The 115343-nt window shown below is 69.1% G+C and carries 110 protein-coding genes and 2 riboswitches (2 of these 112 running past the window's edge); of the genes, 55 read left to right on the top strand and 55 right to left on the bottom strand.

The features are described from left to right. The 5 genes from NM203_RS23760 to lysA all read right to left on the bottom strand — a co-directional run. A protein-coding gene (locus NM203_RS23760) for a PDR/VanB family oxidoreductase (protein WP_408633402.1) crosses the window boundary here: on the bottom strand, window positions 1-670 show its 5' portion. 434 nt of this gene lie to the left of the window's left edge; only the first 670 of its 1104 coding nucleotides appear in the window; the start codon lies at window positions 668-670; the stop codon falls past the left edge of the window. Further along, window positions 670-1569, bottom strand: a complete 900-nt coding sequence (locus NM203_RS23755) for a metal-dependent hydrolase (RefSeq protein WP_255062956.1) — start codon at window positions 1567-1569, stop codon at window positions 670-672. The genes NM203_RS23760 and NM203_RS23755 overlap by 1 nt, the downstream gene beginning before the upstream one ends. A 69-nt stretch (window positions 1570-1638) precedes the next feature. Further along, window positions 1639-2058 carry a hypothetical protein gene (locus NM203_RS23750; protein ID WP_255062955.1) on the bottom strand — a complete coding sequence of 140 codons (420 nt, stop codon included), beginning with the start codon at window positions 2056-2058 and terminating at the stop codon, window positions 1639-1641. A 65-nt stretch (window positions 2059-2123) separates the two neighbouring features. Then, a complete protein-coding gene (gene malQ / locus NM203_RS23745; RefSeq protein ID WP_255062953.1) occupies window positions 2124-4265 on the bottom strand; it encodes a 4-alpha-glucanotransferase in 2142 nt (713 codons plus the stop codon). A gap of 17 nt (window positions 4266-4282) precedes the next feature. Further along, entirely contained in the window at window positions 4283-5551 is a 1269-nt protein-coding gene (gene lysA / locus NM203_RS23740) for a diaminopimelate decarboxylase (protein ID WP_255062952.1), read from the bottom strand. A 22-nt stretch (window positions 5552-5573) separates the two neighbouring features. Between lysA and NM203_RS23735 the strand changes: the two genes are divergently transcribed. Next, the gene (locus tag NM203_RS23735; protein ID WP_255062951.1) at window positions 5574-6770 is read left to right on the top strand and encodes an MFS transporter; all 1197 of its coding nucleotides are present in this window, start codon (window positions 5574-5576) and stop codon (window positions 6768-6770) included. On the opposite strand, the gene NM203_RS23730 is transcribed toward NM203_RS23735, so the two are convergent. The 3 genes from NM203_RS23730 to NM203_RS23720 form a co-directional block, all read right to left on the bottom strand. Beyond that, on the bottom strand, window positions 6739-7068 hold the full coding sequence (locus tag NM203_RS23730) for a DMT family transporter (RefSeq protein ID WP_255062950.1): 330 nt from the start codon (window positions 7066-7068) through the stop codon (window positions 6739-6741). The two genes, NM203_RS23735 and NM203_RS23730, sit on opposite strands and share 32 nt — an antisense overlap. Next, window positions 7065-7385 carry a DMT family transporter gene (locus NM203_RS23725; RefSeq protein WP_255062949.1) on the bottom strand — a complete coding sequence of 107 codons (321 nt, stop codon included), beginning with the start codon at window positions 7383-7385 and terminating at the stop codon, window positions 7065-7067. The genes NM203_RS23730 and NM203_RS23725 overlap by 4 nt, the downstream gene beginning before the upstream one ends. A 294-nt stretch (window positions 7386-7679) precedes the next feature. Further along, window positions 7680-8924: an acyl-CoA dehydrogenase family protein gene (locus NM203_RS23720; protein ID WP_255062948.1), complete on the bottom strand. Its 1245-nt coding sequence runs from the start codon at window positions 8922-8924 to the stop codon at window positions 7680-7682. A 169-nt stretch (window positions 8925-9093) separates the two neighbouring features. Here NM203_RS23720 and NM203_RS23715 point away from each other — a divergent pair, with 169 nt between their 5' ends. The 7 genes from NM203_RS23715 (at window position 9094) to NM203_RS23685 (ending at window position 16691) form a co-directional block, all read left to right on the top strand. Next, window positions 9094-9741 carry a vWA domain-containing protein gene (locus NM203_RS23715; protein ID WP_255062947.1) on the top strand — a complete coding sequence of 216 codons (648 nt, stop codon included), beginning with the start codon at window positions 9094-9096 and terminating at the stop codon, window positions 9739-9741. Beyond that, window positions 9741-11267, top strand: a complete 1527-nt coding sequence (locus tag NM203_RS23710) for a carboxylesterase/lipase family protein (RefSeq protein ID WP_255063053.1) — start codon at window positions 9741-9743, stop codon at window positions 11265-11267. Before NM203_RS23715 ends, NM203_RS23710 begins: the two co-directional genes overlap by 1 nt. A gap of 84 nt (window positions 11268-11351) precedes the next feature. Then, window positions 11352-12251 carry a sterol desaturase family protein gene (locus NM203_RS23705; protein WP_255063052.1) on the top strand — a complete coding sequence of 300 codons (900 nt, stop codon included), beginning with the start codon at window positions 11352-11354 and terminating at the stop codon, window positions 12249-12251. 10 nt (window positions 12252-12261) lie between these two features. Beyond that, window positions 12262-13674, top strand: coding sequence for an NAD(P)/FAD-dependent oxidoreductase (locus NM203_RS23700; RefSeq protein WP_255062946.1), 1413 nt, complete (start codon window positions 12262-12264; stop codon window positions 13672-13674). A 147-nt stretch (window positions 13675-13821) separates the two neighbouring features. Next, window positions 13822-14451: a LysM peptidoglycan-binding domain-containing protein gene (locus tag NM203_RS23695; protein ID WP_255062945.1), complete on the top strand. Its 630-nt coding sequence runs from the start codon at window positions 13822-13824 to the stop codon at window positions 14449-14451. Window positions 14452-14545: 94 nt separating this feature from the next. After that, a complete protein-coding gene (locus NM203_RS23690) occupies window positions 14546-15241 on the top strand; it encodes an Rv1815 family serine proteinase (protein WP_408633401.1) in 696 nt (231 codons plus the stop codon). Window position 15242: 1 nt separating this feature from the next. Beyond that, window positions 15243-16691, top strand: a complete 1449-nt coding sequence (locus NM203_RS23685) for a serine/threonine-protein kinase (protein WP_255062944.1) — start codon at window positions 15243-15245, stop codon at window positions 16689-16691. A 1-nt stretch (window position 16692) separates the two neighbouring features. Here the strand turns inward: NM203_RS23685 and NM203_RS23680 are convergent, their stop codons facing one another. Continuing rightward, on the bottom strand, window positions 16693-17133 hold the full coding sequence (locus NM203_RS23680; protein WP_255062943.1) for a nitroreductase/quinone reductase family protein: 441 nt from the start codon (window positions 17131-17133) through the stop codon (window positions 16693-16695). 108 nt (window positions 17134-17241) lie between these two features. On the opposite strand from NM203_RS23680, the gene NM203_RS23675 reads away from it, so the two are divergent. Genes NM203_RS23675 through NM203_RS23665 form a run of 3 tightly spaced genes read left to right on the top strand, consistent with a single transcriptional unit; the run spans window position 17242 to window position 19943 of the window. Then, a complete protein-coding gene (locus NM203_RS23675) occupies window positions 17242-17925 on the top strand; it encodes a TetR/AcrR family transcriptional regulator (RefSeq protein ID WP_255062942.1) in 684 nt (227 codons plus the stop codon). A gap of 45 nt (window positions 17926-17970) precedes the next feature. After that, entirely contained in the window at window positions 17971-18465 is a 495-nt protein-coding gene (locus NM203_RS23670; protein WP_255062941.1) for a VOC family protein, read from the top strand. Beyond that, a complete protein-coding gene (locus NM203_RS23665) occupies window positions 18462-19943 on the top strand; it encodes an FAD-binding protein (protein ID WP_255062940.1) in 1482 nt (493 codons plus the stop codon). The genes NM203_RS23670 and NM203_RS23665 overlap by 4 nt, the downstream gene beginning before the upstream one ends. Here NM203_RS23665 and NM203_RS23660 read toward each other — a convergent pair. Genes NM203_RS23660 through NM203_RS23650 form a run of 3 tightly spaced genes read right to left on the bottom strand, consistent with a single transcriptional unit; the run spans window position 19940 to window position 25744 of the window. Further along, window positions 19940-21844: an ABC transporter ATP-binding protein/permease gene (locus tag NM203_RS23660; RefSeq protein ID WP_255062939.1), complete on the bottom strand. Its 1905-nt coding sequence runs from the start codon at window positions 21842-21844 to the stop codon at window positions 19940-19942. The two genes, NM203_RS23665 and NM203_RS23660, sit on opposite strands and share 4 nt — an antisense overlap. A 16-nt stretch (window positions 21845-21860) precedes the next feature. Further along, window positions 21861-23792, bottom strand: a complete 1932-nt coding sequence (locus NM203_RS23655) for an ABC transporter ATP-binding protein/permease (RefSeq protein ID WP_255062938.1) — start codon at window positions 23790-23792, stop codon at window positions 21861-21863. A 44-nt stretch (window positions 23793-23836) separates the two neighbouring features. Continuing rightward, complete coding sequence (locus NM203_RS23650) at window positions 23837-25744, bottom strand: ABC transporter ATP-binding protein/permease (protein WP_255062937.1); 1908 nt, start codon at window positions 25742-25744, stop codon at window positions 23837-23839. Window positions 25745-25862: 118 nt separating this feature from the next. On the opposite strand from NM203_RS23650, the gene secA2 reads away from it, so the two are divergent. The 8 genes from secA2 to ftsR all read left to right on the top strand — a co-directional run bounded on the left by secA2 (window position 25863) and on the right by ftsR (window position 32666). Continuing rightward, entirely contained in the window at window positions 25863-28229 is a 2367-nt protein-coding gene (gene secA2, locus NM203_RS23645) for an accessory Sec system translocase SecA2 (RefSeq protein ID WP_255062936.1), read from the top strand. Window positions 28230-28238: 9 nt separating this feature from the next. Beyond that, the gene (locus tag NM203_RS23640) at window positions 28239-28907 is read left to right on the top strand and encodes a CDP-alcohol phosphatidyltransferase family protein (RefSeq protein WP_255062935.1); all 669 of its coding nucleotides are present in this window, start codon (window positions 28239-28241) and stop codon (window positions 28905-28907) included. Beyond that, complete coding sequence (locus tag NM203_RS23635) at window positions 28900-29799, top strand: DUF881 domain-containing protein (RefSeq protein WP_255062934.1); 900 nt, start codon at window positions 28900-28902, stop codon at window positions 29797-29799. The genes NM203_RS23640 and NM203_RS23635 overlap by 8 nt, the downstream gene beginning before the upstream one ends. Next, window positions 29796-30128, top strand: coding sequence for a small basic family protein (locus NM203_RS23630; RefSeq protein ID WP_255062933.1), 333 nt, complete (start codon window positions 29796-29798; stop codon window positions 30126-30128). The genes NM203_RS23635 and NM203_RS23630 overlap by 4 nt, the downstream gene beginning before the upstream one ends. A 2-nt stretch (window positions 30129-30130) precedes the next feature. Next, the gene (locus tag NM203_RS23625) at window positions 30131-30904 is read left to right on the top strand and encodes a DUF881 domain-containing protein (protein WP_255062932.1); all 774 of its coding nucleotides are present in this window, start codon (window positions 30131-30133) and stop codon (window positions 30902-30904) included. Between the two features lie 25 nt (window positions 30905-30929). Beyond that, window positions 30930-31325 carry a glycine cleavage system protein GcvH gene (gene gcvH, locus NM203_RS23620; RefSeq protein ID WP_255062931.1) on the top strand — a complete coding sequence of 132 codons (396 nt, stop codon included), beginning with the start codon at window positions 30930-30932 and terminating at the stop codon, window positions 31323-31325. Window positions 31326-31454: 129 nt separating this feature from the next. Next, a complete protein-coding gene (gene garA / locus NM203_RS23615) occupies window positions 31455-31919 on the top strand; it encodes a glycogen accumulation regulator GarA (protein WP_255062930.1) in 465 nt (154 codons plus the stop codon). Between the two features lie 3 nt (window positions 31920-31922). After that, a complete protein-coding gene (ftsR, locus tag NM203_RS23610) occupies window positions 31923-32666 on the top strand; it encodes a transcriptional regulator FtsR (protein WP_255062929.1) in 744 nt (247 codons plus the stop codon). A gap of 67 nt (window positions 32667-32733) precedes the next feature. Here the strand turns inward: ftsR and NM203_RS23605 are convergent, their stop codons facing one another. Continuing rightward, window positions 32734-34164, bottom strand: a complete 1431-nt coding sequence (locus NM203_RS23605) for an RNA-guided endonuclease InsQ/TnpB family protein (RefSeq protein ID WP_255062928.1) — start codon at window positions 34162-34164, stop codon at window positions 32734-32736. A gap of 126 nt (window positions 34165-34290) precedes the next feature. Between NM203_RS23605 and NM203_RS23600 the strand changes: the two genes are divergently transcribed. The 3 genes from NM203_RS23600 (at window position 34291) to gcvP (ending at window position 38789) form a co-directional block, all read left to right on the top strand. Next, window positions 34291-34785 carry a bifunctional nuclease family protein gene (locus tag NM203_RS23600; protein WP_255062927.1) on the top strand — a complete coding sequence of 165 codons (495 nt, stop codon included), beginning with the start codon at window positions 34291-34293 and terminating at the stop codon, window positions 34783-34785. Between the two features lie 201 nt (window positions 34786-34986). Further along, window positions 34987-35619: a MerR family transcriptional regulator gene (locus tag NM203_RS23595; RefSeq protein ID WP_255062926.1), complete on the top strand. Its 633-nt coding sequence runs from the start codon at window positions 34987-34989 to the stop codon at window positions 35617-35619. Window positions 35620-35677: 58 nt separating this feature from the next. Then, window positions 35678-35775, top strand: a riboswitch (glycine riboswitch). After that, a riboswitch (glycine riboswitch) is annotated at window positions 35776-35897 on the top strand. A gap of 33 nt (window positions 35898-35930) precedes the next feature. After that, the gene (gcvP, locus tag NM203_RS23590; RefSeq protein ID WP_255062925.1) at window positions 35931-38789 is read left to right on the top strand and encodes an aminomethyl-transferring glycine dehydrogenase; all 2859 of its coding nucleotides are present in this window, start codon (window positions 35931-35933) and stop codon (window positions 38787-38789) included. 258 nt (window positions 38790-39047) lie between these two features. Here the strand turns inward: gcvP and NM203_RS23585 are convergent, their stop codons facing one another. Then, window positions 39048-39932: an HNH endonuclease signature motif containing protein gene (locus NM203_RS23585; protein WP_255062924.1), complete on the bottom strand. Its 885-nt coding sequence runs from the start codon at window positions 39930-39932 to the stop codon at window positions 39048-39050. After that, entirely contained in the window at window positions 39929-40105 is a 177-nt protein-coding gene (locus tag NM203_RS23580) for a hypothetical protein (protein ID WP_255062923.1), read from the bottom strand. Before NM203_RS23580 ends, NM203_RS23585 begins: the two co-directional genes overlap by 4 nt. A 14-nt stretch (window positions 40106-40119) precedes the next feature. Here NM203_RS23580 and NM203_RS23575 point away from each other — a divergent pair, with 14 nt between their 5' ends. Continuing rightward, the gene (locus NM203_RS23575; protein WP_255062922.1) at window positions 40120-40263 is read left to right on the top strand and encodes a hypothetical protein; all 144 of its coding nucleotides are present in this window, start codon (window positions 40120-40122) and stop codon (window positions 40261-40263) included. Window positions 40264-40351: 88 nt separating this feature from the next. Here NM203_RS23575 and NM203_RS23570 read toward each other — a convergent pair whose 3' ends face one another. The 9 genes from NM203_RS23570 to NM203_RS23530 form a co-directional block, all read right to left on the bottom strand. Continuing rightward, window positions 40352-42460 (bottom strand): substrate-binding domain-containing protein, encoded by a 2109-nt coding sequence (locus tag NM203_RS23570; protein WP_255062921.1) that lies wholly within the window; start codon window positions 42458-42460, stop codon window positions 40352-40354. Between the two features lie 50 nt (window positions 42461-42510). Then, on the bottom strand, window positions 42511-44703 hold the full coding sequence (locus tag NM203_RS23565; RefSeq protein WP_255062920.1) for a malate synthase G: 2193 nt from the start codon (window positions 44701-44703) through the stop codon (window positions 42511-42513). Between the two features lie 48 nt (window positions 44704-44751). Further along, the gene (locus NM203_RS23560) at window positions 44752-45654 is read right to left on the bottom strand and encodes a 3-methyladenine DNA glycosylase (RefSeq protein WP_408633400.1); all 903 of its coding nucleotides are present in this window, start codon (window positions 45652-45654) and stop codon (window positions 44752-44754) included. Beyond that, window positions 45635-46690 (bottom strand): hemolysin family protein, encoded by a 1056-nt coding sequence (locus NM203_RS23555; protein ID WP_255062917.1) that lies wholly within the window; start codon window positions 46688-46690, stop codon window positions 45635-45637. Before NM203_RS23555 ends, NM203_RS23560 begins: the two co-directional genes overlap by 20 nt. Continuing rightward, a complete protein-coding gene (locus NM203_RS23550; RefSeq protein ID WP_255062914.1) occupies window positions 46690-48060 on the bottom strand; it encodes a hemolysin family protein in 1371 nt (456 codons plus the stop codon). The genes NM203_RS23555 and NM203_RS23550 overlap by 1 nt, the downstream gene beginning before the upstream one ends. Window positions 48061-48263: 203 nt before the next feature. Continuing rightward, window positions 48264-49700: a GuaB1 family IMP dehydrogenase-related protein gene (locus tag NM203_RS23545; protein ID WP_255062911.1), complete on the bottom strand. Its 1437-nt coding sequence runs from the start codon at window positions 49698-49700 to the stop codon at window positions 48264-48266. 34 nt (window positions 49701-49734) lie between these two features. After that, window positions 49735-51186, bottom strand: coding sequence for an NADP-dependent phosphogluconate dehydrogenase (gene gndA / locus NM203_RS23540; protein ID WP_255062910.1), 1452 nt, complete (start codon window positions 51184-51186; stop codon window positions 49735-49737). An 85-nt stretch (window positions 51187-51271) separates the two neighbouring features. Further along, window positions 51272-52207, bottom strand: coding sequence for a M56 family metallopeptidase (locus tag NM203_RS23535; RefSeq protein WP_255062909.1), 936 nt, complete (start codon window positions 52205-52207; stop codon window positions 51272-51274). A 14-nt stretch (window positions 52208-52221) separates the two neighbouring features. Further along, window positions 52222-52638 (bottom strand): BlaI/MecI/CopY family transcriptional regulator, encoded by a 417-nt coding sequence (locus NM203_RS23530; RefSeq protein ID WP_255062908.1) that lies wholly within the window; start codon window positions 52636-52638, stop codon window positions 52222-52224. A gap of 212 nt (window positions 52639-52850) precedes the next feature. Here NM203_RS23530 and NM203_RS23525 point away from each other — a divergent pair, with 212 nt between their 5' ends. From NM203_RS23525 to NM203_RS23490, 8 genes are all read left to right on the top strand, one after another. Next, on the top strand, window positions 52851-53624 hold the full coding sequence (locus tag NM203_RS23525; protein WP_255062907.1) for an iron reductase: 774 nt from the start codon (window positions 52851-52853) through the stop codon (window positions 53622-53624). A 164-nt stretch (window positions 53625-53788) separates the two neighbouring features. Beyond that, complete coding sequence (locus NM203_RS23520; protein ID WP_255062906.1) at window positions 53789-54208, top strand: PaaI family thioesterase; 420 nt, start codon at window positions 53789-53791, stop codon at window positions 54206-54208. Window positions 54209-54253: 45 nt separating this feature from the next. Further along, window positions 54254-54556, top strand: a complete 303-nt coding sequence (locus NM203_RS23515) for an urease subunit gamma (RefSeq protein WP_255062905.1) — start codon at window positions 54254-54256, stop codon at window positions 54554-54556. A 10-nt stretch (window positions 54557-54566) separates the two neighbouring features. Then, entirely contained in the window at window positions 54567-54878 is a 312-nt protein-coding gene (locus tag NM203_RS23510) for an urease subunit beta (RefSeq protein WP_255062904.1), read from the top strand. Continuing rightward, window positions 54875-56596: an urease subunit alpha gene (locus NM203_RS23505; protein ID WP_255062903.1), complete on the top strand. Its 1722-nt coding sequence runs from the start codon at window positions 54875-54877 to the stop codon at window positions 56594-56596. The genes NM203_RS23510 and NM203_RS23505 overlap by 4 nt, the downstream gene beginning before the upstream one ends. A gap of 16 nt (window positions 56597-56612) precedes the next feature. Beyond that, the gene (locus NM203_RS23500; protein WP_255062902.1) at window positions 56613-57248 is read left to right on the top strand and encodes an urease accessory protein UreF; all 636 of its coding nucleotides are present in this window, start codon (window positions 56613-56615) and stop codon (window positions 57246-57248) included. 10 nt (window positions 57249-57258) lie between these two features. Then, window positions 57259-57942, top strand: a complete 684-nt coding sequence (ureG, locus tag NM203_RS23495) for an urease accessory protein UreG (RefSeq protein WP_255062901.1) — start codon at window positions 57259-57261, stop codon at window positions 57940-57942. Beyond that, a complete protein-coding gene (locus NM203_RS23490) occupies window positions 57939-58565 on the top strand; it encodes an urease accessory protein UreD (RefSeq protein WP_255062899.1) in 627 nt (208 codons plus the stop codon). Before ureG ends, NM203_RS23490 begins: the two co-directional genes overlap by 4 nt. On the opposite strand, the gene NM203_RS23485 is transcribed toward NM203_RS23490, so the two are convergent. The 4 genes from NM203_RS23485 to NM203_RS23470 form a co-directional block, all read right to left on the bottom strand. Then, on the bottom strand, window positions 58562-59959 hold the full coding sequence (locus tag NM203_RS23485) for a type II NADH:quinone oxidoreductase Ndh (protein WP_255062898.1): 1398 nt from the start codon (window positions 59957-59959) through the stop codon (window positions 58562-58564). The two genes, NM203_RS23490 and NM203_RS23485, sit on opposite strands and share 4 nt — an antisense overlap. A gap of 101 nt (window positions 59960-60060) precedes the next feature. Continuing rightward, a complete protein-coding gene (locus tag NM203_RS23480; RefSeq protein WP_255062897.1) occupies window positions 60061-60987 on the bottom strand; it encodes an LLM class F420-dependent oxidoreductase in 927 nt (308 codons plus the stop codon). Between the two features lie 4 nt (window positions 60988-60991). Beyond that, on the bottom strand, window positions 60992-61921 hold the full coding sequence (locus NM203_RS23475; RefSeq protein ID WP_255062896.1) for an LLM class F420-dependent oxidoreductase: 930 nt from the start codon (window positions 61919-61921) through the stop codon (window positions 60992-60994). A gap of 74 nt (window positions 61922-61995) precedes the next feature. Beyond that, on the bottom strand, window positions 61996-62667 hold the full coding sequence (locus tag NM203_RS23470; protein ID WP_255062895.1) for an SDR family oxidoreductase: 672 nt from the start codon (window positions 62665-62667) through the stop codon (window positions 61996-61998). A 126-nt stretch (window positions 62668-62793) separates the two neighbouring features. On the opposite strand from NM203_RS23470, the gene NM203_RS23465 reads away from it, so the two are divergent. From NM203_RS23465 to NM203_RS23450, 4 genes are all read left to right on the top strand, one after another. Then, a complete protein-coding gene (locus NM203_RS23465; protein ID WP_408633399.1) occupies window positions 62794-63591 on the top strand; it encodes an ABC transporter permease in 798 nt (265 codons plus the stop codon). A 4-nt stretch (window positions 63592-63595) separates the two neighbouring features. Beyond that, the gene (locus tag NM203_RS23460; RefSeq protein WP_255062893.1) at window positions 63596-64678 is read left to right on the top strand and encodes a sulfate/molybdate ABC transporter ATP-binding protein; all 1083 of its coding nucleotides are present in this window, start codon (window positions 63596-63598) and stop codon (window positions 64676-64678) included. Between the two features lie 187 nt (window positions 64679-64865). Beyond that, a complete protein-coding gene (locus NM203_RS23455) occupies window positions 64866-65828 on the top strand; it encodes an APA family fibronectin-binding glycoprotein (RefSeq protein WP_255062892.1) in 963 nt (320 codons plus the stop codon). Between the two features lie 115 nt (window positions 65829-65943). Beyond that, window positions 65944-66246: a GlsB/YeaQ/YmgE family stress response membrane protein gene (locus NM203_RS23450; RefSeq protein WP_255062891.1), complete on the top strand. Its 303-nt coding sequence runs from the start codon at window positions 65944-65946 to the stop codon at window positions 66244-66246. 4 nt (window positions 66247-66250) lie between these two features. Here the strand turns inward: NM203_RS23450 and NM203_RS23445 are convergent, their stop codons facing one another. Continuing rightward, the gene (locus tag NM203_RS23445) at window positions 66251-66733 is read right to left on the bottom strand and encodes a hypothetical protein (protein WP_255062890.1); all 483 of its coding nucleotides are present in this window, start codon (window positions 66731-66733) and stop codon (window positions 66251-66253) included. 101 nt (window positions 66734-66834) lie between these two features. Between NM203_RS23445 and NM203_RS23440 the strand changes: the two genes are divergently transcribed. Next, on the top strand, window positions 66835-67419 hold the full coding sequence (locus NM203_RS23440; RefSeq protein ID WP_255062888.1) for a CGNR zinc finger domain-containing protein: 585 nt from the start codon (window positions 66835-66837) through the stop codon (window positions 67417-67419). A gap of 3 nt (window positions 67420-67422) precedes the next feature. On the opposite strand, the gene NM203_RS23435 is transcribed toward NM203_RS23440, so the two are convergent. Together NM203_RS23435 and NM203_RS23430 are read right to left on the bottom strand one after the other, a co-directional pair. Beyond that, on the bottom strand, window positions 67423-68703 hold the full coding sequence (locus tag NM203_RS23435) for a 13E12 repeat family protein (RefSeq protein ID WP_255062887.1): 1281 nt from the start codon (window positions 68701-68703) through the stop codon (window positions 67423-67425). A 31-nt stretch (window positions 68704-68734) separates the two neighbouring features. Beyond that, complete coding sequence (locus NM203_RS23430; RefSeq protein WP_255062886.1) at window positions 68735-69499, bottom strand: CPBP family intramembrane glutamic endopeptidase; 765 nt, start codon at window positions 69497-69499, stop codon at window positions 68735-68737. Window positions 69500-69598: 99 nt separating this feature from the next. On the opposite strand from NM203_RS23430, the gene NM203_RS23425 reads away from it, so the two are divergent. The 3 genes from NM203_RS23425 to dctA all read left to right on the top strand — a co-directional run bounded on the left by NM203_RS23425 (window position 69599) and on the right by dctA (window position 74875). Then, a complete protein-coding gene (locus NM203_RS23425; RefSeq protein WP_255062884.1) occupies window positions 69599-71929 on the top strand; it encodes a CaiB/BaiF CoA transferase family protein in 2331 nt (776 codons plus the stop codon). A gap of 26 nt (window positions 71930-71955) precedes the next feature. After that, the gene (locus NM203_RS23420; RefSeq protein WP_255062882.1) at window positions 71956-73431 is read left to right on the top strand and encodes an acetyl-CoA acetyltransferase; all 1476 of its coding nucleotides are present in this window, start codon (window positions 71956-71958) and stop codon (window positions 73429-73431) included. Between the two features lie 73 nt (window positions 73432-73504). Continuing rightward, complete coding sequence (gene dctA, locus NM203_RS23415; protein ID WP_255062880.1) at window positions 73505-74875, top strand: C4-dicarboxylate transporter DctA; 1371 nt, start codon at window positions 73505-73507, stop codon at window positions 74873-74875. On the opposite strand, the gene NM203_RS23410 is transcribed toward dctA, so the two are convergent. The 7 genes from NM203_RS23410 to lon all read right to left on the bottom strand — a co-directional run bounded on the left by NM203_RS23410 (window position 74872) and on the right by lon (window position 84095). After that, window positions 74872-78006: an ATP-binding protein gene (locus NM203_RS23410; RefSeq protein WP_408633405.1), complete on the bottom strand. Its 3135-nt coding sequence runs from the start codon at window positions 78004-78006 to the stop codon at window positions 74872-74874. The two genes, dctA and NM203_RS23410, sit on opposite strands and share 4 nt — an antisense overlap. After that, window positions 78006-78638, bottom strand: coding sequence for a hypothetical protein (locus NM203_RS23405; protein ID WP_255062877.1), 633 nt, complete (start codon window positions 78636-78638; stop codon window positions 78006-78008). Before NM203_RS23405 ends, NM203_RS23410 begins: the two co-directional genes overlap by 1 nt. Continuing rightward, window positions 78635-79675 carry an endonuclease domain-containing protein gene (locus NM203_RS23400; RefSeq protein ID WP_255062876.1) on the bottom strand — a complete coding sequence of 347 codons (1041 nt, stop codon included), beginning with the start codon at window positions 79673-79675 and terminating at the stop codon, window positions 78635-78637. Before NM203_RS23400 ends, NM203_RS23405 begins: the two co-directional genes overlap by 4 nt. Before the next feature lie 85 nt (window positions 79676-79760). Continuing rightward, window positions 79761-80258, bottom strand: coding sequence for an endonuclease (locus tag NM203_RS23395; RefSeq protein ID WP_255062875.1), 498 nt, complete (start codon window positions 80256-80258; stop codon window positions 79761-79763). A 49-nt stretch (window positions 80259-80307) separates the two neighbouring features. Further along, a complete protein-coding gene (locus NM203_RS23390; protein ID WP_255062874.1) occupies window positions 80308-80637 on the bottom strand; it encodes a TfoX/Sxy family protein in 330 nt (109 codons plus the stop codon). Between the two features lie 29 nt (window positions 80638-80666). Further along, the gene (locus NM203_RS23385) at window positions 80667-81695 is read right to left on the bottom strand and encodes an LLM class flavin-dependent oxidoreductase (RefSeq protein ID WP_255062873.1); all 1029 of its coding nucleotides are present in this window, start codon (window positions 81693-81695) and stop codon (window positions 80667-80669) included. 78 nt (window positions 81696-81773) lie between these two features. Continuing rightward, a complete protein-coding gene (gene lon, locus NM203_RS23380; RefSeq protein ID WP_255062872.1) occupies window positions 81774-84095 on the bottom strand; it encodes an endopeptidase La in 2322 nt (773 codons plus the stop codon). 117 nt (window positions 84096-84212) lie between these two features. Here lon and NM203_RS23375 point away from each other — a divergent pair, with 117 nt between their 5' ends. Beyond that, entirely contained in the window at window positions 84213-84950 is a 738-nt protein-coding gene (locus NM203_RS23375) for an SDR family oxidoreductase (RefSeq protein WP_255062871.1), read from the top strand. Window positions 84951-85015: 65 nt separating this feature from the next. Here the strand turns inward: NM203_RS23375 and NM203_RS23370 are convergent, their stop codons facing one another. From NM203_RS23370 to NM203_RS23360, 3 genes are all read right to left on the bottom strand, one after another. Further along, window positions 85016-86011, bottom strand: a complete 996-nt coding sequence (locus NM203_RS23370; RefSeq protein ID WP_255062869.1) for an esterase family protein — start codon at window positions 86009-86011, stop codon at window positions 85016-85018. Window positions 86012-86262: 251 nt separating this feature from the next. Further along, on the bottom strand, window positions 86263-87660 hold the full coding sequence (locus NM203_RS23365; RefSeq protein WP_255062868.1) for a mechanosensitive ion channel domain-containing protein: 1398 nt from the start codon (window positions 87658-87660) through the stop codon (window positions 86263-86265). Continuing rightward, the gene (locus NM203_RS23360; RefSeq protein ID WP_408633398.1) at window positions 87657-89834 is read right to left on the bottom strand and encodes an adenylate/guanylate cyclase domain-containing protein; all 2178 of its coding nucleotides are present in this window, start codon (window positions 89832-89834) and stop codon (window positions 87657-87659) included. Before NM203_RS23360 ends, NM203_RS23365 begins: the two co-directional genes overlap by 4 nt. 99 nt (window positions 89835-89933) lie before the next feature. Between NM203_RS23360 and NM203_RS23355 the strand changes: the two genes are divergently transcribed. Next, window positions 89934-90368 (top strand): DUF1810 domain-containing protein, encoded by a 435-nt coding sequence (locus NM203_RS23355; RefSeq protein WP_255062867.1) that lies wholly within the window; start codon window positions 89934-89936, stop codon window positions 90366-90368. On the opposite strand, the gene NM203_RS23350 is transcribed toward NM203_RS23355, so the two are convergent. Further along, entirely contained in the window at window positions 90365-91651 is a 1287-nt protein-coding gene (locus NM203_RS23350) for an alpha-amylase family protein (RefSeq protein ID WP_255062866.1), read from the bottom strand. The genes NM203_RS23355 and NM203_RS23350 overlap by 4 nt on opposite strands. Continuing rightward, window positions 91648-92127, bottom strand: a complete 480-nt coding sequence (locus NM203_RS23345; protein WP_255062865.1) for a nucleoside deaminase — start codon at window positions 92125-92127, stop codon at window positions 91648-91650. The genes NM203_RS23350 and NM203_RS23345 overlap by 4 nt, the downstream gene beginning before the upstream one ends. 59 nt (window positions 92128-92186) lie before the next feature. Here NM203_RS23345 and NM203_RS23340 point away from each other — a divergent pair, with 59 nt between their 5' ends. Further along, on the top strand, window positions 92187-92582 hold the full coding sequence (locus NM203_RS23340; protein WP_255062864.1) for a nuclear transport factor 2 family protein: 396 nt from the start codon (window positions 92187-92189) through the stop codon (window positions 92580-92582). Here NM203_RS23340 and NM203_RS23335 read toward each other — a convergent pair. From NM203_RS23335 to NM203_RS23325, 3 genes are read right to left on the bottom strand one after another with little or no spacing between them, the layout of a single operon-like run. Beyond that, the gene (locus tag NM203_RS23335) at window positions 92530-94221 is read right to left on the bottom strand and encodes a tetratricopeptide repeat protein (protein WP_255062863.1); all 1692 of its coding nucleotides are present in this window, start codon (window positions 94219-94221) and stop codon (window positions 92530-92532) included. The genes NM203_RS23340 and NM203_RS23335 overlap by 53 nt on opposite strands. Beyond that, entirely contained in the window at window positions 94151-95242 is a 1092-nt protein-coding gene (locus tag NM203_RS23330) for a hypothetical protein (protein WP_255062861.1), read from the bottom strand. Before NM203_RS23330 ends, NM203_RS23335 begins: the two co-directional genes overlap by 71 nt. Window positions 95243-95257: 15 nt before the next feature. Beyond that, window positions 95258-95827, bottom strand: a complete 570-nt coding sequence (locus tag NM203_RS23325) for a TetR/AcrR family transcriptional regulator (protein ID WP_255062860.1) — start codon at window positions 95825-95827, stop codon at window positions 95258-95260. 108 nt (window positions 95828-95935) lie between these two features. Between NM203_RS23325 and NM203_RS23320 the strand changes: the two genes are divergently transcribed. Continuing rightward, window positions 95936-96328, top strand: a complete 393-nt coding sequence (locus NM203_RS23320; RefSeq protein WP_255062859.1) for a cupin domain-containing protein — start codon at window positions 95936-95938, stop codon at window positions 96326-96328. Here NM203_RS23320 and NM203_RS23315 read toward each other — a convergent pair. From NM203_RS23315 to NM203_RS23300, 4 genes are read right to left on the bottom strand one after another with little or no spacing between them, the layout of a single operon-like run. Continuing rightward, window positions 96325-97920 carry a SulP family inorganic anion transporter gene (locus tag NM203_RS23315; RefSeq protein ID WP_255062858.1) on the bottom strand — a complete coding sequence of 532 codons (1596 nt, stop codon included), beginning with the start codon at window positions 97918-97920 and terminating at the stop codon, window positions 96325-96327. The two genes, NM203_RS23320 and NM203_RS23315, sit on opposite strands and share 4 nt — an antisense overlap. 12 nt (window positions 97921-97932) lie before the next feature. After that, a complete protein-coding gene (locus tag NM203_RS23310) occupies window positions 97933-98625 on the bottom strand; it encodes a cysteine hydrolase family protein (RefSeq protein ID WP_255062857.1) in 693 nt (230 codons plus the stop codon). Next, window positions 98622-100040 (bottom strand): allophanate hydrolase, encoded by a 1419-nt coding sequence (locus tag NM203_RS23305; protein WP_255062856.1) that lies wholly within the window; start codon window positions 100038-100040, stop codon window positions 98622-98624. The genes NM203_RS23310 and NM203_RS23305 overlap by 4 nt, the downstream gene beginning before the upstream one ends. A gap of 57 nt (window positions 100041-100097) precedes the next feature. Further along, on the bottom strand, window positions 100098-100781 hold the full coding sequence (locus tag NM203_RS23300; protein ID WP_255062855.1) for a GntR family transcriptional regulator: 684 nt from the start codon (window positions 100779-100781) through the stop codon (window positions 100098-100100). 84 nt (window positions 100782-100865) lie between these two features. Here NM203_RS23300 and NM203_RS23295 point away from each other — a divergent pair, with 84 nt between their 5' ends. Further along, complete coding sequence (locus NM203_RS23295) at window positions 100866-101522, top strand: DUF5701 family protein (RefSeq protein ID WP_255062854.1); 657 nt, start codon at window positions 100866-100868, stop codon at window positions 101520-101522. On the opposite strand, the gene NM203_RS23290 is transcribed toward NM203_RS23295, so the two are convergent. Beyond that, window positions 101484-102305 carry an alpha/beta fold hydrolase gene (locus NM203_RS23290; protein ID WP_255062853.1) on the bottom strand — a complete coding sequence of 274 codons (822 nt, stop codon included), beginning with the start codon at window positions 102303-102305 and terminating at the stop codon, window positions 101484-101486. The genes NM203_RS23295 and NM203_RS23290 overlap by 39 nt on opposite strands. 84 nt (window positions 102306-102389) lie before the next feature. Between NM203_RS23290 and NM203_RS23285 the strand changes: the two genes are divergently transcribed. The 3 genes from NM203_RS23285 to NM203_RS23275 all read left to right on the top strand — a co-directional run bounded on the left by NM203_RS23285 (window position 102390) and on the right by NM203_RS23275 (window position 104256). Continuing rightward, window positions 102390-102953, top strand: coding sequence for a TetR/AcrR family transcriptional regulator (locus NM203_RS23285; RefSeq protein WP_255062852.1), 564 nt, complete (start codon window positions 102390-102392; stop codon window positions 102951-102953). 64 nt (window positions 102954-103017) lie between these two features. Next, window positions 103018-103587: a TetR/AcrR family transcriptional regulator gene (locus NM203_RS23280; protein WP_255062851.1), complete on the top strand. Its 570-nt coding sequence runs from the start codon at window positions 103018-103020 to the stop codon at window positions 103585-103587. Window positions 103588-103638: 51 nt separating this feature from the next. Then, window positions 103639-104256, top strand: coding sequence for a PaaI family thioesterase (locus NM203_RS23275; protein WP_255062850.1), 618 nt, complete (start codon window positions 103639-103641; stop codon window positions 104254-104256). A 9-nt stretch (window positions 104257-104265) separates the two neighbouring features. Here the strand turns inward: NM203_RS23275 and NM203_RS23270 are convergent, their stop codons facing one another. Next, window positions 104266-106266: an FUSC family protein gene (locus tag NM203_RS23270; protein ID WP_255063048.1), complete on the bottom strand. Its 2001-nt coding sequence runs from the start codon at window positions 106264-106266 to the stop codon at window positions 104266-104268. A 67-nt stretch (window positions 106267-106333) separates the two neighbouring features. On the opposite strand from NM203_RS23270, the gene NM203_RS23265 reads away from it, so the two are divergent. From NM203_RS23265 to NM203_RS23255, 3 genes are read left to right on the top strand one after another with little or no spacing between them, the layout of a single operon-like run. Further along, the gene (locus NM203_RS23265) at window positions 106334-107041 is read left to right on the top strand and encodes an EthD domain-containing protein (RefSeq protein WP_255062849.1); all 708 of its coding nucleotides are present in this window, start codon (window positions 106334-106336) and stop codon (window positions 107039-107041) included. Beyond that, entirely contained in the window at window positions 107038-107481 is a 444-nt protein-coding gene (locus tag NM203_RS23260) for a TIGR03618 family F420-dependent PPOX class oxidoreductase (RefSeq protein WP_255062848.1), read from the top strand. The genes NM203_RS23265 and NM203_RS23260 overlap by 4 nt, the downstream gene beginning before the upstream one ends. A gap of 42 nt (window positions 107482-107523) precedes the next feature. After that, the gene (locus NM203_RS23255; protein ID WP_255062847.1) at window positions 107524-108279 is read left to right on the top strand and encodes an enoyl-CoA hydratase/isomerase family protein; all 756 of its coding nucleotides are present in this window, start codon (window positions 107524-107526) and stop codon (window positions 108277-108279) included. 8 nt (window positions 108280-108287) lie between these two features. Here the strand turns inward: NM203_RS23255 and NM203_RS23250 are convergent, their stop codons facing one another. Then, a complete protein-coding gene (locus tag NM203_RS23250) occupies window positions 108288-108479 on the bottom strand; it encodes a (2Fe-2S)-binding protein (RefSeq protein WP_255062846.1) in 192 nt (63 codons plus the stop codon). Beyond that, window positions 108479-109117, bottom strand: a complete 639-nt coding sequence (locus NM203_RS23245; protein ID WP_255062845.1) for a fatty-acid--CoA ligase — start codon at window positions 109115-109117, stop codon at window positions 108479-108481. The genes NM203_RS23250 and NM203_RS23245 overlap by 1 nt, the downstream gene beginning before the upstream one ends. A gap of 275 nt (window positions 109118-109392) precedes the next feature. Here NM203_RS23245 and bfr point away from each other — a divergent pair, with 275 nt between their 5' ends. The 5 genes from bfr to NM203_RS23220 all read left to right on the top strand — a co-directional run bounded on the left by bfr (window position 109393) and on the right by NM203_RS23220 (window position 115221). After that, window positions 109393-109872, top strand: coding sequence for a bacterioferritin (gene bfr, locus NM203_RS23240; RefSeq protein ID WP_255062844.1), 480 nt, complete (start codon window positions 109393-109395; stop codon window positions 109870-109872). Between the two features lie 91 nt (window positions 109873-109963). After that, window positions 109964-112057: an MDR family MFS transporter gene (locus tag NM203_RS23235; RefSeq protein WP_255062843.1), complete on the top strand. Its 2094-nt coding sequence runs from the start codon at window positions 109964-109966 to the stop codon at window positions 112055-112057. A 207-nt stretch (window positions 112058-112264) separates the two neighbouring features. Beyond that, on the top strand, window positions 112265-112747 hold the full coding sequence (locus NM203_RS23230; RefSeq protein ID WP_255062842.1) for a carboxymuconolactone decarboxylase family protein: 483 nt from the start codon (window positions 112265-112267) through the stop codon (window positions 112745-112747). Between the two features lie 21 nt (window positions 112748-112768). Then, entirely contained in the window at window positions 112769-114115 is a 1347-nt protein-coding gene (locus NM203_RS23225) for a type I glutamate--ammonia ligase (protein WP_255063047.1), read from the top strand. Then, the gene (locus tag NM203_RS23220) at window positions 114115-115221 is read left to right on the top strand and encodes an amidohydrolase family protein (RefSeq protein WP_255062841.1); all 1107 of its coding nucleotides are present in this window, start codon (window positions 114115-114117) and stop codon (window positions 115219-115221) included. The genes NM203_RS23225 and NM203_RS23220 overlap by 1 nt, the downstream gene beginning before the upstream one ends. On the opposite strand, the gene NM203_RS23215 is transcribed toward NM203_RS23220, so the two are convergent. Further along, on the bottom strand, window positions 115117-115343 hold the 3' end of the coding sequence (locus NM203_RS23215; RefSeq protein WP_255062840.1) for a cytochrome P450. Its footprint extends 1207 nt past the window's final position; 227 of the gene's 1434 nt are visible here — the last part of the coding sequence; its start codon lies beyond the right edge, outside the window; its stop codon occupies window positions 115117-115119. The genes NM203_RS23220 and NM203_RS23215 overlap by 105 nt on opposite strands.

Here is a 115343-nt window from a genome sequence, read left to right as displayed (position 1 = left end):
GCACGTCGTCGGTGCGCACCTCGATACGGTCGCCGAACCGCGCCAGTTCGTCGACGAACGGCAGCGCGTCGACGCTGCGGCCGGCGTACACCATCGACCAGTCGACCCCGTGCCGCTCGGCGGTCGCGAGCATCGGCAGGATGGGCGTGATGCCGATGCCGCCCGCGATGAAGCGGAACCGCTGGGTCGGCGAGCCGAACCCCGGCATCGCGAGCGGGAAGGCGTTTCGCGGCCCGCTGGTGAACAGGGAGGTGCCCGTGGCGATCTCGTCGTGCACCTCGATCGATCCGCCTCCGCCCGCGGGGATGCGGCGCACCGCAATCCGGTAGGCGCGGGTGTCCGCGGGATCGCCGCATAGCGAGTACTGCCGGACGCGGCCGCTGGGTAGGTGGACGTCGATGTGGGCGCCGGGATACCAGCGGGGCAGTGCGGAGTCGTCGGGCGCGGTCAGCCGCAGCGCGATGACGTCCTGGTCGTGGGCGACCACCTCCCGGTCTGCGACGACGAGGGCGATGCGGCGGTCCACCTCGGCGGGCGCGACGGGTTTGCGGATCGCGCCCGACAGCGCGAACAGCCCCGTGACCACGGCGTCGCCGAACCACAGCATCCACGCCCGGCCGTGACCGCCGGGAACGGTCGGAAGCTCGTGGCGGCGGGTGACGAATCCCATTACAGGTGGGCCGCGCGGGCCGCGGGCGAGGTCGCCAGATAGGCGACCGCCTGCGCCGTCGACCCCATCTGGTCGGGTGTGAAGCCCGGCCGGAAGTACATGAAGGTGTTGGACCCGAAGAGCTTCGAGAACCGGGGCAGCAGACCGAGTTTCGAGTCGCGCATGCGCAGCCGCTGCATCCGCCACCACCCCGTGCGGACTGTCGGGTCGCTCTTGACGAGGTACCACGTGCCGCGCTGGAAGAACGTGTAGATCAGCACCACGGCGAGGCTCATCGCCCTGATGCGGTCGACGTAGCTGTTGTGGAAGTACTCCGCCACGTCGTGCGCCACCATGCGGTGCTCGACCTCTTCACTGCCGTGCCAGCGGAACAGGTCCACGAGGGTCGGGTGGGCGCCGTGGTCGTCCCATCGGCAGTTCAGCGCGAAGTCGCCGAGCAGTGCGGTGTAGTGCTCCACGGCCGCGATGAGCCAGAGCCGGTCGCACAGGTCGTTCATCCGACGCTTGGGATCGGTGGATTCGGTTGGTGCGAGCATCTTCTCGAAGACGTACTCGACCTGAGCCAGGATGGGCGCCACGTCGACGCCGTGAGTCACCAGGTAGTCCTCGATGACCGCGTCGTGAGCCTCCGCGTGGGTCGCCTCCTGCCCGATGAAGCCGCGGATGTCCTCGGCGAGCTTCGGATCCTTGACCAGCGGCAGCGCCTCGTTGTAGGTCGCGACGAACCAGCGCTCGGCGGCGGGTAGCACGAGGTTGAACAGGTTCACCATGTGCGATGCGACGGGATGATCCGGGATCCAGTGCAGCGGGATGTCGGCGACATCGAAGTGCACCTGGCGAGCCTGGATCTGAACGGGACCGGGATCGATTTCGGTCTCGAAACGACGTGGCCGCAGCATTGCGTAACCCCTCTCGGTTGATCGGGAGGGAGTTTACGCGATTTAGGTGGGAACGCGGGTAATGGGTTCTTACCCCGGCGGCGACATACCCGGCTGCGGACCCACCGGCGTGGCCTGCACGGTCGTGACGCCGTTGGAGCCGACGTTCGGGCCCTGCGGCGACCCGCCGGGCATCTGGCCCGCGGCGTCAGCGGCTGCCGCCCTGGTGCAGTTCAGCATCAGCACGATCTTTCCGGGCGGGACGACCTTCTGGGAGTCGACGATGCACTGCGCCTGCGGCAGTTCGCTGCCGACCGAACCGCCGAACGAACCCTTCACACCCTGGCTCTTCAGGATGGCCATGGCACGGCCGTAGGGCTCGCCGATGACGTTCAGACCTGCGACGCTCGCGGGTTCCGACATCGCCGCCGGGGTGGTGAACAGGGCGGTCGCGCCCACTGCCGCCGGAATGGCGAGCGCGGCTGCGCCCAGCGCTACGAGCTTCTTCACGTGACCTCCGGGTATCGCGGTGCGGTGCGAACATATCGCAGTTGAGTCCCTCGCGTGAACTTCGTTCACTCGCGTACGGGTGTTACCGCCCGTCGCATCACCTCGGCGAGCGCCGCCGCGCGGGGGTCGGCGAAGACGTCCGCCACCGTCATCCGGCGGCCGTCGGGACCGGCCAGCGGGACCCGCCAGTTCGGGTACTCGTCGACCGTTCCCGGTTGATTCTGCGTGCGCACGTCACCGACCGCGTCGGGCAGTGCCAACGCGAGCAGCCGTGACGGCGTGCGGCCCAGGTAGGCGTACAGCGCCTGCACCACGTCGTCGACGGAGGCGTCGCCCACGGCCAGCAGCCCGACCCGGCGGAGTTCGGCCAGCCAGGCCTCCTGCTCGGCGCGGTCGGCGGCCAGTTCCTCGTCAGCGGGTCGGGCCAACAGCGAGAGCTCCTGCCTGATGCGGACGTGTTCACCGGCGAGATAGCCGCCGGTGGGCGGCAGGTCGTGTGTCGTGACGGAGGACAGGCAGAACTCGCGCCAGCGCGTGGCGGGTAGCGGCCCGCCGCCGCCGTCGCGGTCGAGTTCGAACCACAGGATCGACGTGCCGAACAGGCCGCGCTCGCGCAGGTAGTCACGGGCCCACGGCTCGACGGTGCCGAGATCCTCGCCGACGACCACCGCACCGGCGCGCTGCGCCTCGAGCGCCACGATGCCGATCATCGCCTCGTGGTCGTATCGGACGTAAGTGCCCTCGGTCGGCCGGTGGCCGTCGGGAATCCACCACAGCCGGAACAACCCGATGATGTGATCGATGCGCACACCGCCCGCGTGCCGCAGCACGGTGCGCACCAGCGCCCGGAAGGGTTCGTAGCCGCACTCCAGCAACCGGTCCGGCCGCCACGGCGGCTGTGACCAGTCCTGACCCAGCTGGTTGAACTCGTCCGGCGGCGCTCCCGCCGCGACACCCAGAGCCAGGACGTCCTGCAGCGCCCAGGCGTCCGCTCCGCCGGGATCGACACCTACCGCCAGGTCGTGCATCACCCCGAGTGACATGCCCGACTGCAGCGCCGACGCCTGCGTCGTCATCAGCTGATCGTCGAGCTGCCACTGCAGCCACCGGTGGAAGTCGACCTGTTCGGCGTGCGCTGCTGCGAACTCCGCGACCGCGGGAGCGTCGGGGTGCCGGTACTCATCGGGCCAGCTGCGCCAGTTCCCGCCGTACTCCTCGGCCAACGCGCACCACGTCGCGAAATCGTCGAGGCTGCGCCCCTCCCTGGTGCGGTACGCCTCGTAGGCGAGTTCGCGGCCGGGCGATCGCTCGACTCGGTAGACGGTCTTGAGTGCGGCGCGCTTGACCTTCCAGGCGGAGTCGCGATCGACGAGGTCCCTCTTGTCGGCGCGGGCGTTGGCGACGTGTCGGGCCTTGCGCAGCTGCCCGCGCCCCCGCACGAACGCGAACTCGGGCACCGCCTCGACGCGCAGGTACACGGGGTTGACGAAGCGCCGTGACGTCGGCAGGTAGGGCGACGGCTCCATCGGCGCGACCGGGGCCGCCGCGTGCAACGGGTTCACCAGGATGAATCCCGCCCCGTGGCGAGCGGCCGACCACACGGCGAGATCGGTCAAGTCTGTTAAATCGCCTATGCCCCAGGACCTTTCGGACCGCACGCTGTACAGCTGGGTGGCCAGACCCCAGGCCCTGCTGGTGCCTAGTCGCGCCGGCGGCGTGAGCGCCGCGGGGGTGACGATCAGGGTCGACCGGATATCGGAGGCGCCCGACTGTGCGTGCAGTTCGTGATAGCCGACCGGCAGGTCCGCCGGGATCTCGAAGCTGGCCTCGCCGATCAACCGGCCGTCCAGGGAGTACGGCGCCCGGTTGTTCTCGAGCTGACGAAGTCCGGCCCGCACCGAGCCGTCCTCCAGCCGGATCCACACGCCGACGGGGTCGCCGTGAGTGACGTGCACCCAGACGGTCCCGGCCCGGCCGGAGCGGGTGACGATCGCCGGCGGCAGACTGCGCCGCCAGTACTCCCGGTCGTGCGCCGACAACGCCTCGACCCGCTCCGCCTCCGTGGCGGCGGGCACGCCGAGCGCCCCCAGAGCGGCGACCAGCGTCGCCTCGGAGACCGCGAGGAATCGCCCCGTCCAGTCGTGGAAGCCGGTCGCGACGCCGTAGCGGTCGGCGATCTCGACGAGCGAACCCGGCAGCTCTGTCATGGCCGCAATCTTGCCCGTCAGTCGTCGACGTCGCGCGACAGGAGGTCGGTCCACGTGTCGCGGCGCACGACCAACCGGGCGTCGCCGTCGTTCGCGAAGACGACCGGCACCCGGCGCGCACCGTTGTACTGGTTCGACATGGTGAAGGTGTAGGCGCCGGTCACCGGTACGGCGAGCAGATCACCGACCGCCGGCGACGGCAGCGCGACGCCGTCGACGAGCTGGTCCCCGGACTCGCAGTGCCTTCCGACGACGGTCACCGGGTCGCCTACGGGGCCGAACCTGTCGACGACGGCCGCCTCGAAGCGCTGCCCGGTCAGGGACACCTCGAGGTTGTCGCCCATGCCGCCGTCGACCGCGACGTGCGTCACGGCGCCGTGTTTGACCGTCGTGACGCGGTACAGGGTGCACGCCGACGCGGCGACCATGCTGCGGCCGGGTTCCACGATGATCCGGCTGTCGGCGGGCAGTAGCGCGCGCGCCTGACCGACCATCGCGTCGGCGTAGTCGTCGAGTTCCGGCGCGTGCTCGGTGTAGGTGTAGCGCACGCCGAGGCCGCCGCCGAGGTCGTAGGTGTCGAACGTGCCCAGGGCCGCGATGGGCGCCACGGCCTCGGCGAGCTGGTCGACGTGCAGCAGTTGCGAGCCCACGTGGGTGTGTACGCCGTCGAGTCGGAGCACCCGGCTGCGTTCGATGCGGTCGATCGCGCGGCGCGCGTCGTCGGGGGACAGGCCGAACTTCGATCCGGCGTGCCCGGTCGCCTGGGACGCGTGGGTGTCGGCGACGACACCGGGGATGACGCGCACCAGACAGGGCTGGCGACGGCCCGCGGGCACGATGCGCTCGAGCCTGTCGATGTCGTCGGTGTTGTCGACGACGATCAGGCCCACACCGTGTTCGACGGCGATGCCGAGTTCCTCGTCGGTCTTGGCGTTGCCGTGCAGGATGAGCGTGCCGGGGTCGGCGCCCGCCTTCACCGCACTGAGGATCTCGCCGCCGCCCGCGACGTCGAGGTGCAGGCCCTCCTGCGCCATCACGCGCTGAACGGCGGTGCACGGGAACGACTTCGACGCGAACGCCACGTCCACCCTGGGCCACCGGCTCCGGAACGCGGCCAGGTAGGCGCGGGCCCGCTGGCGCAGCGCGGGCTCCGACACCACGATCGCCGGGGTGCCGAACTCGGCGGCGACGTCGTCGAGGCGACAGCCGCCGATCATCAGGGTGCCGTCGGCATCCAGCGCCGAGCCGGGGGGAAACAGGGCGAGCAGATCGGCTGCACTGGGCACCCCATCAGTATCGTCTCCGGACATGGCGACCGGCGGCATCGACCCCGTCGTGCGCGCCAAGCGCGCCAGGGTCGCCGTCGCGGCGATGTTCCTCACGAACGGCGCGATCTTCGCCAACCTGGTGCCGCGCTTTCCGGAGCTCAAGACCGATCTGGCAATGACCAACACCGAGTACGGCATCGCCGTCGCGGCGTTTCCCACCGGCGCACTGGTGGCCGGTCTGGCCGCCGGCGCCGTGGTGCGCAGGCTGACGTCCGCGCGCGCGACGCTGGTGTGCACGGTCGGGATCGCGGTGATGGTGTTCGCGGCGAGCGTCTCGACGACGCCGGTGCTGCTGGCCGCCGCGCTCTTCGTCGGCGGCGTCTTCGACTCGGTCACCGACGTCGCGCAGAACGCCCACGGCCTACGGGTACAGCGCGCGTACGGCCGATCGATCATCAACTCGCTGCACGCCATCTGGTCGGTGGGCGCGGTGCTCGGCGGCGCGATGGGCGCTGCCGCGATCGCGCTGCACCTTTCGCTTCCACTGCACCTCGGGATCAGCGCGGTGGTGTTCGCGGCGGTCGCCTGCGTCGCGTACCCGTTTCTGCTCACAGGACCCGACAGCGACGACGGTCTCGCCGCCGAACCCGCCGCCGTCGGGCGACCGGGCTGGCGGGTCTACGCCGCACTCGGTGCGCTGGTGGTGCTCGCGACGGCGGGCGCGGTCGTCGAGGACGCGGGCAGCTCGTGGGCCACCCTGTATCTGCGCGACGGCCTGGGCACCCCCGGCGCGCTGGCCGTGTCCGGCTACGTCGCGCTGCTGGGCGCCCAGTTCGTCGGGCGGCTCGCGGGTGACCGGCTGGTGGACCGCTTCGGCGAGCGCGCGGTCGCCAGCGTGGGTGGCGCCGTCGCGGCCGCGGGAATGGGCCTGGCACTTGCCTTTCCGAGCGTAGCGGGCACGATCGTCGGGTTCGCGGCAGCGGGTTTCGGAATGGCGACCGTGATACCGGCCGCCTTCCACGGAGCCGATCGGCTGCCGGGCCTGCGGCCGGGGGCCGGGTTGACCGCGGTGGTGTGGCTGATGCGCGTGGGCTTCGTCGCGGCACCGCCGGTGGTGGGGCTCATCGCGGACGCGACGAGCCTGCGCGTGGGCCTGCTTCTGGTGCCCGCCGCGGGGCTCGCCGTCGTCGCCGCCGCGGGAGTGCTCAGTGGACGACGCCCGCCAGCTCGATCGTGAGGACGCCCGCCACGATCAGTCCGATGCCGATGATCATCTTCCACGTCAGCGGGTCCCGGAACACGTACCGCGCGATGACCGCCACCAGCGCGACGCCGCACGCCGTCCACACGCCGTAGGCGATGCCCACCGGCATGCCCAGTCTCAGAGTCAGCCAGAGGCCGTAGAACGACGCCAGATAGCCGAGCACGACCGGTGCGATCCACGCCTTCTTGCGGAAGCCCTCCGAGGCGCGCAGGCCGAGGGTCGCGAACACCTCGACGGCGATCGCCGCCGCCAGCACCAACCACTGGGTCACGAGTGCGAGCCCAACTCTACGAACAGCACTCCGCCGATGATGAGCCCGATACCGAGTGCGATCAGCCACGTGAACGGATCGCGGAACAGCACTGCTGCGAGCACCGCGGTGGCGGCGGTGCCCGAGGCGCCCCAGATGCCGTAGGCGACGCCGACGGGCATCCCGGTCCGCAGCACGAGGGTCAGCAGAGCGAACGCCGCGGCGTAGCCGACGACGACCACCCCGAGCCAGGCGGCGTGGTCCTGAGAGGCCCGCAGCGACAGCGTCGCCGCCACCTCGGTCACGATCGCCGCGGCCAGCAGCATCCACTTGTGCACGCCGCCAAACGTAGCGCCCCTCAGCCGATCGGCCGCTCGACCACTGGTGCGACCGCGCACCCGGGACGCGGGTCGCGCGGTGACCTGGTAGATCTTCTCGACATCCCGACGGTCGCGTCCTAGACGGGCAGGGCCCGAATCACCAAGTCGCCGTGCGGGATCGCCGCCTGGAGCGCGTCCACACCGTCCTCAAGCGGACGCTCGTCGGACCTCGCGACCTCGACCTGCGACCGTGGTGCCTGGCCGCAGGCGTGCGAGTCGTCGGCCGTCCGTCTCGACGACGTCGATTGCGACTCAGTAGACGAGGCCCAGACGCGGCGGCTTGGTGCCGTGCAGGGTGTGGTTGCCGAGGTGGACGTACTTCCACCGCGCCGGATCGTGCAGCGAGTGGGTGCGCACATTGCGCCAGTGCCGGTCGAGGTTGAGCGCGGTGTCGGTACCCGACGCCCCGGTGAGTTCGAAGACGCCGCTCGCGATCTCGACGGCGTACTCCTGGGCCAGCGCCTTGGCCGCGGCGACGGTCAGCGTCGCGTCCGCGGCGGTGTCGCGCGACAACTCGGCCTGCGCGTAACCGTCGTCGACGATCGCGGTGCCGCTGGCCAGCAGCGCCTCCAGCGCGTACAGCCGCGCCGTGAGCTCGCCGAACCGCCGGACCACGTGCGGTTCCCGATCAGCCCGCTCGAAGCCCGCGTCGACGGCCTCCTTCCACGGCCGCGCCCTGGTGCGCACGAACTCGGCACCGTCCTCCAGTGCGGCACGGGCGATTCCGATGTCGACGGCGGCGTGCAGCGCCTGGTCGAACGCGCCGAGGACGGTCGGGGGACCGGTGACCGGATCCGGCACCGGCCCCTCCTCGATCACCAGGTCGGCCTCCACGACGACGCCGTCGAGGCGCACCTCACCGCTCTTGGTGCCCTGCTGGCCGAAGGCCGACCACACGTCCAGATTCAGCGTCACGCCGGACTGTTCGGGTCGCACGAACACCGTCGCGGTCTCGCCGGGCCGGTCGGCGATGACCGCGGCGACCGCGAGCCACGTGGCCCCCAGCGCCCCCGTCGCGTAGTACTTGGTGCCGTCGAGCAGCCACGTGCCGTCCTCCCGCCTGCTCACGGTGGTGGCGCGGTCGAGCGCCGTCGTCGTGCCCCGTTCGGCCGTCGCGTTGCCGATCTGCGCGCCGGTGAGCACGTCGGCGTAGATCCGGGGCGCGGGTTCGGTGAGCCCGAGGCCGGCGATCGCCTGCGTCACGACGAAGTGGGACAGCAGCAACTGCCCGACGGCACCGTCACCGCGCGACAGCCTGCGCAGCACCTCGACGATCGTCGACGCGGGCAGGCCCGGCCCGCCGTGCTCGACGGGGACCGAGACGCCCAGCAGGCCGGCGTCGGCGACGAGCCGGAGTTGGGGGACGAGGGTGCCGCCACCGCGCTCGCGATCCGCGCTGCCGACGGCGAGGTCGGCGGCGACGGCGTCGGCGGCGGCCAGCGCCTCGGCCGGGGTGGACAGCAGCGGGGCGGTGGTCTGCGTCAGCTCGAGCGTCATGTCCCCGGACGGTACGGACGGCTGCGTTGAGGGCACAGATTTGAGACCACCCGGAATGTATGTGTTCGCGACTTTGCTCGACACTCGTGGCATAACCCCTGATCAGAGGTGATGTCAGCACGCGCGGGTAGCCTGGAATCACACCGTCCGCTCGACCCGAGGAGTTTTCATGACGGATCCCGCCCGCACCCTGATCGCCGCGTTGCTCGACCGCTCCGGTTCGATGGAGTCCATCAAGTCCGACAGTGAGGGCGGCTTCAACGCGCTGATCGCCGACCAGCGCACCGAACCGGGGGAGGCGCGAGTCACGCTGGCGCAGTTCGACACCGAGTACGAGGTCGTCTACGCCAACCGTCCGATCGCGGACGTCGGGCCGCTCGTGCTGCAGCCGCGCGGCATGACCGCGCTCCTCGACTCGGTCGGGCGTCTCATCACGGACGTGGGCGCCGAACTGTCGGCGCTGCCCGAAGAGGAACGGCCCGGCAAGGTGATCGTCGTGGTGGTCACCGACGGGATGGAGAACTCCAGCACCGAGTGGACGGTCGACGCGGTGAAGAAGGTCATCAAGCGGCAGCAGGACGAATACGCCTGGGAGTTCATCTTCCTCGGGGCGAACATGGATGCGGTCGAGGTCGGCAGGCGGATGGGCTTCGCCGCCGATCGCTCGATGACCTTCGCGCCCAGCCCCGAGGGCGTGGCCGGGTCCTATCGCGCGAACAGCAGGCTCATCTCCAGCGTCCGCAGTGCCCCTGCGGGCGTACGGGCCGAGGGCTTCACGAAGGCCGAGCGGGGGGCCGCACGGGGCGCCGACCGGTGATCGTCGATACCCGGTACGGGCCCGTCAGAGGCGTTGACAACGGAACGGTCCAGGTGTGGAAGGGGATTCGCTATGCCGCGGCGCCGGTCGGGCCACTGCGCTGGCGCGCGCCGCAGCCGCCGACCCCGTGGACCGAACCCGCTGATGCCACCGCCTTCGGGCCGGCCTGCCACCAGCTGACCGATCCGCGCATCCCCATCGACCTCGGCGCGCCCAGGGGTGACGACAGCCTCTCGCTCAACGTGTGGGCGTCGTCCGACACCCAGCCCGGCGACGGCAAGCCGGTCATGGTGTGGGTGCACGGCGGCGCCTACGTGCTGGGCTCGTCGGCCCAGACCCTGTACGACGGCGCCGCTCTCGCGGCGAGCGGAAAGGCGATCGTCGTGACGGTCAACTACCGGCTCGGCGCGTTCGGCTTCCTCGATCTGTCCGCGTTCAACACCGACGCCGTCACCTTCGACACGAATCTCGGCCTGCGCGATGTGCTTTCGGCGCTGCACTGGGTGCGGGACAACATCGCGGCGTTCGGCGGCGCCGCCGACCGGGTGACGCTGTTCGGCGAATCGGCGGGTGCGGGGGTGGTGACGACCCTGCTGGCCAGCCCCGCCGCTGCGGGCCTGTTCGGCGCGGCCATCGCCCAGAGTTCACCCGCGACGTCGGTATACGACGCCGAGCGGTCCCGCACGGTGGCGACCCGCTACCTCGAACTCCTCGGCCTGGACTCCGGCGAGGCCGGGAAGCTCGCCGACGCCCCGACCGTCGATCTCGTCACCGCCACCAAGCAGTTGTTCAACGAGGTCCCGGTCCGCTATCCGGGCACCCTGGCGTTCGCGCCGTTCGTGGACGGCGACGTGGTGCCCGACTATCCGGTCAACGCCGCACGCGAAGGACGGACGCACCCGGTGCCGCTCATCATCGGGACCAACGAGCACGAGGCCGCGCTGTTCCGGTTCATGAAGTCACCGCTGATGCCGATCACCCCCGAGGCGATCAGGGCGATGTTCACCGCCATCGCCGCCGAACAGCCGGGCCTGCAGATCCCCACCGAGACCGAACTGAGGGCCGCGTATCGCGGGCGCGGCAAGAAGCCCGGAATGGGCGTCGCCCGTGACATCGGCTTCCGGATGCCCTCGCTCTGGTTCGCCGAGGGCCACGGCGCGCAGGCGGCGACCTACGTCTACCGCTTCGACTGGGCGACACCGCTCCTGCGGGCGTTGCGTCTCAACGGCGCTCACGCCACCGAACTGCCCTACGTCTGGGGCAACCTGGTCGCGGGGCCGAAGGATCCGACGTTCAAGCTCGGCGGGCTGCGCAGGGGCCGGGCGGTATCCGAGCGGATGCGCACCCGGTGGTTGAACTTCGCCGCGCACGGTGAGCCCTTCGGCGCGGCCGGCGACCCGGTGTGGTCTCCCTGGAACCACGCGGACCACCCCACTCTGGTGATCGACAGGACCGACTCCGTGGTGCCCGACCTCGACGGACCCGTCCGCCGGGCATGGGGCGACGCGGTTCTGAGTTTCCGCTGATCGCCAGTCGTTAAGCTGCTGCCCGTGGAGGTGGTGTACGTGTCCTCAGCAGAGTGGCTGCACGCGAACGTGCTGCCTCCCCTCATGCACGATCCGGTGGCGTTCGCGGTCCCGTTCTTCATCCTGTTGCTGGCCATCGAGTGGGCCGCGGCGCGCAAGCTCGCGCACACCGAAGAGGAGCGGGCACCGGCGGGTGCGTACTCCCGGCGCGACGCCTGGGCGAGCATCTGGATGGGCGTCGCGTCGGTCGGCATCAACGCCGTGGTCAACGGAATCGCACTGATCGGCTACGCCGCGCTCTTCGTATACGTCGCGCCGTGGCAGCTGCCCGCCACCGCCTGGTACACGTGGGTCATCGCGATCGTCGGCGTCGACTTCCTCTACTACTGGTATCACCGGATGGCTCACCGGGTCCGGATCGTCTGGGCCACCCACCAGGCGCACCACTCGAGTCAGTACTTCAACTTCGCGACGGCCGTGCGACAGAAGTGGAACATCAGCGGCGACGTGTTCCTGCGCGCGCTGCTGCCACTGTTCGGGGTGCCCCCGTGGATCGTGTTCGCCAGCTTCTCGATCAACCTCGTGTACCAGTTCTGGATCCACACCGAGCGCATCGGCAGGATGTGGCGGCCCTTCGAGTTCGTCTTCAACACCCCGTCACACCACCGCGTGCACCACGGCATGGACCAGCAGTACCTGGACAAGAACTACGGCGGCATCTTCATCGTCTGGGACAGGATGTTCCGCAGCTTCGCGCTGGAGACCAGCAGGCCCCACTACGGGCTCACCAAGCAGGTGGACACCTACAACATCTGGACGCTGCAGACGCACGAGTACGTGGCCATCGCGCGCGACGTCCGCCGCGCCCGAAGGTGGCGCGACCGGTTCGGCTTCGTCTTCGGTCCGCCGGGATGGGGGCCGCGCGACGCGGTTCAGCCGGACGTCGCTTCGGTCGCCCCGATGCCCGCGTCGAGCACACCGTAAGGTCCCGACTGTGAAGACGGTGTTCGATGGCCAGGTAGCTCCCGCACTCGTAGAGCGCGCGCTGGCGGCGAGCAGGCTCGACTCGATGTGGCTGGACATCGACCGGCCCCGGTATCCCGCGCTGACGGCCCCGATCAGCTGCGACCTGCTGGTGGTCGGCGGCGGCTACGCCGGGCTCTGGACGGCGCTTCACGCCGCCCAGCGCAATCCGGATCACCGCGTCGTGCTCATCGAGGCGCACCGCATCGGCTGGGCGGCGTCCGGACGCAACGGCGGTTTCGTCGAGGCCAGCATCACGCACGGCCTGGAGAACGGAAAGACGCGCTGGCCCAACGAGATCGAGCTGCTCACCGAGATGGGTCTGGACAACCTGAACGGGATGCAGGACGAGATCGAGCGACTGGGGCTCGACGTCGAGTGGCAGCGCACCGGGATGCTCGCGGTCGCCACCGAACAGCACCAGGTGGAGTGGCTGCGGGAGGCCGCGGAGGACGGCGAGGGCGAGTACCTCGACGAGGCCGCGATCCGCGCGCAGGTGCATTCGCCGACGTACCGCGCCGCGCTGTTCGAGCGCGACACGTGCGCGATCGTCCACCCGGCTAAGCTCGCCGTCGAGCTCGCCAGGGCGTGCGAGCGGGCGGGTGTTCAGATCTTCGAGCACACCAACGCCACGGCGCTGAACTCGGGCGGCGCGGCGCTCACGGTCGATACGGGTCGGGGTGGCCCCGTCGTCACCGCGCGCCAGGCGGTGCTCGCGACCAACGTGTTCCGCCACCTGCTGCGCCGCAACCGGCTGCACACCGTGCCCGTCTACGACTACGTGCTGTCGACGGAGCCGCTCACCGATGCGCAGCTGGACAGCATCGGGTGGCGCAACCGGCAGGGAATCGGCGACTGCGCCAACCAGTTTCACTACTACCGCCTGACCGCGGACAACCGCATCGTGTTCGGCGGGTACGACGCCCTGTACTTCTTCGGCGGTCGCGTCGACGCGAAGTACGAGGACCGACCGGAGACCTACCGGATGCTGGCCGCGCACTTCTTCCTGACCTTCCCGCAACTGGAGGATGTGAACTTCAGCCATCGCTGGGCCGGCGCCATCGACACCAACACCCGGTTCTGCGCGCACTGGGGCCTGGCCCGCGACAACAAGGTCGCCTACGTCAACGGCTTCACCGGGCTCGGGGTCGGGGCGGCGCGGTTCGCCGCCGACGTGTGCCTCGATCTGCTGGCCGGCGAGCCCACCCCGCGGACCGAGTTGGAGATGGTGCGCAAACGGCCACTGCCGTTCCCGCCGGAACCGGCGGCCAGCATAGGAATCAACGCGACGCGATGGTCGCTCGACCGCGCCGACCACAACGAGGGCCGCCGCAATCCTTTGCTGCGCACCCTCGACGCGCTCGGCCTCGGATTCGACTCGTAGAGCACTGCGCCGATCGCGCAACCGGTTGTTCGCCAAGCGTTTTGCTAGTCCGGAGCTGAACCGCACAACAAGCGGGGTTACGTGAGTAGGCTCGACCGCGGCCGGCCCCGAAAGGGGTACGCATGGCGACGAAAGGCATTGCACACGATGGGCGACAGACTTGAAGAAGGCCAGAAGCTACTCGTCGGGAACTCTCTGACCTCTAAGAACGGGGCGTACACGCTCACCCTGCAGCAGGACGGGAACCTCGTGCTCTACTCCGGCGACGACGCCGTGTGGTCCACGAAGACCGACGGGCAGAAGGTCGAGCGCGCCGAGGTCCAGGAGGACGGCAACTTCGTGCTCTACACGGCGGAGAAGCCGGTGTGGGCGAGCCAGACCAAGGGCAAGAAGAAGGTGCTGCTGGTCCTGCAGGACGATCGGAACCTGGTGCTCTACTCGGAAGAGGGCCCGGTGTGGAAGTCCGACACCCACACCGACGAGGCACCGCCCGCGCCGAAGGCGGAGGAACCACCCGTCGTGGAGGCCGAAGTGATCCCCGCGGCCGCCGAGGCTCCCGCACCCGAGGCTCCCGCGGAGCCGGCACCTCCGCCGCCCCCGCCACCGCCGCCCGCTCCGCCGGCCCCTCGCACGTACACCGTCGTCTCCGGTGACACCCTGTGGGCGATCGCCGAGAAGTTCTACGGCGACGGCAGCAGGTACCCGCAGATCGCGGAGGCCAGCGGAGTGCCCAACCCCGATCTGATCCATCCGGGACAGGTACTGACGATTCCGTAGCGGATGACGCGAGGTGGCCCTGGCCTTTTGGTCCGGGCCACCTTTGCTTATGGGTACTCTGAACCTCCACCTACCACGTTGATCGGAGGCGGCGGTGCTCTCTCGCTGTTTGCGCATCCTGGCGTTGGCAACCGTGACGCTGCTTGTCGCCGGCGTCGCGCCCGCGCACGCGAATCCCGGCACGCCGGTGTTCCCCGGAATGGAGATCAGGCAGGACACCAACCTGTGCACCGTCGGGTTCGTCGACATCGCGACGCGGACCGCGTACAGCGCAGGCCACTGTCACGGCAGTGGACCGGTGAAGGACCGCGCGGGCAATCTCATCGGCCACCAGACTCTGTTCCGCGACAACACGCCCAACGGCACCACCGTCTCAACCGATCACATGATCACCGACTGGGAGGCCATCGCCCTGCTGCCCGAGGTGCAGGTGAACAACATCCTGCCCGGTGGGCGCGTCCTGGTGGTCGACCCTTCGGTGATTCCCCAAGTGGGCCAACGGGTCTGCCACTTCGGCGTTGTGACGCAGGAGAGCTGCGGCACCGTCGAGGCGGTCAACAACGGGTGGTTCACGATGACGAACGGGGTGGTGAGCCAGAAGGGCGACTCGGGCGGGCCGGTGTACGTCCCCACGGACGACAACCGGGCGATCATCGTGGGCATGTTCAACAGCACCTGGGGCCAGTTCCCGGCGGCGGTGTCGTGGCAGGCCACCGAACAGCAGATCCGTCAGGACGTGTTCGAGTCCGCTTCCGGCACGGTGGATCCGGCGCTGGGACCCGCTGGGTAGGGTGAGCCGACACACCCGGCTGCAGCTGAGGGAGGCGTTGGTGGAGGGGACGGAGTTCGGGCGCTATCAACTGATCGCTGCGCTCGGCGACGGTGAACGGGTGTGGCGAGCCAGGGACGTGGTTGACAACCGTGACGTCGCATTGCGCTTGCTGCCCCCGGAGCTGACCGCCGACGCCCGGTTCGTCCGAAGGTTCAACCACGAGATGCGCATCGCCTCGGAGCTGGACTCGCCGTACGTGGTGCCGGTGCACGCCTTCGGCGACATCGACGGACGGTGGTACGTCGCCACCGAGCTGATCGAGGGGCGGAGCCTGAAGGCGCTGCTGCGCGACGGCCCGCTGGACTCGGCGCGCGCCGTCGACATCGTCGAGCAGATCGCGGAGGCACTCGACGCGGCGCACGCCCGAGGTCTGGTACATCACGACGTCACGCCCGCGAACGTGCTCCTGGACGCGACGGGCACGGCCCACCTCGGCGGCTTCGGGCTCACCGTCGGCGAGCCGGGATCGCCCTACAGCGCGCCCGAGTTGGCGCGCGGGGGCGACGACCGTTCCGACGTGTACTCGCTGGCGTGCGTACTGTACGAATCCCTCACCGGCACCACCCCTTTCCCGAACGACGGCACGCCCGCCGCGCCGCCGCGCCCTTCGGACGACAGCCCGGACGTCCCCGCGGGTTTCGATGCGGTGATCGCGAAGGGGATGGCGCACGACCCCGTACACCGCTACCCGAGCGCCGGAGCACTGGCACGGGCGGCGCGAGCCGCGCAGTCGGCGAAACCCGAACCGGTCGAACCCGCGGCACGCACCGTCCCAGTGGTAAAGCCGAAACCGTTGCGCCGCGGCATCTTCGGCTGGTCACGCAAGAAGCTGCTCATCGCCGGGCTGGCGTCGGTCGGCATTCTCGCGATGGTTGTGACCACTGCCGCTGCGATGGTGATGCCCTTCCTGATGGGACCCGACGACGCCCCGTCGGCGCGTCGCACGGCCCCGGTGACGACCACCACTCAAGCGCCGTACATCGCGCCGCTGGCCGTCCGGCCCGTCGGCCGGGCGCTGGTTCCACAGGGCGAGCAGTGCAGGCCCGGCCCGCAGCCTCCGCCCGCGCCACCATCGGTCCCGACGACGACGTGCGACGTCGAGAACAAGGCCTTCTACGAACTCGGCCCGGTCGGGGTGGAGCTCACGCTCACCGGCGCCAACGCGATCAAGATCCCGCTGAACGAGTTCTACGCCGTGCAACTGGTGATGGATCCGGCGTCGAGCGCCCGGTTCGGCCAGTACACCGGCACCCAGATCGGCAAGCAGGTCGCGTTCGTCCGCGACGGCGTCGTGCTGGCCGCGCCGGCGATCAGCGCACCGATCAACGGCGAATCGCTTCAGCTGTCCGGCGAGATGACGCAGCAGACGGCGGAGACGATCGCCCGGATGTTGCGCGAGGGCCGCTGACTCAGCGCGCGAGGACGAACACGGGGATCGACGGCGCGGCGTCCCGTAGCTGCTCGTCCGTCGCGTCGGGCGTCAGTCCGCCCACGTGCCCTTTGACCTCCCAGAACCACCGCTGCAGATAGCTGCGCAGCAGCTCGGGCTTCTCGTCGTCGGCGACCTCCTCGATGCGCACGGTCCGACTGCGCCAGCGCGGTCCGATCGCCAATTCGCCCGCCGCCCTGGCGTTTCGCGCCCACTGGGTGTTGCCGCGCGGCGAGACCAGGTAGTCGCGACCACCGAAGGTCAGCAGGTTGACGACGACTCCGCGGAGCCGGCCGGTGGTGCGGCCGCGAACGCGGATCGCGGTGGTTCCGGCGATGCTGACACCGATTTCGGCGAGCACGCGGAAAGCCTCGTTGACCGTGCGTGCGGCGAGGTTCGGCTGGTCGTAACGGGTGGTCATGGTTCCTCCGTGGGGATCGAAAGCGAGAGCACTGCTCTTGGTTCAAGGGTGACACTCCCGCGGGCAAAATACAAGAGCAGTGCTCTCGCATCTGTCACACTCGGAGGTATGGGCAAGCGGCAGGACGCGCGCGATCGCATCGAGCAGCGCATCGTCGAGTTGGGCCGGGAGCAGCTGACGACCGTCGGCGCCGCGGGACTCTCGGTGCGGGCGATCGCACGGGACCTGGGCATGGTCTCGTCGGCGGTCTACCGCTACGTCGCCAGCCGCGACGAGTTGCTGACCCTGCTGCTCGTCGACGCCTACACCGACCTGGCGGACGGCGTCGATGCGGCACGCGCCGCCGCCGGCCCGGCCTGGACCGCCCAGCTGCGGGCCACCGCCCGTGCGGTCCGGCGCTGGGCCGTGGATCACCCCGCGAGTTGGGCGCTGCTCTACGGCAGCCCGGTACCCGGGTACCACGCACCCGCCGAGCTGACGGTCGGTCCGGGAACCAGGGTCATCGCGACCCTGTTCGACGTGGTGGCCGCGGGAATCGCCGTCGGCGACGTGGCACCGCCTCCGCTGCGTGTGGAGAAGCCCCTGGCAGACGACTTCGACGGCATCCGCGCCGAGTTCGGTTTCACCGGCGACGACGGCGCGATGGCGCGCAGCCTGCTCGTCTGGGCGGCCCTGGTGGGCGCGGTGAGCCTGGAGGTCTTCGGCCAGTACGGCGCCGATACGCTGACCGATCCCGCGGCGTCGTTCGACCTGCAGGTGGACCTGCTGGTCGACTCGCTGACGCGAAACTAGAACACGTTCTAGCCACCGCGGCGTGCCGGGGATATTCTCGAAGCGATGCACAACCAGACACCTGTCCAGATTGCCTGGGTGACCCGTGACCTCGATGCCACCGAGGCCATGCTGAGCGCGCTGCTCGGAGCAAGGACGTGGACGCGGATGGCCGACGTTCACTTCGCCCCGGACACGTGCACGTATCGGGGCGCACCCGCCGACTTCACCGCTCACGTGTCCTTCTCCTACGCGGGCGACACGCAACTCGAGGTCATCCAGCCGGTCCGCGGTGCGAGCATGTACTCCGAGTTCCTCGACACGTCGGGCCCCGGACTGCACCACGTGTGCGTCACCGCACCCGACCCGGACGCGTTCCGCGACAGGGTCGCCGCGGCGGAGGCAGCCGGCGCCGAACTGGTCGGGCAGGGCGTCATGGCCGGCGGCATGCACTTCGCGTACCTCTCCGGAGCCGAGGCGGGCGTGCCGTACCTCGAATACGCCTACGTTCCACCGGACATCCAGAAGTTCTTCGATCACGTCAAGCAGGAGCAGCAGTGAGCAGCAAAACGGACACGCCCCAACTCGTCGACGCGTCGACCGTGAGCGAGTGGGGCGACGAGTACGACGTCGTCGTCGCCGGGTTCGGCATCGCCGGTGGCAGCGCCGCGGTCAGCGCCGCCGCCGCGGGGGCCAGGGTGCTCGTCCTCGAGCGCGCCGCCGCCGCGGGCGGCACCACTTCGATGGCGGGCGGCCACTTCTACCTCGGCGGCGGAACCGCCGTCCAGAAGGCGACCGGTCACGACGACTCCGCCGACGAGATGTACAAGTACCTGGTCGCGGTGTCGGCCGAACCCGACCACGAGAAGATCCGCGCCTACTGCGACGGCAGCGTCGAGCACTTCAACTGGCTCGAGGCGCTCGGCTTCCAGTTCGAACGCAGCTACTGGAAGGGCAAGGTGGTCGTGCCGCCCGGCACCGAGGGCCTGTCCTACACGGGCAACGAGAAGGTCTGGCCGTTCTGCGAGCAGGCCGTCCCTGCACCGCGCGGACACTCCGTGCCGGTGCCCGGCGAGCTCGGGGGCGCCGACATGGTCATCCAGCTGCTCCTCAAGCGCGCCGCGGAACTCGGCGTCGAGATCCGGTACGAGACGGGTGTGACGAACCTGGTCGTCGACGACGGCCGGATCGTCGGCGTGCAGTGGAAGAACTTCGGCGAGACCGGGGCGATCCGAGCCGGCTCGGTGATCATCGCCGCAGGCGGTTTCGCGATGAACCGCGACATGGTGCTCGAACACACGCCCGCCCTCGGCCATCAGCGAAAGTCCAAGCGCCACGGCATGGTCGAGCCCTACATTCTGGGCAACCCGCACGACGACGGGCTCGGCATCCGGCTCGGGGTGTCCGCGGGCGGGGTGGCGACCAACATGGACGGGCTGTTCATCACCGCCGCGGCGTATCCGCCCGAGATCCTGCTGACCGGCGTCATCGTCAACAACCGGGGCGAGCGGTTCGTCGCCGAGGACTCGTACCACTCGCGCACGTCGGCGTTCGTCCTCGAACAGCCGGACCAGCAGGCGTATCTCATCGTCGACGAGGCGCACCTGCAGATGCCCGAGATGCCGCTGATCAAGTTCATCGACGGCTACGAGACCATCGCCGAGATGGAGCAGGCCCTGGGCATTCCGGCGGGAAAGCTCGCGGCCACCCTCGAGCGCTACAACGCGAACGCCGCGACCGGCGACGATCCCGACTTCCACAAGCAGCCGGAATACGTTGCGGCACAGGATAACGGCCCGTGGGCGGCGTTCGACCTGTCACTCGGCGTCGCGATGTACTCGGGCTTCACGATGGGCGGGCTCTCGGTGTCGATCGACGGCGAGGTGCTGCGCGCCGACGGCAGCGTCATCCCCGGCCTGTACGCGGCGGGAGCGTGCGCATCGAACATCGCCCACGACGGCAAGGGCTACGCCAGCGGGACGCAGTTGGGCGAGGGGTCGTTCTTCGGGCGGCGCGCAGGCGAGCACGCCGCCCGTTAGCCGGGGACGTCGGCGAGTTCGCTCATCCGCCAGTCGCCACCGCCGAGGAGTTCCAGCCGCCGCCGGTGGTGTCGCTCCACCGAGGGCCGGTGCGTGATGCTGACGATGACGCAGTCCGGTAGTGCGTCCCTCAGCGCCCGGTAGAGGGCGAACTCCTGACCCTCGTCGAGCGCCGACGTCGACTCGTCGAGGAACACCGCGGTCGGCTTCGCGAGCAGCACCCGCGCGAACGCCACCCGCTGTTGCTCGCCGGGCGACAGGATCTTGCCCCACTCGGCGTCGTCGTCGAGGCGCTCGACGAGGTGACCGAGGGTCACCGTGTCGAGTGCGGTGCCGATCTCGTCGTCGGTGTAGGTGTCCGACTCGGCCGGGTACGTGATCACGTCGCGCAGCGACCCCAGCGGTGCATAGGGGAGTTGCGACAGGAACATCGGGTTCGCGGACATCCGCAGCGTTCCCGACGTGTACGGCCACATCTGCGCGAGACTGCGCATCAGCGTTGTCTTTCCGGCTCCGGAGCCGCCGGTGATCGCCAGTGAGTCGCCGACCGTCAGGGCGAGATCGAGGTCGCTGACCAGGCGATCACCTGCGGGCGAGCTGACGTCGACGTCGACGAGTTCGACGCCTCCCGTCGCGCTGGTCTCGACCGCGAGCAGGGGGAGCGCCCGAGCCCGCTCGTTCGCGCTCACCAGCCCCTCAAGTCGGATGATGGCCGCCCGCCACCCCGCGAACGCGTCGTACACGGCCCGGAACCAGCTCAGCGAGTTCAGCACGGAACCGAATGCGCCCGCCGACTGGGTGACGTCGCCGTAGCTGATCTCGCCTGAGAACATCCGCGGTGCCTGGATCACCAGCGGCAGCGGCGAGACGATCTGGCTCACCGACCGGTTCCAGCCGAGGAACGCCACGCTGCGCAGCACCAACCTGCGGTAGTTCGCGATCACCCGCGCGAAGCGCGCGGACAGCTCGCCGCGTTCGGTCCGCTCACCGCGGTAGAACCGGACGGCTTCGGCGGCATCGCGGAGCCGGACCAGGGCGTAACGGAACGCGGCGTTGGTGGACTCGTTGCGGAAGGTCAGCCGGATGATCGGCTTACCGATCCAGAACGCGACCACGGTGGTGACCGCCACGTAGAGCAGCGCTATCCAGAACAGCGCCTTGGGCACCGTCACGCCCCAGAACGTCAGCGGCCCAGCGAGATTCCACAGAATGGGCGTGAACGCGACGATGGACACCATCGCGGTGACGGTGCCGAAGAGCAGCGTCTGTCCGGACGACACCGTCGGTGCATTCGGTTCCGGGCCGGTGCCCGCGGTGAACACGTCGATGTCCTGCTGAATGCGCTGATCCGGGTTGTCGATCGCACTGCCGGCACCGAGGAACCGGCTTCGGTAGTAGGCACCGCCGGCGAGCCAATCGGAGGTGAGCCGGTCGGTGAGCCAGACGCGCCAGCGAATGATGAAGCGCTGCATGAGATACACGTCGAACAGCGTGCGGGTCATGTCGGCGATCAACAGCAGCACGAAGATCACCATCGACTGCCAGAACCCGTTCTCGCCGGAACTCCGCACCGCCTCGTCGCCCGCTCCCGCGCCCTCGATGGCCACCTGCAGCGCCGACATCTGGTCGTTGGCGTAGTAGCTGTAGAGGACGTCCATCCGTACCGACATCATGACCGACAGCAGGAGCACGGCCAGCAGGCCCCACACCGGAAGGCTTTGCCGCCCAGTGAAGTACGCGCCTGTCACCCGCCAGAACTGGCGGCCCCAGGTGGTGAACCGGGCGATGATCGCCAGCGTGGCGACCGTCAACGCGGCGCTGATCACCCACGCCTTGGCGACCCAGACGGCCGAGTCCAGCAGTGCGTTTCCCCAGTCGATGGACGGGGTGAACATGTCCATTCGGGGAAGTTACCGCCTAGGAGACGGGTACGTCGCCCGCCTGCTCGTCACGGGTGTCGACCAGTTGCCATGGACCGCCGCCCAGCAGGCGCAGTTCCTTGGTGTGGTGCTGCTCCACGGTCTTGCGGTGGCTGACGCTGACCAGGATGGTGTTCGGAAGATCCTTGCGCACCAGCTGATACAGCAGCATCTCCAGGCCCTCGTCGAGCGCCGAGGTGGACTCGTCGAGGAACGCGGCCTTCGGCTTGGTCAGCAGGATCCGCGCGAACGCGATGCGCTGCTGCTCGCCGGGCGAGAGCACCTTGGCCCAGTCCTGCACCTCGTCGAGGCGGGCCCCGAGGTGGGGGAGCGCCACCTTCTCGAGCACCGCCGTGAGCTCGTCGTCGGTGAGCGAGCCCTCCTCGCACGGATAGGTCACCACGGCACGCAGATCGCCGAGCGGAACATAGGGCAGCTGCGAGAGGAACATCGTCTCGTTGGGTCCGCACGGCCGGGTCAGCGTGCCCGTCGTGAACGGCCAGAGTTCGGCGAGGCTGCGCAGCAGAGTGGTCTTGCCCGCGCCGGACTTGCCGGTGACGACCAGGGTGTCGCCCACCTCGAGGCGCAGATCGAGCGGGTCGACGAGCTGGTCGCCGACGGGGGTGCGAACCTCCACCTTCGACAGCTCGACGGTCCCGTCGACGCAGGCCGTCGTGGAGATCGTCGGCAGCGCGCGCCCCTCCTCGTTGGCGATCACCAGACCGTGCAGACGGATGATCGACGCCCGGTAGCCGGCGAAGTAGTCGTAGGAGTTCCGGAAGAACGACAGCCCGTCCTGAATGCTGCCGAACGCCGACGCGGACTGGCTCATCGCGCCCAACGTGATCTCACCGGAGTAGAAGCGCGAGAACTGCAGCAGGTACGGCAGCGGCTCGATGACCTGGCTCATCCCGAGGTTCCAGCCGTAGAACTTCATCATCCGGTTGATGTAGCGCTTGTAGTTGTCGACCACCGACGCGAACCGATTCCGCAGCCCGACGCGCTCGGCGGCCTCGCCGCGGTAGAACGCCACCGCCTCCGAGGCGTCCCGCAGTCGCACCAGTGCGTAACGGAAGACGGCGTTGAACTTCTCGTTGCGGAAGCTGAACCCGATGATCGGCCGGCCGAGCCAGAACGCGACGGCCGTGGCGATCAACACGTAGACGATCAGGATGACGAACATCGCCTTCGGCAACTCGACGTTCACCAGCGGGATGGTCAGCGGTCCCGAGAGGTTCCACAGGATCATGGTGAACGACGCCATCGACACGATCGCGTTGATGGCGCCGAACAGCAGCGTCGAACCCGTGGTGTTGTTCGGCGTGTTCGGGAGCGGACCGACGCCGGCGGTGAAGATGTCGATGTCGGCCTGGATGCGCTGGTCCGGGTTGTCGATGGTGTCGTCGATGAAGCGGTTCCGGTAGTAGGCCCGGCCGTCGAGCCAGTCGCCGGTCATCCGGTCGGTGAGCCAGGCGCGCCAGGCCAGCATGAACCGCTGCATGAAGAAGAGGTCGAGCATGACCCGCACGACGTAGATCGTCGCGAGCACCGCGAAGACCCGCATCGACAGCCAGAAGCCCTCGTAGCCCGATCGTTTCGCCGCCTCGTCGCCGCTGACCAGGCCGCCGGATATGACCTGGAAGCTCGTCATGAGGTCGTTGCCGTAGTAGCTCAGCAGCACGGTGAGCCGCACCCCGATGATGACCGACAGCAGCAGCGCTCCCAGCCACACCCAGACCTTGACGCTGTCGCGACCGGTGAAGTACGCGCCGGTGATCCGCCAGAACTGCTTGCCCCACTCGGTGAAGTTCGCGATCAGGACCAGGATCACCATCGTCACGACCGCGGTGGCCGCCCAGACCCACGCGATCCACCAGAGCGACGGCAGCAGCTCACTTCCCCAGTCGAGCGTCGGGGTGAACATCTCCATCCGGGCAAGGTACCCCGACACCCTGCGTACGGCGCTTCAGACCCTCATCTGTTCGCGGTAAGCCGATCGAGGCGCCAGGCACCGTCGCCGAGCAGTTCGAGTTGGTGGTCGTGGTGCTGCTCGACGGTGTCGCGGTGACTCACGCTGACGAGGACCGATTCGGGCAACTCCGCCTTGATGACCTGGTACAGCATCAGTTCGAGACCCTCGTCGAGCGCGGACGTCGACTCGTCGAGGAACACCGCCTTCGGCCTGCTCAGCAGGATCCGCGCGAAGGCCAGTCGCTGCTGCTCGCCGATCGACAGGAGCTTGGCCCAGTCGCGCACCTCCTTGATTCGAATCACGAGGTGGCCCAATGCCACCGTCACCAGCGCGCGCTGGATCGCCTCGTCGCCGACGGCGCCGTGGGGACGGGGATACGACGCCGCGGCACGCAGGTCGCCGAGCGGTAGGTAGGGCAGCTGCGGCAGGAACATCGACCCGCGCCCGTCACCCGGCAGTTGCACATCGCCCGTCGCATACGGCCACAGCCCGGCGAGGCTCTCCAGCAGGACGGTCTTGCCGACCCCGGACCGTCCCCTGATCACCAGGCTCTCGCCGGGTGCCAGGTGCAGGTCGAGTGAGCGGACCAGCGTGCGCCCCTCCGGGGTGCGCACGTCGACGGCGGTCGCTCGGACGGCGTCGTCGGGCGAGTGCCCCGGAGTCAGGCCGCCGACGGCCTTGGCGCGCTGGATGGTGTCGCGCAACCCGTCGAGCCGAATCAGCGCGGCCCGATAGCTCGCGAACTGGTCGTAGGCGTTGCGGAAGAACGACAGCGCGTCGTGAATCGCCTGGAACGCCGTCGCGGACTGCATCAGATCGCCGAAGGAGATCTGACCCGCGAAGAGTCGCTGCGCCTGCACCAGGTACGGCAGCGGATTGATCGCCTGGCTAACCGAGAGGTTCCAGCCGAGGAACAGCATCATCCGGCGCAGCCACTGCCGGTAGTTCGACACGACTTCGGAGAGCTTGTCCCGCAACTGATGTCGTTCGATGTCCTCACCGCCGTAAAGTCCGACTGCACTCGCCGAGTCCTTCAACCGGATCATCGCGTACCGGAAGCTGGCGTTGAACATCTCGTTGAGGAAGCTCAGCCGGATCAGGGGTCTGCCGATCCAGAACGCGATGATCGTCGCGGCGAGCACGTAGAAGATGACGATCCAGAACAGCGCCCGCGGCAGCGTGACGTCGAGAACGGTCAGCGGGCCCGACAGCGTCCAGAGGATCGCGCCGAAGGACACCACGCTCAGCAGCGCCTCGACCGCGCCGAAGACCAGCATCGCGCTCGACCCGTGGGCCGGCGTGTTCGGCTCGCCCGTGACCGCCGTGACGATGTCGACGTCCTGCTGGATGCGCTGGTCCGGGTTGTCGATCGGGTGCGCCGCCAACTGCCCGCGGAAGTAGGCGTGGCCGTCGAGCCAGTCGTCGACGACCCGTTCGGTCAGCCACACCCGCCACCGCAGTACGAAGCGCTGGGTCAGGTACAGGTCGGCAAGGAAGCGGACCGCCGAAAGCGTTGCGAGAACGGCGAATATGACCATCGACAGCCAGAACGCGTCGATACCGCTGTCGATGACCGTCTCGTCGGACCGGCCGCTGCCCTCGAAGGCCACCTGGAGCGCGGAGAAGAGGTCGTTGGCGTAGTACGAGAGCAGGACGCTGATGCGCACCGCGATGACGGCCGACAGCAACAGCGTTGCCAGCATGAGCCAGACCGGCCAGCTCCCGCGGCCGGTGAAGTAGGCGCCGGTGATGCGCTGGAACTGCCTGCCCCACTCGGTGTACCGGCCCAGCACGGCGAGCACGACGAGTAGTCCGACCGCCGCGAGAAGAAAGGCCGTCAGCACCCACTGCGTGGAACCGACGATCTCGCGACCCCAGTCGATCGACGAGCTGAATCCCTCAGTGTCCATGTCTGAGGCGAAAGTTACCGCAGGCCACGCGGCTGATGGGGGAGGCAGGATCCCCTGGAAGGCTCATGTCGTCCCGACGTCGTCCCGGCGTCTGCGCGGGGCCGCGTACCTTGAAGACGTGCCAAAGACCGCACCCGAAGCGAAGACCGCGCTCAAGTCCGATAAAAAGACCAAGGGCCGCCTGAGCAACCGATTCTGGCGGCTGCTCGGCGCCAGCACCGATCGCGACCAGGCCCGTTCGATGTCGGACGTGACCGCCTCGGCGGATTTCGACGCCAAGGCCGCCGAACTCGACGACGACAAGCTCCTCAAGGCCGCTCAACTGCTGGCGCTCGAGGACCTGGCCGACTCCAGCGACATCCCGCAGTTCCTCGCGATCGCTCGCGAGGCGTCGGAGCGCGCAACCTCGTTGCGCCCCTTCGACGTTCAGCTGCTCGGTGCGCTGCGCATGTTGGCGGGCGACGTCGTCGAGATGGCGACCGGTGAGGGTAAGACGCTGGCGGGCGCCATCGCGGCCGCCGGATACGCGCTTGCGGGTCGCAGCGTCCACGTCATCTCGGTCAACGACTACCTGGCCCGCCGCGACGCGGAGTGGATGGCACCGCTGCTCGAGGCGATGGGGCTGACGGTCGGCTGGATCACCGCCGACTCGACGCCCGACGAGCGGCGCGCGGCGTACGCGTGCAACGTGACGTACGCATCGGTCAACGAGATCGGGTTCGACGTGCTGCGCGACCAACTGGTCACCGACGTCGACGACCTCGTCGCCCCGGAACCCGACGTGGCGCTGATCGACGAGGCCGACTCGGTGCTCGTCGACGAGGCACTGGTGCCGCTGGTGCTCGCGGGAACCACCCACCGCGAGACGCCGCGGCTGGAGATCATCCGGCTCGTCGGCGACCTGACCACCGGCTCGAACGCCGCCAAGTACTACGACACCGACGCCGACCGCCGCAACGTCCATCTGACCGAGGCGGGCGCCCGCAGGCTCGAGAAGTCCCTTGGCGGCATCGACCTGTACTCCGAGGAGCACGTCGGCAGCACGCTCACCGAGGTGAACGTGGCACTGCACGCGCACGTCCTGCTGCAGCGCGACGTGCACTACATCGTGCGCGACGACGCCGTGCATCTGATCAACTCGTCCCGCGGCCGGATCGCCCAACTGCAGCGGTGGCCCGACGGGCTGCAGGCGGCGGTCGAGGCCAAGGAGGGCATCGAGACCACCGAAACGGGCGAGGTGCTCGACACCATCACCGTGCAGGCCGTCATCAACCGCTACCCGAGGGTGTGCGGCATGACCGGTACCGCGCTGGCCGCCGGTGAGCAGCTGCGCCAGTTCTACAAACTCGGCGTCTCGCCCATCCCGCCCAACACCCCGAACATCCGCGAGGACGAGTCCGACCGCGTCTACATCACGGCCGCCGCCAAGAACGACGCCGTGATCGAGCACATCGCGGAGGTCCACGCGACCGGCCAGCCGGTGCTCGTCGGCACCCGTGACGTCGCGGAATCCGAGGAACTGCACGAACGCCTGGTGAAGGCAGGCGTCGCGGCCGTCGTGCTGAACGCGAAGAACGACGAGGAGGAGGCCGCCGTCATCGCCGAGGCGGGCAAGCTCGGCACCGTGACGGTGTCCACCCAGATGGCGGGCCGCGGCACCGACATCCGGCTGGGTGGCTCGGACGAGGCCGACCACGATGCGGTCGCCGAACTCGGTGGCCTGCACGTCATCGGCACCGGCAGGCACCACACCGAGCGGCTGGACAACCAGCTGCGCGGCCGGGCCGGACGCCAGGGCGACCCGGGCTCGTCGGTCTTCTTCTCCAGCTGGGAGGACGACGTCGTCGTCGCCCACCTGGAGCCGCAGAAGCTGCCGATGCAGACCGACGAGGACGGCCGGATCACCAACGACAAGGCGGCCCAGCTGCTGGAGCACGCGCAGCGCGTCGCGGAGGGCAAGCTGCTCGACGTCCACGCCAACACCTGGCGCTACAACCAGCTGATCGCCCAGCAGCGGGGGATCATCTCGGATCGCCGGGACAAACTGCTGCGTACGACCACGGCCTCCGACGAGCTCAAGGAGCGGTCGGCCGATCGCTACGACGAACTCGTCGAGGAGATCGGCGAGGAGGGCCTCGAACGGATCTGCCGGCTGATCATGCTGTACCACCTGGACCGCGGCTGGGCCGATCACCTGGCGTACCTCTCGGACATCCGCGAGAGCATCCACCTGCGCGCGCTGGGTCGGCAGAACCCGCTCGACGAGTTCCACCGGATGGCGGTCGACGCGTTCGCCTCGCTGGCCGCCGATGCGATCGAGGCCGCGCAGCAGACGTTCGAGACCGCGAACGTGCTGGAGGAGGAGCCGGGGCTGGATCTGTCGAAGCTCGCGCGGCCGACGTCGACGTGGACCTACATGATTCACGACAACCCGCTGGCGGACGACACGATGGCGGCGCTGAGCCTGCCGGGAGTCTTCCGCTAGGTTCAACCCATGGAGGCGGGTCCGGCAGTCGCGGGGGATCGGGTACTGACGATCCCCAACGTGCTCAGTGTGGTGCGACTGATCCTGGTGCCGGTGTTCTTGTGGCTGCTGTTCGGCGTGCACGAATACGGTTGGGCCGTCGGTGTTCTCATGTTCAGCGGGTTCTCCGACTGGGCTGACGGCAAGATCGCCCGGCTGGTGGCGAATCAGTCCTCGAAGCTGGGCGCGCTTCTCGATCCCGCCGTCGACCGCATCTACATGGTGGTCGTCCCCGTCGCGCTCGCCGCGGCGGGTGTCGTGCCGTGGTTCTTCGTGGTGATCCTGCTCGTCAGAGACGGCGTGCTGGCGGCCACGCTGCCGGTGCTGCGCAGTCGCGGTTTCACCGCCTTGCCGGTGGCCTATATCGGCAAGGCCGCGACGTTCGCGTTGATGTCCGGCTTCCCCCTCGTGCTGCTCGGCCAGTGGGATGCGCTGTGGAGCCGCGTCATCCTGGCCATCGGGTGGGCGTTCCTCATCTGGGGGATGGCGATGTACCTGTGGTCGGGAGTGCTGTATCTGATCCAGGTGCGCATGGTGCTCGCGTTGCCGCGGGTTTCGCGGGGCGGCGGGCAGGAGCGAAGCGACCGGGGGATCGGGCCGGCGGGCAGGAGCGAAGCGACCGGGGGATCGGTTGAGTGACGACGAGCGCGCGCTGGGCGGGTACAGCTCGGAGGCCGGACGCAACGCCCACGAGGCGGACGCCCCGACCCTGATTCCGGTGCCGTCGCTGCTGCGTTCGCTGCTGTCGGATCATCTCGATCCCGGTTACGCGGCTGCTCGAACGCGGCCGCAGCGCGGCCGACTGGCCGACTGGTCCTGGCAGCTGTGCGCGGGCCTGGTGGTGGCCGCCGTGTTCGCCGCGGCGGTCGCGCAGGCGCAGTCGGTCGCTCCGGCGGCTGTGGAGACCCAGCACGTGCTCGCCGACGGCGTCCGGTCGGCCGAACAGTCGACCAGAGACGCGACGGGACGCCGCGACGCGCTGGCCACCGAGGTCGAGGACGAGCGCCGAACCCGACTCGAGGGTGACGCGGAGGGTCGCGGGTTGCTCGCCGGCCTGGACACCGCCGAGTTCGCCGCGGGCGCGACGGGTGTCAGGGGCCCTGGACTCGCGGTCGTGGTCACCGAACCCGACACCGCGCGCGACCTCAGCGACGTGTCCAAACAGCGAGTCGAGGGCAGCCGGCAGATCATCCTGGACCGCGATCTCCAATTGGCGGTCAACTCCCTGTGGGCCGCGGGCGCCGAGGCGGTGTCGGTGGGCGGCGTCCGCATCGGGCCCAACGTGACCATCCGGCAGGCGGGCGGCGGCATGCTGGTCGACAATCAGCCGATCGTCAGCCCGTACGAGATCCTCGCCGTCGGGCCGCCCAAGGGCATGCACGACGTGTTCGAGCACAGTCCGGGGCTGGCTCGACTGCGGCTGCTGGAGACGTCGTACGGGGTCGGCGTGACCGTCACGGAATCCGACGGACTGACGCTGCCCGCGAGCACAGTCCGGGACGTCATCTTCGCGAAGGGCCCACCACAGTGATCGGAATCGTCGCTCTCGTCATCGGCATCGTGCTGGGACTGGTGTTCCACCCCAGCGTCCCGGAGTTCGTGCAGCCGTACCTGCCGATCGCGGTCGTGGCCGCACTCGACGCGGTCTTCGGCGGTCTGCGGGCCTACCTCGAGCGCATCTTCGACTCCAAGGTCTTCGTCGTCTCGTTCGTGTTCAACGTGCTCGTCGCGGCGCTGATCGTGTACCTGGGCGATCAACTGGGTGTCGGAACCCAGCTCTCGACGGCGATCATCGTGGTGCTCGGGATCAGGATCTTCGGCAACGCGGCGGCACTGCGCCGCCGGTTGTTCGGAGCGTGACGGTGAACGAGCAGGAGCCCCACGGCCGCCACGAGCTACCGCCCGACGCGCCGTCGCGAAACCTCACCGGGATCGCCCGCCGGGGCCGTACCCGACTGGCGTTCGGTGCGCTCGCGGTGGTGCTGCTGGTCCTGCTCGGCATGGCGATCGTCACACAAGTCCGCCAGACGGAGTCCGGCGACTCGCTGGAAACCGCCAGGCCCGCCGACCTGCTCGTCCTGCTGGACTCGCTGCAGCAGCGCGAGGCCGCGCTGAACACCGAGATCGCCGACCTGCAGCGCACGCTGGACGCCCTGCGGACGTCCGGCAGCGACGATCAGGCGGCGATCGAGAACGCCCGCTCGCGGTTGGCGGCGCTGTCGATCCTGATCGGCACGGTCGCCGCGACCGGGCCGGGTGTCGTCGTGACCATCGACGACACCGCGGCTGGAGTGTCTGCCGAGACCATGCTGGACGTCGTCAACGAACTGCGGGCGGCGGGGGCCGAGGCCATGCAGATCAGTTCCGGCGGGCAGGCCGTGCGGGTCGGTGTGGACACCTGGGTGGTCGGCGGCCCCGGCGCGCTGGTGATCGACGGAACGACGATGAGCCCGCCGTATTCGATTCTGGCGATTGGGGATCCAGCGACGCTGGCAGCGGCGATGAACATCCCCGGCGGTGCCATGGACAGCGTCGAACGCGTCGGCGGCAGCATGACCGTTGCCCAGGACCAGACCGTCGAGGTGACCGCCTTGCGGCAACCGAAACCGCGCCAATACGCTCAGCCAGTCAAATGACCGCGCGATAGCCCCGAGGAGTTCCGTGAGCGAGATCCCAGCCGACCTGAAGTACACCCAGGACCACGAATGGGTACGGCGGACCGGCGACGACACGGTGCGTGTCGGCATCACCGACTACGCGCAGTCGGCGCTCGGCGATGTGGTGTACGTCGACCTGCCCGAGGTGGGCACCGAGGTCACCGCGGGCGGCGAGTTCGGCAACGTCGAATCCACGAAGTCGACGTCCGACCTGTACTCGCCGATCACCGCGAAAGTCGTTGCGGTCAACGGAGATCTGACGGATTCGCCGGAGCTGGTCAACTCCGATCCGTACGGCGCGGGCTGGCTGATCGACCTCCAGGTCGACGCCGCGGCGGTGGAGGACGGCCTGGCGGACCTGCTGGACGCCGACGGCTACCGTGGCACCGTGGCGGAATGACAATTACGGCGGTGCTCGACACACCGCGATACGGGTCGCGGTACGGTCGTGGGGAGACGCAAGCCGGTCGCGACCGCGTCGCCGGATCGGCCAACACACATCGCCACAGCAGCCAGTGAGGAGCAGCGGGTGACGGATAACACCACTTCGGGAGCAGATGAGGACGTCACGGTGGAAACCACCTCGGTCTTCCGCTCCGACTTCCTCAACGAACTCGACGCGCCGCCCGCGGCGGGGTCCGAGCAAGCGGTATCGGGAGTCGAGGGCCTGCCGGCCGGGTCGGCGCTACTGGTCGTGAAGCGGGGCCCGAACGCCGGGTCGCGCTTCCTGCTCGACCAGCCGCGGACCTCGGCGGGCCGACATCCCGACAGCGACATCTTCCTCGACGACGTGACCGTGAGCCGTCGGCACGCGGAGTTCCGGCTCGAGGCGGCGGAGTTCCAGGTCGTCGACGTCGGCAGCCTCAACGGCACCTACGTGAACCGCGAGCCCGTGGACTCCGCGGTGCTCGCCAACGGTGACGAGGTTCAGATCGGCAAGTTCCGGCTGGTGTTCCTCACCGGCCCGAAATCCGATGACGGGTCGCCGGGGTAGGCGATGACCGCCCCCGACACCCCTGCGCTCGCCGGGATGTCCATCGGAGCGGTGCTGGAAATGCTCCGACCCGACTTCCCGGACGTCACGATCTCCAAGATCCGCTTCTTGGAGGCCGAAGGGCTCGTGACGCCCGAGCGCACGGCATCGGGGTACCGCCGGTTCACCGCATACGACTGCGCTCGACTGCGCTTCGTGTTGACCGCGCAGCGGGACCAGTACCTGCCGCTGAAGGTCATCAAGGCGCAACTGGACGCGCACCCCGACGGCGAACTGCCGGAATCGAGCTCGGCGTACGCCGTGCCCCGGCTCGTTCCGGTCGATCGGTCGGACGACGCGTCCGGGGCGCGCGACACCGCCGCGCTCGCGCCCGCGCAGGTGCGGCTGAGCCGGGAGGACCTGCTGGCCCGTTCGGGTGTCAGCAACGACCTGCTGACCGCCCTGGTGAAGGCGGGCATCATCAAGCCGGGGCCCGCGGGGTTCTTCGACGAGCACTCGGTGGTGACGGCGCAGTGCGCGCAAGCACTCGAGGAGTACGGCGTCGAGCCGCGGCACCTGCGGGCGTTCCGGTCGGCCGCCGACCGGCAGTCCGACCTCATCGCGCAGATCGCGGGTCCGGTCGTCAAGGCGGACAAGGCCGGTGCGCGTGACCGTGCCGACGACCTGGCGCGTGAAGTCGCGGCGTTGGCGATCACGTTGCACACGTCGCTGATCAAGTCCGCTGTGCGCGACGTACTGGACAGGTGAGGACTGAAGCGTGTCCGACGAACTCGGTTGAGTCTTTGGGCACCGCCCTTCTCGGGCGTCCGGTGGTTCAGGCTGCGGGTGCGGTCGGAACATCGGTTCCCGCGTCATCCGAGCTGGTTTCACCAACACGGGGGTGCTGGTCAGTGCCGTCTCGTCGGCGGGCATTGGTGGCCCGGCCTCCTGCTCGGGGGTCCGGGGATCGATGAAGGATCTCATGGTTGGTGCGGCCCCACCGGGCTAGGTTCACCGCTGCATTGGTGTCCCTGTCGGCGGCGTGCCCGCACGGGCAGGTGAACACTCGGTCCGCCAACGTCATCGCGCGGTTCACGGTGCCGCACTCGGGGCACAGTCGTGTCGAGGGGTACCAGCGGTCGGCGTCGATCACCTGTCCGCCGCGCCACGCCTGTTTGTACTTCAGCATCCGGGCGAACTCCGACCAGCCGGCATCGGAGATCGCCCGCGCCAACCGGTGGTTGGTCAGCATGCCCATTACGTTCAGATCCTCGATGACCAGCCGGTCGTGGGTCTTGACCAACTCATTCGAGATCCGGTGCAGGAAGTCTTGCCGGATGGCGGCGACGTGGCGATGGTGGCGGCCCAACCGGGCGGCCGCCTCCTTGCGATTCCGTGATCCTTTCCGTCTACGCGACATGGCGTTCGCCAACCGCCGCTGTCGAGCGAGCCCGGCGTACACGGCTCGGGGTGCGTTAGTGACGCGGGCGACTTCGGCGCCGTCGACCGTGGCCGCCACAAGGAACGCTGACAGACCGCGATCCACCCCTACCCATCCTCCGGGGTCGTCGGGACGGGACGGATGCTGTCGGGCTGAGTGCAGGTCGGCTGCCTCGACAGTTACCGCACACCACCACCGCCCACCGCGGTAACTGATCGTGGCAAACAGGACTCTGGCGCGGCCCTTGGCGACCATGCGACGCAGACGGCGGGTGTCGTCGTGCACCGCGACCTGCCCGATGCCGGGCAGCGTGACCGAGCGGTACCTGTCACCGTCGCCGACCCGGATTGTCGGCGGTCGGCCCTTGGAGTGCTTGTTGCGCAGCCGGAACGACGGGACGGTGCCGGTCTTCTTCTTGAACCGGGGAAAACCGATCCGTCGGCCTTTCCGCTTAGAGGAGCGGGATTCCGACCACGCCTTCAACCCTGCGCCGAGGTCAACAGCGGCCTCCTCAAACACTTGCTGACACACGTCACGCCGCCAGGAAAGCCCGGTCACCGCTACCTCGACCGCGCCGGCCGCATCGACAGTGAACAACCGACCGGCGTCCTCGGTGGTCTTCCACGTGTTGAACACGTTGATCAGATCGAACCCCGACCACGGCACCCGAGTGTCCGGGTCAATCCGACGCTCGTTGAGCGCGATCTTCACCATGCGCAGGCACTGGTTGAACGCGAATCGCGATGCTCCGGCATGACGGGCCAGCACGTCGCGCTGCTCAACCGTCGGATCGAGACAGAATCGGAACGTAGTGTGCCGCGCCATTACCGACCACGGTCCCAGACGCCACCGACAACATTCCGGACAGCACGCCTCGAATCTTTCTCGGACACAACCTAGACTCGCGGCAGGCCCCATAGCGGGGTGGACGGTGCTGGAGGGCAGGCGCAGATGGGCGAAGTTCGGGTGGTCGGGATTCGCATCGAGCAGCCTCAGAATCAGCCGGTACTGCTGCTCCGGGAGTCCGAGGGTGACCGCTACCTGCCGATCTGGATCGGTCAGCCGGAGGCCAACGCGATCGCTCTCGAGCAGCAGGGCGTCGAGACGACGCGGCCGCTCACCCACGACCTCATCAGAGATCTGATTGCCGCCCTTGGCCATTCGCTCAAGGAGGTTCGCATCGTCGACCTTCGCGAGGGCACGTTCTACGCGGACCTGGTGTTCGACCGGGACATCACCGTGTCGGCCCGACCGTCGGACTCGGTGGCGATCGCCCTGCGCGTCGGGGTCCCGATCTACGTCGAGGAGGCGGTGCTCGCGGAGGCGGGTCTGCTGATCCCCGACGAGAACGACGAGGAGGCCACGGGCGCCGTCCGCGAAGACGAGGTCGAGAAGTTCAAGGAGTTCCTCGACAGCGTCTCGCCGGACGATTTCAAGGCGACCTGACGGCGGACGGGTCGCCCGTCCGTTGATCACGGATGCGTCTCAACTGACCCATGGTGGTCGACACGCGGCGCGCGTTTCGCCGATCCACGATCGGGGCAGCCATACTTTGATGACGACGGACCAGTGAGGGCTGAGCGCGAAGCGTATGCTCAACCCATTCGACGTCGGGCAAATGCGCTCGATTCGGCGAGAGGATGGACGGTGGACGACACTCCACGTCAAGAGCAGTTGGATCTGTCTGATGAGGCTCCAGCAGACGCTCCCGCTCCGACCCCAGCCCCGGCGCCCAGCGAACCCGTGCAGGGTCGTCTGTTCCCCGACGACTCGGTACCCGACGAACTCGTCGGTTACCGCGGTCCGAGCGCCTGCCAGATCGCGGGCATCACCTACCGCCAGCTGGACTACTGGGCACGAACCTCGCTCGTGGTGCCGTCGATTCGCGGTGCCGCCGGCTCGGGCAGCCAGCGCCTGTACTCGTTCAAGGACATCCTGGTCCTCAAGATCGTCAAGCGGCTGCTGGACACCGGCATCTCGCTGCACAACATCCGCGTCGCCGTCGACCACCTGCGCCAGCGAGGCGTTCAGGACCTCGCCAACATCACGCTGTTCTCCGACGGCACCACCGTCTACGAGTGCACGTCCGCCGAAGAGGTCGTCGACCTCCTGCAGGGTGGCCAGGGCGTGTTCGGCATCGCCGTCTCGGGTGCCATGCGGGAACTGACCGGCGCCATCGCGGACTTCCCCGGCGAGCGGGCCGACGGCGGCGAGTCGATCACCGCGCCCGAGGACGAACTCGCCTCGCGGCGCAAGCACCGCGACCGCAAGATCGGCTGACACTCCAGCGCCCTGAGCGGCGAGCTCGCAAGACGCTGCGTAGAATCGGCAAAGCATCGCCTCCCGTGCGGGAGAGTTCCGTGGCCGCCAGCCACGGACGCCGAAGGAGCAACACCTCTCCGTCAACCTCTCAGGCCCCAGGACCGCACGGGCCAACGATGCCTCTGGAAAGCGGTGAGTGCAGACTCACCCGCCCATGGGGAAAGGCCCGCCGCGGTTCGCCGCGGTAGCCGAATCTCTCAGGCACCCGGTAACGGGCTGACGACAGAGGGGGAGGACCGCCAGCGGTTCCGTCCAGGAAGGTCCCCCACGTGTCCGGTTCCAGTCACGATCACCACCAGTTCCGGTTCGCCGATCGGCACATCGGCCCCGACGGCGCCGAAGTGGCCACGATGCTCGAGGTCGTCGGCGTCGGCTCCCTCGACGAGCTCGCCGAGAAGGCGCTGCCCGCGGGGATTCTCGACACCGTCACGATCGACGGGGTCGCTCCGGGGCTGGAACAGCTGCCGCCGCCTGCGACCGAGGAGCACGCGCTCGCCGAACTGCGCGCGATGGCCGACAGCAACACCATCGCCGTGTCGATGATCGGGCAGGGGTACTTCGACACGCTGACGCCGCCGGTGCTGAAGCGCAACATCCTGGAGAACCCCGCCTGGTACACGGCGTACACGCCGTACCAGCCGGAGATCAGCCAGGGCAGGCTCGAGGCGCTGCTCAACTTCCAGACCATGGTCGAGGACCTGACCGGTCTCGACATCGCGAACGCGTCGATGCTCGACGAGGGCACCGCGGCCGCCGAGGCCATGACGCTGATGCACCGCGCCGCCAAGGGCTCGGGCAACCGGCTGGCCGTGGACGTCGACGTGTACCGCCAGACCGCGGCGATCATCGAGACGCGAGCCAAGCCGCTCGGCATCGACGTCGTCACCGCCGACCTGCGCAACGGCCTGCCCGACGGAGAGTTCTTCGGCGTCATCGTGCAGCTGCCGGGCGCCAGCGGCGTCGTCACCGACTGGTCGAAGCTCGTCGAACAGGCACACGACTGCGGCGCGCTCGTCGCCGTCGGAGCCGACCTACTGGCGATGACCCTGGTCGCCGCGCCCGGCGAGCTGGGCGCGGACGTCGCGTTCGGCACCACCCAGCGGTTCGGTGTGCCCATGGGCTTCGGCGGTCCGCACGCCGGCTACCTCGCCGTCGGCACCAAGTACGCCAGGCAGCTGCCCGGCCGGCTGGTCGGGGTGTCGGTGGACGCCGACGGCTCCGTCGCCTACCGACTCGCTCTGCAGACGCGCGAGCAGCACATCCGCCGCGATAAGGCGACCAGCAACATCTGCACGGCGCAGGTGCTCCTGGCCGTCATGGCCGCGATGTACGCCAGTTACCACGGCGCCGACGGCCTCACCGCGATCGCGCACCGCGTCCACGGACACGCTCTCGCCGTCGCGATGGGTCTGAAGGAGGCGGGTGTCGAGGTCGTTCACGACGCGTTCTTCGACACCGTGCTCGCGCGGGTGCCGGGTCGCGCCGCGGATGTCCAGGCGGCGGCCAAGGCACGCGGAATCAACGTGTGGCTGGTGGACGCCGATCACGTGTCGGTGTCGTGCGACGAGGCGACGTCGGCGCACCACGTCGAGGACGTGCTGGCGGCGTTCGGTGCGCAGCGCGGCGGCCATCACTGGGCCGGACCCGAGATCGCAACGCGCACAACGCCGTTCCTCACCCATCCGGCTTTCACGCGGTATCGCACCGAGACCGAGATGATGCGGTACCTGCGCTCGCTGGCCGATAAGGACATCGCGCTGGACCGCAGCATGATCCCGCTGGGCTCGTGCACGATGAAACTCAACGCGGCCGCGGAGATGGAGTCCATCACCTGGCCGGAGTTCGGCAAGCAGCATCCGTTCGCTCCGGCGTCGGACACCCCCGGACTGCGCACGCTCATCGCCGATCTGGAGCGGTGGCTCACCGGAGTCACCGGGTACGACTCCGTGTCGCTGCAACCCAACGCGGGCTCGCAGGGGGAGTACGCGGGCCTGCTCGCGATCCAGGCGTACCACCTCAGCCGCGGCGAGGTGCAGCGCAACATCTGCCTGATCCCCTCCAGCGCGCACGGCACCAACGCGGCGTCGGCGGCGCTGGCCGGCATGAAGGTGGTGGTCGTCGCCTGTCGCGACAACGGTGACGTTGACCTCGACGATCTGCGGTCGAAGGTCGCCGAGCACGCGGACAGCGTTGCGGCGCTGATGATCACGTACCCGTCGACGCACGGCGTCTACGAGCACGACGTCGCCGACATCTGCGCCGCGGTGCACGACGTCGGAGGCCAGGTCTACGTCGACGGCGCGAACCTCAACGCCCTCGTGGGGCTGGCCCGGCCCGGCCGCTTCGGCGGCGACGTGAGCCACCTCAACCTGCACAAGACGTTCTGCATCCCACACGGTGGCGGTGGACCGGGCGTCGGACCGGTGGCCGTGCGGGAGCACCTCGCGCCCTTCCTGCCCGGTCACCCGTTGGCCGACGAACTCGGCGACGACTACACGGTCTCGGCCGCGCCGTACGGTTCGGCGTCGATTCTGCCGATCACGTGGGCGTACATCAGGATGATGGGCGCACCGGGCCTGCGCGCGGCGACGCTGACGGCGATGGCGTCGGCGAACTACATCGCCCGCCGCCTCGACGAGTACTACCCCGTGCTTTACACCGGCGAGAACGGCATGGTCGCGCACGAGTGCATCCTCGATCTGCGCGGCATCACCAAGGACACCGGCGTCACGGTCGACGATGTGGCGAAGCGCTTGGCGGACTACGGTTTCCACGCGCCGACGATGAGCTTCCCCGTCGCGGGCACGCTCATGGTCGAGCCCACCGAGAGCGAGAGCCTGGCCGAAGTCGACGCGTTCTGCGACGCGATGATCGCCATCCGCCGCGAGATCGACAAGGTGGGTTCGGGGGCCTGGCCGGTTGACGACAACCCGTTGCGCGGCGCCCCGCACACCGCGGAGAGCCTGCTGGTCGACGAGTGGACGCACCCGTACACCCGCGAGCAGGCCGCCTACCCGCTCGGCAAGGGCTTCCGCCCGAAGGTGTGGCCCCCGGTGCGGCGCATCGATCAGGCGTACGGCGACCGCAACCTGGTGTGCTCGTGCCCCCCGGTGGAGGCCTTCGCCTGATGCGCCGAGTGTGCGCCTGACGAGATTCCGACGCCGGAGATCTCGTCGGGCGCACGCTCGCGCACGACGGTCGACTCAGATCGAAGTTGCTCCCGATGGCTGCGCCGGTGGCGTTCCGAAACGCGAAGCATCTTCCGTCAGTTCCGATCGGCCAGAAACGGCGCCGACTGATCCGCGCAGGACCTCCAGCCCGCTAGCGGCGAATCGAACTCAAGCCACGGCCCGCGCCGCGCCCCGTCGCATCCCGTATTCGGTGCGCTAGAAGGGATCGTCGTCCTTCGGTGTGAGGAGGCGTTCGGGGTGGTGCAGGTCGTTGAGGTGAGCTCTGCCGGTGCCGGGGTCGACCCATTCGAATCGTCCGTCGGGGCGGCGGCGGGTGGTCCAACCGGTGTTCTCGATCATCTGATTACCGGCGCCGCACGCCAGAGTCAGGTCGTCGATGTTGGTCTGGCCGTCGCGTTTCCAGTCCAGGACTGCGTGGTGGGCCTGGGTGCGGTACCAGTCGACGGTGCAGCCGGGGCAGGTGCAGCCGCGTTCGCGGGCGAACAGCATCAGCTTCTGGGCCCCGGTGGCGCAGCGTTGGGAGCGGCCGAGGTGCAGGGCTTGACCGGTGTGCCCGTCGAACACGGCGAGGTAATGGTGGGCGTCGGCGGCCATCGCGATCAGATCCCGCATCGGCAGTCGCGACCCGCCGCCGGTCACGGCGTACCCCGCTCCGGCCTGTAGTTCCTGCAGCGTGGTGGTCACCACGACCGTCGTCGGTAGGCCGTTGAGGGTGCCGAGGGTGTTGCAGCGCAGCAGCAGGTCCAGGGCGGTTTCGAAGGCGTCGTGGGCGTACTGGGATTTGGTGCGCCACTGTCCGTCCAGCACGGGTCCGGCCTGCGGCGGGGGTGGGTCGGCCCACCCGCGCAGGTAGCTCAGGCCGTCGGGTTGTTGCGGTCCGAGGGTGAGGCCGGCTTTCTTGGCGGCTGCGTCGGCGGATTCGTCGCCGTCGGGGTGCCGCAGGGCCAGCAGCTGCATCGCGACGACGGTCAATCCGCGGCTATCCAGTTGGGTGGCGGCCTCGGCCAACGACTTCTCGCCTTGAGCCTTGGTGATCGAGTCCACCTGTGCGGGCAGGGCGGTGAAGAACTTACGGATCACCTCGACGTGTTCGTGCCGATCAGACCGTCGCGGTGGGCGGCGGCGGTGTGCTCCCATTCCGACGGCAACACCTCGCCCTGCAGCGTTGTGTGCGGGGCCAGATGCTGGGTGCGGGTAAGGCGTTTGTTGGCCTCGCCTTGCTGATCCGGCAGTTCAGCGTGAGCAGCTTCCACCAGGAGGTCACCCCGTGATCGGTCGGGACGGCTTCGCGTTGCAGGCGGGCCAGGATCGTGTAACCGACCATCGGCACCCGCCGGGATGCGGTCTCGATGTCGATGAGCGCGACTGCGATCTCGGCAGGGGTGTCAGCGTCGACGTCGGCCGACAGTAGGGCGGCCACCGCGAGCTGTGACTACTGAAACCGCAGGGGCAGAAGAGTTTCGGTCAACTCTCACAGGCTACGCGCAGGCCTGCGGTGGCTAGCTGAGCGTCGTCGCAATCGCGGCGCCGAGTTCGGGTCCCGCCGAGCTCGGCACGTTCTGGTAGCTACCGCCCGTCGACTGCGCGACGGCCTCCCACGTCGAGCGGTCGGCGTCCGCGCCGAAGTCGATGACGTTGACCGCAACGGGCTTGCCGGGGGTGAAGGTCTGCTTGATGAAGGCCTCCAGTCCCGGTCCGTCCAGACTCTGGTCGGTGTGCGGCCCCGCGGTGATCACCAGCACCGAGTTCTCCTGGCCGTCACGGAAGTTCGCGACGGCCTCGGTGTAGAGGGCACGCAGCGTCGTGAACGACACCCGGCCGCCGTCGGACGCCACCTGGCCGGTCAGGTTCTCGGTGAGCACCTGTGAGCGCGGCTGGCCGTCGACCTGATCGCTGAGCGGCCCGGTGGCCACTTCGGAGCGTCCGGCCACCCCGTCGAACGTCCAAAGTCCGATCGACGCCGACGGGGGAATCTCCCGGAGTCGATCGGTGAGCGCTGCGGTGACGTTGGCCACGCGCGACTTGCCCGCTTCGCTGGTGTTCATCGACTGGTCGAGCATGATCGTCACCGTCTGGCTCTGCATGGGCGAGGTCACCGCATTCGCCAGCGTCACCCGTGTGCCGTCGTCGCCCACCGTCAGCGGATCGGCGAGCGAACCGAATTCGATGACGTCGCTCGACGGCGGGTTCGCGCCGTCGACGTCCGCGCGGAAGCCGGCCTCCACCAACTTGGTGAGCGCCTCGGGCTTGCGCAGGTAACGATCGAATTCGCTTGCCGCCGTGCTCTGTTCCTTGGTCAGCCAGTCGCCGGCCAGCTGTACGGCGGGGTAGTCGGCGAGCCCGACCGGGCCCGGCGGCAGCCACGCCGCGATCTTGTCCTTCGCATCCGGTGTCGACGCGGCCCGCTGAAAGACCTGCTGCTCGGTGGTGGCCACCGCGTGCACCGGCGACGCCGCGAGGGTGCCGCCGCCCAGCAGCGCGTCCAGTGCGGTCGTGAGAGTGTCGTCGGCCAGCTCCGGTTGACCCGCCACGAGCGTCGAGATGGCACCCGCCCCCGCGGTCGCGGGCGCACCGGCAGGGGCGCTGTCGGTCGCGACGGCTTCCGCGGCGACGAAGGTGGCGTCGCCGTTGTCGCTGAGCGGCAGAGCCAGGCGCAGCGGACCCCAGCCGGGCAGGCGCAGCCCGTCCAGCGCGGTCGGATTGCTCTGCAGTGCCGGCAGCGTGCCCCAGTTCTGCTGCGCCAGCGCGGTCTTCAACTCCGGCCTGACGGCTAGGAGAACGGGCGAGGTGACCAGTGAGCGCGACGCACTGGTGGCCTCCTGGCCCGCGACGGCCTCGAGCCGAGCCGCCGAAATCGAGCTGCCGGGAATCCACAGCGCGGGCTTCTCGCCGAGATCACCGGGCCATTGACCGGACAACCCGTCGATGACCGGAGTGGCGTTGGAGCCTGTCACGGTGATTTTTACGCACTTGTCGCCGACGGGCGCCGCGCTGCTGTTGTATTCGTCCGCGAGCCCGCTGATGTTCTCGGCGATCGACGGATCGGCGACCACCGCGACGGTGACCTCGCCCGCGACGCAACGCGCCGCGGCGATCTGGGAGCGGCTGGACAGCGAATCGCCGATGAAGCGCCAGAGGATGAACACCCCGACGACCACGACGACGGTGACGAGCGCGGCGATCACGCCCTTGCTGATCCCGCGTCTGCCGGCCTGGATGGCGCGGTGGCTACCGGTCCACTCGCCGCCTTCCCACTCGCCGCCGTGCTGCGCGCGCGACGCGGGCGGTCGCGACGGTGGCCGCGGCGTCGTCGGGATGACGTTGGTGGCCGCTTCGGGCTCGTCGTCGTCGGTGTCGCTCGCCCAGTAGTCGTCTGCGAAGTCGTCGTCGGCGTACCGGTCGTCGGCCGGGTAGTCGGCGTCGGCGTACTCGGCATCCTCATCGTCGGCGCTGTACCCCGGCCGGTCGTACCCCGGCTCGTCGTACCCGCCGTCGTACCGAGGCGCGCCGCCATACGGCGGCGGATCGACCGAATACCGTTGCGCCCCAGCATCATAGGACTGGTCGTCCGACGATTCTTCGGGGTCGGGGACGCTGTGCCTACCCATTCCTACCCTTTGCCACCCTCTGGTCTCGTCTCCTGGCCCCGAGCCGCAGTCTAGTCGCGGGCGAGATGGCGAGCCTTGAACTCACGGCGCCGGCGATGCAGGATCGGCTCGGTGTAGCCGTTGGGCTGCTCGGCTCCGGACAGAATCAACTCCTGAGCGGCCTGGAACGCGATGCTGTCCTCGGGGTCGGGAGCCATCGCCAGGTAGTCGGGATCCTTGGCGTTCTGCTCGTCGACGACGGCGGCCATCCTGCGCAGGCTGGCCTTCACGTCACCCTCGGTGATGACGCCGTGCCGCAGCCAGTTGGCCAGCAGCTGGCTGGAGATCCGCAGCGTCGCACGGTCCTCCATCAGTGCCACGTTGTGGATGTCGGGCACCTTCGAGCAGCCGACCCCCGCGTCGACCCAGCGCACCACGTATCCGAGGATCGACTGGCAGTTGTTGTCGACCTCCTCGCGGATCTCCTCGGGCGCCCAGGCGAGTTCCTTGGCCAGCGGGATGGTGAGCAGTTCCTCGAGCGTCGTGCGCTTCTCGCCCGCGAGTTCCTTCTGCACCTCGGCCACGTCGACCTGGTGGTAGTGCATGGCGTGCAGCGTGGCGGCGGTGGGCGACGGCACCCACGCGGTGGTGGCGCCCGCCTTGGGCTGACCGATCTTCTGCTCGACCATGTCGGCCATCAGGTCGGTCATGGCCCACATGCCCTTGCCGATCTGCGCGCGGCCCGACAGCCCGGTCGCCAGGCCGGTGTCGACGTTGGCGTCCTCGTAGGCCTTGATCCACGGCTGCGACTTCATCGCACCCTTGCGGATCATCGGACCGGCCTCCATCGAGGTGTGGATCTCGTCGCCGGTGCGGTCCAGGAAGCCGGTGTTGATGAACACCACCCGATCGGCCGCCGCCTTGATGCACGCCTTCAGGTTGAGCGTCGTACGCCGTTCCTCGTCCATGATGCCGACCTTCAGCGTGGCCTGCGGCAGGCCGAGCACGTCCTCGACGCGGCTGAACAACTCGCACGTGAACGCGACTTCGTCGGGGCCGTGCATCTTCGGCTTCACGATGTAGACGGAACCCGTCCGGCTGTTGGCGTACGGACCGTTCTCGTGCGATTCCCTCAGCCCGTGCGTCGCGATGAGGCCGGTGAACAGCGCGTCCTGGATGCCCTCCGGGACCTCGTTGCCATCGGCGTCCACGATCGCGTCGTTGGTCATCAGGTGCCCGACGTTGCGGACGAACAGCAAGCTGCGGCCCGGCAGGCTCAGCTCGGACTCCCCGTCGGCCGCGGTGTACGTCCGGTCGGGGTTGAGCACGCGGGTGAACGACTTGTCTCCCTTGCTGACCTCTTCGGACAGATCGCCGCGGTTGAGGCCCAGCCAGTTGCGGTAGCCCAGCACCTTGTCGTCGGCGTCGACGGCCGCCACGGAGTCCTCGAAGTCCATGATCGTCGTGATCGCGGACTCCAGGACGACGTCCTTGATGCCCGCCTTGTCCGTCGACCCGACGGGGGAGTCCGCGTCGATGAGCACCTCGACGTGCAGGCCGTGGTGCGCGAACAGCACGGACGTCGGCGCGGCCGGTTCGCCGAGGTACCCGACGAACGCGCTCGCGTCCGCCGGTGCGGTGGTGCCACCGTCGGTCGCCACGACCAGCGTGCCGTCGTCGACGCTCAGCCCGGTGACGTCGGCCCACGAGCCGGACTTCAGCGGCACCGCTTCGTCGAGGAACGCCCGCGCGTAGGCGATGACCTTGTCGCCGCGCACGCGGTTGTAGCTGGAGCCCTTCTCGGCGCCGTCGGCCTCGGAGATCACATCGGTGCCGTACAGCGCGTCGTACAGCGAACCCCACCGCGCGTTGGCGGCGTTGAGGGCGAAGCGCGCGTTGAGGATCGGCACCACCAACTGCGGTCCCGCGGTGGACGTGATCTCGGCGTCGACACCCGACGTCGTCACGGTGAAGTCCGCGGGCTCGGGCAGCAGGTAGCCGATCTCGGTCAGGAACGCCTTGTACTCGTCCATCTCGAACGGCCCGATGACCCGGGCGCGATGCCACCTGTCGAGTTGCGCCTGCAGGTCGTCGCGGCGCGCCAGCAGTTCCTGATTCTGTGGCGTCAGGTCGGCGACGACCTTGTCGACACCGGCCCAGAAGCTGTCGGGGTCGAGCCCGGTGCCGGGCAGCGCCTCGTTCGTGACGAAGTCGTACAGCACCTTGGCGACCCGCAGATTGCCCACGGTCACGCGATCGGTCATCTCTTGCCTCCTGAAGCGTCGAACCAGCTTACCCGTGGGTAACAGCAGCTAATCGCCGTGCGCCGCCGACAGGAGCACCTCGCACGCATCGGCCAGCGCGGCCCGCAGCGGCGCCGCCCGGTCGCTGATCTCCTGCTGGGCGCGGACGTAGGTGGACCGGCCCGCCGGCGTCTCGATGGCGATCGGCTGGAAACCATATCCGGTCAGGTCGTAGGGGCTCGCGCGCATGTCGACCTCGCGGGCGTCGAACGCCAGCGCCAGGGCGTCGACCAGCAACTCCGATCCGACGAGTGGACCGAGCTTGTACGCCCACTTGTACAGATCCATCGCGGCGTGGATGCAGCCCGGCTGCTCGGCGGCCGACTGACCGGCTCGCGTCAGATGCTCGACGTTGCGCTCCGCGGCGGCATCGGTGAAGAACCGGAACGCGTCGAAGTGGCTGCAGCGCAACGGCATCGACTCCACCACGGCGTCCGTGCCCGCCCCGCCGAGACGCAGTGGAACCGAGCCGTGGCGGACCTCGTCGGAACGGTAGACCATCGCCCATTCGTGCAGCCCGAAGCAGTTCATTCGAGCGGGCCGGCTCGCGGTGGCGCGCAGTAGCGTCGCAACGAACTCGACGGTCTCGACGCGGGCCCTGAGGTAGTCGTCGGACACCGCGACGCCGTCGGCGCGTCGGTGGTATCCGGTGAAGTCGGCGTACCGATCGGCGGCCGGGCCCGCCAGGGCGACGCCGAAACCGGGGTGCCAGCGCCGTAACTGCCGCGGCCGAAGGCTGTAGTAAGTGAACAGGAAATCCCAGACGGGGTGAGCTTGCCCACGTCGGGCCCGCTGCCGCTGCGGCGCCAGGAAGCCCTCGACGCGCGCCACGTGAGCGCGTTCGCGCGACAGCCAGGCGTCCTCGAACAGCACCCGACCGCGCACGGCCAGCTCAGACACGGTTCGTTCCATCGCGAACGGTGCCGACCAGGTCCTCCACCAGATCCTCGAGCGCGACCACCGCGGTGACGACACCGCCGTCCGAGGTGACGAGCGCGAGGTGGCTGTTGTCCCGGCGCAGTGCGGACAGCGCGTCGGGCACCGGCATCGACGCGGGCACCGCGGGCAACGGGCGGACCGTCGCCGCGTCGACGACGGCGGTGGGATCGTTGATGAGCGCCAGCACGTCCTTGATGTGCAGGTAGCCGATGAACGCCCCGGCCTCGTCGGCCACCGGGAACCGCGAGTAGCCGGTGTCGGACAGCGCCCGTTCGATGCTGTCGACCCGAGGCCCCTGTCCGGGCCCGGCGACCGGCACCGCGCGCACCTCCGAGAGCGGAATCGCGACGTCGCCGACGACTCGGGTGCGGATCAGCAGCGCCCTGGTGAGCCGGGTGTGCTCCTCGGGGTCGAGCAGTCCCTCCGACAGCGACTCCGCGATCATCTCCGACAACTCGACCGTCGAGACCGTGACGTCCAGTTCGTCCTTCGGTTCGACGTTGAACGCGCGCAGCGTGGTGTTGGCGCACCAGTTGTAGAACGCGATGAACGGCCTGGCCATCTTGATGTAGACGAGGTAGGGCGGGATCAGCAGCATCGCGGCGGTTTCCGGGCCGGCGATCGCGATGTTCTTCGGCACCATCTCGCCGAGCAGCACGTGCAGGGTGACCACGATTCCGAGCGCGATGAGGAACGCCACCGTGTGCAGGATCGTGTCGGGGATCCCCAGGAGCCCGAACGGCTTCTCGAGCAGATGTGCCACTGCGGGCTCGCCGACGCGACCGAGCAGGATCGAGCAGATTGTGATGCCGAGCTGGGCTCCCGCCAGCATCAGCGAGAGTTGCTCGCCCGCCCTGATCACGGTGACGGCGCTGTTCTTACCCTGTTCGGCGAGCGCTTCCAGACGATCGCGGCGGGCGGAGATCAGCGCGAACTCCGAGCCGACGAAGAACGCGTTGAGTGCGAGCAGGACCACGGTCAGCACGACACCGAAGAGATCGGCACCCATCAGCGGTCGACCTCCTCGTCGTGGTCACTGCGCCGACCGAGCCGGGTCAGCTCGACCAGGTCGATACGTCTGCCGTCCATCTGGATCACCGTGGCCTGCCAGCGCACCGGGTCGTCGAGCGGCCCGTCCGGATCGAACTCGGTGAGCTCGACGGTGTCACCCGGTTCGGGAATGTGGCCGAGCTCCTGGAGCACCAGTCCGCCGATCGTCTCGTACTCGCCGTCATCCGACGGCCGGAACGGCGTCTCGGTGCCGACCTCGTCGATCCGGAGCAGCCCGGAGACCCGCCACCCGTTGCGGATCTCGACCACGTCCGGGGTGGCGTCGTCGTGCTCGTCGCGGACGTCGCCGACGATCTCCTCGATCAGGTCCTCGACCGTCACCATGCCCGCGGTGCCGCCGTATTCGTCGACCACCAACGCGGTCTGCAGCCCGTTGGCCCGGATCTGCGCCATGACGGCGTCGCCGTCCAGCGTGGACGGGACGGTGGCCACCGGCAGCGCGATCGCCGTCAGCCGGGTCCGCGACCGCTCGTCGACGGGGACGGTGAACACCTGCTTGACGTGCACGATGCCGACCGTCTCGTCGAGGTCGCCGTCGATGATCGGGAAGCGCGAGTACCCGGTCTCCATGGCCTTGACCAGCAGGTCGGCCACCGTGTCGTCGGTCGCAAGGGCTTCGATCTTCGGGCGCGGGGTCATGAGCTCCTCCGCGGTCCGCTCGCCGAACTGAAGCGACCGGTCGACGAGATCCGCGGTGTCCGCGTCGAGCGAGCCGCTGCGCTTGGACGTGCGGACCAGCGACACCAGTTCCTGCGGCGAACGAGCAGAACGCAGTTCCTCGGCCGGCTCGATGCCGAGCCTGCGCAGGATCCAGTTGGCGGTGCCGTTGGTGACCCTGATCGCGTGCGTCAGCAGCCAGGAGAACCACCACTGCGGCGGGGCGGCCCACCGCGCCGTCTCGACGGGTTTGGCGACCGCGAGGTTCTTGGGGACGAGCTCACCGAAGACCATCGACAGCGAGGTCGCGATCAGCAGCGACAGCGCCAGGGCGACGCCGTCGACCATCCGCTCGGGCAGACCGACCGCGGCCAGCGGTGACCGGAGTAGGCGGGCGACCACGGGCTCGGCCAGATAGCCGGTGGCCAGTGTGGTGATCGAGATGCCCAGCTGGGCGCCGGACAGCTGGAACGACAGCGACTTGTGCGCCTTCTGGACGACGCGGTCGCGCCACCCACCGGACTTGGCGTTGGCTTCGACGGTGCTGCGCTCCAGCGCCGTCAGCGAGAACTCGGCGGCGACGAACACCGCGGTGCCCGCCGTCAGCAGAACGATCGCGAGAAGGCTGAGAAGGGTGAAGGTCAGATCCACGACCGACCCGCCTTCGGGGCGCCGGGCACTGGGCCCGGCCTCCTACTGGACGGCTCGGCGTCCACCGATTCCGGGGAGAGCCGCTCGGTACCGGCGCCTCCCTCGACATCGGAGGCCTCGGCAGGTGCCTGCGGCACGTGGTCCCTTTCGATCGGAGCAGGAATGGGCTACATGCTAGCCGAGGCGGCGGGCACGATCCGCCGTCACCAACCCGTCGGCAGCGGGTGACCCTCCGCGAAGCCGGCCGCCGACTGCACGCCGAGCACGACCTTCTCGTGCAGTTCGGGCAGCGTTGCGGCGCCGACGTACGTGCACGTGCTGCGCACCCCCGACGTGATGTGGTCCAGCAGGTCCTCGACACCACCGCGCGCGGGATCCAGACCCATCCGCGACGTCGAGATGCCCTCCTCGAACAGCGCCTTGCGGGCGCGGTCGAAGGCGCTGTCGCCCGCGGTTCTCGCCGCGACCGCCCGCTTGGACGCCATGCCGTAGCTCTCCTTATACAGCTGGTTGTCGCGGTCGTACATCAGGTCGCCCGGTGACTCGTAAGTGCCCGCGAACCACGACCCGATCATCACGTTGGCCGCGCCGGCGGCGAGCGCGAGCGCTACGTCGCGCGGGTGTCGCACGCCGCCGTCTGCCCATACGTGGCCACCGAGTTCTCTTGCCGCCGCAGCACATTCGACAACCGCCGAGAACTGCGGCCGCCCGACGCCGGTCATCATCCTGGTGGTGCACATCGCGCCGGGGCCCACACCCACCTTGACGATCGACGCGCCCGCGCCGATCAGGTCGCGGGTGCCCTCGGCCGACACGACGTTGCCCGCGGCCAGCGGCAGCCCGAGATCGAGCGCGGCGATCGCCCTGATGGCCTCGAGCATCTTGATCTGGTGGCCGTGCGCGGTGTCGACCACCAGCACGTCGGCGCCCGCCTTCGCGAGCGCGGTCGCCTTGGCCGCCACGTCGCCGTTGATGCCGACGGCCGCCGCGATGCGAAGCCGTCCGCTCGCGTCGACCGCCGGGGTGTAGATGCCCGCGCGGATCGCGCCGGTGCGGGTCAGCACACCGGCGAGCGTGCCGTCCGCTTCGTTGAGGACCGCCACGTCTATCGCGTCGTGCTCCAGGAGGTCGAACACCTTGCGAGGATCGGTGCCGACCGGAGCGGTGACGAAATCGGACACCGCGACTTCGCGCACCCTGGAGAAGCGGTCCACCCCGGCACAGGCGGCCTCGGTGACGACGCCGACGGGGCGGCCGTCGGCCACGACGACGGCGGCGCCGTGTGCACGCTTGTGGATCAGCGCCGTGGCGTCGGACACCGAATCGTCGGGCGACAGCACGACGGGCGTATCCACCACGAGGTCGCGGCTCTTGACGAACTGGACGGTCTCCTCGACGACGGACACCGGCAGGTCCTGTGGCAGCACGACGATGCCGCCGCGCCGCGCGATGGTCTCGGCCATCCGCCGTCCCGCGACCGCGGTCATGTTGGCGACGACCACGGGGATCGTCGTGCCGGTGCCGTCCACCGTCGAGAGGTCGACGTCGAATCGCGACGTGACGTCCGACCGACCGGGCACGACGAACACGTCGTTGTAGGTCAGGTCGTACGGAGGTCGGTGGCCTTCAAGAAACCTCATTGCAACGCAGTCCTCGTGTCGTCTTTTCGCGTGGTTACGCCTCGACCTCGCTGCGGTCGCCGCTCCACAGCGTGTGGAACCGCTTGGCGTGGTCGGTGTCGATGCGGCCGTAGGTGTGCGCACCGAAGAAGTCGCGCAGACCCTGGGTGAGCGCGGCGGGCAACCGCTCGGTGCGCAGCGCGTCGTAATACGACAGCGCGGAGGCGAAGCCGGGGATCGGGATGCCGAGTTGGGTGGCGGTCACGACGACGCGGCGCCAGCTGTCGATGGCGGCCTCGATGGCGTCCCGGAAGTAGGGCGCGACGATCAAGCTCGGCAGATCGGCGTCGTCGTCGAAGGCCTCTTTGATCCGGTTGAGGAACTTCGCCCTGATGATGCAGCCGCCGCGCCAGATCGTGGCCATGTCGCCGGGGGTGATGCCCCAGTCGTACTCGATGCTGCCCGCCTGGATCTGGTTGAAGCCCTGCGCGTAGGCGATGATCTTGGACGCGTACAGCGCCTGTCGGACGTCCTCGGTGAATTGCGCTGCGTCGGTGGGCTTTCCGCCGAGGTCGCCCGATGCCAGGCCGGTGGTGGCCTGGCGCTGGGTGACCGAGCCCGACAGGGCGCGGGCGAACACCGCCTCGGCGATTCCGGTGACCGGCACGCCGAGGTCGAGCGCGGACTTCACGGTCCAGCGGCCGGTGCCCTTCTGTTCGGCCTCGTCGAGGATCAGGTCCACCAGCGGCTCGCCGGTCTTGGCGTCGGTCTGCCGCAGCACCTCGGCCGTGATCTCGATGAGATAGCTGTCGAGATCACCTTCGTTCCACTCGGCGAACACGTCGGCGATCTCCGGGGCGGACTTGCCGAGACCGTCGCGCAGCAGCTGGTAGGCCTCGCCGATCAGCTGCATGTCGGAGTACTCGATGCCGTTGTGCACCATCTTCACGAAGTGCCCGGCGCCGTCGGGGCCGATGTGGGTGCAGCAGGGCACACCGTCGACGTGCGCCGAGATCTCCTCGAGCAGCGGGCCCAGCGACTTGTAGGACTCGGCGGGTCCGCCCGGCATGATCGACGGGCCGTTGAGCGCGCCCTCCTCACCACCGGAGATGCCCGCCCCGACGAAGTGCAGGCCGCGCTCGCGGATGGCCTTCTCCCGACGGATGGTGTCGGTGTAGAGGGCGTTACCGCCGTCGATGATGATGTCGCCGGGTTCCATGGCGTCGGCGAGCTCGTTGATCACCGCGTCCGTGGGATCGCCCGCCTTGACCATGATCAGCACGCGCCGCGGCTTCTCCAGTGCCGCAAGGAATTCCGGGATCGTCTCGCTGCGGACGAAGTTCCCCTCCGAGCCGTGCTCGGCGAGCAGCGCGTCGGTCTTGGCGACCGACCGGTTGTGCAGTGCGACGGTGTAACCGTGATGCGCGAAGTTGCGCGCGATGTTCGATCCCATGACCGCGAGGCCGGTGACCCCGATCTGTGCGGTGGCGGTGGCGTCAGAACTCACGGAAGGCCTTTCGTTGTTCGGTTGCGGCACCACGTTGTGGCACGACGGATTCGCATCAGCGCGTGGGACGGGCCCGGAACAGACTCTAGACGCCGAACAGTCGCCGGAGCTCGGTGAGCCAGGGCACGGCCAGGGCGACGGTTGGCACCACCAGCACGGCGGCCGCCGTCACGTACGCGACGGCGGCGAGGGCCCGACTGTTGGGCAGGCCACCGAGCCTGCGCACCCGCACCACCGTGCTCGGGCCGCCTGCGGCGAGCGCACCCTTGGGGGTGTGACCCGCGGCGCACGCGACGAGGGCGCGCGCCAGGGGAGTGGGGCCCGCCTTCCGCACCGCGGCGTCGTCGGCGAGCAGTTCGATGAGCAGGCGGACGGCGTCGAGCGCGTTTCTGCTGCGGACGAAGCGGGGGAACGCCGCGTGCACGGCGGTGAACATCTCGAGGACGAGGTCGTGACGGGCCCGCAGGTGCGCGCGTTCGTGGGTCAGGATCGCCGAGACCTCGGTGTCCGACAGCGCGGTGAGCGCGCCCTCGCTGACCACGACGCGACTGCGCACACCGGGCAGGCAGTAGGCGAGTGGTTGAGGCACGTCGAGCACCCGCAGACCGCTGGTCCGCGGTGCGGAGCCATGGGAGATGTCGAGGAGATCGACGAGTATCCGGTGCCGTGCCCGGCGGCGCCGGGTCGCCACCGCGACCTGGAGCACGGCCACGATGAGCCGGGCGCCGATCATCAGCGTCAGCGCGAACACGACGACGTAGAGAAGCCACAGCGGCCAGCCGAGCACCCGGATCTCGCTGGTGATCGTGGCGGTGGGTCGCCCGTCCGGGCCGGGGACGAACAGCCTGCTGGCGATGGCGAGGCCCGCGCTGAACGCGGAGAGCACGGCGGCCAGTGCCACCGACTGCCACAGCACAATCGCCGCGCGGGGCGCACGCAGGGGCCACGACGCGCGTGCGAGGAGGGCCGGAACGGGCCCGACGAGCATCAGCGCGACGATGGAGAAGGCCAGCGCGGACACCTCACCAGTCTCCCCTAGTCGGGGCCCTTATTTCCAGCCGGTGCGACAGCGCCGTGTTTGGCTTCGAGTTCGGCGAGCGCCCGGCGCAGCGCAGCGGCCTCACCGGCCCCAACGCGTTCGACGAAGTGGACGAGTGCGGCCTCGCGGCTTCCGGAGTCCGAGACCTGATCGAGCGCGTCGACCATGAGACCGGCGACGAGCTCGTCGCGCCCGTGAGTCGGGGCGTAACGGTGCGCCCGGTCGTCGCGGTGCTGGACGACGAGGTTCTTCTTCGCCAGCCGCTGCAGCACGGTCATGATCGTCGTGTAGGCCAGATCGCGACGGGCCGCCAGCGCTTCGTGCACCTGACGCACGGTCTGGGGTTCACGCGATGACCAGAGGTGATCCATCACCTCACGTTCGAGTTCCCCGAGTCGCGTCAACTTCGCCATCTTCCGTTCACTCTCCTGAGCAATGTGTTCAGGGTACTACGGGCTTACTACCGCGCGTCGTATGCAATCGCGCGAGCCACTCTCACCTCGGTTTTCACCCTCGGACCCGCCGGTCACGACCCGCACCCCACATCGTTGTGAGTCCAGTCACAGGCCGTTTCCCCCTCCTTCAATCACACTATAGTAAGCCTACCCTAACTTGGAGGTGGCCCATGACGGTCGTCGTCGACGACCCACTGATCTCGCGCATGGCGATCTCGCGCGTGCTCCCGCTGCACGAGTCGAGCCGACGCCTGCGCGAGCTGTACCCCGAATGCCCCAGGGTCTACGGCGTCGCCGTGATGGGCGACCTCACGCGGCGACGCTGGTGGCCGCTGTCGGAGGTGCTGACGACCGATCGACTGCAGGTCATGTACGAGGCCGCGGCGGCCGAAACGGACAGTCGGGTGGCGGTGGCGCAGCAGTTGGCGGCCACCCTGTCGCACGTGGTGATCGGGCGCGTGATCCCGCTGCTCGCCCTCGAGGGCCGCGCCTGGGACACCGGGCTGGAGAACCTCTGGGTGCACGTCGACTCCGAGGGTGCGATCGACTGGGTCGGCGTCGCCGATCCCACCCTGCGCGTACTCCCGGACGACGTGTACTTCACCGGCCGCTCCGGGCTGCGACAGCGCCACCCCGTGCGCGATCGCATCGTCGCCCTGCCCAACGAGGCCGCGCTGACGACGTGGGTCGCCCACCGCAGCCACCGAGCGCTGACACCGCTGTTCGACAAACTCGTCGACGTCACCGGCGGCGCCCTGTCGGTGTCGGCGATGTGGCACGTCGTCGGGGCCGCCGTGGTGAGCGCGGCGACGCAGGTGCCGCTGCTGGCCGGCTCCAGCGAGATGACGAGCATGCGGCGCGGCCAGGCCGTGCTGGACGCCCTCGTCGGCTTCGGGGCACCGGTCCGTGGAACCGGCCGAGATGCCCAGGTTAGGTATTGCTAATTTAGGGCAGCCTTGCCTACTATCAATCACGAAAGAGACCACCGGACCGCGCCGGAGTCCAGAGGGCTGCTGAGACTCCCGGTCCACTCGAGGACGGGCCCCGCACATCGTGTGGGGCCCGTCCGCATTCTCGGCTCGCATCGGCACCGTGTAGACAAATCAGCGTGACTTCCTCAGTGCCGCCGGGCCTCGGCGCCGGATTCGACAGCCAACTGGGTCTGAGCTTCCTCGAGGTGACCCCCGACGGCGGACGCGCGGAGCTGACCATCAAGGACACGCTGCTGCAACCGTGGGGCATCGTGCACGGTGGCGTCTACTGCTCGATCATCGAGAGCCTGGCGAGCGTGTCGGCCCACGTGTGGCTGACGTCGACAGGTAGCGGCGGCACCGTCGTCGGAGTCAACAACAACACCGACTTCCTGCGGGCGATCTCCGCGGGCAGGGTGACGGCCACCTCGACACCCATCCACCGCGGGCGCCGCCAACAGCTGTGGCTCATCACGATCACCGACGAGAACGACAAGCTGATCGCCCGCGGGCAGGTGCGCCTGCAGAACATGCCCGACGCCCAACCGCCCGCCTGACACATGTGCTGCTGACTGCCGCATACCGTGGCAATATCCCGCGGTATGCGCTTGTCCCCCCACGAGCAGGACCGTCTGCTCATCTCCTACGCCGCTGAACTCGCCAGGCGCAGAAGCGCACGCGGATTGAAGCTCAACCATCCCGAGGCCGTCGCGGTCATCACCGATCACCTGATGGAGGGCGCCCGCGACGGCCGCTTGGTCGCCGAACTCATGGTCAGCGGGCGCGAGGTGCTGTCCCGCGACGACGTCATGGATGGTGTGCCCGAGATGCTGGACGAGGTTCAGGTGGAGGCCACGTTCCCCGACGGCACGAAGCTCGTCACCGTCCACCACCCGATCCCGTGAGGGCAGTTCGATGATTCCGGGAGAAGTGTTCTACGGCGACGGTGACATCACCATCAACGAAGGTGCGCAACGCCTTTCGCTCGACGTCGTCAACGGTGGCGACCGGCCGATTCAGGTCGGCAGCCACGTCCACCTGCCGCAGGCCAACGCGGCGCTCGACTTCGACAGGGCGGCCGCGCACGGCCACCGCCTCGACATCCCCGCCGGTACGGCGGTGCGCTTCGAACCCGGTGTCGCGCAGCGCGTCTCACTGGTACCACTCTCCGGCAGCCGCGAGGTGCACGGCCTGTCCCTGAACCCGCCAGGAAAGTTGGATTCGTGACCGACCTCACTCGCGCGCGCTACGCCGCGCTGTTCGGCCCGACGACGGGGGACCGGATCCGGCTCGCCGACACCGACCTGCTCGTCGAGATCACCGAGGACCGCAGCGGCGGACCGGGCCTGGCGGGCGACGAAGCGGTGTTCGGCGGCGGCAAGGTGCTGCGCGAGTCGATGGGCCAGTCGCGCGCCACCCGCGCCGACGGCGCCCCCGACACCGTCATCACCGGCGCGGTGATCATCGACTACTGGGGAGTCATCAAGGCCGACATCGGCATTCGCGACGGCCGCATCGTGGGCATCGGCAAGGCGGGGAATCCGGACGTGATGTCGGGCGTTCATCCGGACCTGGTGGTCGGCCCGTCCACCGAGATCATCGCGGGCAACGGCCGCATCGTCACGGCCGGCGCCATCGACTGTCACGTCCACCTCATCTGTCCGCAGATCATGGAGGAGGCCCTCGGCGGCGGCATCACGACGATCATCGCGGGGGGCACCGGACCCGCCGAGGGCAGCAAGGCCACCACCGTCACACCCGGCTCCTGGCACCTCGCGCGCATGCTGGAGTCCCTCGACACCTGGCCGCTGAACGTAGTGCTGCTCGGCAAGGGCAACACGATGTCCGCCGACTCGATGTGGGAGCAGTTGCGCGGCGGCGCAGCGGGATTCAAGCTGCACGAGGACTGGGGCACCACCCCCGCGGTCATCGACGCGTGCCTTAGGGTGTGCGAGCAGGCCGGCGTGCAGGCCAACATCCACACCGACACGCTCAACGAGATGGGCTTCGTGGAGGACACCCTCGCGGCGGTGAAGGGCCGCTCGATCCACGCGTACCACACCGAGGGCGCCGGCGGTGGCCACGCACCGGACATCATCACGGTCGCAGCCGAGCCCAACGTGTTGCCGAGTTCGACCAACCCGACCCGCCCGCACACCGTCAACACCCTTGACGAGCACCTCGACATGCTGATGGTGTGCCACCACCTCAATCCCAGTGTCCCCGAGGATCTCGCCTTCGCGGAGAGCCGCATCCGGCCGTCGACCATCGCCGCCGAGGACCTGCTGCACGACATCGGGGCCATCTCGATGATCGGCAGTGATGCGCAGGCCATGGGCCGGATCGGCGAGGTGGTGTTGCGCACGTGGCAGACCGCGCACGTGATGAAGAAGCGGCGCGGCGCGCTGGAAGGGGACGGCGCGGCGGACAACAACCGCGCCATGCGCTACGTCGCGAAGTACACGATCTGCCCGGCGATCGCGCACGGATTGGAGGGCGAGATCGGCTCGGTCGAGGTCGGCAAGCTCGCCGACCTGGTGCTGTGGGAGCCCGCGTTCTTCGGGGTCCGGCCACACGCCGTGATCAAGGGCGGCATGATCGCCTGGGCGGCGATGGGTGACGCGAACGCGTCGATCCCCACCCCTCAGCCGGTTCTCCCGCGGCCGATGTTCGGCGCCTCGCCCGCCGCGGCGGCGGCGACGTCGGTGCACTTCGTCGCACCGCAGGCGATCGAGGACGGCCTGGCCGACCGCATCGACGTGAAACGCAGGCTGGTGCCGGTCGGGAACGTGCGCAGGGTGGGTAAGGCCGACATGCCGCTCAACGACGCGATGCCGAGGATCGAGGTCGACGCCGACACGTTCACCGTCCGGATCGACGGAGAGGTGTGGGCCGAACAACCCGCGGTCGAACTGCCGATGGCACAACGTTACTTTCTCTTCTAGAGGACTACCTGTTCTGATGTCCGGACTCGCAACGCTTCTCGCGCTCGCCGACTCGCGGCTGCCGACCGGTGGCCACGTTCACTCGGGCGGCGTCGAGGAGGCCGTCGCTCGCGGGCTCGTCACCGATGTGGTGACCCTGCGTGCGTTCCTGGTCCGCCGCATCCGGACCAGCGGACTGGTCACCGCGTCGGTCGCGGCCGCCGTGCACGGCGGTGCGCTGAGCGCAGCCCGCGGCGATCTCGAAACCGATGCCCGCACACCGTCGCCCGCTGCGCGCGCCGCGTCGCGCGCACAGGGCCGCGGACTGGTGCGACTGGCCCGCCGGGTGTGGCCCGACGGCGACTGGGAGAGCGTCGGGGTCAAACCCCATCTGGCAGTGGCGGCCGGTGCGGTCGGTGCCGCCAGCGGCCTGGTCCCGGAGCAGACCGCACTGTCGGTTGTCTACACCACGATGACGGGGTCGGCGACCGCCGCGCAGCGCCTGCTCGCGCTCGACCCCGGCGACGTCGCCGCGCTGACGTTCGAACTCTCCCCGCTGTGCGAGGTGACCGCAGCCGACGCGGCCAAGGAACTGGCCGACCTGTCAGACCCGCTACTCGACGTGCTGGCGCAGCGACACGCCGGCCGCGACCGTCCGCTCTTCGCATCCTGAAAGGACACGCATGCCACCGCATTTCACCGACGGCGAACCGCACTCCCATCACGACCGGCCGCGCCGCGTCCGGCAGCCGGGCGAGCCCTTGCGAATCGGAGTCGGGGGCCCGGTGGGGTCGGGCAAGACCGCCCTCGTCGCGGCGCTGTGCCGCCAGCTGCGCGACGAGCTGTCGCTTGCGGTGCTGACCAACGACATCTACACGACCGAGGACGCCGACTTCCTGCGCAGGCACGCCGTCCTGCCGGACGAGCGCATCGCAGCCGTGCAGACCGGCGGGTGCCCGCACACCGCGATCCGCGACGACATCACCGCCAACCTCGACGCCATCGACGACCTCATCGCAGGCAATCCACGGCTGGACCTGATTCTTGTCGAGTCCGGCGGCGACAACCTCACCGCCACGTTCTCGTCGGGGCTGATCGACGTCCAGATCTTCGTCATCGACGTCGCGGGCGGGGACAAGGTGCCGCGCAAGGGCGGGCCGGGAGTCACGTTCTCGGATCTGCTGGTGATCAACAAGACCGACCTCGCGCCGATGGTCGGCGCGGATCTCGACGTCATGCGCCGCGACGCGGGCAAGGTCCGTGACAACCGCCCGTTCGTGCTGATCTCGCTGACCGAAGACCCCACGGCCGCAGCGGTTCTCGACTGGGTGCTGCAGCAGCTGAGGGTACCGGTTCAGACGCCGTGATCTCCGACGTCCTCATCGTGGCCCGCCGCGGCCGCGAGCCGCACATCGACTGCTCGGGCGGACTGGCCGCGCGACGCACCGAGCCCGACACCGTGCACCTGGTGTCGGCTGCGGCCACTCCGCTGGGCGGTGACACCATGTCGGTGCGCGTGGTGGTCGAAGCCGGGGCCCGGCTGAAGCTCCGCACGGCCGCCGCGAGCATGGTGCTGCCGAGCGCGACGACTCGCGAGTCGCGGGCGGCGTGGGACCTGGAGGTACACGGCGAACTCGATGTCGACCCGCAGCCGACGATCATCGCGGGCGGCTCGCACCACGTGGTCACCACCCGGCTGACAACGAGCGCCACCGGCCGGGTGCGGATCCGCGAGCGGGCTCAGATCGGCCGGGCCTTCGAGCGCCACGGCTTCTGGTCGGCCGCGTTGCACGCCGATGTCGAAGACACGCCCCTGCTACGGCACCGCGTCGAGCTGGGCACCGGCGCCGTCGCCGACGACGCACTGGGAACGCCGCTCGCGTGTATCAGCGAATTCCGCTATCCCGAAACGACTTTCGATACCTCCGGCGAACTCTTGAAGCTTGCGGCCGGTGGCAGCCTCGCGACGTGGCAGGGCGACCGCCTCTAACTCGCCGCCTTCTCCTCGGCCACCGACGCGGCGATCTCCTCGAGTTGGTCGATGCGAATTCGCGCGTACGCCTGCTGTTCGGTGATGGTGAGCTGGCCGCGCTGCCTGCCGAAGAAGGTCACCGCCCAGGACAGGAGGGTCGCCACCTTGGTCTTGAAGCCGACCAGGTAGATGAGGTGCAGCCCCAGCCACGCCAGCCAGGCGAAGAAGCCTCCGAATTCGAGCTTGCGCTCACCGCCGAGGGGGATCTGGGCGACCGCGTTGTACTTGGACACCGTGGCCATCGAGCCCTTGTCGAAGTACTTGAACGGCTCCCGGGGCTTCGGCCTCGTGCCGTGCTCGCGCGCCTTGGCCTCGTTGTGCAGGATCTTCGCCACGTACTTGGCGCCCTGAATGGCGCCCTGCGCCATTCCCGGTACGCCCTCGACGGCGGCCATGTCGCCGATGACGAACACGTTGGGGTGGCCGGGGATCGACAGATCGGGGTTGACCTTGACGCGACCCGCGCGGTCGATCTCGGTGCCGGACTGGTTCACCAGGTCCCTGCCCAGCGGGCTCGCCGACACACCGGCAGACCACACCTTGCACGCCGACTCGATGCGCCGGATGCTGCCGTCCTTGTCCTTGACGGTGAGGCCGTTGCGGTCGACGTCGGTCACCATCGCGTTGAGCTGGATCTCGACGCCCATCTTCTCCAGCCGGGCCTGCGCCTTCTTGCCGAGCTTCTCACCCATCGGGGGGAGAACGGCGGGCGCGGCGTCGAGCAGGATCACGTGCGCTTCGGTCGGGTCGATGTGCCGGAAGCTGCCCTTGAGCGTCTGGTCCGACAGCTCCTGGATCTGGCCGGCCATCTCGACACCGGTGGGGCCCGCGCCCACGACCACGAAGGTCAGCAGCTTCTTGCGCCGCTCCGGGTCGCTGGACCGCTCGGCCTGCTCGAAGGCGCCGAGGATGCGTCCGCGAAGCTCGAGCGCATCGTCGATGGTCTTCATCCCCGGTGCCCACTCGGCGAAGTGGTCGTTACCGAAGTACGACTGGCCGGCGCCTGCGGCGATGATCAACTCGTCGTACGGCGTCCGATAGGTGTGGCCGAGCAGCACCGATTCGACGGTCTGGCTGGCGAGGTCGATGTGCGTGACATCGCCGAGCAGGACCTGCGCGTTGCTCTGCTTGCGCAGGATCAGCCGGGTCGGTGGCGCGATCTCACCCTCGGAGATGATGCCCGTCGCGACCTGGTACAGCAGCGGCTGGAACAGGTGATGGGTGGTCCGGGCGATCAGTTTGACGTCGACGCCGGTGCGCTTGAGCGACTTGGCGGCGTTGAGCCCGCCGAATCCCGACCCGATGATGACGACCTTGTGCCGATCCGACGCCGTAGCTCCGGGATGGCTCATTTCCACTCCTCGACCTAACCTGTGCTGACAACCAGTACAACGAACAGGTTAGTCGGCGGGCTTCCGACGAGCGCGGTGAGATGCCCCACCGCGCTGTTTGTTCACCCGGCGATGAGCGGCTTGAGGGCCTCTGCCAACGCGGTCGCCTTGCCCGGCTCGTACCCGTTCACCGTGACCGGGCTGATGATCACACCGTCGACGCCGACGTCGAACACCCTGGATTTGATCTGCTCGGCGATGTGCGCCGCGCTGCCCACCATCATGTTCGCGCGCATCTCCTCGGGGATCATGTCCTCGGTGGCGCCGTCGTCGATCAGGGCGATGACGAAGCTGCTGGTCTCCAGCGTCGCGGGGTCGCGGCCCAGCTCCTCGCAGGCACGCTGCACGACCTCGATCTTGTGCGGTAGTTCATCGAGCCCGGCACTGATGTTGAGGTGGTCGAAGTGCTTGGCCGCCAACGGAATCGTCTTCTTCTCACCCTTACCGCCGATCAGCAGGGGGAGGTGGTCGCGGAAGCGCGGCTCCGCGATGGCCTCCTTGACGCGGTAGTGCTCACCGGTGAAGGTCGGCCGTTCCCCGGCGAGCATCGGCACGATGATCTGCAATGCCTCGCCGAGCTTGTTGAACCGGTCTGTGAAGGTGCCGTACTCGAAACCGAGCGATTCGTGCTCGAACTCGAACCACCCGGTGCCGATGCCCAGGATCGCCCGGCCCTGGCTCATCACGTCGAGCGTGGTCACCGCCTTGGCCAACAACGCCGGATTGCGATACGAGTTCCCGGTCACCATGGTGCCCAGTTGGACTCGTTGGGTCGCGGCGGCGAGTCCGCCGAGCGCCGTGTAGGCCTCCAGCATCGGCTGGTCCGGGCTCCCCATCCCTGGTAGCTGGTAGAAGTGGTCCATTAGGAAGACGGAGTCGTAGCCGGCGGCCTCGGCCTCCTGCGCCTGGGCGATCACGGTGGGGTAGAGCAGCTCGACCCCGGTGCCGTAGGAGAAGTTGGGGATCTGCAGCCCCATCCGGATCGGCACGCCGTTACTCCGCGAGAAGCGGCTTGAGCAGTTCGGCGACCGCCGTCGCTCCGCCCGGCTGGTAGCCGTTGAAACTGGTGACCGGGCTCAGGATCACGCCGTCGATCCCCGCATCGAGCACCTTCGTCTTGACCTGCTCGGCGACCTGCTCCGGGCTGCCGAAGACGGCCTGCTGCCTGAAGTCGGGCGGGATGACGTCGGCGGTGACGTTCTCGTCGATGATCGCGACGACCAGCATGCTGGTTTCGAGCGTGGCCGGGTCGCGGTCGATCTTCTCGCACGCCTCCTTGACGACCTGGACCTTGCGGGGCAGCTCGTCGAAGCCGGCGATGACGTTCAGATGGTCGAAGTGCTTGGCGGCCAACGGGATCGTCTTCTTCTCGCCGCTGCCGCCGATCATCAGCGGAATGTGGTCGCGGAACCGGGGCTCGGCCATCGCTTCCTTGACGGTGTAGTACTTACCGCTGAACGTCGGCCGCTCGCCCGCCAGCATCGGCACGATGATGTCGAGCGCCTCGTACAGCTTGTTGAACCGGTCGGTGAACGTACCGAACTCGTAGCCCAGCGAGTCGTGCTCGAACTCGAACCACCCGGTGCCGATACCGAGGATCGCGCGGCCCTGACTGATGACGTCGAGTGTGGTGATGGCCTTGGCCAGCAGCGTCGGATTGCGGTAGCTGTTGCCGGTGACCAGCGTTCCGAGTTGCACCTTCTCAGTGGCGGCCGCGAGCGCGCCGAGCGCGGTGTACGCCTCGAGCATCGGCTGGTCGGGCGTCCCGAGACCGGGCAGTTGATAGAAGTGGTCCATCAGGAAGACGGAGTCGTAGCCTGCGGCTTCCGCCTCCTTGGCCTGCGCGATGACCGTGGGGAAGAGCTCCTCGACCCCGGTGCCGTAGGAGAAGTTGGGAATCTGAAGTCCGAGTCGAATCGTCACGGGTTCGACCCTGCCACCATTCGACGGAACGAGCCCTGGAGTTTCGCTCGGCGCGAAGCCGGAATAATTCGGGCTCAACCGAAGTTCGCGAGTGCTCCGTGACTCACGTGCAGCGTCTGGCCGGTGATGTGGCGGGCCGACGGCGTCGTGAGGAACAGGGCCAGTCGGGTGATCTCGGTGGCGACCGACGGGGGAGTGCGGCCGATGCCGTCGTAGCCCGGCTCGGCGCCGCGGCCCGCAGCCACCGCGTTCACCGTGATCCCCCGGATCCCGAAGTGCGTCGCCTGTCCGGCGGTCCAGTTGGACACCGCGGCCTTGATCGCAGCCTCGGGGCTGCCCTCGGCGGGGTTGTCCGGAACCACGTTGACGATCGCGCCGCCCGCCCGCAACTGGTCTCCGAGGATCTGCACCGTCAGGACCGCGGACAGCAGGGTGGCGTCCAGCGCGCTGCGCCACGCCGTCGCGCGGTCGGCGAGCGTGAAGGTGCGGGGATCGCCGCCGAGCCACTGCGGCGACGGCACGTTGATGATGGCGTCGAGGTAGTGCGGGAAGTGCTTGCGCGCCTCTTCGAGGCTGGCGGGATCGGTGTTGTCGAACACGATCGAGTCGACGTCGAGTTCCTTAGCGGCGACGTCGAGTTCGTCGCGCCGGGCGCCGGCGATCACCACGGTGTGGCCGGCCTCGCGAAAGCCCTCCGCAATGGTGCGTCCGAGATCGGTGTCGCCACCGGTGAGCAGCATGTCCATAGCCAGAGCCTCCTCGTGTTCAGCGCCGAACCCGGCTCATGTTACTGGACGGTAGCTAGCCGTGGAAATCCGCCACGCGAGATGTTCGGAGGCCGCCGCGACTGTGCTGTCTCTAGGGTTGGCCACGTGACCGGCAACGCGACGCTGCCGCGCTGGATCTACGTCCCCGCGGCGCTCGGAGTCGTGTTCGTTGCGCTGCCGCTGGTCGCGATCGTCGTGCGGGTCGACTGGCCGGACTTCCTCTCGCTCATCACCAGCGATTCGTCGGTGACCGCGCTCTGGCTCAGCCTGCGGACGGCCGCCGCGAGCACCGTGCTGTGCATCGTGCTCGGCGTCCCGATGGCGATGGTGCTGGCACGCAGCAGTGGCCGCATCGTGACGTGGGTGCGGCCGCTGGTGCTGTTGCCTCTGGTGTTGCCGCCGGTGGTCGGTGGCATCGCCCTGCTGTACGCCTTCGGCCGGATGGGTCTACTCGGCAGGTACCTCGACGCCGCCGGGATTCAGATCGCGTTCTCGACGACGGCCGTCGTGTTGGCTCAGACGTTCGTGTCGCTGCCGTTCCTGGTCATCGCGCTGGAGGGCGCCGCGCGCACGGCGGGTGGCCGTTTCGAGGTCGTCGCCGCCACGCTCGGGGCCCGCCCGACGACGGTGTGGCGACGGGTGTCGCTGCCGCTGCTGGCGCCGGGTCTGGCGTCGGGTGCCGTGCTCGCGTTCGCCCGCTCGCTCGGTGAGTTCGGCGCCACGCTCACCTTCGCGGGTTCACGGGAAGGCGTCACGCGAACGCTGCCGCTGGAGATCTACCTGCAGCGGGAAAGCGACGCCGACGCGGCGGTGGCGCTGTCGGTGTTGCTCGTCCTGGTCGCGGCGGTGGTCGTCGTCGGACTCGGCAGCCGCAGGCTCAAGACCGCCGGGCTGGGCGGGTGACTCCGTGAGCGGGCTCGAGGTGACGGCCGTCGTCCGGGACCGGTCGTTCGACGTCGAGGTCACCGTCGGTCCCGGTGAGGTGCTCGCGGTCATCGGATCCAACGGTGCGGGCAAATCCACCCTGCTGCACCTGATCGCCGGGTTGCTGGCCCCGGACTCCGGCGTCGTCCGCGCCGGTGAGCGGACGCTCACCGACACCGCACGCGGCGTGCACGTCGCCACCCACGATCGTCGGGTAGGCCTGCTGATGCAGGATGCGCTGCTGTTTCCGCACCTCAGCGTTGCCGCCAACGTCGCGTTCGGGCCTCGCAGCGCAAAACGGCTGAGCCGCAAGGACTCTCACGACCGGGCCCTGGAATGGCTGGCAGAAGTCGATGCCGTCGACTTCGCCGACCGCACGCCCGGTCAACTCTCGGGCGGCCAAGCGCAGCGGGTGGCGCTGGCACGCGCGCTCGCGGCGGACCCGGACGTCATCCTGCTCGACGAACCGCTCGCGGGCCTCGACCTCGACGTGGCGAGTTCCGTCCGTCAAGTGCTGCGCCGGGTGCTGACCAGGGACGGCCGGTCGGCCGTCCTGGTCACCCACGACCTGCTCGACGTCGTGACCCTCGCCGACCGAGTGGTGGTGCTCGAGGCGGGCCGGATCGTCGACTCGGGCCCTACGGTGTCGCTGCTCGCCGCCCCGCGCAGTCGCTTCGGCGCCCGGTTCGCCGGCGTCAATCTGGTGTGCGGACGGGCGACGGGCGATGGCGCCCTCGTCACGGACTGGGGTGCCACCTGGTACGGCCAACCGGGCCCCAGCCTGGAAGCGGGCACCTCCGTGGCCGCCGTCTTCACGCCGTCCGCCGTCGCCGTCTACCGCGAGAAGCCACACGGCAGTCCGCGCAATACGGTCGACGTCGAGGTCGCCGAACTGGACGGTACGGGTCAGACCATGCGCGTACGAGCGCTCGAACAGGCCGACGGCACTCCGGGACTCGCCGCGGACGTGACGGCGCAGGCAGCGGCGGATCTGCGACTCGCCCCCGGCGAGCGGGTGTTCTTCAGTGTCAAAGCCCAGGAGGTGGCACTTCACCCGATGGCGTAACGGTCTCGGGCGGACGGGCGAACTACCGATCATGAAGCCGGGAGCGACCCTCCCGGACGCCGTGTTGCCAGCAATCGTCGACATCGCGCTCTGTAACGTGATTCATCGCACACAGCAACTTCGTAGAAAGACACTCTAAGAGCAACTCACACTTGCGTCACGGCCGTAACACGGTATTTTCTTCCCCATGCACCACCCGGACGCGAGCCGTCGACGCCGTACGAGACTGTCCACCCAGCTAGCGACGGCCGCTGTGGCCTGCGCGCTCGCCGTGCCCGGCATCGCCAGCGCCGAACCCGTACCCAGCCCGCCGCCGCCTCCGGCGCCGGCACCCAGCGGGCCGTTGATGCTGGAGCCCACCGCGGCACCGCCGCCACCGGCGGACCCGAACGCGCCGCCGGCGCCTGCACCTGCGCCTGCCGACCCCAACGCCGCGCCCGTCGATCCCAACGCGCCGCCCGCCCCGGCGCCGCCACCGCCCCCGGAGCCGGGCCGCGTCGACAACGCGGCCGGTGGCCTCAGCTACGTCGTCCCCAATGGTTGGAAGGTCTCCGACCAGACCCAGCTGTCCTACGGCCAGGCGCTTCTGACCAAGATCCCCGCTGCGGGGACCGACCAGAGCCCCAGCGACACCAGCATTCTGCTCGGCCGGCTCGACCTGAAACTGTTCGCCGGCGCCGAGGCCGACAACACCAAGGCCGCTCAGCGGTTGGCGTCCGACATGGGCGAGTTCTTCATGCCGTTCGCCGGGACGCGCGTCGCGCAGGAGTCCGGTGCGCTCGACGCCGCGGGCGTGCCCGGTGCGTTCAACTCGTACGCGGTGCAGTTCACCGACACGACCAAGCCGGAGGGCCAGATCTGGGCCGGTGTCGTCGGCAATCCGGTTCCCGCGGGCACGCCGCGCGGTCAGCGCACACCCGAGCGCTGGTTCGTGGTGTGGCTCGGCACCGCCAACAACCCGATCGACAAGGGTGCGGCCGTCGCATTGGCCAACTCGATCCGGCCGTTCACGCCGCCGCCCCCGCCCGAGGCTCCGCCGCCGGACCCGAATGCGCCCCCGCCGGATCCGAACGCCCCCCCGGCGCGTCCGGGTGTCGGCGTTCCCGTGCCCGTCACCGACGCTCCGCCGGAGATGCTGCCTGCAGGCTGATTCCGGATGGCCAATCGTGGCCACGATGTCGATCCATTCGTTACCTGTCCGGGGTATACCCAAGGGTGACCCAGCAGCCGCTGGGCATCCCAGGGGCGAAAGGCAGGACGTCGTCATGGAAATGGTTGCCGCTACGGAGTTCCTCGCTCGATCCAGCACGCAGACGAGCGTCGGCTGGATCGGCTACATCATCATCGGCGCGATCGCGGGATGGATCGCGGGAAAGATCGTCAAGGGCGGTGGCTCGGGCATTCTCATGAACATCGTCATCGGCGTCGTCGGCGCCCTGATCGGCGGCTTCCTGCTGAGCTTCTTCCTCGACACCGCCGGCGGTGGCTGGTGGTTCACGCTCTTCACCGCGATTCTGGGTTCGGTGATCCTGCTGTCGATCGTCGGAATGGTCCAGAGACGCAACTAGCGGCTCACAGTGCGGCGAGCACGCCGCGCAGAGCGGCGCTGAGGCTTCCCGCGTTCTGCCGATAGAGCGGTCCGCGCCCGTCTGCGAGCAGCAGCCGCAGGCGGGCCATTCCGCGCACCCGCACCGGAGCAGGCCCGGCCAGCCGTCGGCGCACGTCCTCGATGAGCTCGCGGTGCCGGAGCACCTCCGGTGTGCGGACCGCGACCCGCGGATTCAGCACGTCGGGACCTTCGACGGCGTCGCGCACCACCAGTGTCAGGCTGCGGGCCAGATCGGTGCGTTCGCGCCTGGTCGACAGCCGGTACCGATGTGCCGCCAGCACGGATCCCGGCCGCACGTCCGCGTCGGCGTCGATGCGCCTGTCGAGGCGCCGAGCCAGTAGCCGAGCGCGCAGTCGCGTTGACCAACCGGGTCGCACGTGCGCCCACGGTTGCCCCGCCGCCAGCGGTTCGAATGTCCTGTCGGTCCACACCGAGTGCGTTGTCATGTCGATCCCCTCGTTCTCATCGTGACTTTCAAAAAGGCTATACCGGTCACGCATGACCAGTCAAACGTTTTAGACAGTCACCAGTGGAGTAGGGTGTGAATATGACGACGACCCAACCGTGGCTCGGAGACACGGAGGCCAAGCCCGCGCCCGAACCGCTGCGCCGGGTGCAGGCCCTGATCAACACCGTTGACTGGGAGTCGGGCCGCGACCGACTGGCAACCGCTGACGACGCCGAACCATGGCTGATGGACCACGACCTCCTCGACTCCGACGCCGCGGTGTCGGGCGACGACCTGCACGTCCTCGTCGAGGCTCGGGAAGCCCTGCGCGCGCTGGTTATTCAGAACACCGACGGCAACGCGCCGGCCGCCGCCGTCACCGCACCCCTGCGCGCCATCGCCGCCGACGTGGCTCTGCGGGCCTCGGTGGGGACGGACGGGCGGATCGGTGTCGCACCCGTCGGCAGTACAGTGCGCGACCGGATCGCCGGCCTGCTGCTTGTGGTCCAGGATGCTCAGCGCGGCGGGACGTGGACCCACCTGAAGGCCTGCGCGAACGACGAGTGCCGGTGGGCGTTCTACGACCGGTCACGCAACCACGGCGGCACCTGGTGCGACATGTCGTCGTGTGGCAACAGGCTGAAGAACCGGGACTTCCGGGCCCGGAAGCGCGCGCACCGCTAGCTCCTACGCCGCGGGACGGAACCGTTCGTCGTCGACGAACACGATGTCGATGCGGCGTATGGGGCGCGACTGTCGGCCGGGCAGGGGTGGTGCCTGGGAGTGGTGTTTCGCACCGGTGGGGGTGACGAATTGCGCCGTGTGGGTGCCGTTCTCGTCGACCCCGGCGGTCACCGTCCACCCCGGCGCTTCCTTCGCGTAGTTGCAGGCCTCGCACTCCCCGATGCCGTTGAGGGCGTCGGTCCTCCCGTTATCGGCATGACGGGTGGCGTGATCGGTGTGCCGGATCGGCGCGTCGCAGTACGGCGTGCGACACGTGTCGTCACGCACGGCGATCAGTTTCGCCAATCCCCTCGGGAAGCGCCGCGAGCGGGATTCCATCGCCACCAGCGCCCCGGACTTCGGATGCCGGAACAGGCGCCTCAGAGTGGCCCGCGTCCGAGTCCCGGTCGCCGCGGCGACGATCAACCTCCGTGCGATCGACGCCGGGATCGGCCCGTAACCCGAGACCCGCGCCGGGATGTCGTTGTCACCCAACAGCGTCTCGTCGGTGATCACCATGTCCACGGCGATCGGCACAGGCACCTCGGCGGGCTGGCCGGTGATCCGCTCGTAGAGGGTGTCGGCCATCACCTGACCGCGGCAGCGACCGTCGAAGGTCACGTCGGCTTCCCGTTTGAGGGCGGCGTAGACGCTGACGCCCCTGGGCATCGGCAGCAGGGCCGTCACGTAGGTCATGTTGTCCGGTGCCGGCCGGATCGTCACGGTCCGCTCGGACTCGGCCTTCACCGCTCTGTCGACGAACGCCTGCGGGTCGAGCTCGTAGGCGATGGCCTTCGCGTCGGCCTCGATCCGTTTGTCGCCTTTGCCCTCCAGAAGGTTCTGGTCGGCACACATCCGGCGGTCCAGTTCGCGGCGGTCCTCGACGTCCAAGCACGCCGACTCCCGCACGATCAGCGTGGCCCGCCACTCCGAGAGAGCACCCGCCTTCAACGCGGCCAGAGTGTGCGGCATCTCGTGGACCAGGGCGCGGGCGAACCCGAGGTGGCGACCACCCCGATTCGGCGAGTCGCGTCGCGCCAACGCGATCTCACCGGCCAACCCGCGGCCGCGGCGGCGGGCGGGCACCCCCTCGGCTTCCTCACGGGCGTGGCGCCGGGCGGCGAACGCGGCGGTCAGTTCGGCCTGTTCGGCAGCAGCCGCGCACTTCTCGCGTTCGAGTTCGGCGATGCGATCGATCATCGCGACCTCGTCCGCGGGCGGATCCACCGCCTTCAGTTCGAACATGTGTGCGATTGTGCCATCGCCCACCGACAATTCAGGTCGAGGCGTGCCAGACGAGGGCGGCCGCCAGGGCGCCGAGGCCGTTCAGCGACCAGTGCAGCGCGATCGGGGCGATGATGCTGCCGCTGCGCCTGCGCAGCCAGGTGAACACGAAACCCGCGGCGCCGGTGGCGAGCACGGCGAGCACCACGCCGCACACCATCCCGGTGACGCCGCCGCCGAAGATCTGCGTGAGGCCGACGTTGCTGCTGGTCATCCCCAGCGACGTCGCGATGTGCCACAGTCCGAACAGCAGCGAGCCCGCCGCCGCGACACCGCGAAACCCCCAGGCCCGGTCCAGCGCTCCGTGCAGCACCCCGCGAAACGCGAGCTCCTCGGGAATCACGGTCTGCAGCGGAATGATGATCATCGACGCGATCAGCGCGCCGGACAGCGTGGCATAACGGTCGTTCATGAACATCGGCCGCGTCCAGGGGAGCAGTGCCCCGATGGCGATGACCAGACCGACGAGGCCGACGGCCGCGACCGCGTAGCCGGCCCCGGAACGCCAGTGCTCGCGACCGAGTCCGAGTTCGGCCCAGCCCAGCCCGCGCGACCGCACCAGCAACACCAGACCGACCGCCGCGGCGGGCACCACCGCGATGTTCGCCCACGGGGTGGTGAAGTGGGCCAGCAGATTCGTCAGGGCGAGCACCACGACGACGACGCCGATGTCGACGTAGATGCGAGCGTGATGCAGCGCTGAGAGCTGGTCGATCAGCGGGTGGGGTGGCGCATCGACCGCGCTGACATCAGACATAACCGGCCAAGTATACCGGTTTGGCGCATACCCCCAGCTCACGACGGCCTTCTCAGGGCCGCGAGCACGGCGCCCAGGGGGCTGATCAATACTGTCCCCATGGTTGACAGGTGTCAGGTATTGGCCTCGGTCAGGGTTCTCGACCTCGGCGACGCCGATACCGACATCGTCGGCCGCCTGCTCGCCGACCTCGGTGCCGACGTCCTGAAGATCGAACCGCCGGGCGGCGCGCCGGGTCGCCACACCGCCCCCTCGGTGGCGGGGACGAGCATCGGGTTCACGCTCGGCAACGCCAACAAGCGCTCCGCGGTTCTGGACCCGGAGTCACCCGCCGACCGTGCGCGGCTGGTCGATCTGGCCGGCGCCGCCGACGTGCTCATCGACCGTGGTGGGGTCGCGGCGTTCGGCACCACCGCCGGTGAGCTCGCCGACCGCTTCCCCCAACTCGTCGTGCTCGCCGTCAGCGACTTCGGCGCGACCGGGCCGCGGGCGCACTGGCGGGCCACCGACGCGGTGCTGTGCGCCATGTCGACCGCTCTGTCGCGCTCCGGTCCGACGACGGGCCGCCCGGTGCTGCCGCCCGTCGGCATCGCATCGGCGACCGCGGCGGTGCAGGCGACCTGGGCGACCCTCGTCGCGCTGTATCACCGAATGCGCTGCGGCACGGGCGACTACATCGACTTCTCCCGGTTCGAGGCGGTGGTGCAAGCGCTCGACCCGCCGTTCGGATCCGAGGGCCAGGCAGCGGTCGGGCTGAAGCAGTCCCACGAACTGTGGCGCGGCCGACCTCGCAACCAGCAGATCTATCCGACGTTCGCCTGCCGCGACGGATTCGTCCGAATGTGTCTGCTGTCGGGAAGGCAGTGGCGGGGAATGTTCGGCTGGCTCGGGGAACCCGCACGGTTCTCCGACCCCGCATTCGAGACCATCGCCGCGAGGTACGCCGCGAGCGCCGAACTCAACGCGGCCTTCGCCGAGCTGTTCGCCGATGGCACCATGGCCGATCTCGTGGCCGAAGGGCAGCGCCGGGGAGTACCTCTGGCCGCCGTGCTGACACCGGCTGAGGCGCTCGCCTCCGCCCACTTCCAATCCGTCGGGGCCCTCACCGAGGTGGCCTTCGGCGACTCACGGCTGCCGGCTCCCACCGGCCCGTTCGTGCTCGACGGGCGACATGCGGGACACGTTGCGGAGTGCGCCGAGGCCGAGCCGACCTGGATCGCTTCCGCGAAGCGACCGCAGATACGCGAAAGCCTCTCGGCGACAAGGCCTTTCGAGGGCCTGCGAATCCTCGACCTGGGCGTGATCGTCGCGGGCGGGGAACTGGGCAGGCTCTTCGCCGATCTCGGTGCCGACGTGGTCAAGATCGAGAGTGCCGCGTATCCGGACGGATTGCGCCAGACGCTGCCCGGCAAACCGATGAGCAGGTCGTGGGCCCTGACCCACCGCAACGAGGCCAGCCTCGGACTCGACCTTCGCCACCCCGACGGCGCCGAGTTGTTCCGCAGGCTGGTCGCCGGAGCGGACGCGGTGTTCGCGAACTTCAAGCCGGGAACCCTTGAGTCGCTCGGGTTCTCGCATACCGAGCTGCTGAGAATGAACCCGCGGATCGTGTTGGCCGAGAGCAGCGCGTTCGGCGCGACGGGGCCGTGGAGCGCTCAGATGGGATACGGCCCTCTGGTGCGTGCCACGACCGGCGTGAGCCGGCTGTGGGCGTCCGACGATCCCGCCGATACCGGCTTCTACGACGCGACGACGATCTTCCCGGACCACGTCGCCGCCCGCATCACCGCGATCGCCGCGCTGGCGGCCATGATCGGCGGCGACGACACCGGTGCCCACGTGCACATCTCGCAGGCCGAGGTCGCCGTGAACACGCTGGCCACCTCGTTCGTCGCGCAGGCGGCGCGTGCGGCGGGACTCGACGTCGACGCGGGCGACGAACTCCACGGCGTGTATCCGTGCGCGGGTGACGACGAGTGGTGCGTGGTCTCGCTGCGCTCCACCGCCGACCGCGACGCGCTCGCGGACGTGCTGGGGGTCGACGGCCTGCCGTCCGACCGGGCCGCGATCGCCGAGTCGATCGCCGCCTGGAGCGTCGGACTGGACAAGGTCACCGTCGCCGAGCGACTGCAGGATCGCGGCGTCTGCGCAGCGCCGATGAACCGTGCGGTGGACGTGCTCGCCGACCCACAACTGCGCCACCGCAACGTCTTCGCCGAGATGGTGCACCCGCTGTTCGAGAAACCCATGCACGCCGAACGCCGCGCGGCACCGAGCAGGCACATCCCCGACGCCGACCTGCGGCCGGCGCCGATGCCCGGCGAGCAGACCCGCGCGGTGTGCCGCACGCACCTCGACCTGACCGACGACGCCGTCGACGACCTCATCGAGCGGGGCGTGCTGTTCGCCTGGCAGCCCGACGAATCCTGAACCGCAACCGACAGAAAGGCTCCACCTTGTCCCTCGACCCCAGAACACCGGTGCTCGTCGGCTACGGCCAGGTGAATCAGCACGACGAACGTCCCGAGGTGGAGCCGGTCGACCTGATGGTCGAGGCCGCGCGAGCCGCCGCCGACCCGCGGGTGCTGGAGGCGGTCGACTCGGTCCGCATCGTGAACCTGTTGTCGTGGCGGTACCGGGATGCGGGACTGCTACTGGCGCAGCGCATTCGAGCCGATGCGGCGAGCACGCTGTACACCGGGATCGGTGGCAACGTACCGCAGTCCCTGGTCAACCGCGCGTGCCTGGACATCCAGGCGGGCCGCAACGACGCCGTGGTGATCGCCGGTGCCGAGACATGGCGCACGCGCCATCGGGTGCGGGCGCGCGGCGGCTCGCTGGACTGGACCAAGCAGAGCGACTCCGTGCCGATGGCACCGGGTTCCGACGAGGTGTTCCCGATGGCCGGGCCGGGGGAGTTGCGCATTCATCTCGACCGGCCCGCCTACGTCTACCCGATGTTCGAGCAGGCCGTCCGCATCGCGGCGGGCGAGACACCGGATGCGCACCGACGCCGCATCGGCGAACTGTGGGCGCAGTTCAGCGCGGTCGCCGCCACCAACGCGCACGCGTGGAACCGAAAGGCGTTGGCGGCCGACGAGATCTGGCAGGCGGGCCCGGACAACCGCATGGTCAGCTGGCCGTATCCCAAGCTGATGAACTCCAACAACATGGTCGACCAGGGCGCGGTGCTCGTCCTCACCTCGGTCGAGAAGGCGCAGCATCTGCAGATCCCCTCGGACCGCTGGGTTTTCCCCTACTCCGGGACCGACGCGCACGACACCTACGAGATCAGTCAGCGTGCGTCTTTCGAATCGTCGCCGGCCATCCGAATCGCCGGTCGCCGCGCGCTCGACCTGGCGGGCACCGACATCGGCGATGTGGAACTCGTCGACGTGTACTCGTGCTTCCCGTCGGCCGTCCAGGTCGCGGCGCGTGAACTGGGACTTCCCGTCGGCGATCCGGCGCGGCCGCTGACGGTGACCGGCGGGTTGACGTTCGCGGGCGGGCCGTGGAACAACTACGTGTCGCACTCGATCGCCACCATGGCCGAACGACTCGTCGAGGGCCCGCAGCGGCTGGGCCTCATCACGGCCAACGGCGGGTACCTGACCAAGCACAGCTTCGGCGTGTACGGCACGCAGCCGCCGACGCGCGAGTTCGCCTGGGAGGACGTGCAATCGGAGGTGGACGCCCAGCCGACCACCGCCGTGGAGGTGGAGTGGTCGGGCACCGGCACCGTCGAGACGTGGACGACACCGTTCACCAGGGAGGGTGACGCCGAGAAGGTGTTCGTCGCCGTGCGCACCCCGGAGGGTGCGCGCACGCTGGCGGTCATCACCGACGGGTCGCAGGCGAAGACCAGCACGACGGAGGACATCGCGGGCGCCGGGATCGTCGTCGCCGCCGACGGGACGGCGAACCTGGCGTGACTCCGCTTCTTCCGTAGCGCCGTGGTTACGCGCACCTGACCGTCACGACACGCGGCGGGCGTACTCGTTGTCAATGACCGACACCGACACGCGACCCGACCTCGTCGAGGACAACGCACCGCGCCGATCACCCTGGTACACGTCGCTGTTCCTCCAGCTGCTGATCTTCATCGTCGCCGGCATCGCCGTGGGCTGGCTGTTTCCCGAGTTCGGCGCCAGCCTCAAGCCGATCGCCGACGCGTTCATCAAGTTGATCAAGATGCTGATCGCGCCGATCATCTTCTGCACCGTGGTCATCGGGATCGCCCACGTCGGCGACCTCAAGTCCGTCGGTCGCATCGGGGTCAAAGCGCTCGTCTACTTCGAAGTGGTCACGACCTTCGCGCTGCTGTTCGGGTTGGTCATCGGCAACCTGGTCAAGCCGGGGGCGGAGTTCAACATCGACGCCGAGACGCTCGCCACCGGCGCCGACGCCGTCGCGCAGAAGACCGGTGACGGCGAGTTGCCGCACACGGTGGAGTTCCTGCTGAACATCATTCCGACGTCGGCTGTTTCGGCGTTCGCGGAGAACCAGTTGCTTCAGGTGCTGTTCTTCGCCGTGCTGTTCGGTCTGGCGCTGGCCAAGTTCGGCGAGCACGGCCCACCGGTGGTGTTCGAGCTCGTCGAGCACCTCAGCGCCCTCTTCTTCACCATCATCGGGTGGATCATGCGGTTGGCGCCGCTGGCCGCGTTCGGCGCGATGGCCTACATCATCGGCCAGTACGGCATCTCGTCGCTCGGCAGCTACGCGAAGCTGATCGCCGCGTGCTACCTCGGTGCGGCGCTGTTCATCCTGGTGCTCGGCGCCATCGCGTGGTTCCTCGCGGGCGTGAACCTGTGGCGCTTCGTCGACTACATCAAGGACGAGTTGTTCCTCGCGCTGGGCACCGCCTCCACCGAGGTGGTGCTGCCGCGCATCATGGACAAGCTGATGTTCGCCGGATGCTCCCGCACGACAACCGGTTTGGTGGTGCCGACGGGATACTCGTTCAATCTGGACGGGGCCACCCTGTACCTGTCGATCTGCGTGCTGTTCCTCGCCCAGGCGCTCGGCGTCGACCTCACCCCGGGCGAGCAGATCACCGCTGTTCTGGTGCTGATGCTGACGTCGAAGGGCATGGCGGGTGTACCCGGCTCGTCGTTCCTGGCGCTGTCGGCGACCGTCGCCGCGATCGGACACGGCGCGATTCCCGTCGCCGCCGTGGCGCTGCTGCTCGGGGCCGACCGCATCATGGACTCGATGCGCGTGTCGGTGAATCTCCTCGGCAACTGCGTGGCGACGATGGTGGTGGCGCGCTGGGAGGGTCAGCTCGACGCTGACCGGATGCGCCGGGTGCTCGCGGGCGAGCCGGTGCAGCCGTTGGAGGAGCCGGTGGCGGAGGAACGCGCCGAGGCGAGGGCCTAACGTCCGCCCGCCCTCGCCAGCTGTAGCACCTCGTCGGTGGTCGGCGGGCTCTGCGGGTGGTGGGACAGGCACCACGGCGCTCGAATCCGGTGGAAGGCTTCACCTTCGAGCGCGACGTAGAAGTTGCCCGCCCGTAGCTTGCTGATGTCGGGCACCTCGCCGCCCTTGACGCGCGCCATCTCCCTGGCGGTGGCGATCTGCGCGGGGGAGTTGAGCAGACCGTAGAACTGCGTTGCGGCGTTGCCCGGCACGTAGTTGTGCAGACCGCGAGGAGCCTGCGTGGCGAACACCAGCCCGAGACCGTACTTGCGGGCCTGCGACACCAGCGCCAATGTGCTTCTGGTGCAGGCGGTGTAGCGATCCGACGGCGCGAAGTTCTGGGCCTCGTCCATCACCAGCAGCCCGCCCAGCGGTCGGTTGCCCGCCGGATGGCGCTTGATCCACGAGAACAGCGCCATCTGCAGTTGGTTGACGAATCCCTCGCGCTGTTGATCGTTGGTCAGGCCGGCCATGTTGATCACCGACACCCTGGCCCGGCGGCCGGGGGAGGGCGTCAGGAGCACGCCGGGGTCGGCGGACGCACCGTGACCGCCGAACAGCGGATCGTTGACCATCGCCGCGTGCAGGTTCGCCGAGAGTTCGGCGGCGAGCTTCGGGCCCTTGGGCAGTTCACTCACCCCGGACGGGAGATCGCCGAGCATGGCGATGAACCCGGGCAGAGTCGCCCGCGGTTGGTTGCGCGCGTAGTGCCGCAGCGCCACTTTCAGCACGGCGCGGGATTGCATCGCCTTCGCCGTGTTGCCGGTGATGAGCGCGCGTGGCTCGAGGGCGGCCGCCGCCGACTCGATGGCCTCGTCGAATTCCTCGTGGTTGTCGATCACCCCGGCGAAGTCCGGCAGCGGCTGGAACGACAGCGGCCGGCCCGAGTCCCTGCGAGGGGTCCACACGACCACCTCGGAGTTCGCGAAGAACTCGGCGGCTCGGGCGTCGTCAGCCGGATTCCACCCGATCGGAGGTTCCGGCCACGGGCTGCCCAATCGCGACAGGTCGTTGTTGGGGTCCAGCACGATGGACGACACGCCGCGCAGCGCGCACTCCTCGATGAGCCGCCGGATCAACACCGTCTTGCCGGAGCCCGAACCGGCGAATATCACCGTGTGCTTGCGCAGCGCGGACAGCTGCACCGACACCGGCACCCCCGCCGTGTCGACGCCCAACGGCAGCATGTCGGGGGTAGTGACGACGTCGGGGTAGTCGGGTGCGGTGGAAGTCGGTGCGGCCACCGGGGTTTCGGGCGGGGGCTGGGGAGCAGGCGGAGCCTCGCCGGCGACGTCGTCGAGGGCGGCGCGCAGCAGCGCGGTGCCGTGCGCGGGTTGCCGCTGACGCAGCCAGTCGGGCAGATCCCGGTGGTCGTCGTCGATCATGTCGCGCAGCGCCGACAACGTGCGCAGGTCGGACTCGCTCAGCGGAAGGGTGCGCACGCCCGCCGCCTCGACCTCGGCGATGAGCGCCGCGGTCTTGGCACCACCGGGCCACGCGGTGTTGCGTAACAGCACCAGGCGTCTGCGATCCGGGTCGGATGCGATTCCCGTTGCGTCCCAGGCCTTCCGAATGCGGGTCTGCACCGCCCCGGCGTGCCCGTGTGCGATGGCCCGAAACGACCAGTGCCGCTCGTCCTCGGTCGCGGCGTCGAGGCTCTGCCGCAACCGCGCGTGCAGTGCCACCACTCGACCGGGCGGTGGGTCCGTGCGGAAGGAACGCTCGGCCGAGTCTCGCTCCGCGATCCACGCCTGCAGACCCGCCGCCAGCAGGCCGGGAACCGTGGTGTCCTCGCCATCGGGATTCAGTGCGGCGGAGGCGACGGCGCGCCCGCGGTACTCGGCGAATCGCCGGTCGAGTTCAGCGGTAACCGTCTGCGGCACCGTCGTCGATGTTGTTGTGGTCGTCTGAATTTCGTCGCCGAGATGGGCCAGCTCGACCACCTCGTCGGTGCGCAGGCAGGCGCGTACGTGCTCGTCGGCACGCTGCAGTAGGCGCCTCGGGGTGTAGTCCGGGGCGTCGTCGAACGCCGACGGCAGGATCGGCCAGCTCGGGTACGGCGGCAGGAAGCCGGACAGCCGGTAGCGGGCGCTGAAGCGGCGCTCCAAGATGGCGCGGCCGACGTCCGCGTTGGGCAGTCGCTCGAGCACCTCCGACTCGCGGAACCGGTCCGCTACGGTCGCAGTCGCCTTGTCCTGGATCAGTTCCCACACGCTGGGCAGGCAGGCCACCACCGCGACGGTCCGCCGCGTCGCCTCCTTGATGCCCATCAGACCGTGCGCCACGTGCTCGAGATTGCGGCTGTCGTCGTGAACGGCGCCGTCGCCGGTTGCCGACGTCGCCTGTGCGAGAAGCGTGTCGATCTGGTCGATCGCGAGTACCGCGGGCCCGGCGAGAGCCACCAGCCGGGAGATCTCGCCGACGGTCTGCTGTGCGGAGCGATTCTCGGCGCGTAGCCCCCACGTCACCCGCTCGTCGGCGGAGATCTCGCCACCCGCGCCGAGAAACGCCTCGCCGATGTCCTGAAGCGCCGGATCGTTGGAGGCGACGAGCACCATCGCGCGCAGCGTCTGCCGGCAACTGCGCACGGTGGCGCCGCGCGCCGCGCCCACAGCCTCGACGAACTCGTTGAGGATTTCGGGGGTCAGATCCTCGTCGCCGATGAGGGCACGCCGGGCGGCCCGTGAGACGTGGGCGAACTGTTCGAGCTGCCACAGCAGATCCTTCAACTGCGTCTCGCGTACCTTGCCCGGCCTGCCGAGGCTGTCCATGATGCCGCCGCGCGTCGACTGCCAGAAGTTCGTGGCGTCGAGGAGTTGCACCATGAAGAAGTACCCGCCCGCCGACTGCACGCGGTCGCGCACGTGTCCGAGCAGATGGGTCTTCCCGGAGCCGGCGCGTCCTCGCAGAGCCACGCCGATCGGGCTGGAGTCGGGCTGCTGGTCGGCATCGTCGAACGCGCTCATGACGTCGGCCAGTGCCCCGTCGTGCAGGCCGCCGATGTGCGACTCCTGCGGATGCCAGATGTCGTCGAGCGTTTCGACCCAGTTCAGCCGGAGTTCGGCGAGCGCTTTGCGCTGGCGTTCGTCGATCATGACCGGATCGCCATCAGGTGGTTCTTCTCGCCGCCGATGACGACCGCCGCAACGTCGTCGGCGTCGGTGAGCACCTTCTGGTTCTCCTCGGGAATCAGGCTGATCCCGCGGGACCGCAACAGGTCTCGCAACACATTGTCCACGTCGTCACGGTCGACGTCGGCCAACTGTCCCCGCAGGCGGGTCAGTGAGACCCAGCCACCGGGCCGGCTCGCGAGTTCCGCGTAGACGCTGCGGATCCGGCCCTCCACGTCGTCGCCCGCGACCGCGGCGGGTTCGTCGGCGGCGGGCGTGATGATGTCCGCGAGCGCCAGATCGGCATCGGTGAGGTATCGGTCGAGCGCTTTCAGCACGGTGTACATCGCCTTCTTCTGCCCCGTCACACCGGCGGGTGCGTCGATACCGGCGATCGCACGGCACATCCGCCACCCCTTCTCGGTGAGCTCGACCATCATCGGCTTGCCCCGCACCTCGATCAACTCCTTGCGCTGCAGGTTCTCTCGCTGCGACTTGGTCAGATCGGGTCCGAGATCCTTCAACCGGGCGTTGGGCACCGGGCGGCACTCCGCCATCAGTACGAGCAGGACCGCCTGCTCGCCGCCGGTCAGCTCGTCGGGGTGGACGCTCACTGAGTATCGCCTTTCTGCCGTGAGGTGACGAGGCGCTCGATGACGCTCAGAACGCGGGACGGGTCGCCGAGGATCTCGTCGTTGGTGAATCTCAATACTGCATAACCGTCGAGAACGAGGGAGTTGTCACGACGGCGGTCGTCGGCGTACTTGAGCGCGCCGCGGTGGTCCGGGCCGTCGATCTCGACCGCGCACCGAAGGTCGGGCCACATCAGATCGACGCGGATCGGCGGCACGAGTGAATGCGGTTGATGCACTTGGTTCCAGACGCGGCCGCGTGCCCACTCAGCGGCGGCGAGCCGCTGCTCGAGGCGTTGTTCGGCCGCGCTGCGCGGGTGGGGCCGTCCCGTGATCGCCGGGTAGTCGGGTCTGGGCGGCTCGGCGGGCGACGCCGCTGCGGCCCGTGCCACGAGGTTCGGTAGTTCGGGGGACACGGCGGGGAACCGGTCGACGCCCGCCAGTTCCGGGCCGACCAGCCATACGCCGACACCGCCGTGATCGGCCAGCCAGGCGGCGGCCGCGCCGGCACCGCCGTCCGAATCGGAGCCGGCGGAGCCGACGAGCATGACGACGAGGGCGTCGCGCCGGTATGCCAGGGTCAGGATCCGAGTCAGCCCGCGCACCCTCGTCTCAGCGGGGAACACGGCGCTTGCGGAGCGACCGGTCAGGGCGTCCTCGGCCAGCGCCGCCAGGAACGGGCCGTAGTGCGCCGTGGTCGCCGCGAGCGTGTGCGCGCGTGTGCGGACGGCTCTCCGATCGAGGAGGCTGACACCCTCCGCGTGTTCGCCGCCGGGCAACCACGCCGGGAACAGGTCGCGTGCCACGCTCGACAACTGGGCCACGACGTCGTCGACGATGTGCGCAGCCGGGGCGGACGGGTCGATGTCGCAGCCGATCACGGCGGGCGCGCTGCCGCCGAGGGAGTCCAGCGCCACCGCCATCGCGGCGCGATCGGCTCCGGCGATGCGGACGACACCGTAGACCGGAAGCCCGGCCCAGTGCGCCGCTGTCGCCGATGGATGAGCCTCCACGCTCACCAGCACCCCCTCGGCCAGACGGTCACCACATTCTGGACCACGCTGCCCGGATCGGCAGGGCGGGGCCGTGCTGCGCGGAGGTGGCTCAGTGCACGCGATCGCCGTTGCGACGCTGCGCGAACGACCACGGGTCGGCCTTGCTCTGCACCCAGGTCCACACCGCCTGAACTTCGCGCACGAACACGGCGGCGCCGGTGCGATCAACCCCGTCGAACGTCTGCACCTCGGCTGCCACCAGCGATTCGTCGTACCCGGCGCGGACGCCGAGGTTGCGAAGATCGCCGTCGAACTCGTCGCGGACGCGCAGCGCCAAGGCGCGCAGTCGCGAAGCGGTGTTCTCACCGAGCACCGCGACGACGGTTCGGCGATCGCTCTCGAGCACGGCTCTGGGGGACTTGAGGCCGGACCTGAACAATTCGCGAGCCGCGCGAACCGCGGCGTCGATGCTGTCGCGCCTGCTGGCGAGCAGTGCAAGCACCAGCAGTTGAAACAGCGGAGTGGGCCGGTCCTTCAGGCGGATTCCGCTCCGCGCTGCGTATGAGTCGTCCGCGCCTCCCGTCAGGAGGCGGACGAAGTGCTTCACGGGCCGCATTGTGAGGGTCATACCCATGCGCCGCGGCGACTAATCCCGGCTACTTGGGCGGCAGGCCCTTGGCGTACTCGACACCCCTGGTCACCCAGGACTGGAGTCGGCGTGTGGTCGCGACGCCCTCATCAGCCACCCGCAGCCATCCCCGCGTCTCCCGGCCCGCCATGATCATCGGCTCGACGTGCTCGCGGGCGAGCAGAGCCTCCGTGTCGTCGGGCGGCACCCGCACCATCAGCCCGCCGCGGCCGCTCGCGGCCACCGCCATGTGCCCGCCGATCAGGAACGCCAATCCGCCGAACATCCCCTTCTCCGTGACGGTTTCGTGTGCGAGCAGCTCGCGGATGCGGTTCGCGAGGACGTCGTCGTAGGCCATCCCCCCACGTAATCACACCGCCGGAGCCGTCACCACCCGTTCGGCGGCTGCCAGCCGAGACGCGGCCCGAGTCGCTTAGCCAGGTCGTCGATGATCTGCGTGTAGTCGTCGGGCCCGAACGTGAAGGGCAGCGCGAATGCCACCTCGTCGGCCCGTTGAAAGCCGGCGTGCTCAAAGAGCCTGTCGGCCAGTTCGTCGGAGGTGCCGACGAAATCCGGCGAGAACAACATGCCGCGCGGACCCTGCGGTGACGTGGTGCGATCGAATCTGCTTGCGGCGTAGTCCCGATAGCGGCGGACCTGGTCGTCGGTCGCCGAATCCGTCGGGATGACCACCAGCCCCTGCGAGACCCTGGCGCGCTCCGGCGCCGCGTGGTGCGCGCGGAACGCATCGATGTGCTCGCCCTGGATCGTGGCGAAATCTCGCGACTCGGTGCCTTCGATGGTGACGACCGAACTGGTCAGGTAGTTGATGCCCTGTTGGCCCGCCCAGATCGCCGAGTCCCGGCCGCCGCCGTACCAGACCCGGTCGGCCAGTCCGGGGGAGTACGGCTGAATGCTGTCGGTGAACTGCTCGATGCCCACCGTGCCGGCGAAGTCGCTGACCGGTTCGCCGCGCAGTCCGCGAAGCAGGCGCAGTACCCGTTCCTTCGAGAAGTCCTGCAGGTCATGGGATTCCGGGTACAGCGCCGTCTTGTAGTGGTCGTAGAGCATCGGCGTGCCCACCGAGACACCGGGATTGATGCGCCCACCGGAGAGGAGGTCGACGGTGGCGAGATCCTCGGCCAGCCGGAACGGGTTCTCCAGCCCCAGCGGGATGACGGCGGTGCCAAGTTCGATGCGGCGAGTGCGCTGACTGGCCGCTGCCATGATCGCCACGGGCGAGGAGATCCCCGGTTGCAGGTGCCGGTCTCGCAGCCACACGCTGTCGAAGCCGAGATGCTCCGCCCGCACGATGGTGTCCAGCGTCTCCTCGAGCCCCGGCCGCGGGTCGGCGACGTCGAATCGGCCGATCGTCAGGAAACCGAGCTTGCGCAGGGGGTCGCCTCGTCTGGGCAAAGCAGTCCTCTCACCAGCGTGACGCCGGAGTCACGCCCGTCCTTCGGGGTGACTCCGGCGTCACGTTCGATTCACTTGTCAGGCAGCCACAGTCGCCACGTCGGCCGCAGGCTCGAGAGCCAGCGCCACGATCTCCGCGACGTCGGTCATCGGCTTGACCTCGAGCGCCTGCAGCACCTCGGCCGGCACCTCGTCGAGATCCGGCTCGTTGCGCTGCGGGATGAACACGGTCTTCAGCCCGGCCCGTTGCGCGGCGAGCAGCTTCTGCTTGACGCCGCCGATCGGCAGCACCCGGCCGTTCAGCGTGACCTCACCGGTCATGCCGACGTCCCCGCGAACCTGCCGCCCGGTTGCCATCGACACCAGTGCCGTCACCATCGTGACGCCCGCCGACGGGCCGTCCTTGGGCACGGCGCCCGCGGGCACGTGCACGTGGATCTGACGGTCCAGGGCCTTCGGGTCGACGCCCAACTGCTCGGCGTGGGCGCGCACGTAGGACAGAGCGATCTGCGCCGACTCCTTCATGACGTCGCCCAACTGGCCGGTGAGCTTCAGTCCCGGCTCGCCGTCCGTCGCGCCCGCCTCGATGTACAGCACGTCACCGCCGAGACCGGTGACGGCCAGGCCGGTCGCGACACCGGGCACCGCCGTGCGCTCGTCGGAGTCCGGCGTGAACCGCGGACGACCGAGGTACTCGACGAGATCCGGCTCGTCGATGGTCAACGCCGCGGGGTCGGCGGCGAGTTTCGTCGTCACCTTCCGCAGCGCCTTGGCGAGCAGGCGCTCGAACTGCCGCACGCCCGGTTCACGGGTGTAATCGGCGGCGATCTTGCGCAGCGCAGCGTCGGTCACCGTCACCTCGCCGTCGGCGAGGGCCGCACGCTCGGCCTGCCGGGGCAGCAGGTAATCGCGCGCGATGGCGACCTTGTCGTCCTCGGTGTAGCCGTCGATCTGGATCAACTCCATGCGGTCCAGCAGCGCCGACGGGATGTTCTCGATCACGTTGGCGGTCGCCAGGAACACGACGTCGCTCAGATCCAGATCCAGCTCCAGGTAGTGGTCGCGGAACGTGTGGTTCTGCGCCGGGTCGAGCACCTCGAGCAACGCGGACGACGGATCGCCGCGGTAATCCGAGCCGACCTTGTCGATCTCGTCGAGCAGGACGACCGGATTCATCGAACCGGCTTCGCCGATGGCGCGCACGATGCGGCCGGGCAGTGCGCCGACATAGGTGCGCCGGTGGCCGCGAATCTCGGCCTCGTCGCGCACGCCGCCGAGGGCGACGCGAACGAACTTCCGGCCCAGCGCCCGTGCCACGGATTCACCGAGTGACGTCTTGCCGACACCCGGAGGGCCTGCCAGCACCATGACGGCACCGGATCCGCGCCCGCCGACGACGGCCATGTTGCGCTGCGCCCGCCGTGCCCGCACCGCCAGGTACTCGACGATGCGGTCCTTGACGTCCTCGAGGCCGTGGTGGTCGGCGTCGAGGATCTCCCTGGCCGACTTCAAGTCCGTCGAGTCGTCGGTGGTGACGTTCCACGGGAGCTCCAACACCGTGTCCAGCCAGGTGCGGATCCAGCCGCCCTCGGGGCTCTGCTCGCTGGAGCGCTCCAGCTTGCCGACCTCGCGCAGCGCGGCCTCGCGGACCTTCTCCGGGAGGTCGGCGGCCTCGACGCGGGCCCGGTAGTCATCAGAGCCCTCCGGCTCACCTTCGCCGAGCTCCTTGCGGATCGCGGCGAGCTGCTGGCGCAGCAGGAACTCCTTCTGCTGCTTGTCCATGCCGGAGCGGACGTCCTCGGCGATCTTGTCGTTGACCTCGACTTCGGCCAGGTGCTCGCCGGTGACCTCGATCAGGAAACGGAGGCGACGACTCACGCTTTCGGACTCGAGCAACTCACGCTTCTGTTCGCTGGTCAGGTACGACGCGTAGCCGGCCGTGTCGGCCAACGCCGACGGATCGGTGATCTTGTTGACCACGTCGACGATCTGCCACGCCTCGCGGCGCTGCAGCATCGCGAGCAGCAGCTTCTTGTACTCCGCCGCGAGCGCCTTCGTGTCGTCGTCGGATTCGGCGTCGGGCACTTCGGTGACCTCGACCCACAGGGCCGCGCCGGGCCCGGTGGTGCCGGTTCCGATGTGTGCACGGCGCTCACCGCGGACGACGGCTGCCGCGCCACCACCGGGGACCCGGCCGACCTGCACGATCGAGGCGAGCACGCCGTAGGTGGGGTAGCGGTCGTCGAGGCGGGGGGCGATCAGCAGCTTGCCCGACTCCGTGGCCTGCGCGGCGTCAACCGCGGCACGCGCTGCGTCGTCCAGCTCGATGGGCACCACCATGCCGGGCAGCACCACCGGTTCGGTGACGAACAAGACGGGAACTGCGATGGCTTCAGACATCAATCCTCCAAAGTTGAACCTGATGCGCTCAACCCTGGGATGGACTCCTTTGTTCCCGGCGATCGCCGAGAGCGGAATGCGCGGAATACCCCCGAGCCTCGCGGGGTCGTAGACCGTATGAGCAGAGCAGTTCAGAGCGATCCGATCGCCGGCATGGTCATCGCCATCACCGGCGCCAGCAGCGGCATCGGGGAGGCCACCGCGCGACTGCTGGCCGAACGCGGCGCGAAACTCGTTCTCGGCGCGCGGCGGACGGACCGTCTCGATGCGCTCGCAGCCGAACTGTCGTCGGACGTGCGCACCGTGCCGACCGACGTCACCCGCCGCGCGGACCTGGAGCACCTGGTCGGCACTGCGGTCGACGGGTTCGGTGGGCTCGACGTGCTGGTGAGCAACGCGGGTGTGGCGTCGCTGGGCCCCTTCACCGACGGCGACGTCGACGGGTGGACGGCGATGATCGACGTGAACCTGCGCGGGGTGTTGTACGGGATCGCCGCGGCGATGCCGGTGTTCCTGCGGCAGGGCCGCGGCCACTTCGTGACGACGGTGTCGACTGCGGGGCTGAAGATCGTGCCCGAGATGGGTGTCTACGCGGCGACGAAGAACGCCGTCCGGACCGTCATGGAGGCGCTGCGCCAGGAATCCACTGACGGCGCGATACGAACCACCGGCATCTCACCGGGCTACGTGCGGACCGACTTCGCCGCCCCCGGTGAGCAGGACGAGATCGGCTCGCACATGCCGGAATTCGCGATCGCACCGGACGCGGTCGCGCGCGCCATCGCCTTCGCCATCGAACAGCCGGCCGGGGTGGAGATCGGTGATCTCACCATCAGACCGACGGTGCAGGGCTGACCGACAACGAGAAGGGAGCCTGCCGTTCGGGGGGTAACGGCAGGCTCCCTGGTCTCGCGATGGAGCTATGCGACTGCTTGCGCTCCGAGGACTCGCTGGATATCGGGCAGCATCTGCTGAGCCTGCTGGCCCCAGTACGCCCAGGTGTGAGTCCCCTGCGGCGGGAAGTTGAACACACCGTTGGTGCCACCCGCGGCGACGTAGTTGTCGCGGAAGGTGAGGTTCGTCCGCAGCGTGAAGCCCTCCAGGAACTGCGCGGCCATCAGGTTCTGGCCGGCGGTACCGGAGTCGAGATCCGACGGGGTGCCGGTGCCGCAGTAGATCCACAGCCGAGTGTTGTTGGCGACCAACTGATTGATGTTGACCATCGGGTCGTTGCGCTTCCAGGCCGGGTCACTCGACGGCCCCCACATGCTCTCGGCGTTGTAACCGCCCGCGTCGTTCATCGCGAGTCCGATCAGCATGGGCCACCAACCCTCGGACGGGTTCAGGAAGCCCGACAACGAGGCCGCGTAGATGAACTTCTGCGGGTAGTAGATCGAGTAGGTCAGCGCGGAACCACCGGCCATCGACAGGCCGACGACGGCGTTACCGTTCTGCGACACACCCTTATTGGCCTCGAGGTAGGCGGGCAGCTCCTGGGTGAGGAACGTCTCCCACTTGTAGGTGTAGTCCTGCCCGTTGCCCTTCGACGGCTGATACCAGTCGGTGTAGAAGCTGGACTGACCGCCGACCGGCATCACAACGGACAGGCCGGAGTTGTAGTACCACTCGAATGCGTTGGTCTCGATGTCCCAGCCGTTGAAATCGTCCCGCGCACGCAGGCCGTCCAGCAGGTACACCGCATGCGGACCGCCGCCCTGGAACTGCACTCGGATGTTGCGATTCATCGAGGGGGAGAACACATCCAGATACTCCACGGGGAGGCCGGGCCGCGAAAATGCTTCTGCGGTCGCCGAATTCCCCGAGAAGCCGATCAGCCCGGGTAGCACCGCGGCAACCATGGCGCCGACCGCCAACCGGCGCGCCCATGCACCACGAATATTCCTGATGAACTTCATAACGGCAACCAACCGTCCTTTCGTCACGTCCTCTTCAAGCAAGCGCCGTTGCTCTGTGAGCGTCAGTGAATCACGTCGATGTCGTTTACCTCCGAGCCCAACACCCACTTGTGACATCGCATTTGGCTAACGATTCCGACTCGGCGCGGAGACCAAAGGGCACGATTCAGCCTGTGACCTGTGTGAATGAAGTGAAAAATGAGGTTAACCGTCAGGTGCCGACACACCCGACTGGCCGAACTCGACTCCGGCTAGTCCGCCGCGGCCAGCGCCCGCCGCACGTCGTCCTGCCGCTCCTCGATGGTCCTACCGATCTCCTGCAGCAGCAACGGCTTTCGCGCCACCAGTTCCTCGACAGCCGCGCGATCGAGCTGCAGCACGGTGACCTCGTCCACGGCATACGCACCGGTGCTGACGGGCTCCCTGGTCAGGGTCGTGGATCCGAGGAAGTCACCCTCCTCGAGCACGCGCACCGTGATCACCGCGCCGTCCTCACCCTGTGCGACCAGACGAACACGACCGTTGACGATGAAGGTCATCCGCTTGGGCACCTGGCCGGGACTCTGAATGGCCTCGTCGGCGCTGTAGCGCGTGAGACGCACCTCGGAGAGGATCTGCTGGTGGTCGGTGTGGTTGAGCCGCAGCGTGGGCGCGATGATCCGTACCGACTTCTCCACCCGCTCCGGTGTTGCGAAGTCGTCGTCCTGCCCGTCGAGGCGCAACTGCGCGCGCCGCGAGGCGTACCAGACCCAGCGCGTGAACGTCGCCCTCGCGCGGAAGTCGTCGGCGGGGGACCGCAGTGGGATCGACGTCTTGTACTGACCGGCGCCCGCGGCGACCGTCGACGGTGCCGCGTCCTTCCGGAGGTTCGGCAATCCGCTTGCCACCCTGGTCAGCAGACCGCACACGTCATCGGGTGGATCTCCCATCGCGAACTCGGTGACCACCGTGATCGAGTGCTCACCGGGCGGCCTGCTCAGGTTGGCGAACGAGGCGCCGGCCAACACCGAGTTCGGGATGATCTGGAGCCCACTGCCGGTGTCGATGTGGGTGGCGCGCCAGTTGACCTCAACGACCCGCCCGCGCGCCGAGGGAGTGTCCACCCAGTCACCGATCTGGAACGGCTGCTCGAACAACAGCAGCAGGCCCGAGATGATCTGACCGACGGAGTTCTGCAGGGTCAGGCCCAGCACGATCGACGAGATGCCGAGCGCGGTGAACAGTCCGCCGACGTTCGCGCCCCAGATGTAGGAGAAGATGATCGCCAGGCCGACGGCGATCACCAGAAAGCGTGCGACATCAAGGAAGATCGATGGAATGCGTTGTCGCCAAGACCCTTCCGGTGCACCCTGGAACAGGGTGGCGTTCAGCCCCGACAGCACCAGCACCAGCAGCACGAAGCCGAGGACGGTCGAGACGATGCGGACGGGGGTGGCTTCGGCCGACACCTCGGTGGCCTTCGTCAGCAGCAACAGCAGCGCCCCGAGCGGCAGGATGTAGTTGCGCACCAAGCTCACCAGCTTGGTCAGCGCGCTGCCACGACGCGCCAGCGCGGCGCGCACCTCGGTGAGGATCACCAGGCAGATCGGCAATCCGATGGCTACGCCGACGGCCCAGTAGAACCAGGACGAATCGACGACGCGGGTCACGACTGACGCTCCGCCAGGCGCCAGATCCGTTGCGACTCACCGCCGACGTCGAGTTCGCCCGCTGCGGTGAACTGCCTGCTGTCACGCATCGCGTCGTACACGCTGGCCGTGACGTAGACGCCGGCCTGTGTGGAGCCGCTCTGCACCTGGTAGGCGAGATCGACCGCGGATCCCCACATGTCGTAGGCGATGCTGGCGCGACCGACGAGCCCGCTGGTCACGGTGCCCGTGTCGATTCCCGCCCGCAACTTCAGCGACCGGCCGGACTCGTTGTTGAACCGGTCGACGATGCGCTGCATCTCGATGGCGAAATCGACTGTGCGCCGGACGTTGTCGATGCGCGGTACGTTCAGCCCGCAGCTCGCCAGGTAACCGTTGTGCAGGGTGCGGACCCGCTCCACGCCGAGATTCTCCGCCGCGGCGTCGAACTGGCGAACGAGCTTGTTCACGATGGCCAGCGACTCCTCGGACGCGAGTTCGGCGGACAACGCATCGAGACCGACGAGGTCCGCGAAGATCACCGTGACGTCCTGGTGGTCCTGGGCGATCGTCTCCTCGCCCTCGCGGTACCGTGCGACGACCTGTTCGGGCATCAGCGACAGCAATAGTCGATCGTTCTCCCGGCGCTGTTCGTTGAGCAGATCCTCCTTGATGGCGAGGTTGCGGCTCATGTCGTTGAAAGCCACGGTCAGATCACCGAATTCGTCACGCGACACGACGGGCAGCGTCGCGCCGTAGTCGCCCGCGCTGATTCGCTGGGCGCCCGACTCGAGCCGTCTGATCGGCCGCACGAACAGCCGGGCCAACAGCATCGCGGCGATGCACACGCAGAAGATGATCCCCGCCGTCGACAGGACCAGCGTTCTGGTGAACTTCGACACCGGGGCGAACGCCTCCGAGGTGTCGATCTTGGCGATCACGTTCCACCGCAGGCCGGGGATGTCGGCGGGGGCGTAGGCCTGCAGCGTCTCGTGGCCGAGGTAGTCGTCGGCCACCAGCGTGCCGCGTTGCCCGCGTTGCGCGAGCTTGGTCGCCTCCGTCGGCACGGGCTGAATCAGCGTCGTGCCGCCCCGGTTGATCGCCTCCTGCGCCACGTCGGGCGGCGTGCCGGCATCGACGACGTCGCGCTTGTACGCCTCGGGATCCTCCAGGAACAACCGGGAATCCGATCGCATCAGGTCGTCGGGTCCGACGATGAACGTCTCGCCAGTCAGACCCATCCCCGATTCCTGCCACTGCCGGTCCACGGTCATCAACCGATTGATCTTCGAGATCGGGAACTGCAGTGCCAGAACCCCTTCGACTCGGCTCTGCGGCCCCACCGGCGAGACGAACCACGCGGTCGGCTCGTCCGCGGGCTCGTACTCGCCGAAGTCCGTGACGCCCACGTAGTCAACGGTGTTCGAGTCGAGCGCTCGCGTGTACGCGCTCGTCAACTCACTTCCCTTGAACGGGCCGGTGAGCACGTTCGTCCCGAGATCCACACCCTTGTACGCGCTGTAGACGACATTGCCCCTGGTGTCGAGGAGCAGCGCGTCCTCGAACTCGAACCGCGACACGATCTCCCGGAAGAACTCGTTGTAGCGCGCGTTGGCCGCCGACCACGCGCTGCCATCGCGCGCGTCGTCGAACTTGATCGCCACCTCCCAGTCCGAGAACGGCGCGGTGTAGTACGCCTGGAGATAACGTTGCGCGTTCGAAGTGGGAAGCAACGCGTTGACGTCGACCTGCTCGCCCGTCTCCCTGTTCTGCTCCGGGGCGAACTGATTCGTGTAGTAGTCGACGATCGACTGCTGCTGTTGCGGCGAGATGGCGGCGTCGGCGAGCTGATCGAAACCCGCGGTGTAGGCCTCGACCGCCTGGGTGGTCGTGGATCCGCGCGTGTAGATCACCAGCGAGTTCTTCAGATCCTCGATGCCGACGCGGAGCTGACGGGTCTGCGACTGTCGAATCTCGGTGAGCCGATCGAACACCGAGGCGGTCAGCGAACTACGGCCCGACTGGTAGCCGATGGCGCCGACGACGGCGGCGGACAGCACGCTCGTCAGCAGCAGCATCACGAGGAGCTTGGACTGAATGCTCACCCGCGACAGCAGCCGGCCGCGAAACCTCCTCGTACGTGCGGGCGGTTGGCCGGAGTCAACGCTGTGTGAGGTGTCCGCCGAGGTCGTCATGGTGCGAAAAGATTAGCTTGCGCAGGCAATCGCCGACCCCGGATGCGGCGATGTTCGAGCACCGTCGACAACCGTCCGGCGCTGCGGCACGGTGGAGACGTGACCGATCCGTTCAATCTGCAGAGGTTCGTGGACGCACAGGACCGCGGTGGCTCCTATGACGAGGCGGTGGCCGAGTTGCGTGCCGGCTGCAAGCGCGGCCACTGGATGTGGTGGATCTTCCCCCAACTGCGCGGGCTGGGCCGCACCGAGACGTCGACGCGCTACGGAATCGCGTCCCGTGCGGAGGCGATCGCGTACCTGGAGCACGACGTGCTGGGCCCGCGGCTGCGGCACTGTGCGCATCTGCTGACCGGGTTGGGCGCCAACTCGCCCGAACTCGTCCTCGGCGGCGTGGATGCGCTCAAGCTGCGGTCGTCGATGACGCTGTTCGCCGCGGTCGCGTCCGATCCCGACATCTTCGAGAAGGTGCTGTCGCAGTACTACCGCGGCGGCCGCGACTCCGTCACGACCGCGAGGCTTGGCGACTCCTAAGGAGCGACGATCGCCCACCCGTGCGGCTCGACCTCGAGCGATGCGATGCGATCCGCACCGGGCATACCGGAGCCGGCGACGACCACGCCGTCACGGATGCCCCACTCGGACAGCGTTATTCGCAACGGCTCGTCGGCGATGTTGAGCGCGACGACCAGCGCGTCATCGCCGTGCGATACCCGGTAGACGTACTGCTCGTTGGCCAGTGTCAGGGCGGTGGTGGTGGCCGAGTACAACCACGGGTGACGCCGGCGCAGCCCGATCAGATGCTGATGCAGCCGGAACTCGTCGTGCCCCAGCGGTGTCGCGTCCTGCGGCCGCGCGGGGAACTCGGGGCGCACTGCGTCGTCGCCGCCGAAGCGCTCCTCCTTCACACCGCGGTAGGCCCACTCGTCGCCCGCGTAGACGCTGGGCGTGCCCGCGATCGTGAAGAGCAGCGCCAGCGCGTGCTCGACGTGCCGGGTGTCGTCGAGCTGACTCGCGATCCTGGTCACGTCGTGGTTGCCGACGAACGTCAGCGGCACGAACGTCTCGACGAACTCGTCGTGCCTGCGCAGCGCGTGGTCCAGTTCGAAGAAGTTGCCGTCGTTGAGGCTGCTCCAGATCGCCTTCCACAGTTCGTACTGCGTGACGGAGTCGAACGTCGACGCCTTGACGATCCCGGCGTAATCGCCGTGGATGACCTCGCCTAGGAACCACGCGTCGGGGAACTGATCGCGCACCCGAGGCAGCACCGTGCGCCAGAAGCGCGGTGAGACGGCGTAGGCCGCGTCGAGGCGCCAGCCGTCGACGCCGCGGCGCAGCCAGTGCGCCATCACGTCGGCGACGTAGTCGACGACCTCCGCGTTGTCGTGGTTCAAAGCGACCAGGCCGTCGTGTCCCTCGAACATCTCGAAGTCGTGGCCGCGCTGGCGGAACCACGCGGAATCACCGTCGCGGAACCGCGCGAAGTCCGTGCCCACGTGGTTGAACACGCCGTCGAGCAGCACGCGCAGGCCGCGGCTCTTCGCCTCGGTGATGAGCAGGTCGAAGTCGTCGTCGTCACCGAGCCGCGGATCGATCCGGTAGTGGTCCGTCGTGTCGTAACCGTGGGTGCGCGACGCGAAGACCGGTCCGAGTGCCAACCCGGATGCGCCGAGTTCCCTCGCGTGATCGAGCCAGTCGACCAGGCGGCGCAGACGGTGCTCGTCGGCCGTCGGCGCGGGATCGGCCGGGTGGGCGCCGACGAACCCGAGCGGATAGACGTGCCACCAGATGGCGTGTTCGACCCAGTCGGCGCTCACCTGCGGAACTTCGCCTCGTAGAGCACCTTCATCTCCTCTGCCAGTTCGGATGCCGGACCGTCCACCGGTATGCGCGGCGCCACCGTCGAGATCGGCAGCCCGGCGACCGGCGCTGCGGGGGTACCCCATTCGGCCTGCCATGAACGCAGTTGCTCGCTGGAGGTCGCGTAGACGATGCGACCGAGACCCACCCAGGCGTGGGCGGCGGCGCACATCGGGCAGTGCTCACCCGACGTGTACACGGTGGCCCTGATCCGCTGGACCGGGGCCAGGTGGGCGACCGCCCACATCGCGATCGCCAGTTCGGGATGTCTGGTGTGATCGCCGTCCTTGACCCGGTTGCGGTCCTCGAACCGGACGACGCCGTCGCCGTCGACGAGCAGGGACCCGAACGGCTCGTCGCCGTCCTCGAGGGCCTCGCGGGCGAGTTCCACGCATCGGCGCAGGTGGCTGAGGTCGTCGGCGCTGATCGACACGAACCGAAGTGTACGCAGAACGGCGATGAGTTCCGTGGACGCCGCGGGTCGGTACGGACGTGAGCACTCAGAAGGACGTCGTGCGCCGCTACACCGACGGATTCCGCACCGGCGACCTCGCCGCGATCGTGTCCTGCCTGGCACCCGACGTCGTGTGGGCCCTGCACGGCGAGAAGACGCTCGTCGGCCGCGACGCGTTCGCGGCGGAGGCCGACACCGGGGGCGGGCCCGCGCCGGACCTCCACCTCGACCGGCTCATCGAGGAGGGTGACACGGTCGCGGTCGTCGGACACGGAAGCGTGGCGCTCGTCGACGGCCCCGTGGACTTCGTCTACTCCGAGGTGTTCACGTTCACCGACGGGCTGGTGAGCAGACTCGACACCTTCCACGTCTGGCGTTCGGTTAGCCGCAGCAGCCGTCCGACGTGTCGAGTCGGCAGGCGCACGACGCGGTGATGGGGACGTCGGCCCGCGCTCCCGCCAGGGCGAGTTGCTGACCGATGATGATCGCTTCGTCGTTGCGCCCCAGGCGCTTCAGGCATTCGTGGTAACCGTGCAGGCTCCACACGTTGTTCGGATGCTGACAGCAGCGCGCCAGCGTCGGGTCCAGCCCGAGGTCGGCGGCGTACACCTGCGCTGCCTCCTCGACGCGGCCCTGCTCGAGCAGCAGCGCGCCGAGTGCGTGGCGGGTGGGCTGCATCCAGCCCCAGGGTTCGTCGTAGGGAAGCGCGTCGTCGAGCGCGACGGCGCTGCGCAGCGCGGCGAACGCCGCGTCGAAACGCCCTTCCCGGTAGGCCAGTTCGCCGTCGAGCATCGCCGCCGCGACGGCCAGGATGTCTCGACTGGTGTTGTTGAACAGGTAGCGACTGTCGGGGATGCGCGCGTATGCGGCGGCGAAGGCCTCCCGCTCGGCGCGAGCGTTCTCCACATCGCCGGTGACCGCGTACGCGACACCGCGGCCGTAATGGATCGTGGCCGCCGTCGTGCAGTAGAGGTCGACGTCGTCGGGTAGCGGCTGGGCGATCAGGTCCTGCCACCGGCCGAACCTGATCAGGACGTGAATGCGCAAGGGCGCGAACGCCTCCAGCCAATCGGCCATCGGCGGCGACTCGATCGTGAGCAGCTCGGGGGTCAACTGCCCGGCGAGTTCGTCGGCGGCCTCGAGCGCGGTCGCGAACCGACCCTCGAACATCGCGGAGTACACGATGAAGTGCAGATCGTGTGCGCGGTAGAGCGAGTAGAAGTTCAGCGGTCCCTCGCGCTCGACGAACTTCCGGTCCGCGCGCACCGCGGCGGTGTTGGCGACCACCGAGGCGCGGTAGTCCCCGCAGAGCACGTCGATGTGACTCGCCATGTGCTGCAGGTGACCGGCGTCGGGCACCAGGCCGCGCAGCAGGTCGGCGGCGGGCAGCGCGTCCTGCGGTGCGGCCGACATCTCCATCGCGTGGATGTAGAGGTGCAGGACGCCCGGGTGGGCCCGGCCCGCATCGGTCGTCAGCGCGGCTTCCAGGATGCGCGTGGCCTCCAGCACCCGCGATCCCTCGGCCGGTTCGCCGGTGGCGGTGTCCCACAGCGCCCACGCGGTCACGTTGAGTAGCGCGTCGGCGGCCAGGGTCTGTACGTCGACGTCATCGGGGTGCGCCTCGCAGACCCCGCTCATCGCCTCGGCGTACGCCGCGTGGCCTGCGGTCAGCGCCTCGGCGTCGGCGGGGTCGTCGGTTGGGAAGCGGGCCGCGAGCGCCGCGATGAGGTCGCGTTCGACGGCCGACGCGCGCCCGCCGCGGGCCAGCAGCAGTTCGGCGCGGGCGCGGGCCAGGGACGCCGCCAGATCCGCCGGGTCGAACGCCTCCCACGCCTTGTTGTAGTTGGGCCCGACCGCGTAGGCGATCCCCCAGCGGGCGATCGCGAGATCGGGGTCGTGGTCCAGGGCGCGCTCGAAGCAGCGGATCGCCTCGTCGTGGTTGAAGGCGTACGCCCACACCAGGCCTCGGTCGAACCAGACCTGCGCCGCGGTCGACGGGGTGTCAGTCGACCGGTGATAGGACCCCAGGTCGTAGTAGGGCGCCGTCGTGTCCTGCGGTGGAGCTGCCGTCATGGCTCGCACGATAACCAAGCGCCGATCGCACTGCGCCCGATCGGATCATCGTGGCCCCGACCGCGAGCACGCAGCCCGCCGCCGCCCACACCGCGAGGGTGACGAGCGGTGTCGCGGCGCCGTGGCCGCCGAAGTACTCGATGCTGCGCAGCAGGGCCACGCCCGAGCCCTGGGGGACGATGGCGTTGAACGTCGTGTAGAAGCCGGTCAGCAGCGGCAGGCCGACGGGGCCCGCCGCCGCGGCGTTTCCGATGATCACCAGGAACGCGGTGAGCGACGCCGAGGCCACCGTGCCGAAGGCGGCGGCCACACCCGTGACCGCACCCGCCACCGCCATCGCGTAGAGGAACAGTGCGCCGAACACCTGCCAGGTGTGTCCGGTCAGCGCCCCGAGGATGACGTCGACGTACAGCGTGACCCCGCCCGCCAGCAGGGCGGAGTAAGCGGCGAGGCTCACCGTCCGCCAGCCCAGCGTGGCGAACCGATGAACGCTGCCCAGCATCCGGCCGAAGATCGTCGCGCCGACCGAGGCGCCGATGGACAGGAAGATCACGGCGTAGAACACGACGGTGCCCTGCGGGTCGGCGGCGGTGGTCGGCGCGACGTCGGTGACGTCGACGGTCAGACCCGCCTTGCCCGCGACGGCGCGGCCCACGGCCTCGGCGGCGTTGGCGACGCTGCGGCCGCCACCCCCTGCGACGAGCACGTCGAGGTGGCCGGGGGCGTCCACGACGAGGGCCGCATCCGCCGTGCGGCCGTACACCGCGTCCCGTGCCGCGGTGGCGTCACCGACCTGCGTCACCGCCAGGTTGTCCTGGCCGCGGAGGCCGTCGACGAACTGCTGCGGACCGGTGACCGCGACGTTCAGGTGGTGCAGCGTCGGCTTGGCGAACGCGCCCGAGTAGCTCGCGATCATCGCGACGACGAACACGGCCAGCGCCGCCATCACCAGGACGAGCTTGCGAACGTCGTTGCGCGACGGCCGGTTCGACGGGACGGGGGAGTTGTGGTGCTTACCCACGGCAGAGCCTTTCGATTAGGAGTGAGTGAGGCCGAGGAGGGCGTCGACGGTGTCGAGCGCCGCGACGACCCGGTCGCGGAGCGGCGGGCTGTCGGGGTCCTCCATCCACGATCGAAGGACCTCTTGGAAGCCGCCGACGAGGAAGCGGCTGACCGCGTCGGGTTCGAGGCCCGAGATCGATGCGACGACGGGCATGGCCGCGCGGGCCATCTCCTCGCAGGCCGGCTGGAGTGCGGCGCGGAACGCCGCCACCACCGGTTGCGTCACCGCACTCGGCACCACGTTGTGGTAGACGGCGCGATGGTCGGCGGCCGCATCGAAGATGCCCAGGATCCGGGCTCGGGGGGCACCGTCGACACCGCTGGCCGCCGCGGTGAACGCCGCGGTCACCGCGGTCGCGACGGCATCGTCGCGGTCGGTGAAGTGCTGATAGAAGACCTGCCTGCTAACGCCCGCTCGGGTGACGAGGTCGCCGACGGTGATCTCGTCCACCGGACGCTCGTGTGCCAGCTCGAAAGCCGCGTCCCGCAACAGCGCGCGGACGCGTTCTGCGCGGGGGTCGGCACTGTGTGCGCGAGCAGCCATGACGCCATCGTAAGTCACTTCGTGGACAACTGACTACGAAAACATAGGTTAGCTATGACACCACTCGGACCTGGTGTGACGGCGATCTCGCGGACTACGGTGACCGCCATGATCCGATGCGTCCGGCTGTGGACCGGCGACGACGGCGCCTCGCACGTGGAGATCGGCACGCTCGCCGTCGACGTCGGCCGCAACGCCGACTTGGTGTCGCCGAACCTGCCGGCGACGCACGTGACCCTCGAGGAGACGGCGGGCGGCGGCGCGCTGGCGTGGCACACCGCCCCGGTCCGGCAACTCGTCGTGACGCTGGCGGGCACACTGCAGTTCTCCACCCGCGACGGCGAGGAGTTCACGCTCAACCCCGGTGACGTCCTGCTTGCCGAGGACACCACCGGCAGCGGGCATCAGTGGCGACTCATCGGCACGGACCCGTGGCGGCGCATGTACGTCGTGCTCGCCCCTGGAGCGGACGTCCCGTTCACCCCCGATCAGACGGGTTAGTGACCCGCTACGACGTCGCTTTCGTCGACCTCCACCGGATCCTTCGCACCGGGCAGGAAGTAGAACAGCACGCACACCAGTCCGAAGAACAGATAGCCGAGCGCCACAGGGGGATTCGCCGCCCAGGCCACCGCGGGGGCGTGAATGAGCCCGATGAAGGACAGCACCGCGCCGACCACCGACGCGATCGCGGCGTAGAGGAACTTCTTCTCCAGGATGAGCGTCACCATCGTGCCGAGGACGAGGCCGACGAGCACCGCGCCCTCACCGAGGGTCTTGAGGCCCTCGTACACCACGCCGGCCCCGTTGAGCGCCTCCATGCCCACCTCGGTCGCCGACGTCCCCGCCGCGTTGAGCGCGTTGTCGATCAGCCCGTGCGCCCACTGCGCGAGGTTGGGCAGGATGGCCGCCACGACTGCGACCGCGTGCAGGCGCGGCACCGCCTGGAAGGCCTGCGCACCGATCAGCAGCCCGATGTACAGCAGGATCGGCACGATCGCGGGCACCGGCAGAAGCGCGTCGAGCACCCCGAAAAGACCGAGGAAACACAGGATTCCGACGACGACGCCACTGGCCAGCGAGTAGCCCGCCCGGCCTCCCGCGTCCTTCCAGCCGGGGTGACCGATGTAGACGGCCGGGGGGAACGGCGAGCCGAACGCCGATCCCACGACGGCGCCGGCGCCGTCGGCCAGCAGCACGCTGCGCAGGTTGTAGTTGTCACCGGCGGCGGCGGCGCTCTCGACGTTGCTCATCGCCTCGGTGAAGTTGTAGACGCCCAGGGGGATCGCGGTGCCCAGCAGCGGCGCCAGGTTCGACAGTCCGGACAGCAGCATGTCGATCCGCAGATCCGGAATGCCGACGGCGATGTCGGAGACGGCCTGGCCGACATCGGGCGCCGACATGTAGCCACCGATCCAGCCGATGGCCGTACCGACGAGCAGGGCGGCGAGTCCGACCGGAACGCCGAACGGCAGCCGCATGTTCGTGAAGAACCCGATGAGGATGATGGCCATGACCGGCAGGCCGATCCACGCCACCTCCCACATCTGCGCTGCGGGGCGCATCGAGATGAACGTGATGGATATGCCCGCCAGCGTGCCCAGCATGGCCGCCCGCGGTGTGAGCTTGCGGATGTACGGTCCGACGAACGCGCCGATCATCACGATCACACCGATCATGAACGCCCACGCCAGACCGGCCTGCCACGCCTGGATCGCGTCGTCGGTGTTGAGGTACACCGGCAGCATCACCACGAAGATGACGATGAACATGTGCGGCACGCTGGGGCCGTATGGCAGAGCCGTGACGTCCGTGCGGTTCTCGCGCCGGGCCAACCGGCGGGCCAGGAACGTGTAGTACAGGTTTCCGAGGATCAGCGCGACGCCGAGCGCGGGCAGCACGGTGCCGAGCACGTCACCCGCGGGCACCTGGATGACGCCGATCATCAGGCCCGTCAGGGTCAGAACGTTGACCAGGATGTTGAAGCCGAGCCCGAAGAACGCGTTGGTGTCGCCGCGGGTCCACCACGGAATCGACAGTGCGGGCTTGGCTTCCGGCTCGTCGAGAGGCGGATCGGTGACTTCTGCGGACATGTTCGCTCCCCTTCAGGCTGCGGTGACGGTGAGTTGCTGGAGTGCGGGGATGACCACCGAGGTGTCGGCGACCCACCCGAAGATGCCGCCCTGCGCCTTGATCATCTCGAGGCCGACACGCTGGAATTCGGGGAAATACGAACCGACACAGTCGGATACCACCAGGCACTCGTAGCCGCGGTCGTTGGCCTCACGGGTGGTGGTGTGGACGCAGACCTCGGTGGTGACACCGGTGACGAGGAGCGACGTGATGCCGTGTTCGTCGAGGACGTCCTGTAGCGGCGTGGCGTAGAACGCGCCCTTTCCCGGCTTGTCGATGACGACCTCGCCGTCGATGGGCGCGAGTTCGTCGACGATGTCGTGGCCGTACTCGCCGCGGATGAGGATGCGGCCGTATCTGCCGGGGTCGCCGATGCGCTTCGACGGCGCGCCACGGTTGAGCTTGGCGGGTGGGCAGTCGGACAGATCGGGTTCGTGCCCTTCGCGGGTGTGGATGACGAGCATGCCGGCCGCTCGCGCCGCGGCGATCAGCGCCGCCAGCGGCGGCACCACCTTCAGCAGCTGATCGACGTCGTTGCCGAGGCTCTCCCCGAAACCGCCGGGCAGCAGGAAATCCCGCTGCATGTCGATCACGACGAGTGCGGTCTTGCCGGCCTCGAGGGTGAGCGGGCCCGGCTCGGCGGGGATGGACACGGTGCGGCTCATACGGACTCCTCGACGGTGCTGGGTGATGGTGACGGGACGGCTGCGATGCCCGCGCCCGTTCGCCTGGGCTCGTCGAGCACGGCGGCGGCGAGGTGCAGGGCGATGTCATCGGTGCACGCTGCCGCGAGAATCGTTGCGCTGTAGGGTCGTCCGCTCGGAGTCGTACCCAGTGGGACGGCGACGCCGAGCAGGTCCAGCAGGTTGCCGAAGTGGGTGTAGTGGCCGAGCATCGTGTTGCACTCGATGGGCCGGGCCTGCACCTCGTCGACGGTGAACGTCGTGCCGATGGTGGGCACCACGAGCGCGTCCATCCGCTGCCACAGCCTGCCCACCTCGGCCTTGAGCTCCTGCAGCCGCTGCAGAGCGGCGAAAGCGTCTTTCGCGCTGTACTTCTCGCCGCTGCGCAGGATGTCCCTGACCACCGGGTGGATCGAGTCGGGATGCTCGGCCAGGAAGTCCGCGAACTCCACCAGCCGCTCGGCGACCCACGGGCCCTGGTACAGCAGTTCACCCGCCGCGAGGAACGGCGCAAGCGACATCTCGACGACGTCGCCGAACCGTTCCACGCGGGCGCGGAAGGCCAGGTGCGCGCTGCGCATCTCGTCGTCGCCGAAGAACTCGAGCTCGTCGACGGGCGGCAGGCCGATCCGGATGCGACCCCCGGTGTAACCGGGGCCGGCGTCGCGGGACCAGGGGTCGTCGTCGTCGCGGCCGACCATCACGGCGCGCACCCGGTCGACGTCGTCGATGCAGCCCGCCATCAGGCTGATGCAGTCGAGCGACTTGCACGCGGGCACCAGACCGACGGTGCTGATCAGTCCGCGCGACGGTTTGTACCCGACGACGCCGTTGAGCGCGGCGGGGACCCGCCCCGAGCCGGCGGTGTCGGTCGCGACCGCGAAGGGCACCTGCCCGAGTGCGACGGCCAGCGCCGATCCCGAACTCGACCCGCCGGAGATCAGCTCGTTGCCGTAGACGCTGCGCGGGACGGTGTACGGAGTCCGGGTGCCGTTGAGTCCAGTTGCGAACTGGTCGAGGTTGGTCTTGCCCACGTACAGCGCGCCCGCATCGAGCAGCCGCTGCACCGCCGGCGCTGTCGCCGTCGCGGTGTACGCGTAGTCGGGACAGGACAGCGTGGTCGGCACACCCTCGACGTCGATGCTGTCCTTCACGCCGAACGGCACGCCGTACAGCGGCAGCGTACGTGCGCCGGGACGGTTCTCGACGTCGGCGGCCGCGGCGAGCAGGTCCTCGCGGGGGACCGTCGACAGCCAGGTGCCGTCGTCCCCGCGCGCCGCGATCGAATCCGCTACTCGCAGCGCCGTCTTGGTGGGTGACCCGGTGCCGCTCGCATGCGACGCGAGGATCTCCTCCACTGACGGCCCGATTGCGGGGGCGCCCACCTCGTATCCCATGTCTGTCGATTGTCGACAGAATCATGGCGATCGCGGTACAGCCGGGTTTCGATCGTGTTAGCGATCTCGCCGGGTGTCGTCTTCGAGGCCGAGATAGTGCAGGTGACCGTGATCCTCGAGAGCCGTGATGACCGTCGCGGCGACGTTGGTCTCCAACGCGCAGAGAATCGCCTCGTGCCGGGTGATGCCGTCGTCGGCCCGGTGGTGACGCGCCTCCTCGCGCAGGTTCATCGCCATCGGCAGCTGCAGCTTGACCAGGATCGGCGCCAGCGCGATGTCGAGTTGCCGGTTGTCGGCGAGGCCCACGACCTCGGCGTGGAAGGCGCGGTGGGCGTCGTCGCGCTCCAGGTCGTCGGGCGCCCGGCGCATCCGTTCGAGGGCGTCGCGCACCGGCGCCAGCGCGGTCACGGGCTCCGGCAGGGGGAGTGCCGACTCGATCGCGTGCCGTTCGAGCACGTGCCGCAGTGCGAACAGCTGCAGGATGTCGGAGGTGGACCACTCGGTGACCCTGGACCCACGGCGGGGCAGGTGCTCGACCAACCCCTGTTGGGCGAGCAGTCGCAGCGCCTCCCGCAGCGGCGCCCGGCTGATGCCGAGGTCCGCGCAGAGTTGCTCCTCGACGATCTTGTCGCCCGGTTGCAGCGCACCGCGGAGGATCGCATCACGCAACCGGTGCTCGGCCACGTCGACGAGCGATACGGGCAGACCGGAACGCGGTGTGTCGAGCCTGGCCGACCCCATCCGTTGGTCGCCTCCTGCCGTCGATGATCGCCGATTGTCGACAATCGTAGGAACTTTTCCCGCTCGCCGCGTCGTTGCGGGCACGTGACGACACGCGAACCCACTGTCTCATCGTCCCTGCCCACCGTCTCCGCCCAGGTCGAGCGCCTGATCGCCCTCGGGGTCCACGACATCGCCGGGCTGTCCGCCACGGCGTTGCGGGACCTGGCGCCGGACGTCGACGACGGCGCACTGGTGGTGCTGCACCCGACGGTCGTACCCGCCTCCGCGCTCGCGCCGTTGGTCCGCGTCGACGGCAGGCAGGCGTTCGTGGTGACCGACTTCGCGGACGTCGACGAGTTCGACGCCGTGATGGCGCTCCCCGACGCACCCGGCTACGTCGTCGACGATCCGGACCGCGGTGACGAGATGCGCAACTGGAGCCCCGACGAGGCGGCGCCTGCGATCGCTGCCGCGGGCCGGACACCGCTGCTCCTCACCGAGGGGCTGTACTGGCTGCTGCACCGCCCCGATGTGCTCGAACGCAACTCCTGCTTCATGACGATCGGTTCGCGTAAGCGAAAGCCGAACGGCGCGTTCGACACTCGCACCCCGGCCCTGTGGATCAGCAACGGCACCGGCCGCGACGGGCCCGAGCATCGCCACGCGCCGAAGGTCGGCTGGTGCTGGGCGGGTAACCGGCACACGTGGCTGGGGATTGCGTCAGCCGCCGGCCGCAGGCCCGTCCGCGCAGCCGACTGAGGCCTGCGCGAGAAAGGGCAGCACCTCGCGCAGCCACGCGTCGGGATCGGAGGTGAAGGCGACGTGCCCCGTCGGCAGTGCCACCAGGCGGGCACCGGGAATGGCGGCGGCCACCAGCCGGCCCCATGCGAGCGGTGCAGTGGGATCCTTTGCGCCCCAAGTGATCAACGCCGGAACGGTGATCGCCCCGGCCCTGTCGCGGAGGTCGTGTGCGGGTTCGGTGAAGCTGCGCCACAGGGCCGCGCCGGTGCGCGCACCCGCGGATGTCCGCGACGCGGCTCGCACTCTGGCGACGACCTCGCGGTCGGCGGCCGTGCGCGGTCGCATGTAGGCCCGTGCGAAGTACGGCGCGACCGCGCGCAGGACGCCGGGTCGACCGAGCAGCGCGCAGAACGCTCGGCTGACCGGAGTGTGCGGAGTGAACCCACCGGTGTTGACGAGCACCACACCCGCGACGCGCTCCGGCCGCTCGATCGCGATGCGGCAGGCCGCGTAGCCGCCGACCGAGTTCCCGATGACCACCAGGTTCGTCAGTCCGAGGCGGTCGACGAACTCCACGGCGAGATCGCCGAGTTGCGCTGCGGTCAAGGGCTTCTCGGATGCGGGGGAGCCACCGTGGCCGGGCCAGTCGAGGGTGATGAGCCGGTGTTCGCGCGCCAGCTCGGCGGCGACGTGCGCGTAGTCGGCACTGCCGTGGAGGTTCGCATGCAGCGCCAGCAGGGGCGGGCCGGCGCCCACCTCGGCGTACCGAACGGCCGCGTGGCTCAGCGTCAGCATCGGCATCGCGCCTCCCCTGTCATTGACCGGTCGGTCGGTCAGTGAGTTACAGTAGGCTCGGGCGATCACGATGGCAAGGGGACGACGACAGTGGATGCACCTCCGAAACCGACCATGCGAGCCGCGGCAGCCGAGCAGACCAGAGCGAAGCTCATCGAGTCGGGGCTACTGCTCGCCGAGCGACTCGGCCTGGAGGGGCTCAGCGTCAACGCCATCGTGGCCGAAGCGCAGGTCTCGAAAGGCACCTTCTTCCATCACTTCTCGGACCGCACGTCGTACCTGCTGGCGCTTCACCGCCGGTTCCACGACGACCTCGGCGAGCAGATTCAGGCGGCGATCAGCGGCGTGCCCGCGGGGCGTGTGCGCCTGCAGCGCGCGGCGCACGCGTACCTCGACGGCTGCCTGCACCAGCGCGGCGTCAAGGCGCTGCTGCTGGAGTCCAGAGGACACCGGCCGATCCTGGACGAGGTACTGGAGCGCAACCGCCGAAACGTCGCCCTGGTCACCGCCGACTTCGCGGCGCTGGGCAGGCCGCATCCCGGTCAGTCGGCGCGACTGTGGGTCGCCGCGACGGCCGAGTGCGCGCTCGTTGAACTGGAACTCGGGCATCGGGATTCGGCTATCCGGGCGGCACTCGACGAGTTCTCTGGCTGACCCAGCCAACGGCCGCGGCCGTGTCTACGCCCGTGTCAACGACCGGTGACTTAGGCTGTCGGGCATGGCGACCACCAGAGCCCGCAACGCCGCGGAGACGCGGGCCGACATCCTGGCGGCGGCACGCACCCGCTTCGGCGCGGACGGCTACGAGCGCACGACGCTGCGCGCCGTGGCCGCCGACGTCGGCGTCGACCCCGCCCTCGTCATCCGCTACTTCGGCAGCAAGCAGGACCTCTTCGCCGCCGCCGCGGAGTTCACGCTCGACCTGCCCGATCTCACCGGCGTCCCACCGGACCGCGTCGCCGATGCACTGCTGCCCGCGTTCTTCTCCGTCTGGGAGGGGGACACCACGTTCGTCGCTCTGCTGCGAGCCGCGATGACCAGCGAAACGGCGGCGAACACCATGCGCACGGTGTTCGCCACCCAGGTTGCCCCCACGCTCGCCGCCGTCACCCCGGACCACCCCGGCGAACGGGCCGGACTGATGGGAGCGTTCATCATCGGCCTGGCCACGACGCGGTACGTGCTGGCCAACCCCTTCGTGGCCAACCTCGGCCACGACGAGCTGATCCGGTGGGCCGGGCCGGTCGTTCGGCAGTTGCTGGTCGGGGAGGCCCCGGCGGGCCTGTGAACGCCGAGCCGGGGATTCGACACTTGCACTGGAACGTGTTCTAGTTCAGTAATGGTCGAGTTCACCGTCGAGAACCTCAGCGTCGAGGAGGTCGAGCGGCTGCGCGGCGTCTTCGGACCGCTCACCGAGTCCGTCCGCGAGCTCATCGACGCCACCATCCGCACGGAAGTCGACGCGGACGTGGTCGCCGTGGCCAGGGCCGAGATCGACGCCGCGACTGCGCGACTGCGCGAACGCCAGCTACCGGGGCCGTACGGCGTCCGTATCTCCGACGGCGACCAGATGCCGTGGGGCAACCCGGTGATCGGGCTGCGCAACCCGATCGCACCTCCCGTCGTGCTGCACCGCGCCGACGACGGTGGCGTCTGGTGCGACTTCCATCTCGGCGCCGCGTTCGAGGGGCCGCCGGGACACGTCCACGGCGGTGTCTCGGCGTTGATCCTCGACCACGTGCTCGGCGAGGCGGCGAGCAGCGCGGAGCACCCCCGGCTCACCGGCACGATCTCACTGCGGTATCTGCGGACCACGCCACTGGGCGACCTGCACGCCGAGGCGGGGATCGTCCGCACCGAGGGCATCAAGACCTACGCGGTCGGCCACCTCGCCGACGCCAACGGCGTCACGGTCGAAGCCGAAGGAGTGTTCATCACGCCGAAGTGGGCGCGCTGAACGCGTCGGTCACGCGTTATCGGGTAGCCGCGCGGCGCCGTTGGACAGGGTCGACAGCTGACCGGTGATGACGCCCAACTCGCCGATCAGCACACGCGCGGTCGCCGCATCCGACGACGGGACCGCGGCGCGCACCCGCTCGGTCGCCGTCGTCAGCAGTCCCATGTCGGCCTGCCACGCCGCCCCCGGCGGCGCGGGATCACCGCTCAGCACGTGCACGTAATCGTCGACGGCGGTGAGGAACTCCATACTCCAGCCCGATGGCGGGCGCGCCGGAATGGCCGTCTCCAGCGCGCTGCAGGACGCGGTGACCACGTTGAGCGCGGTGCGGTAGGCGCGTAACCACCGCCGGAACGCGGGATCGTTGCCCGCGTGCGCGCCCGCGGCCGCCTCGAACGCCGCCCGCGCCCGGTAGGCGCGCTCCCACGCGGCCGACAGCGCCTCGGCCGGCTTGTCGATCTCATGCGCATAGGCCCTGATAACCGTTGCGGCGTAATCGATTTCCGTCTTCAGTAGCTCACCTGCGCGCTGACGCAGTCGGACGTCGGCGTGATCCGGCAGCAGGACGTGGGCCAGCACCGCCAGCGCCCCGCCGATCAGCGTGGCGAGCAACCGGTCGCTGATCGTCGCCACGTCGGCGGACCCCCCGATGTCGACCAGCATCACGATCGCCGCGGCCAGCGCCGCGCTCAGCGCCATGTAACCGAACCCCGCCACGGCGTAGGTCACCGCCAGGAAGAGCGCCGCGAACCCCGCTGCGAACAACCCGGTGGGGTGCAGCGTCAGGACCACGACACCGGCGACGACGATGCCGAGAGCGTTCCCCGCGACCCGGCCGACGCACCGCGTGTACGTGTGGGCGGTCTCCGGCCGCAGCACCATCACCACCGTCAACGGGATCCAGTAGCCGTGCCCGAGGTCGGCGAAGCGGGCGACCAGCGCACCCGCCGCCGCGGCCAGCGAGAGCCGCACCGCGTGCCGAAGGACCGGCGACTCCCAGCCGAGGTGCGACCTGATCCGCGCCAGCATGTCGCGCGCCTCGCCGGGCAGGCCCGGTCGGCGCAGCTCGGGCAGATCGGGCGGCGGGGTCACCTCTCCGTAGCGCAGCGCCACGGCGTCCCGCAGCTGCTCGGAGAGGCGCTGCACCGACACGGCTTCCGGCCCGGTGACCGTCGCCGCCGTGGCGTCGAACGCGTCGAGCGCATCGCCGGCCGACCGCCGCGCCAGCGGACTCGGCGCGGCCACGGCGGCGAGCACGTCCGCCGCCGCCTGGAGCACGAGTGCGCATTCCGGTGCGCCGGGCACCCTGCCGGCGATCGCCGTGACGGTGACGGCGATCCGGTCCGGCAGTCCGTACCAGCTGCGGTAGGCGAGTGGCCGGCGCGCCGCCTGCGCGTCGGTGAGCGTGAACGCCTCCTTCAGCCACATCAGCGGTTGCGGGTCGATCGACGCCGTCGGGTCCGCGGCCAGCGCGCGCGCATCCGACGCCAGGGACCGGTACGCGCGCGCCAGCGCGGCTCGCTGCGTGCGGCGGCGCCTGCGCGGCCACACCACCATGAGAGCCGCCTGACCCAGCCCACCCGCGAGGGCGAGGCCGCCGGCTGCGGCCGCCTCCGGCCACGGCGGATCGGCGGCCGGGGTGAGCACGAGCAGCGCCATCGCCGATGCGGCGACCAACCCGGCGTTGGCGCTGATGGCCCAGGTCATGCCCGACGCGAAACCCCACAGCGCGACGAGGACCGCGAACACCGCGGCGTACGGCTCGGCAGCCGCCGCGAACAGCGCTGCGACGCCCATCGCGATCGTGACCCAGACGACCAGACGGAGCTGGCCGCGCGGACTGTCCTGCAGCGCAACAGCACCCGCGATGGCCGACGCTCCCGCTGCGGCGATCGCGGCGGTGGGCCCGGCCCAGTGCAGCGCCACACCGGCGACCACCAGCACGCCCAGCAGACTTCGGATGACGGCACCGACGTCGGGCATCGTCGGGCTCACCGACAAGCCCTTCATCACCCCGCCATTGTGTCCCGGGCGCAGACCGGCCCGCCGTGCTTCGCCGCCCCGGTAGGTTCGTCCCGTGGAGAAGGTCATCGTCACCCTGCAGCACGCCGACGCCGACGACGCCTGGTGTACGGCCTTGCGCACCGACGTCGTCGAGGGTCTGCTCGCGCTGGATCTGCCCGGCGTCGCGGTCAACGTCCGCGACGCCCCGGTCCGCGATTCGATGATGACGCTCACCACCCTGAACCCGGCGGTGGCCGGCGTCGTCGGCCTCTGGACCCAGCAGTACTACGGAGCCCAGCTCACCGACGCGCTGGCGCTGCTGCGGAAGACGAGTGACGCCGTGGCCGCCTACCTCGTCACCGAATCGGTACCGCTAGCACCGCCCGTCACCGCTCCCGGCGAGCGGACCGAGGGCTTCGCCAACGTCGCGCTGCTGCGCCGACCCGCCGATCTCGACCGCGATACCTGGCTGCGGCGTTGGCATCTCGACCACACCGCGGTGGCGATCGAGACGCAGTCGACGTTCGGCTACACCCAGAACACGGTCGTCAGACCGCTGACCGACGGTGCGCCGCGCATCGACGCGATCGTCGAAGAACTCTTCCCGCTGGCCGCCACCGGGGACCTGCACGCGTTCTTCGGCGCCGCCGACGACGCCGACCTCGGTGACCGGATGAACCGGATGGTCGCCAGCACCTCGGCGTTCGGTGCCAACGTCGACGTCGACACCGTGCCGACGAGCCGTTACGAGTTCCGCTCGCCGTTCGGTGGTGCGCGATGACCGAACTCGCCGACGCCGTCGCGCTCGCGGCCGACGAGAGCGGCCTGGCGGTCGTCTCCACCGTGCGCGCCGACGGCAGCGTCCAGGCCTCGCTGGTGAACGTCGGGCCCATCGCTCATCCGGCCACCGGCGCACCGGCGCTCGCCTTCGTCACCTACGGCAGGGTCAAACTCGCGAACCTCCGAGCGCGGCCGCACATCGCCGTGACGTACCGGAGGGGGTGGCAGTGGGCCACGGTCGAGGGCACCGCCGAATTGGCCGGGCCCGCCGACCCGCAACCGTGGCTCGCCGACGTCGATGCACTGCGCCTGCTGCTGCGCGAGGTGTTCACCGCTGCGGGCGGCACACACGACGACTGGGACACCTACGACCGCGTGATGGCCGAGCAGGGCCGGACCGTCGTCGTGATCGCCCCCACCCGGGTCTACTCGAACGGGTGACACCTGGACAGGTGTCCGGCGAGCACCGTTAGGCTCACATCCGTGCTCGTGAACATCGACGACGCCAACGGCGTGCGGACCGTCACCCTGAACCGGCCGGAGGCGCTCAACGCCTTCAACGAGGCGCTCTACGACGCGACGACGATCGCCCTGCGCGACGCGGACGCCGATCCGTCGGTCGGCGTCATCCTCCTCACCGGCACCGGCCGGGCGTTCAGCGCGGGCAACGACCTGGTCGAGATGCAGGCCCGCATCACCGATCCCGATTTCCAGTCGGGGGAGTACGGCTTTCCCGGCCTCATCGACACGCTGACGGATCTGCGAAAGCCGTTGCTCCTCGCGGTGAACGGTCTCGGCGTCGGCATCGGCGCGACGATCCTCGGTTACGGCGACCTGGTCTTCATGTCGTCGACGGCGCGCTTGAAGTGCCCGTTCACCAGCCTCGGCGTCGCCCCCGAGGCCGCGTCGTCGTACCTGCTGCCGCAGTTGATCGGGCGGCAGAACGCCGCGTGGATCCTGATGTCGTCGGAGTGGGTCGACGCGCAGGAGGCCAAGGAGATGGGCTTGGCGTGGCGGGTGTGCGAGCCGGACGATCTGCTCCCCGAGGCGCGCAAGTACGCGGAAGTCCTTGCATCACGCCCGATTCCGAGCCTGATGGCGGTCAAGCACACCATCGTCGAACCCACCAGGGGGGAGATCGCCGCGGCCGCGAAACGCGAGTACGCGCAGTTCGAGGTGTTGCTCGGCAGCGCGGCGAACGCGGATGCGCTGGCGGCGTTCGCCGACCGCAAGGACTAGGCGCGACCTCAGCGGGCGGCGTGCCGGGGGCAGCCCTCGACCTGCCCCGCCGCGATGATCGCGCGCACGGTGCGCCGGCAGCGTCCGCAGTCGGCGCCGGCACCGCAGGCGTCGGCGATCTGCTTGGAGGTGTTCGCGCCGTTGGCGACGAGATCGACGACGACCTGGCTCGTCACGCCGGTGCAGAGGCAGACGTACATCAGCCCACCATCCGTTCCCGCACGGCCATGACGTGGTCCAGTCGCCCGACGAACACCGTCGGGTGGACGCCGAACCCGGCGTTGGTCATCCACTCCGCCGCTGCGTCGGGACGGTTGAGCCACCGGCGGGCGCTGACCTCGTCGTCGATCTCCTGCAGGATCATCGCCTCGCGCGAGTCGTCGCACGCCTCGTAAACCCACACCTTGCGGACGCCCGCCCGGTGGAACCGGTCGGCGGCGCCGTACACCGTCTCCACGAGACGTCGCACATCATCGACGCGGGTGACGATGCCGACGACGACGCCGGGCACGCCGTCGTACCGAGCCAGTTCCCCGAGGTCGATCTTCTCGACGATCCGGCCGGCGAAGATCGCGGGAATCCCGTCGCTGCCGGCGATATCGAACAGGTCGAATACCGCGGGGGAGCGGAGTACGTCGCGGATCGATTCGGGGTTTCGAATTCCGACCGTGACCAGTACTCGGCGTCGTCCCCACATCGACGTGTAAACCACGATGTGGTGTGCGTCTATTTCCGCTAATTGCGATTCGCGGTTGCGCAGTAACCGCCGCATTTCGTCGGCGTCGTCGACCGGGAATTCGGCGGCCAGAATGAGCGAGTGACCTCGATATCCGCTCATGGGCTCCGCTCCGGGTCCGAGCGCGCCCGAAGCACTCCGAGCGGCGCTGCCAACGTGTTAGCGCAGTCTAACCTTACTTAGGGCAGGCAGTCCATAATCCGAGGCCAGAGTAAGGTTCGCCTCACCGAAGACCAGCCGAAATCGGCTCGGAAACGCGCCGAATCGCACGGCAAGTCGGTCGTTGAGGGAACGTCGCTGGACTAGATTGGAAGTCGTTCGACAGCCCCCCACGCCCACCCCCGCCCGGCCGTTCGGCCGGTGTCCTAGGAGCGATCATGCAAGGCGATCCCGAAGTCCTGAAGTTGCTCAACGAGCAACTGACCAGCGAACTGACTGCCATTAATCAGTATTTCCTGCATTCGAAAATGCAGGACAATTGGGGCTTCACCGAATTGGCGGCGCATACCCGCGAAGAATCGTTTGACGAAATGCGTCACGCCGAGGCGATCACCGATCGCATTCTGCTTCTCGACGGCCTGCCGAACTACCAGCGGCTGTTCTCGCTGCGCGTCGGGCAAACCCTGCGCGAGCAGTTCGAGGCCGATCTCGCGATCGAGTACGAGGTCGTCGCACGCCTCAAGCCGGCGATTGTCCTGTGCCGCAGTAAAGAGGACAGCACGTCGGCGAACCTCTTCGAGATGATCATCGCGGACGAGGAGAAGCACATCGACTACCTGGAGACGCAGCTCGAGCTGATGGAGAAGCTCGGCGAGCAGCTCTACTCGGCGCAGTGCGTGGCGCGGCCGCCCAAGTAGGGCACGCCCTGTAACTCTTTTAGCCTGCCTAACGACACATCGGGTGGCGCCGTGATCAACGCCGCGCCACGACGATGAGGGAGAAGCAGGCATGACGCACCCCGCGGCGGCGGTGCCGCCATCGGGCGAAAGCACGGCGGACGCCCGGTCCGACGACGCCTCCGCGGCCATCGGCACGCAACGCCGCAACCTGATCTTCGTCGGCGTTCTGCTGGGCATGCTGCTCGCGGCGCTCGATCAGACGATCGTGGCGACCGCGCTGCCGACGGTCGTGGCCGACCTCGGCGGCGCGGGCCACCAGGCGTGGGTGGTGACGAGCTACCTGCTCGCGTCGACGGTCGTCACCGCGGTCGCCGGAAAGCTCGGCGATCTGTTCGGCAGGAAGGCCGTCTTCCAGGCGTCCGTGCTGTGCTTCCTCGCCGGTTCGGTGCTGTGCGGTCTCGCCGGATCGATGACGATGCTGGTCGCCGCCCGTGCGCTGCAGGGCATCGGCGGCGGCGCCGTCATGGTCACCGCCATGGCCGTCATCGGCGAGGTCATCCCGCTACGCGAACGCGGGCGCTACCAGGGTGCGCTCGGCGCGGTGTTCGGAGTCACGACGGTCATCGGCCCGCTGCTGGGCGGCTTCTTCACCGACCACCTGTCGTGGCGATGGGCGTTCTGGATCAACGTGCCCGTCGGGATCGTGGTGCTGCTGGTCGGGATGATCGCGCTCCCCGCCCTGGGGCGGGCGGCGCGCCCCGTCATCGACTACGCGGGAATCCTGTTCGTGGGCCTCGCCGCGTCCGGGCTCACGCTCGCGACCAGCTGGGGCGGTGCCGAGTACCCGTGGTCGTCGCCCGTCATCATCGGCCTGTTCATCGCCTCGCTCGCCGCGTTGGCGATCTTCATCCGGGTCGAACTCAGAGCCACCGAGCCGATCATCCCGATGCGCCTGTTCCGCAGCCCGGTTTTCACGGTGTGCTGCGTCCTCGGGTTCGTCGTCGGTTTCGCGATGCTCGGCGCGCTGACCTTTCTGCCCACGTTCATGCAGTTCGTCGACGGGGTGTCGGCCACCGAGTCGGGGCTGCGCACGCTGCCGATGGTCGCCGGCATGCTGCTGACCTCCATCGGCAGCGGCAACATCGTCGGGCGCACCGGCAGGTACAAGATCTTCCCGGTCGCGGGCACGGCGATCATGGCCGTCGCGTTCCTCCTGCTCGCGAACATGGACGCGCAGACCCCGACGTGGCAGCAGTCGCTCTACCTCTTCACGCTGGGCACCGGCATCGGCCTGTGCATGCAGGTGCTCGTCCTGGTGGTGCAGAACACCGCGAGCTTCGCCGACCTGGGTGTGGCGACATCGGGCGTGACGTTTTTCCGCACGATCGGAAGTTCCTTCGGCGCAGCGGTTTTCGGCTCGCTGTTCGCGAACTTCCTGGCCTCCCGCCTCGCCGGTGCCCTACAGTCCTCCGGTGCGCCACCCGCGGCGGCGGACTCGCCGAAGCTGCTGCACGCACTTCCGCCCGACGTCGCGGCGCCGATCGTCACCGCGTATTCGGATGCGCTGTCCACGGTGTTCCTGTGCGCCGTGCCTGTGGCGCTGATCGGGTTCGTCGTGTCGCTCTTCCTGCGCGAGGTGCCGCTGCGCGAGACCGATGCCACTGCGGCCACCGACATGGGCGAGGGCTTCGGCATGCCTACCGTCGACTCGCCGGACAAGATCCTGGAGGTGGCCGTCGGCAGGCTGTTCCGGGACTCCCCGGACATCCGACTGCGCAGCCTGGCACGCGATCCGTGCTGCCACCTCGACGTCGCGCAGATGTGGGCGCTGCTGCAGATCTACCGCCAGAACCAGGTTTTCGGCTCGGCCAGCCTCGACGCCATCGCCGAACGCCTCCGCGTGCCGTGGGAGGTCATCGAACCGACCTTCGACCGCGTCATCGCGGACGGTTACGCGCTCGGCACCGGTGGTCGGCTGTGGCTCACGCAGGCGGGGGCACGCGAGGTCGAGGCCGTCTCGGCGACCCTGGTGAGCCGGATGGTCGACAAACTCGCCCAGTCGCCGACGTTCGGCGGCCGCCCGGACCGTGACGAGGTGGAGGCCGCGCTCGAGCGGATCGCGCACCGCATGCTGGTGCAGCGCGACTGGTCGGGCGAGAGCGACCTGGTGGCGGCGGGCAGGAGCGAAGCGACCGGGGGGTGATCACGGCGGGCAGGAGCGAAGCGACCGGGGGGTGATCACGGCGGGCAGGAGCGAAGCGACCGGGGGGTGAGTACGGCGGGCAGGAGCGAAGCGACCGGGGGGTGAGTACGGCGGGCAGGAGCGAAGCGACCGGGGGGTGAGTACGGCGGGCCGACCGGAAAACTAGAACGTGTTCCACTTCGATGCGTTCGGGTTTACCATTCGACCATGAGCCGCATTGGAGACTTCGCCGACGACGACGCCGCAGCCTGGGTGGTCAAATCCCCGGACATCGGGGTCGCGATGGCCGGCTTCACCCACGCCGTCTACAACAAGAACCGGCTGCCGATGCGGGTCCGCGAACTGGCCCGGATGGTGATCGCGCTCGACAACGAGTGCGTGGTGTGCCAGAACACCCGCGACTCCGAGGGTGTCGCCGCAGGCGTCGACGAGGAGCTGTACGACCACGCCGCCGAGTGGCGGACCTGGCCCGGCTACAGCGCGCAGGAGCGCGTCGCCGCGGAGTTCGCGCAGCGTTTCGCCAACGACCACACCGGACTTCGCGATGACGAGGAGTTCTGGGACCGCTGTCGGGAGCAGCTCAGCGACGAACTGCTGACCGATCTTGCGCTGTCGTGCGCCATGTGGCTGGGCATGGGCCGGATGCTGCGCACGCTCGACATCGGGCAGAGCTGCAAGATCACCCTGTAGCAGGCGCCGAAGCCCGGCATGATGGCTGTCATGGCAGCCAACAGAGTGGCCGACCTCAAGACCCACGCCGTCTCCACCGTGCTGGGCACCGTCGTCAACCCCGCGGGACTGATCCACGCGAAGACGATCCCGGTGCATCGCGTCGGCGCGTTCACCGATCCGGGGCTCGGCGCGAGCCCGGTGTGGCACGTCTTCGCCATTGATCGCAGCGGCATCGTGTTCGGGCCGGAGACCGGGGTGGTCGGCGACCTCCGGATCCGCATCGACCCCGAGGAACTGCATCTGCTCGGCGACGGGCTGGCGTGGGCGCCCGGCTCGTTCCACACCCAGGACGGCAGCCCCGATCCGTACTGCAGCAGGGGAACGCTGCGCCGCATCGAGGAGCGGCTCGCCGCGGCGGGGCTGACAGCGCTCGTCGGTCACGAGATGGAGTTCGTTCTCGTCGGCCCCGACGGCGCTCAGTTGCCGTCCGACCTGTGGGCGCAGTACGGCCTGGCCGGTGTGTTGGAGTTCGAGGGGTTCGTGCGCGACGTCACGGCCGCCGCGGGCCCCGCAGGCGTGCTGATCGAGCAGTTCCATCCCGAGTACGGCGCCAACCAGTTCGAGATATCGCTCGCACCGCGGACGCCGGTCGCGGCAGCCGACCAGCTGATCCTTACCCGGATCCTCATCGGGCGCATCGCCCGCCACCACGGTGTACGGGTCAGCCTATCCCCGGTGCCGTTCGCGGGAGCCGTGGGATCCGGTGCGCACCAGCACTTCTCGCTGCAGTCGAACGGCACGCCGGTATTCTCCGGGGGCGACGGCGCACGGGGCATGACCGCCGCGGGCGAGGGCGCGATCGCCGGCCTGCTCGCGGGACTGCCCGAAGCCCAGGGCGTGCTGTCGGGTTCGATCCTGTCGGGGCTGCGCATCCAGCCCGGCCACTGGTCCGGCGCGAGCGTCTGCTGGGGCACCGAGAACCGCGAAGCCGCAGTCCGTTTCCTCACGTCGGGCCCGGCCAATCCGCACGGCGCCAACGTCGAGGTGAAGATCGTCGACCCGTCGGCGAACCCGTACCTCGCCACCGCGGCGATCCTCGGTCTCGCACTCGACGGCATCGAGCGCGAGTTGCCGCTGCCACCCGAGGTGACCGTGGACCCGGCCCAGCTCACCGACGCCGAGCGCGCGGCCGCCGGCGTGACGCAGTTGCCGAGCGATCAGCCGAGCGTGGTCTCCGCACTCGACGGGTCGGCGCTGCTGCGGCGCATCCTCGGCGACCCCGTGGTCGACGCGACGGTCGCGGTGCGCGGGTACGAGCACCAGAACTTCGGCACGCTGACCGAGGACGAATTGGCGGAGAAGTTCCGGCTGTCCTGGAGCGTGTGATGCCCGCTCTGGACGACCACGTCCTCGCGGTGCCGCTGGTCGACCACCACGTGCACGGGTACTGGCTGCAGACCCGCGACCGCGGCCGTTTCGAGAACGGCCTCAACGAGGCCAACGTCGAACCGCTGGCCGCGTTCGACTCCGCCTTCGACACCCAGATCGGCTTCGCCGTGCGCGCCCACTGCGCTCCCGTCCTCGGGTTGCCGCGCCACGCGGAACCCGACGAGTACTGGGCACGCCGCAGCGAACTCGGCGACGACGAGGTCGCACGGTTGTTCCTCACCGCAGCGGGGGTCACCGACTGGCTGGTGGACACCGGATTCGGTTCCGGGATAGCCGATCTCGCGACCATGGGCCGGACGAGCGGCGGCCGGGTCGGTGAGGTGGTCCGGCTGGAGTCGATCGCTGAGATGGCCGCCGCAGCCGATGGCGACTACGCCGACGCGTTTCGGCGAATCCTGCGCGACCGGACGGCGTCCGCTGTCGGCACCAAGTCGATCCTGGCTTACCGCGGGGGATTCCCCGGTGACCTCACCGAGCCGTCCGCCGCCGACGTGCGCGATGCCGCGGCCCGGTGGCGCGCCGCCGGCGGCACTAGGCTCACCGACCGGGTGCTGCTTCGGTTCGGACTGTACGAGGCGCTGCGACTCGGCAAGCCCCTGCAGTTCCACACCGGCTTCGGCGACCGGGACTGCGATCTGGACGACGCCAATCCTCTGCACCTGCTGGACTTCCTGCGCAACTCGGGCGACACCCCCGTCATGCTGCTGCACTGCTACCCGTACGAGCGCGAAGCCGGTTACCTCGCACAGGCGTTCAACAACGTGTACGTCGACGCGGGGTTGAGCATCAACCACCTCGGAGCCCGCTCACCAGGCATCATCGCCCGGCTCATCGAGTTGGCGCCGTTCCGCAAGGTGCTGTACTCGTCGGATGGATTCGGCCCCGCCGAGCTCCACTACCTCGGGGCGCGGTTGTGGCGCAACGGCATTGGCCGTGTACTAGGCGAGCTCGTCGCGGCCGACGAGTGGACGGAGCGCGACGCCATCCGCGTCGTCGACCTGATTGCGCACGGCAACGCACGGCGGGTCTACGGACTGAGCTGACGCTGGTCCGGCACTCCGCTTGGCCCGCACCGTGATCCGGCCACCGCGGCGCGGCACCAGGATCACCCCCTTGGTGCGTTGTTTCTCACCGCGTGCCGACGTCGTCGCGAGGTCGACCCGAC

This window comes from Mycolicibacterium arenosum, from assembly GCF_024320865.1.
Lineage (GTDB): Bacteria > Actinomycetota > Actinomycetes > Mycobacteriales > Mycobacteriaceae > Mycobacterium > Mycobacterium arenosum.
Note: the sequence above shows the minus strand (reverse complement) of the source record. Positions and strands in the feature narration are given on the sequence as shown.

Coding starts and splice junctions, on each gene's coding strand:
- NM203_RS23755 (WP_255062956.1), bottom strand. CDS start 1,569: ATGCTGCGGCCACGTCGTTTCGAGACCGAAATCGATCCCGGTCCCGTT.
- malQ (WP_255062953.1), bottom strand. CDS start 4,265: ATGACAGAGCTGCCGGGTTCGCTCGTCGAGATCGCCGACCGCTACGGC.
- NM203_RS23735 (WP_255062951.1), top strand. CDS start 5,574: ATGGCGACCGGCGGCATCGACCCCGTCGTGCGCGCCAAGCGCGCCAGG.
- NM203_RS23720 (WP_255062948.1), bottom strand. CDS start 8,924: ATGACGCTCGAGCTGACGCAGACCACCGCCCCGCTGCTGTCCACCCCG.
- NM203_RS23715 (WP_255062947.1), top strand. CDS start 9,094: ATGACGGATCCCGCCCGCACCCTGATCGCCGCGTTGCTCGACCGCTCC.
- NM203_RS23705 (WP_255063052.1), top strand. CDS start 11,352: ATGCACGATCCGGTGGCGTTCGCGGTCCCGTTCTTCATCCTGTTGCTG.
- NM203_RS23695 (WP_255062945.1), top strand. CDS start 13,822: ATGGGCGACAGACTTGAAGAAGGCCAGAAGCTACTCGTCGGGAACTCT.
- NM203_RS23680 (WP_255062943.1), bottom strand. CDS start 17,133: ATGACCACCCGTTACGACCAGCCGAACCTCGCCGCACGCACGGTCAAC.
- NM203_RS23675 (WP_255062942.1), top strand. CDS start 17,242: ATGGGCAAGCGGCAGGACGCGCGCGATCGCATCGAGCAGCGCATCGTC.
- NM203_RS23670 (WP_255062941.1), top strand. CDS start 17,971: ATGCACAACCAGACACCTGTCCAGATTGCCTGGGTGACCCGTGACCTC.
- NM203_RS23660 (WP_255062939.1), bottom strand. CDS start 21,844: ATGGACATGTTCACCCCGTCCATCGACTGGGGAAACGCACTGCTGGAC.
- NM203_RS23655 (WP_255062938.1), bottom strand. CDS start 23,792: ATGGAGATGTTCACCCCGACGCTCGACTGGGGAAGTGAGCTGCTGCCG.
- NM203_RS23650 (WP_255062937.1), bottom strand. CDS start 25,744: ATGGACACTGAGGGATTCAGCTCGTCGATCGACTGGGGTCGCGAGATC.
- NM203_RS23640 (WP_255062935.1), top strand. CDS start 28,239: ATGGAGGCGGGTCCGGCAGTCGCGGGGGATCGGGTACTGACGATCCCC.
- ftsR (WP_255062929.1), top strand. CDS start 31,923: ATGACCGCCCCCGACACCCCTGCGCTCGCCGGGATGTCCATCGGAGCG.
- NM203_RS23605 (WP_255062928.1), bottom strand. CDS start 34,164: ATGGCGCGGCACACTACGTTCCGATTCTGTCTCGATCCGACGGTTGAG.
- NM203_RS23600 (WP_255062927.1), top strand. CDS start 34,291: ATGGGCGAAGTTCGGGTGGTCGGGATTCGCATCGAGCAGCCTCAGAAT.
- NM203_RS23570 (WP_255062921.1), bottom strand. CDS start 42,460: ATGGGTAGGCACAGCGTCCCCGACCCCGAAGAATCGTCGGACGACCAG.
- NM203_RS23565 (WP_255062920.1), bottom strand. CDS start 44,703: ATGACCGATCGCGTGACCGTGGGCAATCTGCGGGTCGCCAAGGTGCTG.
- NM203_RS23560 (WP_408633400.1), bottom strand. CDS start 45,654: ATGGAACGAACCGTGTCTGAGCTGGCCGTGCGCGGTCGGGTGCTGTTC.
- NM203_RS23555 (WP_255062917.1), bottom strand. CDS start 46,690: ATGGGTGCCGATCTCTTCGGTGTCGTGCTGACCGTGGTCCTGCTCGCA.
- NM203_RS23545 (WP_255062911.1), bottom strand. CDS start 49,700: ATGAGGTTTCTTGAAGGCCACCGACCTCCGTACGACCTGACCTACAAC.
- NM203_RS23530 (WP_255062908.1), bottom strand. CDS start 52,638: ATGGCGAAGTTGACGCGACTCGGGGAACTCGAACGTGAGGTGATGGAT.
- NM203_RS23525 (WP_255062907.1), top strand. CDS start 52,851: ATGACGGTCGTCGTCGACGACCCACTGATCTCGCGCATGGCGATCTCG.
- NM203_RS23515 (WP_255062905.1), top strand. CDS start 54,254: ATGCGCTTGTCCCCCCACGAGCAGGACCGTCTGCTCATCTCCTACGCC.
- NM203_RS23510 (WP_255062904.1), top strand. CDS start 54,567: ATGATTCCGGGAGAAGTGTTCTACGGCGACGGTGACATCACCATCAAC.
- NM203_RS23500 (WP_255062902.1), top strand. CDS start 56,613: ATGTCCGGACTCGCAACGCTTCTCGCGCTCGCCGACTCGCGGCTGCCG.
- ureG (WP_255062901.1), top strand. CDS start 57,259: ATGCCACCGCATTTCACCGACGGCGAACCGCACTCCCATCACGACCGG.
- NM203_RS23485 (WP_255062898.1), bottom strand. CDS start 59,959: ATGAGCCATCCCGGAGCTACGGCGTCGGATCGGCACAAGGTCGTCATC.
- NM203_RS23470 (WP_255062895.1), bottom strand. CDS start 62,667: ATGGACATGCTGCTCACCGGTGGCGACACCGATCTCGGACGCACCATT.
- NM203_RS23455 (WP_255062892.1), top strand. CDS start 64,866: ATGCACCACCCGGACGCGAGCCGTCGACGCCGTACGAGACTGTCCACC.
- NM203_RS23450 (WP_255062891.1), top strand. CDS start 65,944: ATGGAAATGGTTGCCGCTACGGAGTTCCTCGCTCGATCCAGCACGCAG.
- NM203_RS23445 (WP_255062890.1), bottom strand. CDS start 66,733: ATGACAACGCACTCGGTGTGGACCGACAGGACATTCGAACCGCTGGCG.
- NM203_RS23440 (WP_255062888.1), top strand. CDS start 66,835: ATGACGACGACCCAACCGTGGCTCGGAGACACGGAGGCCAAGCCCGCG.
- NM203_RS23435 (WP_255062887.1), bottom strand. CDS start 68,703: ATGTTCGAACTGAAGGCGGTGGATCCGCCCGCGGACGAGGTCGCGATG.
- NM203_RS23430 (WP_255062886.1), bottom strand. CDS start 69,499: ATGTCTGATGTCAGCGCGGTCGATGCGCCACCCCACCCGCTGATCGAC.
- NM203_RS23425 (WP_255062884.1), top strand. CDS start 69,599: ATGGTTGACAGGTGTCAGGTATTGGCCTCGGTCAGGGTTCTCGACCTC.
- dctA (WP_255062880.1), top strand. CDS start 73,505: ATGACCGACACCGACACGCGACCCGACCTCGTCGAGGACAACGCACCG.
- NM203_RS23390 (WP_255062874.1), bottom strand. CDS start 80,637: ATGGCCTACGACGACGTCCTCGCGAACCGCATCCGCGAGCTGCTCGCA.
- lon (WP_255062872.1), bottom strand. CDS start 84,095: ATGTCTGAAGCCATCGCAGTTCCCGTCTTGTTCGTCACCGAACCGGTG.
- NM203_RS23375 (WP_255062871.1), top strand. CDS start 84,213: ATGAGCAGAGCAGTTCAGAGCGATCCGATCGCCGGCATGGTCATCGCC.
- NM203_RS23370 (WP_255062869.1), bottom strand. CDS start 86,011: ATGAAGTTCATCAGGAATATTCGTGGTGCATGGGCGCGCCGGTTGGCG.
- NM203_RS23360 (WP_408633398.1), bottom strand. CDS start 89,834: ATGACGACCTCGGCGGACACCTCACACAGCGTTGACTCCGGCCAACCG.
- NM203_RS23335 (WP_255062863.1), bottom strand. CDS start 94,221: ATGACGGCAGCTCCACCGCAGGACACGACGGCGCCCTACTACGACCTG.
- NM203_RS23325 (WP_255062860.1), bottom strand. CDS start 95,827: ATGGCTGCTCGCGCACACAGTGCCGACCCCCGCGCAGAACGCGTCCGC.
- NM203_RS23320 (WP_255062859.1), top strand. CDS start 95,936: ATGATCCGATGCGTCCGGCTGTGGACCGGCGACGACGGCGCCTCGCAC.
- NM203_RS23315 (WP_255062858.1), bottom strand. CDS start 97,920: ATGTCCGCAGAAGTCACCGATCCGCCTCTCGACGAGCCGGAAGCCAAG.
- NM203_RS23310 (WP_255062857.1), bottom strand. CDS start 98,625: ATGAGCCGCACCGTGTCCATCCCCGCCGAGCCGGGCCCGCTCACCCTC.
- NM203_RS23305 (WP_255062856.1), bottom strand. CDS start 100,040: ATGGGATACGAGGTGGGCGCCCCCGCAATCGGGCCGTCAGTGGAGGAG.
- NM203_RS23300 (WP_255062855.1), bottom strand. CDS start 100,781: ATGGGGTCGGCCAGGCTCGACACACCGCGTTCCGGTCTGCCCGTATCG.
- NM203_RS23290 (WP_255062853.1), bottom strand. CDS start 102,305: ATGCCGATGCTGACGCTGAGCCACGCGGCCGTTCGGTACGCCGAGGTG.
- NM203_RS23280 (WP_255062851.1), top strand. CDS start 103,018: ATGGCGACCACCAGAGCCCGCAACGCCGCGGAGACGCGGGCCGACATC.
- NM203_RS23275 (WP_255062850.1), top strand. CDS start 103,639: ATGGTCGAGTTCACCGTCGAGAACCTCAGCGTCGAGGAGGTCGAGCGG.
- NM203_RS23270 (WP_255063048.1), bottom strand. CDS start 106,266: ATGAAGGGCTTGTCGGTGAGCCCGACGATGCCCGACGTCGGTGCCGTC.
- NM203_RS23260 (WP_255062848.1), top strand. CDS start 107,038: ATGACCGAACTCGCCGACGCCGTCGCGCTCGCGGCCGACGAGAGCGGC.
- NM203_RS23250 (WP_255062846.1), bottom strand. CDS start 108,479: ATGTACGTCTGCCTCTGCACCGGCGTGACGAGCCAGGTCGTCGTCGAT.
- NM203_RS23245 (WP_255062845.1), bottom strand. CDS start 109,117: ATGAGCGGATATCGAGGTCACTCGCTCATTCTGGCCGCCGAATTCCCG.
- bfr (WP_255062844.1), top strand. CDS start 109,393: ATGCAAGGCGATCCCGAAGTCCTGAAGTTGCTCAACGAGCAACTGACC.
- NM203_RS23235 (WP_255062843.1), top strand. CDS start 109,964: ATGACGCACCCCGCGGCGGCGGTGCCGCCATCGGGCGAAAGCACGGCG.
- NM203_RS23230 (WP_255062842.1), top strand. CDS start 112,265: ATGAGCCGCATTGGAGACTTCGCCGACGACGACGCCGCAGCCTGGGTG.
- NM203_RS23225 (WP_255063047.1), top strand. CDS start 112,769: ATGGCTGTCATGGCAGCCAACAGAGTGGCCGACCTCAAGACCCACGCC.
- NM203_RS23220 (WP_255062841.1), top strand. CDS start 114,115: ATGCCCGCTCTGGACGACCACGTCCTCGCGGTGCCGCTGGTCGACCAC.